The sequence below is a fragment of the Embleya sp. NBC_00888 genome (assembly GCF_045207655.1).
Classification (GTDB): domain Bacteria; phylum Actinomycetota; class Actinomycetes; order Streptomycetales; family Streptomycetaceae; genus Embleya.
Map to the genome: position 1 here is coordinate 4,941,131 of NZ_CP108784.1, position 111,633 is coordinate 5,052,763.

At 71.0% G+C, this 111,633-nt stretch carries 118 protein-coding genes, 3 tRNA genes and 1 pseudogene (2 of these 122 only partly in view); 51 read left to right on the forward strand and 71 right to left on the reverse strand.

Features of this window, described 5'->3' with window-relative positions; genetic code table 11:
• Window positions 1–413 carry the 3' portion of an SDR family oxidoreductase gene (locus tag OG948_RS20925; RefSeq protein ID WP_406297990.1) on the forward strand. The gene continues 382 nt to the left of window position 1, outside the view, so the window shows 413 of its 795 coding nt (coding positions 383–795); the start codon falls outside the window, past its left edge; it ends in the stop codon at window positions 411–413.
• Between the two features lie 149 nt (window positions 414–562).
• On the opposite strand, the gene OG948_RS20930 is transcribed toward OG948_RS20925, so the two are convergent.
• A complete protein-coding gene (locus OG948_RS20930; protein WP_406297991.1) occupies window positions 563–2,161 on the reverse strand; it encodes an AMP-binding protein in 1,599 nt (532 codons plus the stop codon).
• Between the two features lie 165 nt (window positions 2,162–2,326).
• On the opposite strand from OG948_RS20930, the gene OG948_RS20935 reads away from it, so the two are divergent.
• The 4 genes from OG948_RS20935 to OG948_RS20950 all read left to right on the forward strand — a co-directional run bounded on the left by OG948_RS20935 (window position 2,327) and on the right by OG948_RS20950 (window position 6,893).
• Window positions 2,327–3,322 carry a Zn-ribbon domain-containing OB-fold protein gene (locus OG948_RS20935; RefSeq protein WP_406297992.1) on the forward strand — a complete coding sequence of 332 codons (996 nt, stop codon included), beginning with the start codon at window positions 2,327–2,329 and terminating at the stop codon, window positions 3,320–3,322.
• On the forward strand, window positions 3,322–4,461 hold the full coding sequence (locus OG948_RS20940) for a lipid-transfer protein (RefSeq protein ID WP_406297993.1): 1,140 nt from the start codon (window positions 3,322–3,324) through the stop codon (window positions 4,459–4,461). Before OG948_RS20935 ends, OG948_RS20940 begins: the two co-directional genes overlap by 1 nt.
• Entirely contained in the window at window positions 4,458–5,615 is a 1,158-nt protein-coding gene (locus tag OG948_RS20945) for a thiolase domain-containing protein (RefSeq protein WP_406297994.1), read from the forward strand. Before OG948_RS20940 ends, OG948_RS20945 begins: the two co-directional genes overlap by 4 nt.
• Window positions 5,616–5,768: 153 nt before the next feature.
• Window positions 5,769–6,893, forward strand: coding sequence for a nitronate monooxygenase (locus tag OG948_RS20950; protein ID WP_406297995.1), 1,125 nt, complete (start codon window positions 5,769–5,771; stop codon window positions 6,891–6,893).
• Window positions 6,894–7,167: 274 nt separating this feature from the next.
• Here OG948_RS20950 and OG948_RS20955 read toward each other — a convergent pair whose 3' ends face one another.
• Window positions 7,168–8,298, reverse strand: coding sequence for a hypothetical protein (locus OG948_RS20955; protein ID WP_406297996.1), 1,131 nt, complete (start codon window positions 8,296–8,298; stop codon window positions 7,168–7,170).
• A 529-nt stretch (window positions 8,299–8,827) separates the two neighbouring features.
• Between OG948_RS20955 and OG948_RS20960 the strand changes: the two genes are divergently transcribed.
• Window positions 8,828–9,892, forward strand: coding sequence for a tetratricopeptide repeat protein (locus tag OG948_RS20960; protein WP_406297997.1), 1,065 nt, complete (start codon window positions 8,828–8,830; stop codon window positions 9,890–9,892).
• Window positions 9,893–10,155: 263 nt separating this feature from the next.
• Here OG948_RS20960 and OG948_RS20965 read toward each other — a convergent pair whose 3' ends face one another.
• On the reverse strand, window positions 10,156–11,034 hold the full coding sequence (locus tag OG948_RS20965) for an MHYT domain-containing protein (RefSeq protein WP_406297998.1): 879 nt from the start codon (window positions 11,032–11,034) through the stop codon (window positions 10,156–10,158).
• A gap of 134 nt (window positions 11,035–11,168) precedes the next feature.
• A complete protein-coding gene (locus OG948_RS20970; RefSeq protein WP_406297999.1) occupies window positions 11,169–12,266 on the reverse strand; it encodes a P1 family peptidase in 1,098 nt (365 codons plus the stop codon).
• A gap of 140 nt (window positions 12,267–12,406) precedes the next feature.
• On the opposite strand from OG948_RS20970, the gene OG948_RS20975 reads away from it, so the two are divergent.
• Window positions 12,407–13,702, forward strand: a complete 1,296-nt coding sequence (locus OG948_RS20975) for an MFS transporter (protein ID WP_406298000.1) — start codon at window positions 12,407–12,409, stop codon at window positions 13,700–13,702.
• Here OG948_RS20975 and OG948_RS20980 read toward each other — a convergent pair.
• Window positions 13,639–14,253: pseudogene (locus OG948_RS20980) on the reverse strand (TetR/AcrR family transcriptional regulator); the annotation flags it as partial. The gene OG948_RS20975 and the pseudogene OG948_RS20980 overlap by 64 nt on opposite strands.
• 171 nt (window positions 14,254–14,424) lie before the next feature.
• Between OG948_RS20980 and OG948_RS20985 the strand changes: the two are divergent.
• On the forward strand, window positions 14,425–15,945 hold the full coding sequence (locus OG948_RS20985; RefSeq protein WP_406298001.1) for an MFS transporter: 1,521 nt from the start codon (window positions 14,425–14,427) through the stop codon (window positions 15,943–15,945).
• A gap of 75 nt (window positions 15,946–16,020) precedes the next feature.
• Here the strand turns inward: OG948_RS20985 and OG948_RS20990 are convergent, their stop codons facing one another.
• The 4 genes from OG948_RS20990 to OG948_RS21005 form a co-directional block, all read right to left on the reverse strand.
• A complete protein-coding gene (locus tag OG948_RS20990) occupies window positions 16,021–16,596 on the reverse strand; it encodes a DUF4383 domain-containing protein (RefSeq protein ID WP_406298002.1) in 576 nt (191 codons plus the stop codon).
• Between the two features lie 154 nt (window positions 16,597–16,750).
• On the reverse strand, window positions 16,751–17,944 hold the full coding sequence (locus OG948_RS20995) for a cytochrome P450 (RefSeq protein WP_406298003.1): 1,194 nt from the start codon (window positions 17,942–17,944) through the stop codon (window positions 16,751–16,753).
• 144 nt (window positions 17,945–18,088) lie between these two features.
• Entirely contained in the window at window positions 18,089–18,574 is a 486-nt protein-coding gene (locus tag OG948_RS21000; RefSeq protein ID WP_406298004.1) for a Rieske (2Fe-2S) protein, read from the reverse strand.
• Complete coding sequence (locus OG948_RS21005) at window positions 18,507–20,054, reverse strand: ATP-binding protein (protein ID WP_406298005.1); 1,548 nt, start codon at window positions 20,052–20,054, stop codon at window positions 18,507–18,509. The genes OG948_RS21000 and OG948_RS21005 overlap by 68 nt, the downstream gene beginning before the upstream one ends.
• 495 nt (window positions 20,055–20,549) lie before the next feature.
• Here OG948_RS21005 and OG948_RS21010 point away from each other — a divergent pair, with 495 nt between their 5' ends.
• Entirely contained in the window at window positions 20,550–21,536 is a 987-nt protein-coding gene (locus tag OG948_RS21010) for a trypsin-like serine peptidase (RefSeq protein ID WP_406298007.1), read from the forward strand.
• 62 nt (window positions 21,537–21,598) lie between these two features.
• Here the strand turns inward: OG948_RS21010 and OG948_RS21015 are convergent.
• Together OG948_RS21015 and OG948_RS21020 are read right to left on the reverse strand one after the other, a co-directional pair.
• Window positions 21,599–21,671, reverse strand: a tRNA-Arg gene (locus OG948_RS21015).
• A 72-nt stretch (window positions 21,672–21,743) separates the two neighbouring features.
• Complete coding sequence (locus OG948_RS21020) at window positions 21,744–22,073, reverse strand: cupin domain-containing protein (protein WP_395864216.1); 330 nt, start codon at window positions 22,071–22,073, stop codon at window positions 21,744–21,746.
• 218 nt (window positions 22,074–22,291) lie between these two features.
• Here OG948_RS21020 and OG948_RS21025 point away from each other — a divergent pair, with 218 nt between their 5' ends.
• From OG948_RS21025 to OG948_RS21040, 4 genes are all read left to right on the forward strand, one after another.
• Window positions 22,292–23,065 (forward strand): GNAT family N-acetyltransferase, encoded by a 774-nt coding sequence (locus tag OG948_RS21025; protein ID WP_406298009.1) that lies wholly within the window; start codon window positions 22,292–22,294, stop codon window positions 23,063–23,065.
• Window positions 23,066–23,099: 34 nt separating this feature from the next.
• Window positions 23,100–24,629 carry an MFS transporter gene (locus OG948_RS21030; protein WP_406298010.1) on the forward strand — a complete coding sequence of 510 codons (1,530 nt, stop codon included), beginning with the start codon at window positions 23,100–23,102 and terminating at the stop codon, window positions 24,627–24,629.
• 354 nt (window positions 24,630–24,983) lie between these two features.
• Complete coding sequence (locus tag OG948_RS21035) at window positions 24,984–25,961, forward strand: RNA polymerase sigma factor RpoD/SigA (RefSeq protein WP_395864211.1); 978 nt, start codon at window positions 24,984–24,986, stop codon at window positions 25,959–25,961.
• A gap of 35 nt (window positions 25,962–25,996) precedes the next feature.
• Window positions 25,997–26,194 (forward strand): hypothetical protein, encoded by a 198-nt coding sequence (locus OG948_RS21040; protein WP_406298011.1) that lies wholly within the window; start codon window positions 25,997–25,999, stop codon window positions 26,192–26,194.
• Window positions 26,195–26,378: 184 nt separating this feature from the next.
• Here OG948_RS21040 and mscL read toward each other — a convergent pair whose 3' ends face one another.
• The 6 genes from mscL to OG948_RS21070 form a co-directional block, all read right to left on the reverse strand.
• Window positions 26,379–26,861 carry a large conductance mechanosensitive channel protein MscL gene (mscL, locus tag OG948_RS21045; protein WP_406298012.1) on the reverse strand — a complete coding sequence of 161 codons (483 nt, stop codon included), beginning with the start codon at window positions 26,859–26,861 and terminating at the stop codon, window positions 26,379–26,381.
• Between the two features lie 126 nt (window positions 26,862–26,987).
• Window positions 26,988–27,695, reverse strand: a complete 708-nt coding sequence (locus OG948_RS21050; RefSeq protein ID WP_406298013.1) for an SAF domain-containing protein — start codon at window positions 27,693–27,695, stop codon at window positions 26,988–26,990.
• Between the two features lie 362 nt (window positions 27,696–28,057).
• Window positions 28,058–28,897 carry an S-methyl-5'-thioadenosine phosphorylase gene (locus OG948_RS21055; protein WP_406298014.1) on the reverse strand — a complete coding sequence of 280 codons (840 nt, stop codon included), beginning with the start codon at window positions 28,895–28,897 and terminating at the stop codon, window positions 28,058–28,060.
• Between the two features lie 3 nt (window positions 28,898–28,900).
• On the reverse strand, window positions 28,901–29,242 hold the full coding sequence (locus tag OG948_RS21060) for an FmdB family zinc ribbon protein (protein WP_406298015.1): 342 nt from the start codon (window positions 29,240–29,242) through the stop codon (window positions 28,901–28,903).
• A gap of 46 nt (window positions 29,243–29,288) precedes the next feature.
• Entirely contained in the window at window positions 29,289–30,560 is a 1,272-nt protein-coding gene (locus OG948_RS21065; protein ID WP_406298016.1) for an MFS transporter, read from the reverse strand.
• Window positions 30,561–30,831: 271 nt separating this feature from the next.
• A complete protein-coding gene (locus tag OG948_RS21070) occupies window positions 30,832–32,334 on the reverse strand; it encodes a potassium/proton antiporter (protein WP_406298017.1) in 1,503 nt (500 codons plus the stop codon).
• Window positions 32,335–32,632: 298 nt separating this feature from the next.
• Between OG948_RS21070 and OG948_RS21075 the strand changes: the two genes are divergently transcribed.
• On the forward strand, window positions 32,633–35,845 hold the full coding sequence (locus OG948_RS21075; RefSeq protein WP_406298018.1) for a penicillin acylase family protein: 3,213 nt from the start codon (window positions 32,633–32,635) through the stop codon (window positions 35,843–35,845).
• Window positions 35,846–35,863: 18 nt separating this feature from the next.
• Here OG948_RS21075 and OG948_RS21080 read toward each other — a convergent pair whose 3' ends face one another.
• Window positions 35,864–36,448, reverse strand: a complete 585-nt coding sequence (locus OG948_RS21080) for a 5-formyltetrahydrofolate cyclo-ligase (RefSeq protein ID WP_406298019.1) — start codon at window positions 36,446–36,448, stop codon at window positions 35,864–35,866.
• Window positions 36,449–36,539: 91 nt separating this feature from the next.
• Between OG948_RS21080 and OG948_RS21085 the strand changes: the two genes are divergently transcribed.
• The 9 genes from OG948_RS21085 (at window position 36,540) to OG948_RS21125 (ending at window position 44,430) form a co-directional block, all read left to right on the forward strand.
• Window positions 36,540–37,283, forward strand: a complete 744-nt coding sequence (locus tag OG948_RS21085; protein ID WP_406298020.1) for a GGDEF domain-containing protein — start codon at window positions 36,540–36,542, stop codon at window positions 37,281–37,283.
• A gap of 10 nt (window positions 37,284–37,293) precedes the next feature.
• On the forward strand, window positions 37,294–38,220 hold the full coding sequence (locus tag OG948_RS21090) for a UTP--glucose-1-phosphate uridylyltransferase (RefSeq protein WP_406298021.1): 927 nt from the start codon (window positions 37,294–37,296) through the stop codon (window positions 38,218–38,220).
• On the forward strand, window positions 38,217–39,437 hold the full coding sequence (gene glp, locus OG948_RS21095) for a gephyrin-like molybdotransferase Glp (RefSeq protein ID WP_406298022.1): 1,221 nt from the start codon (window positions 38,217–38,219) through the stop codon (window positions 39,435–39,437). Before OG948_RS21090 ends, glp begins: the two co-directional genes overlap by 4 nt.
• A gap of 278 nt (window positions 39,438–39,715) precedes the next feature.
• Window positions 39,716–40,183 (forward strand): cyclic pyranopterin monophosphate synthase MoaC, encoded by a 468-nt coding sequence (gene moaC, locus OG948_RS21100; RefSeq protein WP_406300307.1) that lies wholly within the window; start codon window positions 39,716–39,718, stop codon window positions 40,181–40,183.
• Between the two features lie 8 nt (window positions 40,184–40,191).
• Window positions 40,192–40,878, forward strand: a complete 687-nt coding sequence (locus OG948_RS21105) for a MogA/MoaB family molybdenum cofactor biosynthesis protein (RefSeq protein ID WP_406298023.1) — start codon at window positions 40,192–40,194, stop codon at window positions 40,876–40,878.
• On the forward strand, window positions 40,863–41,492 hold the full coding sequence (locus tag OG948_RS21110; RefSeq protein WP_406298024.1) for a GNAT family N-acetyltransferase: 630 nt from the start codon (window positions 40,863–40,865) through the stop codon (window positions 41,490–41,492). Before OG948_RS21105 ends, OG948_RS21110 begins: the two co-directional genes overlap by 16 nt.
• Window positions 41,493–42,017: 525 nt before the next feature.
• A complete protein-coding gene (glpR, locus tag OG948_RS21115) occupies window positions 42,018–43,178 on the forward strand; it encodes a gephyrin-like molybdotransferase receptor GlpR (RefSeq protein WP_406298025.1) in 1,161 nt (386 codons plus the stop codon).
• A 49-nt stretch (window positions 43,179–43,227) separates the two neighbouring features.
• Window positions 43,228–43,301: transfer RNA gene (locus tag OG948_RS21120), tRNA-Ala, on the forward strand.
• A 295-nt stretch (window positions 43,302–43,596) separates the two neighbouring features.
• Window positions 43,597–44,430 carry an SGNH/GDSL hydrolase family protein gene (locus OG948_RS21125; protein ID WP_406298026.1) on the forward strand — a complete coding sequence of 278 codons (834 nt, stop codon included), beginning with the start codon at window positions 43,597–43,599 and terminating at the stop codon, window positions 44,428–44,430.
• A 332-nt stretch (window positions 44,431–44,762) separates the two neighbouring features.
• Here the strand turns inward: OG948_RS21125 and OG948_RS21130 are convergent, their stop codons facing one another.
• Together OG948_RS21130 and OG948_RS21135 are read right to left on the reverse strand one after the other, a co-directional pair.
• Window positions 44,763–45,338: a TetR/AcrR family transcriptional regulator gene (locus OG948_RS21130; protein ID WP_406298027.1), complete on the reverse strand. Its 576-nt coding sequence runs from the start codon at window positions 45,336–45,338 to the stop codon at window positions 44,763–44,765.
• 97 nt (window positions 45,339–45,435) lie between these two features.
• Window positions 45,436–47,172: a dolichyl-phosphate-mannose--protein mannosyltransferase gene (locus tag OG948_RS21135; protein WP_406298028.1), complete on the reverse strand. Its 1,737-nt coding sequence runs from the start codon at window positions 47,170–47,172 to the stop codon at window positions 45,436–45,438.
• A gap of 58 nt (window positions 47,173–47,230) precedes the next feature.
• Between OG948_RS21135 and rsmI the strand changes: the two genes are divergently transcribed.
• From rsmI to OG948_RS21185, 10 genes are all read left to right on the forward strand, one after another.
• A complete protein-coding gene (gene rsmI / locus OG948_RS21140) occupies window positions 47,231–48,097 on the forward strand; it encodes a 16S rRNA (cytidine(1402)-2'-O)-methyltransferase (protein WP_406298029.1) in 867 nt (288 codons plus the stop codon).
• Window positions 48,098–48,432: 335 nt separating this feature from the next.
• Complete coding sequence (locus OG948_RS21145) at window positions 48,433–48,828, forward strand: hypothetical protein (RefSeq protein ID WP_406298030.1); 396 nt, start codon at window positions 48,433–48,435, stop codon at window positions 48,826–48,828.
• Between the two features lie 87 nt (window positions 48,829–48,915).
• A complete protein-coding gene (gene metG, locus OG948_RS21150) occupies window positions 48,916–50,532 on the forward strand; it encodes a methionine--tRNA ligase (protein ID WP_406298031.1) in 1,617 nt (538 codons plus the stop codon).
• Between the two features lie 3 nt (window positions 50,533–50,535).
• Window positions 50,536–51,432 (forward strand): TatD family hydrolase, encoded by an 897-nt coding sequence (locus tag OG948_RS21155; protein WP_406298032.1) that lies wholly within the window; start codon window positions 50,536–50,538, stop codon window positions 51,430–51,432.
• Between the two features lie 196 nt (window positions 51,433–51,628).
• Window positions 51,629–52,789: a ubiquitin-like domain-containing protein gene (locus tag OG948_RS21160; RefSeq protein ID WP_406298033.1), complete on the forward strand. Its 1,161-nt coding sequence runs from the start codon at window positions 51,629–51,631 to the stop codon at window positions 52,787–52,789.
• On the forward strand, window positions 52,786–53,727 hold the full coding sequence (gene rsmA / locus OG948_RS21165; RefSeq protein ID WP_406298034.1) for a 16S rRNA (adenine(1518)-N(6)/adenine(1519)-N(6))-dimethyltransferase RsmA: 942 nt from the start codon (window positions 52,786–52,788) through the stop codon (window positions 53,725–53,727). The genes OG948_RS21160 and rsmA overlap by 4 nt, the downstream gene beginning before the upstream one ends.
• Window positions 53,728–53,829: 102 nt before the next feature.
• Window positions 53,830–54,771, forward strand: a complete 942-nt coding sequence (locus OG948_RS21170) for a 4-(cytidine 5'-diphospho)-2-C-methyl-D-erythritol kinase (RefSeq protein WP_406298035.1) — start codon at window positions 53,830–53,832, stop codon at window positions 54,769–54,771.
• A gap of 52 nt (window positions 54,772–54,823) precedes the next feature.
• A complete protein-coding gene (locus OG948_RS21175) occupies window positions 54,824–56,605 on the forward strand; it encodes an ABC-F family ATP-binding cassette domain-containing protein (protein WP_406300308.1) in 1,782 nt (593 codons plus the stop codon).
• 397 nt (window positions 56,606–57,002) lie between these two features.
• A complete protein-coding gene (locus tag OG948_RS21180) occupies window positions 57,003–58,562 on the forward strand; it encodes a polysaccharide biosynthesis protein (protein ID WP_406298036.1) in 1,560 nt (519 codons plus the stop codon).
• Window positions 58,563–58,716: 154 nt separating this feature from the next.
• Window positions 58,717–59,145: a pyridoxamine 5'-phosphate oxidase family protein gene (locus OG948_RS21185; protein ID WP_406298037.1), complete on the forward strand. Its 429-nt coding sequence runs from the start codon at window positions 58,717–58,719 to the stop codon at window positions 59,143–59,145.
• 40 nt (window positions 59,146–59,185) lie between these two features.
• Here the strand turns inward: OG948_RS21185 and OG948_RS21190 are convergent, their stop codons facing one another.
• Window positions 59,186–59,452: a hypothetical protein gene (locus OG948_RS21190; RefSeq protein ID WP_402239210.1), complete on the reverse strand. Its 267-nt coding sequence runs from the start codon at window positions 59,450–59,452 to the stop codon at window positions 59,186–59,188.
• Window positions 59,453–60,059: 607 nt separating this feature from the next.
• Here OG948_RS21190 and eno point away from each other — a divergent pair.
• The 5 genes from eno (at window position 60,060) to OG948_RS21215 (ending at window position 65,453) form a co-directional block, all read left to right on the forward strand.
• Window positions 60,060–61,340, forward strand: coding sequence for a phosphopyruvate hydratase (gene eno, locus OG948_RS21195; protein WP_406298038.1), 1,281 nt, complete (start codon window positions 60,060–60,062; stop codon window positions 61,338–61,340).
• Between the two features lie 55 nt (window positions 61,341–61,395).
• Complete coding sequence (locus OG948_RS21200) at window positions 61,396–62,013, forward strand: septum formation initiator family protein (RefSeq protein WP_406298039.1); 618 nt, start codon at window positions 61,396–61,398, stop codon at window positions 62,011–62,013.
• Between the two features lie 139 nt (window positions 62,014–62,152).
• Window positions 62,153–62,704 (forward strand): DUF501 domain-containing protein, encoded by a 552-nt coding sequence (locus OG948_RS21205; protein ID WP_406298040.1) that lies wholly within the window; start codon window positions 62,153–62,155, stop codon window positions 62,702–62,704.
• Complete coding sequence (locus OG948_RS21210; protein WP_406298041.1) at window positions 62,701–63,645, forward strand: exopolyphosphatase; 945 nt, start codon at window positions 62,701–62,703, stop codon at window positions 63,643–63,645. The genes OG948_RS21205 and OG948_RS21210 overlap by 4 nt, the downstream gene beginning before the upstream one ends.
• A 461-nt stretch (window positions 63,646–64,106) precedes the next feature.
• Window positions 64,107–65,453, forward strand: a complete 1,347-nt coding sequence (locus OG948_RS21215; RefSeq protein ID WP_406298042.1) for an NAD(P)/FAD-dependent oxidoreductase — start codon at window positions 64,107–64,109, stop codon at window positions 65,451–65,453.
• A gap of 81 nt (window positions 65,454–65,534) precedes the next feature.
• On the opposite strand, the gene OG948_RS21220 is transcribed toward OG948_RS21215, so the two are convergent.
• The gene (locus OG948_RS21220) at window positions 65,535–66,311 is read right to left on the reverse strand and encodes an ABC transporter ATP-binding protein (RefSeq protein WP_406298043.1); all 777 of its coding nucleotides are present in this window, start codon (window positions 66,309–66,311) and stop codon (window positions 65,535–65,537) included.
• A gap of 263 nt (window positions 66,312–66,574) precedes the next feature.
• On the opposite strand from OG948_RS21220, the gene OG948_RS21225 reads away from it, so the two are divergent.
• From OG948_RS21225 to OG948_RS21255, 7 genes are all read left to right on the forward strand, one after another.
• Window positions 66,575–66,656: transfer RNA gene (locus tag OG948_RS21225), tRNA-Leu, on the forward strand.
• Window positions 66,657–66,951: 295 nt separating this feature from the next.
• Window positions 66,952–68,157 carry a helix-turn-helix domain-containing protein gene (locus OG948_RS21230; RefSeq protein ID WP_406298044.1) on the forward strand — a complete coding sequence of 402 codons (1,206 nt, stop codon included), beginning with the start codon at window positions 66,952–66,954 and terminating at the stop codon, window positions 68,155–68,157.
• 111 nt (window positions 68,158–68,268) lie between these two features.
• On the forward strand, window positions 68,269–68,475 hold the full coding sequence (locus OG948_RS21235; protein WP_406298045.1) for a hypothetical protein: 207 nt from the start codon (window positions 68,269–68,271) through the stop codon (window positions 68,473–68,475).
• A 220-nt stretch (window positions 68,476–68,695) separates the two neighbouring features.
• Window positions 68,696–69,253 (forward strand): hypothetical protein, encoded by a 558-nt coding sequence (locus OG948_RS21240; protein WP_406298046.1) that lies wholly within the window; start codon window positions 68,696–68,698, stop codon window positions 69,251–69,253.
• Window positions 69,250–69,456, forward strand: a complete 207-nt coding sequence (locus OG948_RS21245) for a hypothetical protein (RefSeq protein WP_406298047.1) — start codon at window positions 69,250–69,252, stop codon at window positions 69,454–69,456. Before OG948_RS21240 ends, OG948_RS21245 begins: the two co-directional genes overlap by 4 nt.
• Window positions 69,453–69,704 carry a hypothetical protein gene (locus OG948_RS21250; protein WP_406298048.1) on the forward strand — a complete coding sequence of 84 codons (252 nt, stop codon included), beginning with the start codon at window positions 69,453–69,455 and terminating at the stop codon, window positions 69,702–69,704. The genes OG948_RS21245 and OG948_RS21250 overlap by 4 nt, the downstream gene beginning before the upstream one ends.
• Window positions 69,704–70,210, forward strand: coding sequence for a hypothetical protein (locus OG948_RS21255; RefSeq protein WP_406298049.1), 507 nt, complete (start codon window positions 69,704–69,706; stop codon window positions 70,208–70,210). Before OG948_RS21250 ends, OG948_RS21255 begins: the two co-directional genes overlap by 1 nt.
• Window positions 70,211–70,266: 56 nt before the next feature.
• Here OG948_RS21255 and OG948_RS21260 read toward each other — a convergent pair whose 3' ends face one another.
• From OG948_RS21260 to OG948_RS21380, 25 genes are all read right to left on the reverse strand, one after another.
• Complete coding sequence (locus tag OG948_RS21260) at window positions 70,267–70,593, reverse strand: hypothetical protein (RefSeq protein ID WP_406298050.1); 327 nt, start codon at window positions 70,591–70,593, stop codon at window positions 70,267–70,269.
• Window positions 70,590–70,844: a hypothetical protein gene (locus OG948_RS21265; RefSeq protein ID WP_406298051.1), complete on the reverse strand. Its 255-nt coding sequence runs from the start codon at window positions 70,842–70,844 to the stop codon at window positions 70,590–70,592. The genes OG948_RS21260 and OG948_RS21265 overlap by 4 nt, the downstream gene beginning before the upstream one ends.
• Window positions 70,841–71,677: an N-acetylmuramoyl-L-alanine amidase gene (locus tag OG948_RS21270; protein ID WP_406298052.1), complete on the reverse strand. Its 837-nt coding sequence runs from the start codon at window positions 71,675–71,677 to the stop codon at window positions 70,841–70,843. Before OG948_RS21270 ends, OG948_RS21265 begins: the two co-directional genes overlap by 4 nt.
• A gap of 69 nt (window positions 71,678–71,746) precedes the next feature.
• The gene (locus tag OG948_RS21275) at window positions 71,747–72,487 is read right to left on the reverse strand and encodes a hypothetical protein (protein ID WP_406298053.1); all 741 of its coding nucleotides are present in this window, start codon (window positions 72,485–72,487) and stop codon (window positions 71,747–71,749) included.
• Entirely contained in the window at window positions 72,487–73,590 is a 1,104-nt protein-coding gene (locus OG948_RS21280; RefSeq protein ID WP_406298054.1) for a hypothetical protein, read from the reverse strand. Before OG948_RS21280 ends, OG948_RS21275 begins: the two co-directional genes overlap by 1 nt.
• Window positions 73,587–74,654, reverse strand: a complete 1,068-nt coding sequence (locus OG948_RS21285) for a hypothetical protein (protein ID WP_406298055.1) — start codon at window positions 74,652–74,654, stop codon at window positions 73,587–73,589. The genes OG948_RS21280 and OG948_RS21285 overlap by 4 nt, the downstream gene beginning before the upstream one ends.
• 13 nt (window positions 74,655–74,667) lie before the next feature.
• On the reverse strand, window positions 74,668–75,537 hold the full coding sequence (locus tag OG948_RS21290; protein ID WP_406298056.1) for a phage distal tail protein: 870 nt from the start codon (window positions 75,535–75,537) through the stop codon (window positions 74,668–74,670).
• A gap of 4 nt (window positions 75,538–75,541) precedes the next feature.
• Complete coding sequence (locus tag OG948_RS21295; protein WP_406298057.1) at window positions 75,542–78,259, reverse strand: phage tail tape measure protein; 2,718 nt, start codon at window positions 78,257–78,259, stop codon at window positions 75,542–75,544.
• A 26-nt stretch (window positions 78,260–78,285) separates the two neighbouring features.
• Complete coding sequence (locus OG948_RS21300) at window positions 78,286–78,498, reverse strand: hypothetical protein (RefSeq protein WP_406298058.1); 213 nt, start codon at window positions 78,496–78,498, stop codon at window positions 78,286–78,288.
• Window positions 78,495–78,941 (reverse strand): hypothetical protein, encoded by a 447-nt coding sequence (locus OG948_RS21305; RefSeq protein WP_406298059.1) that lies wholly within the window; start codon window positions 78,939–78,941, stop codon window positions 78,495–78,497. Before OG948_RS21305 ends, OG948_RS21300 begins: the two co-directional genes overlap by 4 nt.
• Complete coding sequence (locus tag OG948_RS21310; RefSeq protein ID WP_406298060.1) at window positions 78,938–79,393, reverse strand: phage tail tube protein; 456 nt, start codon at window positions 79,391–79,393, stop codon at window positions 78,938–78,940. The genes OG948_RS21305 and OG948_RS21310 overlap by 4 nt, the downstream gene beginning before the upstream one ends.
• 14 nt (window positions 79,394–79,407) lie before the next feature.
• Window positions 79,408–79,836: a minor capsid protein gene (locus OG948_RS21315; protein ID WP_406298061.1), complete on the reverse strand. Its 429-nt coding sequence runs from the start codon at window positions 79,834–79,836 to the stop codon at window positions 79,408–79,410.
• Window positions 79,829–80,179 carry a hypothetical protein gene (locus OG948_RS21320; RefSeq protein WP_406298062.1) on the reverse strand — a complete coding sequence of 117 codons (351 nt, stop codon included), beginning with the start codon at window positions 80,177–80,179 and terminating at the stop codon, window positions 79,829–79,831. The genes OG948_RS21315 and OG948_RS21320 overlap by 8 nt, the downstream gene beginning before the upstream one ends.
• The gene (locus tag OG948_RS21325; RefSeq protein WP_406298063.1) at window positions 80,176–80,493 is read right to left on the reverse strand and encodes a hypothetical protein; all 318 of its coding nucleotides are present in this window, start codon (window positions 80,491–80,493) and stop codon (window positions 80,176–80,178) included. Before OG948_RS21325 ends, OG948_RS21320 begins: the two co-directional genes overlap by 4 nt.
• Window positions 80,493–80,900: a hypothetical protein gene (locus OG948_RS21330; protein ID WP_406298064.1), complete on the reverse strand. Its 408-nt coding sequence runs from the start codon at window positions 80,898–80,900 to the stop codon at window positions 80,493–80,495. The genes OG948_RS21325 and OG948_RS21330 overlap by 1 nt, the downstream gene beginning before the upstream one ends.
• Window positions 80,901–80,914: 14 nt before the next feature.
• Window positions 80,915–81,256, reverse strand: a complete 342-nt coding sequence (locus tag OG948_RS21335; protein ID WP_406298066.1) for a hypothetical protein — start codon at window positions 81,254–81,256, stop codon at window positions 80,915–80,917.
• Entirely contained in the window at window positions 81,243–81,560 is a 318-nt protein-coding gene (locus OG948_RS21340; RefSeq protein WP_406298067.1) for a hypothetical protein, read from the reverse strand. Before OG948_RS21340 ends, OG948_RS21335 begins: the two co-directional genes overlap by 14 nt.
• Window positions 81,561–81,576: 16 nt before the next feature.
• A complete protein-coding gene (locus OG948_RS21345; RefSeq protein ID WP_406298068.1) occupies window positions 81,577–82,584 on the reverse strand; it encodes a major capsid protein in 1,008 nt (335 codons plus the stop codon).
• A 15-nt stretch (window positions 82,585–82,599) separates the two neighbouring features.
• Window positions 82,600–83,313 (reverse strand): hypothetical protein, encoded by a 714-nt coding sequence (locus OG948_RS21350; protein WP_406298069.1) that lies wholly within the window; start codon window positions 83,311–83,313, stop codon window positions 82,600–82,602.
• A gap of 56 nt (window positions 83,314–83,369) precedes the next feature.
• Entirely contained in the window at window positions 83,370–83,651 is a 282-nt protein-coding gene (locus OG948_RS21355) for a hypothetical protein (protein WP_406298070.1), read from the reverse strand.
• A 12-nt stretch (window positions 83,652–83,663) separates the two neighbouring features.
• Window positions 83,664–86,156 carry a phage minor capsid protein gene (locus tag OG948_RS21360; protein ID WP_406298071.1) on the reverse strand — a complete coding sequence of 831 codons (2,493 nt, stop codon included), beginning with the start codon at window positions 86,154–86,156 and terminating at the stop codon, window positions 83,664–83,666.
• A 14-nt stretch (window positions 86,157–86,170) separates the two neighbouring features.
• Window positions 86,171–87,640: a phage capsid protein gene (locus tag OG948_RS21365; RefSeq protein WP_406298072.1), complete on the reverse strand. Its 1,470-nt coding sequence runs from the start codon at window positions 87,638–87,640 to the stop codon at window positions 86,171–86,173.
• Window positions 87,627–88,937 (reverse strand): PBSX family phage terminase large subunit, encoded by a 1,311-nt coding sequence (locus tag OG948_RS21370; protein ID WP_406298073.1) that lies wholly within the window; start codon window positions 88,935–88,937, stop codon window positions 87,627–87,629. Before OG948_RS21370 ends, OG948_RS21365 begins: the two co-directional genes overlap by 14 nt.
• Window positions 88,934–89,359 carry a hypothetical protein gene (locus OG948_RS21375; protein ID WP_406298074.1) on the reverse strand — a complete coding sequence of 142 codons (426 nt, stop codon included), beginning with the start codon at window positions 89,357–89,359 and terminating at the stop codon, window positions 88,934–88,936. Before OG948_RS21375 ends, OG948_RS21370 begins: the two co-directional genes overlap by 4 nt.
• Window positions 89,360–89,386: 27 nt before the next feature.
• Window positions 89,387–89,878 carry a hypothetical protein gene (locus OG948_RS21380; RefSeq protein WP_406298075.1) on the reverse strand — a complete coding sequence of 164 codons (492 nt, stop codon included), beginning with the start codon at window positions 89,876–89,878 and terminating at the stop codon, window positions 89,387–89,389.
• 543 nt (window positions 89,879–90,421) lie between these two features.
• Here OG948_RS21380 and OG948_RS21385 point away from each other — a divergent pair.
• Complete coding sequence (locus OG948_RS21385; protein ID WP_406298076.1) at window positions 90,422–90,550, forward strand: hypothetical protein; 129 nt, start codon at window positions 90,422–90,424, stop codon at window positions 90,548–90,550.
• Between the two features lie 131 nt (window positions 90,551–90,681).
• On the opposite strand, the gene OG948_RS21390 is transcribed toward OG948_RS21385, so the two are convergent.
• The 19 genes from OG948_RS21390 to OG948_RS21480 all read right to left on the reverse strand — a co-directional run bounded on the left by OG948_RS21390 (window position 90,682) and on the right by OG948_RS21480 (window position 102,335).
• Window positions 90,682–91,062, reverse strand: coding sequence for a hypothetical protein (locus tag OG948_RS21390; RefSeq protein WP_406298077.1), 381 nt, complete (start codon window positions 91,060–91,062; stop codon window positions 90,682–90,684).
• The gene (locus tag OG948_RS21395) at window positions 91,059–91,298 is read right to left on the reverse strand and encodes a hypothetical protein (RefSeq protein ID WP_406298078.1); all 240 of its coding nucleotides are present in this window, start codon (window positions 91,296–91,298) and stop codon (window positions 91,059–91,061) included. Before OG948_RS21395 ends, OG948_RS21390 begins: the two co-directional genes overlap by 4 nt.
• 379 nt (window positions 91,299–91,677) lie before the next feature.
• Window positions 91,678–92,466 carry a hypothetical protein gene (locus OG948_RS21400; protein WP_406298079.1) on the reverse strand — a complete coding sequence of 263 codons (789 nt, stop codon included), beginning with the start codon at window positions 92,464–92,466 and terminating at the stop codon, window positions 91,678–91,680.
• Window positions 92,467–92,555: 89 nt separating this feature from the next.
• Window positions 92,556–93,302: a hypothetical protein gene (locus OG948_RS21405; RefSeq protein WP_406298080.1), complete on the reverse strand. Its 747-nt coding sequence runs from the start codon at window positions 93,300–93,302 to the stop codon at window positions 92,556–92,558.
• Between the two features lie 61 nt (window positions 93,303–93,363).
• Window positions 93,364–93,912: a single-stranded DNA-binding protein gene (locus OG948_RS21410; RefSeq protein ID WP_406298081.1), complete on the reverse strand. Its 549-nt coding sequence runs from the start codon at window positions 93,910–93,912 to the stop codon at window positions 93,364–93,366.
• Window positions 93,913–93,944: 32 nt separating this feature from the next.
• Window positions 93,945–94,265 carry a hypothetical protein gene (locus OG948_RS21415; RefSeq protein ID WP_406298082.1) on the reverse strand — a complete coding sequence of 107 codons (321 nt, stop codon included), beginning with the start codon at window positions 94,263–94,265 and terminating at the stop codon, window positions 93,945–93,947.
• Window positions 94,262–94,927 (reverse strand): hypothetical protein, encoded by a 666-nt coding sequence (locus OG948_RS21420; protein ID WP_406298083.1) that lies wholly within the window; start codon window positions 94,925–94,927, stop codon window positions 94,262–94,264. The genes OG948_RS21415 and OG948_RS21420 overlap by 4 nt, the downstream gene beginning before the upstream one ends.
• On the reverse strand, window positions 94,917–95,900 hold the full coding sequence (locus tag OG948_RS21425) for a hypothetical protein (RefSeq protein ID WP_406298084.1): 984 nt from the start codon (window positions 95,898–95,900) through the stop codon (window positions 94,917–94,919). The genes OG948_RS21420 and OG948_RS21425 overlap by 11 nt, the downstream gene beginning before the upstream one ends.
• Before the next feature lie 104 nt (window positions 95,901–96,004).
• Window positions 96,005–97,618 (reverse strand): UvrD-helicase domain-containing protein, encoded by a 1,614-nt coding sequence (locus tag OG948_RS21430; RefSeq protein WP_406298085.1) that lies wholly within the window; start codon window positions 97,616–97,618, stop codon window positions 96,005–96,007.
• A complete protein-coding gene (locus OG948_RS21435; RefSeq protein WP_406298086.1) occupies window positions 97,615–98,040 on the reverse strand; it encodes a helix-turn-helix domain-containing protein in 426 nt (141 codons plus the stop codon). Before OG948_RS21435 ends, OG948_RS21430 begins: the two co-directional genes overlap by 4 nt.
• The gene (locus tag OG948_RS21440; RefSeq protein WP_406298087.1) at window positions 98,037–98,315 is read right to left on the reverse strand and encodes a hypothetical protein; all 279 of its coding nucleotides are present in this window, start codon (window positions 98,313–98,315) and stop codon (window positions 98,037–98,039) included. The genes OG948_RS21435 and OG948_RS21440 overlap by 4 nt, the downstream gene beginning before the upstream one ends.
• A complete protein-coding gene (locus OG948_RS21445; RefSeq protein WP_406298088.1) occupies window positions 98,312–98,584 on the reverse strand; it encodes a hypothetical protein in 273 nt (90 codons plus the stop codon). Before OG948_RS21445 ends, OG948_RS21440 begins: the two co-directional genes overlap by 4 nt.
• On the reverse strand, window positions 98,575–98,787 hold the full coding sequence (locus OG948_RS21450; RefSeq protein WP_406298089.1) for a hypothetical protein: 213 nt from the start codon (window positions 98,785–98,787) through the stop codon (window positions 98,575–98,577). The genes OG948_RS21445 and OG948_RS21450 overlap by 10 nt, the downstream gene beginning before the upstream one ends.
• Complete coding sequence (locus OG948_RS21455) at window positions 98,784–100,211, reverse strand: Rad52/Rad22 family DNA repair protein (RefSeq protein ID WP_406298090.1); 1,428 nt, start codon at window positions 100,209–100,211, stop codon at window positions 98,784–98,786. Before OG948_RS21455 ends, OG948_RS21450 begins: the two co-directional genes overlap by 4 nt.
• Complete coding sequence (locus tag OG948_RS21460) at window positions 100,205–100,513, reverse strand: hypothetical protein (RefSeq protein ID WP_406298091.1); 309 nt, start codon at window positions 100,511–100,513, stop codon at window positions 100,205–100,207. The genes OG948_RS21455 and OG948_RS21460 overlap by 7 nt, the downstream gene beginning before the upstream one ends.
• Entirely contained in the window at window positions 100,510–100,767 is a 258-nt protein-coding gene (locus OG948_RS21465) for a hypothetical protein (protein WP_406298092.1), read from the reverse strand. Before OG948_RS21465 ends, OG948_RS21460 begins: the two co-directional genes overlap by 4 nt.
• Complete coding sequence (locus tag OG948_RS21470) at window positions 100,767–101,615, reverse strand: hypothetical protein (protein WP_406298093.1); 849 nt, start codon at window positions 101,613–101,615, stop codon at window positions 100,767–100,769. Before OG948_RS21470 ends, OG948_RS21465 begins: the two co-directional genes overlap by 1 nt.
• An 86-nt stretch (window positions 101,616–101,701) precedes the next feature.
• Window positions 101,702–102,055 (reverse strand): hypothetical protein, encoded by a 354-nt coding sequence (locus OG948_RS21475; RefSeq protein WP_406298094.1) that lies wholly within the window; start codon window positions 102,053–102,055, stop codon window positions 101,702–101,704.
• On the reverse strand, window positions 102,024–102,335 hold the full coding sequence (locus OG948_RS21480; protein WP_406298095.1) for a helix-turn-helix domain-containing protein: 312 nt from the start codon (window positions 102,333–102,335) through the stop codon (window positions 102,024–102,026). The genes OG948_RS21475 and OG948_RS21480 overlap by 32 nt, the downstream gene beginning before the upstream one ends.
• Window positions 102,336–102,497: 162 nt before the next feature.
• Here OG948_RS21480 and OG948_RS21485 point away from each other — a divergent pair, with 162 nt between their 5' ends.
• Complete coding sequence (locus OG948_RS21485) at window positions 102,498–102,932, forward strand: hypothetical protein (protein WP_406298096.1); 435 nt, start codon at window positions 102,498–102,500, stop codon at window positions 102,930–102,932.
• A gap of 145 nt (window positions 102,933–103,077) precedes the next feature.
• Complete coding sequence (locus OG948_RS21490; RefSeq protein WP_406298097.1) at window positions 103,078–103,272, forward strand: hypothetical protein; 195 nt, start codon at window positions 103,078–103,080, stop codon at window positions 103,270–103,272.
• On the opposite strand, the gene OG948_RS21495 is transcribed toward OG948_RS21490, so the two are convergent.
• Complete coding sequence (locus tag OG948_RS21495; protein WP_406298098.1) at window positions 103,269–104,510, reverse strand: tyrosine-type recombinase/integrase; 1,242 nt, start codon at window positions 104,508–104,510, stop codon at window positions 103,269–103,271. The two genes, OG948_RS21490 and OG948_RS21495, sit on opposite strands and share 4 nt — an antisense overlap.
• A gap of 499 nt (window positions 104,511–105,009) precedes the next feature.
• Between OG948_RS21495 and OG948_RS21500 the strand changes: the two genes are divergently transcribed.
• Window positions 105,010–105,864 (forward strand): Bax inhibitor-1/YccA family protein, encoded by an 855-nt coding sequence (locus OG948_RS21500; protein WP_406298099.1) that lies wholly within the window; start codon window positions 105,010–105,012, stop codon window positions 105,862–105,864.
• Between the two features lie 207 nt (window positions 105,865–106,071).
• Here the strand turns inward: OG948_RS21500 and OG948_RS21505 are convergent, their stop codons facing one another.
• On the reverse strand, window positions 106,072–106,305 hold the full coding sequence (locus tag OG948_RS21505) for a DUF4287 domain-containing protein (protein ID WP_395864142.1): 234 nt from the start codon (window positions 106,303–106,305) through the stop codon (window positions 106,072–106,074).
• 169 nt (window positions 106,306–106,474) lie between these two features.
• On the opposite strand from OG948_RS21505, the gene OG948_RS21510 reads away from it, so the two are divergent.
• Window positions 106,475–106,846, forward strand: coding sequence for a hypothetical protein (locus OG948_RS21510; protein ID WP_406298100.1), 372 nt, complete (start codon window positions 106,475–106,477; stop codon window positions 106,844–106,846).
• Between the two features lie 66 nt (window positions 106,847–106,912).
• Here the strand turns inward: OG948_RS21510 and OG948_RS21515 are convergent, their stop codons facing one another.
• From OG948_RS21515 to OG948_RS21525, 3 genes are all read right to left on the reverse strand, one after another.
• Window positions 106,913–107,515, reverse strand: coding sequence for a hypothetical protein (locus tag OG948_RS21515; RefSeq protein WP_406298101.1), 603 nt, complete (start codon window positions 107,513–107,515; stop codon window positions 106,913–106,915).
• Window positions 107,516–107,732: 217 nt separating this feature from the next.
• On the reverse strand, window positions 107,733–108,953 hold the full coding sequence (locus tag OG948_RS21520) for an acetyl-CoA C-acetyltransferase (RefSeq protein ID WP_406298102.1): 1,221 nt from the start codon (window positions 108,951–108,953) through the stop codon (window positions 107,733–107,735).
• A gap of 157 nt (window positions 108,954–109,110) precedes the next feature.
• Window positions 109,111–110,202 (reverse strand): SGNH/GDSL hydrolase family protein, encoded by a 1,092-nt coding sequence (locus tag OG948_RS21525; RefSeq protein WP_406298103.1) that lies wholly within the window; start codon window positions 110,200–110,202, stop codon window positions 109,111–109,113.
• Between the two features lie 256 nt (window positions 110,203–110,458).
• Here OG948_RS21525 and OG948_RS21530 point away from each other — a divergent pair, with 256 nt between their 5' ends.
• On the forward strand, window positions 110,459–111,633 hold the 5' portion of the coding sequence (locus OG948_RS21530; protein ID WP_395864132.1) for a cystathionine beta-synthase. It continues 202 nt past the right edge of the window; 1,175 of the gene's 1,377 nt are visible here — the first part of the coding sequence; it begins with the start codon at window positions 110,459–110,461; its stop codon lies off the right edge, out of view.

A 111,633-nucleotide genomic window follows, 5' to 3' on the forward strand; every position in this document is an offset into this window, starting at 1 on the left:
CGTGGACCACGCTGCGCGCCGCCCAGTTCCACGACCTGATGCTGACCGCCGTCGACAAGATGACCAAGCTGCCGGTGGTGCCGGTGCCGGGCGGGGTCCGGCTCCAGCCGGTCGACCCGCGCGACGTGGCCCAGCGGCTGGTCGAGTTGACGCTCGGCGAGCCGGCCGGTCCGGTGCGGGACCTGGCCGGCCCGAAGGTGTACGGGATGCGCGAGCTGAGCCGCAGCTACCTGCAGGCGTGCGGCCGGCGTCGGCCGATGATGCCGGTGCGCTTCCCGGGAAAGGCCGGTCGGGCGTACCGCGCCGGCGAGAACCTGACCCTGGAAGGCGCCACGGTCGGCACCCGCACCTGGGAGGACTTCCTCGCCGAGCGCGTGAACGCGAACGCCGAGACGAACGCGAACGCGAAGTAGTCCGTGGCCGGGCTCAGGGCCGAACCCGACGCCAAGCGGGGCCTTCCGCCGGAACGCGCGACCCGCGCGACCCGCGCGAAACGCGCCGGACGCGCAACACACGCGACCCGCGCCACACCCCCGGAAGGCTCCCGCGACGGCGCCCCGACTCAGTTCACCTGCCGCCCGCCCTCCCCCCAATACCGCGCCCGCAGCGTCTTCTTGTCCGGCTTGCCCAGCGGCGACAGCGGAATCGCGTCGGTGAAGTCGATCGACTTCGGTGCCTGTACCGCGCCCTTGCGCTCCTTCACCAGCGCGATCAACTCCGCCGGATCCACCTCCAGGCCCGGCCGGAGCACCACGACCGCCTTGACCGCCTCGCCCCACTTGTCGTCCGGCACGCCGACCACCGCGACCGCGGCCACCGCCGGATGCGCCGAGATCACGTCCTCGACCTCGCGCGGGAAGACGTTGAAGCCGCCGGTGATGATCATGTCCTTCTTGCGGTCCACGATGGTCAGGAAGCCGTCCGCGTCCGCCCGCGCGATGTCCCCGGTGTGCAACCACCCGCCGCGCAACGCCTCTTCGGTCTGCTCGGGCTTGTTCAGGTAGCCCGCCATCACCAGCGGCCCGCGGACACAGATCTCGCCCGGCTCGCCCTGGGCCACCTCGTTCAGGTCGTCGTCGAGCAGCCGCACCGTCAGGTACGGGACCGGCCGACCGCACGAGGCGAGTCGCGCCGGGTCGTTCGGGTCGTGCTCGTCCCGGCGCAGCACGGTGATCGTCATCGGGCACTCGGCCTGACCGTAGTACTGGAAGAAGATCGGCCCCAGCCGCTCGATGCCCTCCTTGAGCCGCGCCGGCGACATCGCGGAGGCACCGTAGAACACCGTCTCCAGGCTGGACAGGTCGTGCTTGTCCAGGTCGGGGTGGTCCAGCAGCACATACAGCATGGTCGGCACCAGCATCGTCGCGGTGATCCGGTACTTCTCGATCGCCGCGAGCACCTGCTTGGGATCGAAGTGCGGCAACACCACGATCGAGCCGCCGCGCAGCAGCGTCGGGATGAACGCCGACATGCCCGCGTGCGACAGCGGCGTCGCGACCAGGAAGCGCACCTCGTCCGGCCAGTCCCACTCGGCGAGTTGGATGGTCGGCAGAGTCACCCCGGAGCGGTACGTGGACATCACGCCCTTGGGCCGCCCCGTCGTGCCGCCGGTGTACGCGTAGCCCGAGACGTCCTCGGCGCTCACCTGCGGCGGCGTGATCGAACCCGGCTCGAACTTGGCGGCCAGCGCGAGCAGATCGACCCCGAGCCCGTCCGTGGTCGGCCCGAAGGCGAGCAGCTTCAGGTGCGGCAGCCGCTCCTTCAGCGCCGCGGCCCGCTCGCCGTACGGTCCCGGGTCGTAGATCAGCGCCTCGACACCGGCGTCGGCCAGCACGTACGCGTGGTCCTCCAGCGAACCCATCGGGTGCAGCGGCGTCGCGCGACAGCCGGTCAGCATGTTGCAGCCGGTCGCGAACAACACCTCGGGCCGGTTCGCGGACAGCACCGAGACCATGGTGCCCTTGACCACACCCTGCGACGCGTACGCCTGCTGGTACCGGCTGATCTCGTCGCGGACCTGACGCGCCGTCAAGACGTCCTCGCCCGCCGGTCGGTCGGTCAGATGGACGGCCGGCTTGTCGGCGTGCCCGGTCAGCGCGTGCAGGAGCAGATCGGGGACGAATACCGGGCGGTGCAGCGCGGCGGGCAGGTCGTACGACATCTGCGGCTTCCCCTCGGAGGCGATCGACGATGACGGATGGCGGCGGACCGTGGCGGAGGCCGAAGGCGTCGCCGCGCGAGAACATGTTTTCGCCATCCATTGACCTCGTCAAGGAACCTTACCTATCGTTCGGCCGGTGGCCGACCTCGTTCCCAGGCCGAGAGGATGACCGTGTCGACACAGACCGTCAGTACTATCCAGTTCCCCTACAAGCGCACACTCGGACCGGTCATGGGTCGCTTCTTCTCGGAGCTGACCGCCCGTCGCATCGTCGGGATCCGCTCCGGTGAGCGGGTGATCGTGCCGCCCATGGAGTACGACCCGGAGACCGGGAACGAGCTCGCGCACGACTTCGTCGAGGTGGGTCCGGCCGGCACCGTCCGGTCCTGGACCTGGGTCGCCGAACCGATCGAATCGCACCCGCTGGACCGGCCGTTCGCCTTCGTGCTGGTGCGGCTGGACGGCGCGGACACCGACCTGGTGCACGTGCTGGACGCCGGCGGCGAGGACGCGGTGAGCACCGGCATGCGGGTCGCGCCACGCTGGCGCGACGAGCCCGTCGGCCGGATCGACGACATCGTCTGCTTCGTGCCGGGCGAGGATGCCCAGGCCCCCGCGGGGGAGCCCGGCGAGGCGCAGGAGGTGACCACGATGGAGTACTTCTCCAAGATCACCTACACCGACGTGCTCTCGCCCACCCTGGTCCGCTACGCGAACAACCTGCGGGCCGGCCGGCTCACCGGCCAGCGCTGCCCGCAGTGCAACCGCGTGTTCCTGGGCCGGGGTTACTGCTCCGTGGACGCCATCCTGCTCGGCCCCGAGCTGGACGAGGTGCTGCCGGACCGGGGCGTGGTGTCCAACTACACGATCATCACCCCCACGCCCTACCCCGGGCAGAAGGAGACCGAGCCGTTCGCGCGGGCCTCCGTGGTGCTCGAAGGCGACGAGATGGTGATCGCGCAGCAGCAGATCCTGGACATCCCGGTGTCCGAGATCCGGGTCGGCATGCGGGTCCAGGCCGAGTGGATGCCCGAAGCCGAGCGGGACGCGGCGGAGATCACCAGCAAGGGTTGGGGCACGGTCTCCGGCTTCGTCAAGGGCTGGCGGCACACCGGCGAGCCGGACGAGCCCGCCGAGCAGTACATGAACCGGGTGTTCTGATGACGGCGCGTCACAACGCGGACGGCACCGGCCGGACCGGCCAAGAGGCGGGCGAGACAAGGGAGACGGCAGTGCGGCAGGACAGCGACATCGCGATCGTCGCGACCGCGCAGCTCCCGGCGGTGCGCCGGCAGGAGCTCACCGAGACCGAGATGCTGCTGATGGTCGTGGACGAGGCCCTGGGCAAGGTCGGTCTCAAGCGCTCCGACATCGGGTTCAGTTGCCAGGGCTCGTGCGACTACATCTCCGGCGGCACGTTCTCCTTCGTGCCCAACCTGGACGCGATGGGCGCGTGGCCGCCGATCCACGAGTCGCATGTGGAGATGGACGGCGCGTGGGCGATGTACGAGGCCTGGGTGCGGCTCAAGCACGGCGACATCGACATCGCGGTGGCGATGGGCTCGGGCAAGTCCTCCACCGGTGACCCGGCCGCGATCTACCCGCAGGAACTCGACCCGTACTACCTCGCGCCGCTCGGTCTGGACCCGGTCTCGCTGGCCGCGCTCCAGGCCCGGCAGTTGATCGAGTCGGGCAAGACCACCGAGCGCGAACTCGCCGAGATCGCCGCACGCTCGCGGCGCGACGCGGCGGGCAATCCCAAGCAGCAGGTACGCAACGCCGAGCAGGACGTGGACAAGCTGCTCGCCGAGGCCTACCTGCGCAACCCGCTGCGCAAGAGCGACCTGCCGCCGATCTCGGACGGCGCGTGCGCGGTGGTGCTCGTACGCGGTCCGCGCGCGGCCGAACTGACCGAGCGCCCGGCCTGGATCACCGGTCTCGACCACCGCAGCGAGGTGCACAACCCGGCGCTGCGCGACCTGACCGACTCGCCCTCGACCCGGATCGCCGCCGAGCGCGCGGGCGGTGTGGCGGGCGTCGAGGTGGCCGAGCTGATGGCTCCGTTCACCGCGCAGGAGGTGATCCTGCGGCAGTCCCTGGGCCTGGCCGACGACGTGCTGATCAACCCGTCCGGCGGCGCGCTCACCGGCAACCCGCTGATGGCCACCGGCCTGGTCCGGATCGCCGCCGCCGCCGACCGGATCCTGGTCGACGGCCGCTCGCGCACGCTCGGGCACGCCACGTCCGGCCCGGCACTCCAGCAGAACCTCGTCTGTGTCCTGGAAGGTGACAACCGATGACCCATGAGCGCGTTGCCGTCGTCGGCATCGGCCAGACCAAGCACAAGAAGCGACGGGACGACCTGTCCATCGCGGGCCTCGTCCGCGAGGCCGCCCAGCGCGCGCTCGACGACGCGCGGATGACCTGGAGCGACATCGACGCGGTGGTGATCGGGAAGGCCCCCGACATCTTCGAGGGCGTGATGAAGCCCGAGCTCTACCTCGCGGACGCGCTCGGCGGGGCCGGGAAGCCGGTGTTTCGGGTGCACACCGCGGGCAGTGTGGGCGGGTCGACCGCGATCGTCGCCTCACACCTGATCAGCAGTCGCGTGCACAGGCGGGTGTTGGCCGTCGCGTGGGAGAAGCAGTCCGAGGGCAACGCGCAATTCGGCCTGGGCGGCGGCAAGTCCGGGTCGATCGGCGCGGGTGGCGCGTTCGCGCCCTGGATTCGGGCCTACATCCAGAAGTCCGGGGCGCCCGAGCACATCGGCTGGCAGGTGGCGGTCAAGGACCGGCAGAACGCGCTGCGCAACCAGTACGCGCACCTGCAACTCAAGGACATCTCGATCGACAAGGTTCGCGAGTCGCCGATGATGTGGGACCCGCTGCACTTCCTGGAGTCCTGCCCGTCCTCGGACGGCGCCGGCGCGATCGTGCTGACCGACGAGGCGGGTGGCGACGCGGCGGCGGCCGACGGCCGGGCCCCGGCCTGGATCCTGGGCACCTCGATGCGATCCGAGCCGTCCTCGTTCAACGGCCGCGACCCGATCCGCCCGCAGGCGGGCGTCGACTGCGCGTGGGACGTCTACCGCCAGGCCGGGATCACCGACCCGCGTCGGCAGATCGACGTGGCCGAGTTGTACGTGCCGTTCTCCTGGTACGAGCCGATGTGGCTGGAGGGCCACGACATCGCGCCCGTGGGGGAGGGCTGGAAGATGGCCGACCGCGGTGAGACCGCGTTCGACGGCGACTTCCCGGTGAACCCGTCGGGCGGCGTGCTGTCCTCCAACCCGATCGGCGCGTCCGGCATGCTGCGCTTCCTGGAGGCGGCCCTCCAGGTGCGGGGCGCGGCCGGGGAACACCAGGTGGACGGCGCGAAGGTCGCGCTGGCGCAGGCGTACGGCGCCGCGGCGCAGTACTTCGCGATGTGGGCGGTGGGCGCGGACAAGCCATAGCGGCCCCGCGCCGCACCCGCGGCATCGCGCGGGAACGCGGCTCGACGCGACGGCCGATGTGCCGACCGGAAAATGGTAAGGCTCCTTGACCTTGATTTGGTCAAGGAGCCTTCCTATTCTGGGGCCTTCACCCGGTGACCGGAGGTTCTGGCGATGAAGCCCCCCATCTGCGCGAGGCTCGGGATCGACTTCCCGATCTTCGCGTTCTCCCACTGCCGTGACGTGGTCGCGGCGGTCAGCCGAGCCGGCGGCTTCGGCGTCCTCGGCGCGCTCGCGTTCGATCCCGAGCAACTGGAGATCGAGCTGGCCTGGCTCGACGAACACACCGACGGCAAGCCGTACGGCGTCGACCTGGCGATCCCGATGGCGTACATCGGCAAGGGTGGCGGCGACGCCGCGCTGCCGAGCAATCTGGAGAAGCTGATCCCGGAGCAGCACTGGAAGTTCGTCGACGAACTGCTGGAGCGGCACGGGATCCCGGAGCTGCCCGCCGAGTTGACGGACAAGCCGGTCAAGGCCGCCGGGCTGAACGTGGACCTGGAGTCGCGCGCGCAGATCGAGGTGTCGCTCAAGCACCCGCTGGTCAAGATGTTCGTCAACGCGCTCGGCCCGCCGCCGGCCGACATCATCGACGCGTGCCACGCGGCGGGCGTCCTGGTCGGCGCGCTGTGCGGCAGCCCTCGGCATGCCCAGAAGCAGGTCGAGGCGGGCGTGGACGTGGTGGTCGCGCAGGGCACCGAGGCCGGTGGGCACTGTGGCGAGATCTCCACGATGGTGCTCATCCCGCAGGTGGTGGACACGGTCGGCCCGGACGTCCCGGTGCTCGCGGCCGGCGGCATCGGCGGTGGTCGGCAGATGGCCGCCGCACTGGCGCTCGGCGCGCAGGGGGTGTGGACGGGGAGTCTGTGGCTCACCGTCGCCGAGGCGGACACCCACGAGGTGGCCGTACAGAACCTGCTGGAGGCCGGGTCCACCGACACCGTGCGCTCGCGGGCGATGACCGGCAAGCCGGCCCGCCAGCTCAAGAGCGCGTGGACCGAGGCGTGGGAGGACCCGGCGAATCCCGACCCGCTGCCGATGCCGCTCCAGGGCATCATCTACAACGCGGCGTCCCGGCGGTTCACCCGGACCAGGAACAAGGAGCTCAACGGGTGGCCGGTGGGCCAGGTCGTGGGCATGCTCGACCGGGTGCGGCCGACACAGGAGGTCGTCCTGTCCCTGGTCGAGGAGTGGATCGAGACGACCGAGCGGCTGAGCGCGTTCCTCGCCGACGACTGAGCCCGCCGCGGCGACTCGGATCCGGCGGCGATTTCGATCCGGCCGAGACCTGCCGGGCCGGGCGCGCGGGAGGACTCGCGTGCACGGCCCGGCGGTCGGCGGGTCACGGGAGTGAGTGACACCGGTCCCGCGCCTATGGATATCGCGAACTGTCTCGGTATTTCCGCAACTTGAGCGTTTTGGGTGTGTCAGTGACGAGACGTCGGTAAAATCCGCCGGCCTCGCCGGCGTCGGATCCCGACACGTGTGGAGGTTCCCGACGCCGGCGGTTCGCCTACGGGGCGACCGAGTCCCACCCGGTGAAGCCCGACGGGTCGTGCCGACCGAATGTGCCGTGCTCGAAGATGCCCACACCCTCGGCGAGCAACGCGCCGTCGGGGCCGGTGAGTCGGGCGGAGGCGACGTGGTCGATCACGCTGAACGGGATGCGCTTGGCCACCTCGGGGTCCTTCTGCTCGTACACCGCGCCGTCGAGGTAGTCCTCGCCCTTCCACTGGCCGTGGCCCCAGTCCGGGTCGCCGCCGTAGCCCGCGCCGACGTTGAGCGCGATGTACCCGTGGTTGTCCAGGTGCAGCGTGAGCGCGTTGCGCTTGCGGTCGGTCAGGTGGATCGCGGCACCCTCGGGTATCCGGGTGCCGGACGTGTAGCGCACGTCGAACTCGGGCCAGCCGAGTTGCTCGGGCGCCTTCCCGTCGGCGATCGGGAAGATCCGGATCGCCTCGGTCAGGAAGCGGTGTCCCTCGGCCGACTCCTGCGCGATGATCATCAGCGCCTGGTCGCCGAGGTGGATCGGGATCCAGTTCCACCAGAACCCGGCGGTCTGCGCGGGCCGCCCGGCCGGCGGCGCCTCGCCCGACGGGCGGATGCCCCACGAGCGGTCGCGCGAGCCGGACCAGGTCCGCGGGGTGACCGCGATCTCCTCGCCGTCCAGGGTCGCCGTGCCGGTCCAGTCGCCGATCTGCACGAAGCGCGAGGCGTCCAGGAGTGGCTTGAAGTCGCTGCGCTGCACGTGTCGAGGTTCCGGCAGCGGCGCGAACGGCGAGGTGAAGGTGAGGTCGATCGAGATGCCCTGGTCCGGCGCGTCGCACACCACGCGCACGCCGGCCAGCGGCTCCAGGACCTCGATCCGGTACGGCCCGACCTCCTGCTTGAGCCGATCCGGGCCGAGCGCGCCGGACATCCGCACGGCGTGCTGGCGGCCGTCCTTGCGGATCACCACGTACGCGTCGATCACCCCCAGGTTCGGATAGACCCCCAGGCCGGTCGCGATCTGGACGTCGCCCGCGCGGTCGTAGGCGTGCATGATGCAGCGGTCGTAGAAGTTCCGGTCGGTCGAGCCGACCTCGCTGTGGAACAGCGGGACCTGGTGGATCGGATATTCGTCCAGGGGCACGGGGATCGGCATCGGATTCCTCCTGACCACGCGCCGACGTGCGCCGACGCGTTGGCGCTGGTTGAGACGTCGTGCGAGTCTGCGTCAAATCTTTGACGCAATCAAGCGTCTCGGTCGCGCACGGTCGGGGTCGCCGCTCGTCGAGTGCGGTCGCGAACCGGGCGGCTTCGACGGGCGCGGCGCGGTGCGGCGCCGCACGACGCGACCTCGATGCGCTGTCGGCGCGGTGCCGCCGCGGCCGATGCGATGCCGATGCGATGCCGATGCGATGCCGGTGTGATGCCGGTGTGACGTTCGGCGGCGGCCCGGTCATGGCATCGGAGGTATGTGACGAGAAGAATCGAACTTATCGGGCATATCGGCCATGTAGTCGAATCCACCACTCGGTTGGGCCTCCAGACGTCGGTGCGGTTGCCACGCCCCGAGAGACACGTGTTACTGAAGGTGTCCATGTGTAGGGATACCGCCCGGACCACGCTGTCGCCCACCGTCGTGGGGAAGGGCGGTCGGGATGGAAGTCCGCGACGCGTCGGGAGAGATCATGAGCCACCAGCAAGACCTCGTCATCTGCCGCGAACTCGGCGACCGCAACGGCGAGGGGCGGGCGTTGAACAACCTCGGCACGGCCCTCCAGCACGTGCGGCGGTTCGACGAGGCCATCGATGCCCACCAGGAAGACCTCGTCAACTGCCGTGAGCAGGCCGACCACCACGGCGAAGGCCAGGCGCTGGGCAATCTCGGCACCGCTTTCCAGCAGGTGGGGAAGTTCGACGAGGCCATCGACGCCCATCGACGGGCCGCCGCCCTGTTCGCCGATCTCGACGACCGGCACCGCGAGGCCCAGGTTCTCAACAACCTCGGCACCGCTCTCCAGGAGGTGCGGCGGTTCGACGAGGCCATCGACGCGCATCGGCAGGCCGCCGCCCTGTTCACCGAACTCGACGACCACCACCGCGAGGCCCAGGCCCTCAACAACCTCGGCATCGCCCTTCAGGAGGTGCGGCGGTTCGACGAGGCCATCGACGCGCATCGGCAGGCCGCCGCCCTGTTCACCGAACTCGACGACCACCACCGCGAGGGCCAGGCCCTGAACAACTTCGGTTTCGCCCTTCAGGAGGTGCGGCGGTTCGACGACGCCATCGAGGCGCATCGGCAGGCCGCCACCCTGTTCACCGATCTCGACGACCTGCACCGACAAGGCCAGGCACTGGACTGCCTCGGGGGCGCGTTGCACCAGGTGCGGCGGTTCGACGAGGCGGCCGACGCGCACGAGCGGGCTGTGACCCTGTTCGAGAAGCTCGGCGACCGGCACCGCGAGGGCCAGGCGCTGAACAGCTTCGGGGCCGCGCTCCAGCAGTTGCGGCGGTTCGACGAGGCGGTCGACGCGCACGAGCGGGCCGCGACGCTGTTCGGGCAGGTCGGCGACAGCCTCGGCGAGGGCCGGGCGCTGAGTGAGCTGGGTACGGCCCGCAAGCGGGCGCGCGGGGACGACGAGGACCGCCGGCCCGGGCTGTGGGGCAGACTCGCGGCGCGGCGTCGGGAGCGCCAGGAACGACCGTTCGACGCGATCGCCGCACTCGGCCCGGTCCTCGAACCGACGCAGTAGCGCACGGCTCCCCTGGTGCGGGCCCCGGGGCAAGGACGGCTTCCCGCCGGGTCACGGGCACTCGTACCCGCGTGGTCGGCGCGTCGAGCCGGTGCCCCGGGGACGCGGACGACACCGAACGAGGAATCCGGAATTCCGCATTCCGGCTTCCTCGTTCGGCTTCCCCGTTTCGGGTTCGACCTCCCCGTTCCGGAATTCCGGATTCCGGATTCCGCCTCCGGCTCCCTCGCGCCGACGGGCCGCCCCGGATCGGCGTCCGAAGATCAGCGTCCGGAGTGGAAGTAGTCCCGCGGATCCCTTTCCGCCCCGTGCCGGCGCGACGCCCGTTGGCCGACCCGGCTCGCGGCCGATGCCGAACCGATCCGGTTGTCCTCCAGGCGGGCCAATCGGGCGTCGAGTTCCGCCTCTTCCTTGATCTCGTCGGCGGACGGCGACAGCGCGACGACGAACAACGTGATCACCGTGAAAAGGCTGATTCCGGTGATCAACGGGGCGAGGAATTGGGAGGCTTCCACGCCGTGTGCCATGCCGTGCCTGCCCTCGGTGCGCACACTCATCGCGGACATGCCCGTGTAATGCATTCCGCTGACCGCCAGGCCCATGATCAACGCGGCGCCCCCGGTCGCCGCGAATCCGCTCACGTTCAACGCGGCCCACAGCGCGGCGGTGGCCGCGACCACCGCGATCACGATCGACAGGCCGACCCGGAACGAGTCGTATTCGACCGAACCGTCCAGGCTCATCGCGGCCATGCCCATGTAGTGCATGCTCGCCACGCCGCCACCGGTGATCACCCCACCGAGGATCAGTCCCACCGCGCCCGCGTCGCGCCGACCGGCGACCGCCATGCCGATGCCGACCACCACCACCGCGAGCACGAGCGATGTCATGGTCTTGGCCACGTCGTATCGAATCGGTGTCTCGCGCACGGAGAATCCGAGCATGCCGATGAAATGCATGACCCAGATTCCGGTGCCACCGATCGACACCGCGCTCAGTACCAACCAACGTGCCCGAACCCAACCGCGCACCGCGCGCGCCCGTGTCGTGCAGAGCAGCCCGAGAGCCGATCCGACGCACGACATGAGATAGGCGATGCCCGGGGTCACAGCTCCGTACGCGAAATGATCTACGTGTCCCATGCCGGCAAACCGCTCCGTTAGTCCAGGCCCCTTCGGAAGCGGGGAAACGTTATCGTCGAATCGCCGATGATAGGGCAGCCGGGCCGGCGGTTCTCAGGCGGGTTTGCGACATTCCGAAACGAAGATCGAAAACGTCACCGCCCGTACGCGGAGCTGGAATTCGGATAAAGATCCCGGTAGGCCGGGATCTCGCCGCCGCGCTTCGCGGCCAGCACGCCGTGCAGCACGGCCCGGGCGAATACGTCCGCCGCCGCCGCGTGGATCACGGTCAACGCGGCGGCCTCCGCGTTCACCCCGTACGGCGTGGTCGGATCGGGTGTGGGCAGCGGCACCCGGGCCGTGGACACCGCGAAGACGGTGTCGCCGTCGTAGAGCGTGTGCACCGGTCGGATCGCCCGGGCCAGCCCGTCGTGCGCGACGCCCGCGACCTTCTGTGCCTGCGACCTGGTCAGCACCGCGTCGGTGGCCACGATCCCGATCGTGGTGTTGAGCGAGGGCGGCAATTGGGCCGACGCCGCGGCGCGGTCCAACGCGGCGGCGTGCTCGGCGTGTTCGGGCGGGACGAGCGGAAACTCGCCGGGCAGGCCGAGGCCGGCCGCGTACGGCAGCCCGCCGGTCGGGTCCACCGCCGAGCCGGCCGCGTTGACCACCGCGAGCGCGGCGACGGTGACCCCGCCGGGCAGCACCACGCTCGCGGTGCCGACCCCGCCGCGCAGTCCGCCGACCATCGCGCCGGTGCCCGCGCCCACACTGCCCATCGGCACCGGAGCGTGCTCCGGCTCGGCGTCGGCCGCCGCGATCGCCGCCCGGCCCAGCGCCGCGTCCGGCCGTCGGGCCCAGTCGCCGCCGCGCCCGAGGTCGAACAACGACGCGGCCGGCACCACCGGCACCACCTGATGCGGCTCCGTGCCGACCGGGAACCCGCGACCGCGCTCGGCCAGCCAGGCCACCACGCCGCCCGCCGCGTCCAGACCGAACGCGCTGCCGCCGCTGAGTACGATCGCCTCGATCCGGGGCACCAGGTTGCGCGGGTCGAGCGCGTCCAACTCGCGGGTGCCCGGCGCGCCACCGCGGACGTCCACCCCGGCCACGAAGCCGCCGACCGGGCCGAGCAGAACGGTGGTCCCGGTCATCGCGCCGGCATCGGTGTAGGCGGCGTGTCCGACCCGCAGCCCGGCCACATCGGTGATCGCGTTGCGCGGCCCGACCTTGTATTCCTCGACGTCGAACATGCGGCCTCCCGAAGCGATGAACCGTGCTGAGGTCCCTGTTCCCATGCTGCTCCATCCACCATGTCTCAGAGATCAAGATTCTCGTCTCAAGCTCTGAGAAAGCTTGTATGGTGCACTGATATCGACGTGGAGGTGGCGCGATGGGGGAGAGCCGGCGCTGGCTGATGCTGGCCATCGGGATGTGCGCACAACTGGCGAGTTGCGTGTTCCTGTACGGCCTCGCCTACCTCGTCCCGGTGCTGCGCGAGGACGAGGGCATGTCGCTCGCGCAGGCCGGCACGGTCGTGGCGTGCCCGACCTTCGGCCTGTTGCCGGCCCTGGTGTTGTGGGGCGCCGCGGCCGATCGCTGGGGCGAGCGCCGGGTGATGGCGGTGGGTCTGGCGCTGGCCGGAGTCGCGATCGTGGTGGCCCTGGCCGGCGACGGCGCGGTGTGGTTGGCCGGTTGGCTCGCGGTCGCGGGCGCGTGCTCGGCAGCGGTCAACGCGGCCAGCGGGCGGGTCGTGCTGGGCTGGTTCGCCCCCGAGCAGCGCGGACTGGCGATGGGCATGCGGCAGATGGCGCAACCCCTGGGCATGGTGGCCGGCGCCCTGGTGCTGCCGCCGATCGGTACCCACGCGGGCTTTCGGGCCGCCTTGGTCTTCCCGGCCGTGTTGTGTGTGTTGGGCGCGGCGCTGGTCGCGGTGGTCGTGCGCGACCCGGCCCGACCCGAGACGCCGGCCGGCGCGAGCAGGCCCGCCTCCCCGTACGACTCGCCGATCCTGTACCGGATACACGCGGCGAGCGCGCTGCTGGTGGTGCCCCAGTTCGTGGTGGTGTCCTTCGCGTCGGACTACCTGGTCTCCGAGCACGGCTGGACCGCGACCACCGCCGGCCGCCTGCTCGCGGCCGTGCAACTGGTCGCGGCGGGCACCCGGATCGCGGTCGGCCGCTGGTCGGATCTGGTCGGTTCCCGGCTGCGGCCGATGCGGACGTTGTGCGCGGTCAACGCCGTGGTGGTGGGCGCGCTCGCGCTGACCTCGGTGATCGGCGGACCGGTCGCGATCGGCTTCCTGCTGCTCGCCTCGGTGGCCACGGTGAGCTGGAACGGGCTGGCGTTCACGGCGGTCGCCGAGATCGCGGGCGGCGCGTGGGCGGGTCGGGTGATGGGCATCCAGAACACCGGCCAGAACCTGACCGCCGCCGCCGGCCCACCGCTGTTCGGGATGATCATCGGCGGCCCGGGCGGCTATGCCGGCGCGTACACGATCTGTGCGCTGCTCCCGGTTCTGGCCGGGCTGTTGACGCCGGGTCAGGACTCCCGTTCGGAGTACGCGACCATGCCGAGCAGCAACACGTCGATGCCGAACGCGAAGCGCTCGTCGCCGTCGCCGGAGGTCAACGCGTCGGACATCGACATCAGCGTGGGGAAGCGCGAGGCCGGGAGCGACGTGAAGTAGTCGTGGATCCGCCGGTAGTAGGCGTCGCGCTCGGCGTCGGTCGACCCGTGCATGGTGCCCTGGCCGCCCATCTCCAGGCCGGACGTCACGGTGTACATCGACAGCAGGTCGGCCGCGAACGCGCTGACCTTCTTGGACAGCCCGCCCGCGCGCAGGATGGCCAGCAGGCGTTCGGAGGAGTCGAGCGAGTTGGGCCCCATCGGCACCGCGCCGATCAGGGCGCGGCCGAGATCGCGGTGTGAGGCGTACACGTCGCGGATCGCGAACATCGCCTCGCGCAGTTGCTCGCGCCAGCGCTCGGGGTCCGCGACCGGGATCCGGACCTCCCCGTTGACCCGGTCCACCACGAGTTCCACGAGCTCGTCCTTGTTGGCCACGTAGGCGTACAGCGACGCCGCGCCGGTGTCGAAGCGTTGGGCGATCCGGCGCATGCTCAGCGCGTCCATGCCCTCCGCGTCGATGATCTCCAGCGCGGCGGTGACGATCGCCTCCTGGGTCAGGGTCGGCTTGCGCGCCGCCCGACTCCTGGGCGACGTGCGCCAGGGCGGCATGGGTACTTCGGGAACCTCGGACACGGCGCCACCTCCTCGATCAACCCCACACCGATCGCTCGGCTTTACGAACACTGTACTTGACGCGAACACCGTTCGAGACTAAAACAGTGTTCGAAGAGTTAACGGCGTTCGAAGTACGAACAGCGTTCGCATTCCGAGGGGGAGACGATGGAAACCGACATCACCAGGGCGGCGCCGGTCGCGGCCGAGCCGGCGGAGCGGCCGTCCTACCCGCTCCGGTGGATCGGCCTCGCGGTGGTCATGGGCGCCGACATCATGGACCTGCTGGACGCCACCATCGTCCAGGTGGCGGGCCCCGGCATCCGGGAGGCCCTCGGCGGCAACTCGACCCACCTCCAGTGGTTCTCGGCCGCGTACACACTGGCGTTCGCGATGTTCCTGATCACCGGCGCCCGGCTCGGCGACATCCTCGGCCGGCGCCGGATGTTCCTCGGCGGAGTGGTCGCCTTCACCGTCACCTCGGCGCTGTGCGGCCTGGCCCAATCACCGGAGATGCTGATCGGCGCGCGCGGCTTGCAGGGTCTGGCCGCCGCGATGATGGTGCCGCAGGCGATCGGACTGATCCGGGAGATGTTCGACGAACGCGAGATCGGCGCGGCGTTCGCGGTGTTCGGCCCGGCGATGGGCCTGGCCGCGGTGCTCGGCCCGATCCTGGGCGGCGTGGTGATGGACGCCGACCTGTTCGGCCTGGGCTGGCGCGCGGTCTTCCTGCTGAACGTGCCGCTGGGTCTGTTCGCCTTCTTCGCCGGCTCCACCGTGGTGCCCCGACCCGCCGCCCCGGCGGCCGGCACGCGCCGGCCCGGCCTGGACGTGGTCGGCATGGTCCTGGTCACCACCGCGCTGGTGCTGCTCGTCTACCCGCTGGTCCAGGGCCGCGAACAGGGCTGGCCCGGCTGGACGTTCGCGTGCATGGCCGGCTCGCTGCCGGTGCTGGCGCTGTTCGCCTGGTACGAGGTGCGGACCAGTCGTGCGGGCCGCGACGCGCTCGTGGAGATCAGTCTGTTCCGCAACCGCGCGTTCACCGGTGCCCTCGCGGTCGGCCTGATGATGTTCGGCTCGATGATCGGCCTGATGCTCCTGCTCGGCGTCTACTTCCAGGTCGGCCTGGGCTGGAGCGCGACGCACGCGGCGCTCGCGCTGATCCCGTGGTCGCTGGGCTCGACCGTCGGCGCCGGTCTGGCCGGCGCGGTGCTCGCCGCCAAGTACGGCCGCCGGGTCCTGCACGCCGGCCTGCTGATCGGCCTGGTCGGGGTGATCGGGATCGGCGCCACCCTCGCGTTGCACGGCGGGCCGGTGGACGCCTGGATCCTGCTGCCGGCGACCACGGTCACGGGCTTCGGCTTCGGTCTGCTGATGGCGCCCTTCTTCGGGATCGCGCTCGCCGGGGTCGGCGACCACGAGATCGGCTCGGCCTCGGGAGTGCTCAACGCGGTCCAGCAACTCGCGGGCGCGCTGGGGGTGGCGCTGTTCGGCACGCTGTTCTTCGGCCACGTGGAGGACAACGTGGCCGCCGCGCACGGAGCGGACGCGGTGCGCGCGGTGTTCGACGACGCGTTCACCATCGGCCTCGTGGGCAGCGCGCTCGCGCTGGCCGCGGCGTGGGGGCTCGCGTTCCTGATGCCGCGGTGGGAGCGGCCGCCGGGCGCGGAGGGCGGCGCGGGGCACTGAGTCCCGGGCGACGCACGGCGCGCGTCGGCGCCGGACCGGCTTCTCGGCCGGTCCGGCGCCGACGCGCCTTCGGCGTCAGTGGCTGCCGGCGATGCCGTGTCGGGACGGGCCGCCGCCGAGCGACGATGCCCCGTCGCGGGAGAGCACCGAGGCCCGGCTGCGGAAGGCGTCCTCACGGGCCGCTTCCTGCGGGTGTCGCGAGCGCCAGTACGGGTTGTCGTGGGGCAGATGGCCGCTGACCCGCCCGTACAGGCCGAATGTCATCACCAGCAGACCGACCACGAAGCTGAAGATCACGTTCGGCATCTTGAAGGACAGGTAGTTGATGTCCGAAGTGCCCATCAGGCCGAGATTGACGAACCCGCTGATCACGAACAGCGCGCCCACCACGATGTTCACGGTCGAGGCGGTGTTGCCGCCGATGATCGCGCCGACGATCAGGATCGCGCCGACCACGACCGAGATCAGGCTCAGCGCACCGTTGGTCGACATGCCGGCGACGTCGCGCCCGGTGGTGGAGAAGAAGCCGACGTTGTTGGTGAACCCCAGCACACCGAACGCGATCAGCGCGATTCCCATGAACCCGCCGCCATAGCGGTAGACCTGCCCGAGCCGATGATCGACCGGCAAACCCTCGTCCAAGCCTGGCATGGCCGCCTCCAGGTATCCGTTTTGTGGAATAACTCCTCTTTATCCCTCTTCCCGGAAATACCGGATCGACGCCGCCGAAGATCACCCGGACGGGAGCCGGTCGCCGCCGGCGGCAAGCCCCGGACGGGACCCGTCCGCCCGCGGCCGGCCCGGCTCAGCCGATCAGCTCCACATGCGCCTCGCGGATCCCGTACACGAACGCGTTCGGCATCTGGACCACCGCGCTGCCGGGCACCGGGCGCAGCTCGCGGACCCGGGCGAGCAGCTCCTCGAAGAAGACCCGGATCTCCAACCGGGCCAACGGCGCGCCCAGGCAGAAGTGGGTGCCGAAGCCGAAGGTGATGTGGTCGTTGGGCGTGCGCGTCACGTCGAACCGCTCGGGCTCGGCGAACACCGCCGGGTCGCGATTGGCCGAGCCGTACATGAGCACCACCTGGTGTCCGTCCGGGATCACCGTGTCACCGATGCGCTGGTCCCCGACGGCGACCCGGCACATGTTGTGGATCGGAGTGGCGTATCGGATGAACTCCTCCGTGGCCACCGCGAGGTCCGCGCCCGCGCGCAGCAGGTCCCACTGCTCCGGGTGCTCGATCAGGTACAGGAAGGTACGGGCGATCACCGTGCGGGTGGTCTCCGCGCCGCCGTCCAGCAGCAGCAGGCAGTCGCTCGCCACATCGCCCGGGCCCACCGGTTCGCCGTCGATCCGCGCCGTGGTCCACACCGACATCACGTCGTCCGCCGGGCAGGTCTTCTTCGTCTCGTACAGTCCCAGCGCCGACCGGATGAACTCGCCCGCCGCGGCCCGGCCGTCCTCGGTCAGGTAGCGCGGTCCGCCGCCGAGCGCGATGGTGCGCTCGGACCAGTCCCGCAGCAGCGGCCAGTCCTGGTCGGGAAACCCGAGCAGCCGCCCGATCATCTTCGCGGGCAGTACGGACGCCAGGTCGCCGACCACCTCGACGGTGCCCTTGGCCACGGCGGCGTCCAGCAGTTCCACGCACGTCTCGCGCACGTGCGCCTCCCACTCGCGCACGCCACGCGGGGTGAACCACTTGCTCACCAGCTTGCGCCGTTTGTTGTGCAGCGGGTTGTCCAGGCCGATGATCGCCGGGTCGGCGGGCAGGTTCGGGCGGTAACCCCCCTTGTTCCGGTCGGAGTTGACGAAGTGCTCGCTGCGAGCCTCGACATCCTTGAGATCCGCGTGCCGGAAGACGCCCCACAACTCGTTGCCCGCGTCCCACGCGACGGGTTCGTGCTCGCGAAACCACGCGTAGTCCGCGTAGGGGCCGTTCGCGTACCAGTCGCCGTCGAGCAGGTCGAGCCTCGGTCGCGGCGTCGGCGTCGTCGTCATGGGCAGATCCTCCGGATCGCGTCCTGGGCCGGGGCGGGCTCGGGTACGCAATCACGAAGCGGGAGCGGAAACCATAGCCGCGGCGGCCGGCCGGGCGGGGGCCGGGCCGAGGCCGGGCCGGGCTGTGCCGCGGGTGGTGGGCCGTTACGCGGGCTTCAGCACGATCTGGCCGTTGCTCACCGCGATCTGCTTCGCGGCGAGCGGGCGAGGGGCCGGGCCGCCGAGGACCGCGCCCGTGGAGGCGTCGAAACTGCTGCCGTGGCACGTGCAGTTGATCTTGCCGGCCGCGACGTTGGCGACCAGGCACTGCTGGTGCGTACACACCGCGGTGAACGCCTTGAAGTCGCCGGCGGTGGGCTGGGTGACCACGACCTTGGCGTCGTCGTAGATCTTGCCGCCGCCGACCGGCACGTCGGCGACCGCGCCGAGCGTCTTGTCGCCGGCGGGGGCGGTGTCCTTCGCGTCATCGCCGCCGTCGTCGTCGCCACCGCAGGCCACCAGGGTCGCTCCGGCGGCGGCGACGAGGGCGCCGCAGACCAGGACCCGGCGGGTGGGCTCGGCCCTACTCGTCGGCTCGGTGCTCGTCGGCTCGATGCGTGCCGGCTCGGTGCTCGGGTCGCTCGTTCGCATGGGGTGCCTCCGTCGTCGGTCCCGGCGCCGGCCGATCATGCGGCGCCGATGCAACGGAAACGTACGCGAGCGGCTCGTGGTTCGACGGATCGCTGAAGCGAACGGGTGTAACCGGATCGAGGTCCTCCGAGAGGTCCGGCGGGAGGTCCTGGCGGAGGTCTCGCGAGAGGTTCCGGGAGAGGTCCGCCGAGGGGTTCTCGACGGCCGGGTCGGCGGGGCCGGCCGGGTCGATCGGCTGGTCGGCGTCGGCGAGTTCGGGGTCCGATGCCGCTTCCGGCTCGTCCGGTTCGGCGGCGCGGTCCGGCAGGGTGAACTCGATCCGGGTCCCGCCGGTGTACCCGGTGTCCACGGCGATTCGGCCGCCGTGTTGTTCGACGATCCGCTTGGCCATCGCGAGTCCGATGCCGCTGCCGGTGTAGGTCTCGCGCGGGTGCAGCCGCTGGAAGGCCGCGAACACCCGTTCCGCCGCCTCGGTGGGGATGCCGATCCCGTTGTCGGTCACGGTGATCCGCCATCCGTCGGCCACCCGCTCGGCGGCGATCCGCACCCGTGGCGGCTCGTACGGGCGTTGGAACTTCACCGCGTTGCCCAGCAGATGCTGGACCAGCGTGGCCAACAGCGCGGGATCCGCCTCCACCACCGGCAGTTCGTCGTACGCCAACTCGGCGCCGGTGTCCTCCACCCGGTCCGCCATGTCCAGCCAGGTCTGCCGGACCAGGTCGCCCAGATCGACCCGGGCGCTCTCCGCGCGCGAGCGGCCCACCTCGGTGAGGGTGACCATCTCGTCGATGAGCACCTGGAGTCGGCGGGCGTTGTCGATGGTGAAGTCGATGTACTGCCGGCCGCGCCGATCGAGCACGTCCTGGTAGCGCTCCTGGAGCATCCGGCCGAACGAGACGATCCGGCGCAGCGGATCCTGCATGTCGTGCGTCGCGGCGTGCGCGAACCGATCCAGGTCCGCCCGGGCGAGCCGGGCCCGCCGGGCGTGTTCCTCGACCAGGGCCCGCAGTTCCTCCCCGGCGCGGACCAGATCCCGGGTCTGCTCGCGCTCGGTCTCCAGCGCCCGGTCCCGTTCCGTGACCGACTCGGTCAGCCGGGCGATCTCGGCCCGCGTGCGGCGGGCCTCCTGCTCCGCGGTGCGGGCCCGCGCGTCCAACTCCGCCATGGTGCCGGCGATCAGATCGAACTCGCGGCTGTCGTAGCGCGCGGCGCGCGCGGGCTTCGCGTTCGGATCGGCCAGCCGGGTGAGCGGCCGCTCGACGGTGCGCCGCAGCGCGGCCTCGATCAGCACGGTCAGCCCGACCACGAGCAGCAGATCACCGCCGAGCACCAGGAGCAGCCCGCGCGAGCGCGCGTCGCCGTCCAGCGTCAGACCCACCACGAGCGCCGCGACGGTGGCGAGCATCACCGCCGCGCACGGCACCCAGATCAGCCGCAACCGAGCGCGCACCGTCCACCACGAGTCCTCGGAACCCGCCATCGGTACCCCGCCCTCTCCGGCCCGCCCTCGCCCGCGCGAAACCCCCGCGCGGATCCCCCGCGTGGAACCCTTCGTGGAACAAGGAAATTGTGGCAGTGCCGGGCGCGGCGCACGAGGGCATGACCCGACCCCCCGCGTCCGAGGGCTCGGGGCACACCCGGTGACCCGGAACGATGCGCCCGCGCACCGTCCGCGTACGGATTCTTAAGGCAGTCATAAATCACCCATACCGGGGTGCCGAGGCCGTCGATCTTCGGGATACGGTCGCAGGGCCGGCCGGGCGCGTTTGGAGAGACGGCGCCGAGCCGACGCACAGCGGGGGATTCCTGCGACCGTCGCCCTCCTCCCACTCGTTGGGGCGACGGTCGAAGGAACCCTTCGTCACGACTTCGTGACCGTGCGGGTATCGGCCTGATTCGTCCCCACCGGGGTATCCATCCGCCCGGTAGCGTCCACAGGCCGAGGCCGTATCCCGCTGAGAAAAATGGTGGTCGAGTGTCGCGACGAACTCCGGATGTCCAGGCGACCCCGGGCAGGCGTCGAGTGGTGATCGGCGCGCTCTTCTGCGTGGTCGCGGTCCTGGTGGTGGCCGGCCTCGCGTCGACCGGACGCATCTCGGGCCATCCGAGGTCGCGCGGTACCGGTGACGCCTCCCGCGGCTACCACCTGCCGGACCCGGCCGAGGGCGACCGGATCGCGGCGAGCCTGCTCGGCGGGGCGCCCGCCGGTCCGTCCACCGAGCTGTCCTCGTCGCCCGTGCCCACGGAGTCCTCGTCGCAGGTCGAGCCGCTGCCGACGTCCGATCCGCTGGAGGCCGCCCCGATCGCGGCGACCCCGGCGATCGGCGCGCTGCTGCACGTGGCGGACGGGGAGGATCCCGAACACTTCTGCACGGCGAGCGTGGTGCGGTCCCCGAACCGGAACCTGGTGGTCACCGCGGCGCACTGCGTGTTCGGTGACGCCTTCGCCTCCGACATCGCGTTCGCGCCCGGCTATCACGACGGCGTGATGCCGTACGGCGCCTGGGTGCTCTCCCGGATCGACGTGGACCCGCGCTGGGTCGCCGACCGGGACCCGGACTACGACGTCGCCTTCCTCCAGGTGCGCCGCCCGGGCACCGACGACCGGATCGAGGCGATCACCGGCGCCGAGCAGGTCGACTTCGACTCCGCCCCCGCCCGCCCGGCCCGCCTGATCGGCTACCCGGACGGCGAGGACCAGCCGATCGGGTGCCAGAACACCACGTCGGCCTACTCCGACACCCAACTGCGCTTCGACTGCGCGGGTTTCCCCAACGGCACCAGCGGCGGCCCGATGCTCACCGAGATCGACCCCGCCAACGGCCGCGGCACGGTGATCGGCGTGATCGGCGGCTACCAGGAGGGCGGCGACGACCTCACCTCCTACAGCAGCTACTTCGGCCCCGACATAGCCGCCCTCTACGACCGAGCCCGCACCGCCGAGGTGTCCCCGACCACCTGACCCACCCCGGAAAACACCGAAACCCCGGCCGAAGCCGGGGTTTCTCGCCTGTTCGACCAGGGTGCCCCCAGCAGGATTTGAACCTGCGACACCCGCTTTAGGAGAGCGGTGCTCTATCCCCTGAGCTATGGAGGCTTCGGGGCCGTGAGGTCCCGCAGGACAGGGTAGCGGAACGGTCGAGGGGGTGGCCGGCGGCTTTGGCGTGGGTCAGGGTTTGTTGACGGTCAGGACGACGGCGGAGTCCTCGAGGGCCTCGAGGGAGTGGGGTTCCTGGGGGATGACGAGGAGGTCGCCGGAGGTGCCCTCGATGGTCTCGTCGTCGGTGGCCAGGCGGACGTGGCCGGTGAGGACGATCAGGGAGGCCTCGCCGGGGCTCTCGTGGGGAGCCAGCGAGTTGCCGGTGGTCAGGGCGATCAGGGTCTGGCGCAGGTGTTGTCGGGATCCGCCGAGCATGGTGACCGAGCTGCGGCCGGACGAGGTGGCGCGGGCCGAGGCGAGTTGCTCCCTGGTGGCCGTCCGGAGCGAGATTTTGTCCATGTATGCCAGTTTCGGGGGTGCTCACTCTCCGCGCATGTTCTGGTGTGCCCGGGCGTGCGGGGACTCCCGGGTCGGGTGATGCTGGGCGGATGGGCACGGCGTACGACGCTCGCGCGCGACGCGCGCTCGCGACCGTCGTCGGGGCGCGTGTCCGAGGTCGGGTTCGAGGCCGCCGACAAGGAGATATCCACTTGCTCGCGCATCGAAGAATGAATCTCATGACCACAGACGAGAGTGTTCGTACCCGCGGGACCGTGTTCGATCGGGACGGATCGCTGGTGGCCGACTATCGGCTGGGCAACCGGTCCGGCCGCCCGGCCGCGCTCGACCTGCGCCTGCACCGGCTCCCGGCCGAGCTCGCCGCGCCCGCCATCCTGACCGCGCTGCCCGGATGGGTGGTGTCGACCGGCGAGGAGACCGGTGCGGTGCTGCTCGCCGCCGGCGGGCGACTGTTCCGCCATCTGCACCAGTACACCCGCGACCTCGGCCCGGAGCTGGGGGACACCGTGTGGACCGAGGCGGGCATCGAGGCGCGCCCGGCGGCGGCCGTGCCGCCGTCGGCGCTGTACGACATCTGGCTCGCCGCCTATCCGCCGGATCACCCGGACCGCGCCGAGCACCCGAATCCACAGGATGTGGACGATCTGTACGACGGCCGCACGCTCGGGCCGCTGTGCGGGTTCAGCACCGTGGCGGTCGACGAGGGGCGGGTGGTCGCGGCCGTCCTGGTCAACGACGCCGAGTCGCTCGGGCCGTGGATCAGCGAGGTCTTCCGGGACCCGGACCCGCGGTACGCCGGGCTGGGCGGCCGGTTGTTGCGGCACGCCCTCGGACTGGCGGCGGCCGACGGGCTGCCCTCGATCGGGCTCGCGGTCACCGAGGGCAATCCGGCCCGGAAGGTGTACGAGCGGCTCGGGTTCCGCCATCGCGCGTCGTTCATGCAGGTCGTCCTCCCGGGAGGGGAGCGGGGGGACACCATGACACCGAAATGAGACATTAATGTCTCATAGGAATTGAGGATGTCTCATGGCCGGCTCCACCACCCATCCGCCCGAGCTCGACCCGACGCGCTGGGCCGTGCTCGCGATCCTGTCGGGGAGCCTGCTGATCATCGCGATGGACGCGACCATCCTGAACGTCGCGTTCCCGTCGCTGGTCGCGGATCTGCGGCCCGATTCGGTCGAGCAGTTGTGGATCATCGACGCGTACGCGCTCGCGTTGTCCGGCCTGCTGGTCACCGCCGGCGCGCTCGGTGACCGCTGGGGGCGCAAGCGACTGTTGTTGGTCGGCTTCGCGATCTTCGCGCTGGCCTCGCTGCTCGCCGTCGCGGCCACCGCGGCCTGGCACGTGATCGCGGCCCGGGTGCTGCTCGGCGTCGGCGGCGCGGCGATCATGCCGTCCACGCTGACCATCCTGCGCCAGGTGTTCACCGACGCCCGTGAGCGGGCCCTCGCGTACGCCGTGTGGTCGGCGGTCTTCGGCGGCGGCATGGCGCTGGGGCCGGTCATCGGCGGCCTGCTCGTGGAGTCGCACGGCTGGCAGTCGGCGTTCCTGCTGAACGTGCCGATCGCGGTCGTGGTGATCGCGTTCGGACTGTGGCTGCTGCCCGAGTCGCGCTCGCCGCGCACCGGTAAGTGGGACTGGCCCGGGGTCGGCCTGTCGATCGTCGGTATGGGCACCCTCGCGGGCGGCATCAAGCAACTCGGCAAGGCCGGAGCCGCCGATCCCGTCGCGTGGGTCCTGCCGGTGGTGGCCGCGGTGACCCTGACCGTGTTCGTGCGCCGCCAACTGCGGTTGGCCAACCCGCTGCTCCAGGTCCGGTTGTTCACCCATCGCGCGTTCACCATGGCCGCGACGGCGATCTTCCTGGGCATGCTCGGGCTGGGCGCGGCGCTGTTCCTGCTCAGCCAGTGGTTCCAGTACGTACAGGGGTACAGTCCGGTCTCCGCCGGGCTGCACCTGCTGCCCGCGCCGATCGCGCTGATTCTCGCGTCGATGTTCGTGCCCCCGCTCATGCACCGCTTCCCGCCCCGGAACGTGCTCGCGTCCGGCCTGGCGCTGATGGGCGTCGGGCTCGCGCTGCCGTGGATCGGGCAGCACTTCCGGGACGTGGACTACGTGCTGGTGGGCGTCTCGCTCGCGGTGGTCGGATTCGGCGTCGGCACCCTGGCCACCGTCGCGTCGGTGGTGCTGATGTCCTCGGCGCCGGCCGCCGAGTCCGGCGGCGCGGCGGCGATCGACGAGACCGCGTACGAACTCGGCGCCGCGCTGGGCGTCGCGATCCTGGGCAGCCTGGCGTCCTCGCTCTACCGGGCCGACCTGGCCGATCTGGACCTGGGTCCGGCCGATCTGGCGGCGGTGCGCGAGTCGATCGGCGAGGCGTCGGTGGTCGCGGATCGGCTGGGTACCGGAAGCCTCCTGGACCGGGCCGGCGAGGCGTTCACGTCCGCCATGACGCCGACCTTCCTGGCCGGCGGCGTGGTCGCGATGATCGCGGCCGGACTGGCCTGGCGGCTGATCCCGCGCGACCTGCAACCCGCGCCGGACACGCACTGACGGCCGGCCGAAACGCATCGGTCGACGACGGGCGCGCGTCCGTCGATGGCGTCGGATAACAGTGGATAAGCCGACATTCGCCGCCGAATCGATGCCGGCTCGCGGAGTCGACCTGGGATCGCCGGGGCAGGGCCGGGTGCGTGCCTTAGGAACATCCGGGCCTCGTCGGCCGTTGAGCGGATCGTAGGCACCAAGCGGCACCCCCACGGTACGCATGGGCGGCCCGACGCCGGGCAGGCGCTCGCAGGGGCCGCTATCGGCCAACCTTTCAACAGTACATCTGCGGACGGAATATCACAGGCTTCTCGTTCGTTCGAATTACTGACGAACGCGAATGAAAGCGAGGGCTAGAGCATGCCGACTACACGTGGTGTGGCCCGACAGGGCGCCGAGCGAGTGGCGGCTTCCCGCACGCGGAAGGCTGCCGACGTCGAGCGCGACACGGTCGGTGTGTACCTGGACGAGATCAGCCGCACGAAGCTGCTCGACGCGGAGCGCGAGGTCGAGATGTCCAAGGACATCGAAGCCGGGCTGTACGCGCAGAAGCTGATCGACGAGGACGCGGTGCCCGAGGGTGTCGAACAGGCCGAGCTGGACCGCCTGATCGAGCGCGGCGCGCAGGCCAAGGAGCTGTTCATCCAGGCCAACCTGCGTCTGGTGGTATCCGTCGCACGGCGCTACCCGCGCAGCGGGATGCCGTTCCTGGACCTGGTTCAGGAGGGCAACGTGGGCCTGGTCCGCGCGGTCGAGAAGTTCGACTACGCGAAGGGCTTCAAGTTCTCCACCTACGCGACGTGGTGGATCCGGCAGGCGATCACCCGTGCGATGGCGGATCAGGCGCGCACCGTGCGGCTGCCCGTGCACCTGGTCGAGGAACTGAGCAAGATCCGGCGGGTGCAGCGCGAGTTCGCCCGTGACCACGGTCGCGATCCGGAGATGGCGGAGATCGCCGAGGCGGTGGGCTCCACCCCCGAGCGTGTCGTGGACGTCATCGGTTGGGCGCGCGACCCGATCAGCCTGGACACCCCCGTGGGTGACGACGGGGAGACCGAACTGGGCGAACTGGTCCAGGAGACCGACCCGTTGACGCCGGAGGACATCACCCTGGCGACGCTGCGGCGCGAACAGATAGCGGACCTGGTGGGTCGGCTCGACGGCCGTACGGCCACGATCCTGCGGGCGCGCTACGGCATGGCGGACGGCAAGGAGCACACGCTGACCGAGGTCGGCAAGCAACTCGGCCTCACCCGCGAGCGGATTCGGCAGATCGAGAAGCAGGCGCTCGTCGAACTGCGCGAGCTGGCCACCGCCCAGGGGTTGGAAGCCGCGTGACGCGGGTGCCGCCGGGGCGCCGGCACACTGGTGCGATGGCGGATGCGGATGCGGATGTACGCGCGACGAGTGGGCCGGGCGAAGCGAGGCGGCGGGACGCGTTCGGCTGGGACGACCTGCTCCCGGACGTGAGTTCGGACGAGACCGACTCCGGCTGGGGCGACGCGCGCACGGCCGCCGACCCGGCGGACCTGCGCCGCTTCCTGGACGACAAGCCGCCGCATCACCTCTGACGACACGAGACTCCGGCGACACGAGACGGCGGGGACGAACGAGACGGCGGGCCCGCACCTTCCTCGGAAGGTGCGGGCCCGCCGTCTCGCGTACGTCTGCCCGAGCCGTCCGATGCCCGCGCCGGTGTGTGGGTGCGGGTCGGGGCGTGTGTGCCGTCGGCCGATCGGGGCCGGAGCGCGCCGATCAGAGGTCGGAGTGTGACGAGCCCGAGCCGGTGGCGCCGTGGTTCGGTTGGTTCGCTTCCGCCTCGGGGTTGAGTCGCGCGGCGAGCAGATCGCGGATCTCGACCAGGAGTTCGGTGTCGCTGAGTTCCTTCTCACCGGCGTGACCCAGGGCCCGCTTGCGCTTTTCCATCATGTGGTTCAGCGGCAGCACGAGCAGGAAGTAGACGACCGCCGCGGTGATCAGAAAGGTCAGCGCCGCGCCGAGGACCGAGCCCCAGAGCAGTTGCACGCCGGTTGCCTGCCCCTTCGCGTCGATCCCGCACGGGCCCTTGATGCAGGTGGTGTACCCGTCCAGGTTCTTGGTGCCGAAGGCGCCCACGACCGGGTTGATCATCCCCTTCACGAACGCGGTCACGACCGCCGTGAACGCGGCGCCGATGACCACGGCCACGGCCAGGTCCACGACGTTTCCGCGCATGAGGAACTTCTTGAAGCCGCCCACTGCTTGATTCCCATCGATCTTGATCGGTCGAAGCCTCGAAGGGGCGAACCGATCAATGATCAATACTGAGAATAGTAGTAATCACTGAATACCCCCCGAAGCAGGACAATTCGCACGAGTCTGCTGTCATTCGCGATCCGTCGCAACAGGGCCGTTCGCGAGTCTGTGGATGGTATAGGTCAACGCCGGTCCGGTTGCCACGCCCGCGAGTTCGGCGGCCACGGGGCGGGGGACTTCGAGGATCAGCAGGGCTCCCGTCGAGGCGCCGGACGAGGCCGGCCGGGCCACCACGAGCGCGCCGGGCACGATCAGGCGCGCGGGTCCCGGGTGGTCGGAAGGCGGCGCGGCCAGCACGTCGATCCGGTCGCCCGGGCGCAGTACGGCCACCGCGTCGGCGTCCGCGAAGCGCGCGGGCAGGGCGACCGTGCCCGGGTCGCGCGGGGCGCCGGAGCGGGCCACCCGGACGTCGGTCACCGGTTCGCCCCGGCGCAGCGGACCGGTCAGCGCGACCCCGGCCGCCTGGCCCACCGTGTGCAGAACTCCCGCCGGACGCAAGGCCGTCGGCATCTCGACCAGGGTCAGGTCGGCGGGGCCGGGAGTGCTTCCCGCGGCCAGATCGCGCGCGGCCACCACGATCGGTGTGGTGGCCGCGGGTGCCGGGCGGACCGCCACGATCACCGCGAGCACCGCGACGGCGGCGGACAGCGCGGCCAGGCCGCGTCGATGGCGGGCGAGCACGCGCCGCCACGGCGGCCGGGTGCTCGGGGGCGGTGCCCGGAAGGCCGGGCCGAACGTCGAACCGGGCGAGGACCCGTACGATCCCGAAGCGGACATCACACCTCCAGCGCGGGCAGCGCGAAACGGCACGGACGGTGCGGCCCGACCCCCGTCGGAACCGGGGCGGGAAAACGAGGGCCGAGCCGCGTTCCCACCGTGCCGCGCGACGCCGCACCCCGGCCGAGCGTCTGCTCGCCTGTGCACAACTCCGCCCCTGGGGACAACGAGTTCACTCGTGTGAGTGACGACCCGACCTCGACCCCCGCCCGACCCCCGCCCTCCTTCCCACGCGCGACACACCCCGCCACGCGACCCCACGCACCACGAAGGCCGCCCCCCGAACCGGGAGACGGCCTTTCGTACGCTTCGACACGGCCACCACGCGGGCCGCACGCAACCGCCCCAAGGGCGGACACGCCCTAGGCCGGTCGCTCGACCTCCGCCGTGCCACACGCGCACGACCGCGTCTTCGGCAGCGCCGCGACCACGTCGAACAACAGCGTGCGCAACCGGTCGACGTTGGCCGCGAAGACCTCCATCACCTCGGCGTGGGTGACCCCCTCGCCCGCCTCGACGCCCGCGTCCAGGTCGGTGACCAGCGCGACGGCGGTGCAGCACAACCCGAGTTCGCGGGCGAGTACGGCCTCGGGGTGTCCGGTCATCCCGATGATCGACCAGCCCTGAGCCGCGTACCACTTGGATTCGGCGCGGGTGGAGAAGCGCGGCCCGTCGATCACCACGAGCGTGCCGCCGTCCACCGGTTCCCAGCCCGACGTGCGCGCCTGGGCGGCGACCACCGCGCGGCCGTCGGCGCAGTACGGGTCGGCGAACGTGGTGTGCACGACCGGCGGGAGGCTGCCGTCGGCGAGCGGGAGCCCGTCGAAGAACGTCTGGGTGCGACCGGATGTGCGGTCGATCAACTGGTCGGGGACCACGAGTGTGCCCGGACCCAGCTCGGCGCGCAGGCCGCCGGTCGCGCACGGCGCGAGCACCTGGGTCACCCCGACGGCGCGCAGGGCCCACAGGTTGGCGCGGTAGTTGATCCGATGCGGCGGGATCGCGTGGTCGCGGCCGTGCCGGGGCAGGAAGGCCACCCGACGACCGGCCACCTCGCCCAGGAACAGCGCGTCACTGGGCGCGCCGTACGGCGTGTCCACGCGCACCTCGACCACGTCGTCCAGGAACGCGTAGAACCCGGAGCCGCCGATCACGCCGATCTCGGCCGGGGCCACTCCCGCCGGCAGTACGCCGGTCGTCATCGGTCAGGCCGCCGTCGACGTCGTACCGGACGAGCCGGACGAGGACGACGACGAAGAGGACGACGACGAACCCGAGGACGAAGACGAGGACGAGGAACCGCCCGAGTCGGACGAGGAGGAGGACGACGCGGCCGCCGGGGTCGCCGCCGGGGTCGAGGACGTGCTCGAGCCGCGGCTGTCGGTGCGGTAGAAGCCGGAGCCCTTGAACACGACGCCCACCGCCGAGAAGACCTTGCGCAGCCTGCCCTGGCAGGCGGGGCACTCGGTCAGCGCGTCGTCCGTGAACTTCTGGACGGCCTCAAGGCCCTCGCCACAGGCGGTGCACTGGTACTGGTACGTCGGCACGGTCTGGTCCTCCTTCGACAGACAGGTCAGCTGGGTACTGGCACTCTCACCTGTCGAGTGCCAATGGTGCAGCATTCACCGGAGATCCGTCCACCACGGTCGCGGTCATCGGTGTAATGGGTGTCACATCCGGGCTCGGCCGCAGCAGTCGCTGCCCGGTGAGCACCACCAGGAAGCCGATGCCGGCCGCCGCCAGGGTGAGCGCGAATCCGGCGCCCGAGCCGCGCGCGTCGGTCAGCATTCCGGAGAACGTCGAACCGAGCGCGAGGCCCAGGCCGATCGCGCCGGTCAGCCACGTGAACGCCTCGGTCTTGGCCTCGGCCGGGACCAGCGTGTCGACGAGGGTGAAGCCGGTGATCAGTGTGGGTGCGATCGCCAGTCCACACAGCAACGCGACGGGCACCATGATTCCCACCGTGGGGATCGCCCACAGCGGCGCGGTGCCCAGCGCCAGCAGCGCGAACGTCACCAGCATTCGGCGGTGCGCCGCCCGTCGCCAGGCGATCGCGCCGTAGACCGCGCCGGCGATCAGACTTCCGCCCGCGAAGACCGCGTACAGCGCGCCTGCCAGCCCGGGCACGCCGGACTCCTCGGCGAACGCGGTGACCGAGACCTGCACGGTCCCGAAGACCCCGCCGATGCACACGAAGGCCACCACCAGGAGCCGCACGCCGCCGATCCGCAGCGCGGACACGCGCGGCGCGTCGTCGGCCGTGCGGACCACCCGCCGGGGCGCGGTGCCGCGTTGCAGCGCGAACAGCAGCGACCCGATCAGGGTCAGCGCGGCCTCGACGACCAGCCCGGCGGCCGGGTGCACGCCCGTGGCCAGGAAGGTGGCCACCACCGGGCCCACCACGAAGGTGAACTCGTCGGTGACCGATTCGAACGCGAACGCGGTCGGCAGCAGCGGCGACCGCTCCAGGTGCGCGGCCCAGCGGGCCCGCACCATGGAGCCGATCTGCGGCACGGTCGCGCCGGAGAGCACGGCGGTGACGAACAACAGCCACAGCGGCGCGTCGGTGAGCGCGGCGACGATCAGCGCGGACACCGCCGCGCCGTGCAGCACCGCCCCGGGGACGATCACGGCGGCCTGGCCGAAGCGGTCGGCGAGCCGACCCGTCTGCGGGCCGACGAAGGCGAGCGCGACGGCGGCCGCGGCGGAGACCGCGCCGGCGGTGCCGTACGAACCGGTCGTGTGTTTGACCAACAGCACGATGCCCAGGCCGAGCATCGCGTAGGGCAGCCGCGCGATCAGCGCGGGCACCAGGAAACGCCAGGCGGACGGGGTCCGCAGCAGCGAGGAGTATGTGGATATCACGCGCACCACTCCTCGTGGGCGCGTCGTGCGGTCCGATGCGTGGGCATCGTGGATGTCGCTTCCTGCCACCTGGTGACGCACATGGGAAACCCCGGTGCGCCGAGAGCTGTCCTCGAAAGCGTCCACCGGGGTAGATACCGAAGCTGTGCTCCGGCCGCCGTGCGGTCCTGACGCCAGCCCTGCGTCAGGCAGAGTCGGTGTGGGGAGGGGATCGGCGATCGAGGCGCCGCGAGGCGCCCCGATGGCAATCAATCAACCAACCGATCGTACCTCACGTGTCGCCCTTGACCCCGAACCAGCCCGCGAGCTTGCCGCCCCGGCTGACCGCGCGCAGTCGGTCCTCCGCGTCGTCGCGCACCATGTCGGTGGCCACCACGAGCAGGTCGTCACCGCGCCGCAGCACGGTGGTCTGCTCGGGCACGAAGCTCTCGTCGTCGCGGACGATCAGGGTGACCGCCGCGCCGCGCGGCAGCCGCAGCTCGCCGACCTCCACGCCGTGCATGCGCGAGCCCGGCGGCACGCTGACCGACAGCAGGTGACCCTGGAGCCGCTCCAGCGGCGCGGACTCCACGCCCAGGTCGGTCGGCTCCTGCTCGCCCGCGAAGCCGGCCTTGCGCGCTATCCACGGCAGCGTCGGTCCCTGCACCAGGGTGAACACGACCACCAGCACGAAGGTGATGTTGAACAGCCGCTGCGCGTCCGGGACGTCCTTGACGATCGGGATCGTCGCGAGCACGATCGGCACCGCTCCGCGCAACCCCGCCCAGGACAGGATCAACTGCTCGCGCCACGGTATCCGGAAGGGCGTCGTGGTGACGATCACCGACAGCGGTCGGGCGACCAGCAGCAGGATGGTGCCGATCACCAGCGCCGGGACGATCGCGCCGGCCAACTCGTGCGGGGTGACCAGGAGTCCGAGCAGGACGAACAGCCCGATCTGGGCGATCCAGCCGAGCCCCTCGGCGAAGCCGCGCGTCGCGGGACCGTGCGGGAGCTGCGAGTTGCCCAGCACCAGCGCGGTCAGGTAGACCGCGAGGAATCCGCTGCCGTGGGCCAGCGCGCCGCCGGAGTAGGCGAGCACGCACAGCGCCATCACCGCGATCGGGTACAGGCCGGACGCCGGCAGCGCGACGTGGCGCAGACCGTACGCGCCGATCCGGCCCACCGCGAGGCCGACCACCGCGCCGATGGTCAGCTCCATGCCGATCTCGCCGAGGATCACGTACCACGGTTCGACGTGACCCACGTGGGCGAACGTGACCACCAGGATCACCACCGGTGCGTCGTTGAACCCGGACTCGGCCTCCAGCAGACCGGTCAGCCGATGCGGCAGCGGCAGCTTGCGCAGCACCGAGAACACCGCGGCGGCGTCCGTGGAGGAGACGATCGCGCCCATCAGGATCGCGGTCGACCAGTCCACGTCCAGCACGATCCTGGTGGCGAACGCGGTGACCGCGACGCTCACCCCGACCCCGACGGTGGACAACACCGCCGCCGCCGGCACCGACGGCCTGATCTCCTTCCAACTGGTCGCTATCCCGCCCTCGGCGAGGATTACTATCAGCGCGGCGTAGCCGAGCGTCTGGGTCAGCTCGGCGTTGTCGAAACCTATGCCGAGGCCGTCGGCCCCGATCAGGATCCCGAGTCCGAGGTAGAGCAGCAGGCTCGGCAGTCCGGTCCTGGTCGCCAGGCGCACCGCTATCACGGCGGACAACATGACGAGGGCACCCAGGAGCAGGACCTGGTTGAGCTCGGGCACGGACACGTGCGTCACCTCCGGCGGTCGTCGGTCCGGCCACCCCCCAGGCGGCCGCACGGAGTGCGGAACAAGAAGGCAGGGCGACGACGGGCAGAGCCGGCGACACCGCGATGCGCAGGCAATCAGCGAGCCATGGGAAGGGGAGCCCAGCCGCGCCGGCGAACCGGCGATGAATTACCTACGCCTGGCGAATATTTTACCAAAGCGAAGGATCCATACCCCACAGGGGTCCCGTCTCGTACCCGTGGCTGTGATGCCGAGGACGCTCGGCTTTTAAGGTGTCCCTTGCCGCACCGACCGCATAAGGACCTTGATGCCTCCCTCGAAGACGCCCGACCCGGAGCAGCCCCCCGGTGGCCAGGACGCCTCATCCCCCGGGTGGGACGACTGGCCCACGGGCGAGTGGCCCACATCGCAGTGGGCCGCGGCGGATCCGGTCGCGGCCCAGCGGCGCGCGGACGAACGCGCGGAGCGTGAACGCCGAGCCGCGTCCGAGCCGTACGACGAACCCGAACCGTACGGCGAGCCCGAGCCGTACGCGCCGCACCAGCCGCAAGAGCCGTACGCACCACAGGAGTCCTACGCCGCCCGGGAGCAGCCGTACGCCCAGGAGCCCTACCCGGCCGCCCAGGAGCCCTACTCGCCGCCCGAGCCGTACGCGGAGCCGCCCGCTCCGGCGGCCGTTCCCGCTCCCGCCGGGCCACCCGCGCCGCGTGTCGGCGAGCCGCCGCGGGTCGAGTCCGCGCCCGTGCCCGCACCGGCGGCCGAGCCCACGCCCGTCGCCGATCCCGAGCCCGCCGCCCCGGCCGAGGCGCCCGCGCCCGGTGCCACCGCCAAGGTCAAGGAACGATCGACGACCCCCAAGGGGCCGTCCAAGGCGTGGCGCCGCTTCCGGTTGACGGCCATCGTCCTGGTGGTGGTGCTGGCCATCGCGATCGGTGGACTCGGCTGGTGGGGCTGGCAGTTGTCGCGCGACTCGTTCCCGCAGGCCTCCGGCACGGTCCGGGTTCCGGGGCTGACCGGCAAGGTCGACGTGGTCCGTGACGCCAAGGGCATCCCGCAGGTGTACGCCGACACGTCCGAGGACCTGTTCCGGGGGCAGGGCTACGTACACGCCCAGGACCGGTTCTGGGAGATGGACGTACGCCGGCACATGACCGCCGGCCGGCTGTCCGAGATGTTCGGCTCCGGTCAGGTGGAGAACGACAAGTTCCTGCGTACGCTGGGCTGGCGCAAGGTGGCCGAGCAGGAGTACGCGGCCCTGCCGCCGGAGTCGCAGAAGTTCCTCCAGGCCTACTCCGAGGGCGTCAACGCCTACCTCAAGGACCACAAGGGCGCCGACGCGTCGTTCGAGTACGCGCTGCTCGGCCTCGTGCACGACGGCTACAAGGCCGAGCCGTGGACCCCGGTCGACTCCGTGGCGTGGCTCAAGGCGATGGCGTGGGACCTGCGGACCAACATGCAGGACGAGATCGACCGGGCGCTGCTGTCCGACAAGCTGACGGTCAACCAGATCGACGAGCTCTACCCGCCGTACCCGTACGAGGCGAACAAGCCGATCGTGCGCGACGGTGCGATCGTCAAGGACGGCAAGACCGAGCGCTTCGCCCAGGACGCGCCGCCCGCGGTGCCCTCCAAGAGCGCGCAGAGCGCGCTGACCGGCCTGTCCGAATCGTTGTCCAAGCTGCCCTCGCTGTTCAGCGAGAAGTCCTCCGGCGTCGGCTCCAACTCGTGGGTGGTCGCGGGCAGTCGTACCACCACCGGCAAGCCGCTGCTGGCCAACGACCCGCACCTGTCCCCGTCGCTGCCCTCGGTCTGGTACCAGATGGGCCTGCACTGCCGCACGGTCGGACCCAAGTGCCAGTACGACGTCTCCGGCTACACGTTCTCCGGCATGCCGGGCGTGATCATCGGCCACAACCAGAAGATCTCGTGGGGCTTCACCAACCTCGGCGCCGACGTGACCGACCTCTACCTGGAGAAGGTCCAGGGCGACACCGTGCTCTACGGCGGCAAGTTCGAGCCGTTCGTCGACGTGCGCCAGGAGACGATCAAGGTGGCCGGCGGCGCCGATCGGCAGATCACCGTGCGCACCACCCGGCACGGGCCGATCCTGACCGAGGTGTCCGACGAGTTGGAGGACGTCGGCAAGGACGCGCCGATCCCGGACCCGAGTCCGCAGCGCGAGGAGGGCTTCGCGGTCGCGCTGCGGTGGACCGCGCTGGACCCGGGCACCTCGATGGACGCGCTCTTCCAGCTCGACAAGGCGCAGAACTGGAACGACTTCCGGGCCGCGCTGAAGAACTTCGACGCGCCGTCGCAGAACGCGATCTACGCGGACGTCGAGGGGCACATCGGCTACCAGGCGCCCGGCAGGATCCCGGTGCGGCGCAGTGGTGACGGCCGCTGGCCGGTGTACGGGTGGGACCCCAAGTACGACTGGGTGGGCACCATCCCGTTCGACTCGCTGCCGAACGTGTACGACCCGCAGGACGGTTACATCGTCACCGCCAACAACGCGGTCACCTCGCCGGCGTACCCGTACCTGATGACCTCCGACTGGGGCTACGGCTCCCGCAGTCGGCGGATCGAGGAGATGATCACCACCGCGCCGGGCAAGATCGACGCGGCGGCGATGCAGAAGATGCAGGCCGACGACGTCAACCCGGTCGCGCAGTTCCTGGTGCCGTACCTGCGCGACGTCAAGATCGACGATCCGTGGGTGCGCGAGGCGCAGGACCTGCTCAAGGACTGGGACATGCGCAACGACGCGGACTCCAAGGCCGCGGCGTACTTCAACGCGGTGTGGCGCCAGGTGCTCATGCTCGCCTTCGGCGACAAGATGCCGTTCTCGGTCCGGGCCGACAACGACTGCGCGAGCAACCCGACGACCAACCACGTGCAGTGCGGCGACCGGGACGACTCGACCGCGCAGCCGGACGGCGGCGACCGGTGGAACGAGGTCGCGCGCACGCTGCTGGCCAGTCCGGAGAGCCCGTGGTGGAACATCTCCAAGAACCCGGGCGCGATCACCACCCGGGACGGCCTCCTGCACAAGGCGATGACCGAGGCGAAGAAGGACCTCACCTCCCGGCTCGGCAAGGACATCGACACCTGGTCGTGGGGTCGGCTGCACACGCTGACGCTGCGCAACCAGACGCTGGGCACCGAGGGGCCGGGCGTGGTCAAGTACATGCTCAACCGTGGGCCGTACCGGATGTCCGGTGGCGAGGGCCTGGTCAACGCGACCGGGTGGAACGTCGCGCAGGGCTATGAGGTGACCACCGTGCCGTCGATGCGGATGGTGGTGGACCTGGCCGATCTGGACGCGTCCCGGTGGATCAACCTGACCGGCGCCTCCGGGCACGTGTGGCACGACAACTACACCGACCAGACCGACCTGTGGCGCAAGGGCAAGACCCTGGCATGGCCGTACACGCCCGCCGCGGTGGACAAGGCGGCCAAGCACCGGCTGGCCCTGGTCCCGGGCGACCCGGTCGCTCCGGCGGCCCCCGCCGGGCCGTGACGGCGGCCCGCGGCGGTGCTACCGGCTGAACCGGTACACCGCCGCGGGCGTCACCGCGACGTCCACGGGCACGTCGTGCGGCTCGGCCGGCACCCGGTCGAGCACCTCGTCGTCGTACAACAACACCACCGTCACCGCCGCCTGCACCCGGGTCAGCGCCCGGTCGTAGGACCCGCCGCCACGCCCGAGCCGAAGACCCCGGCGGTCCACCGCGAGCCCCGGCACCACCAGGACATCCGCCGTGCGCACGCCCTCGACGCCCAGCCGCGGTCCGATCGGCTCGCGCAGCCCCCGGCTCGCCGGCACCAGCGACGCCGGCCCCTCGTACACGGCCCAATCCAGGTCGTTGTCCGCCAGCAGCACCGGCAGCAGCACCCGCCGGGTCGATCCGGCGGCGAGGTCCTCGGCCAGATCCCGCCCGCCCGGCTCGGAGCCCACCGGAACGTAGGCCGCGACGGTCTCGGCGCGGACCACCTCGGGGAGCGCGAGGAGCGCGTCGCGGAGCGCGCGACACGCCGCGACACGCCGATCCGACCCCATGAGTGACCGTGAGTGCAACAACTGTGACCTCAGCGTGGCCTTGTCGTTGAGGATGTCCTTCATGCTGTTCCCTGAATGACGTGTTTGGACGGGTTACCGAAGGAGTCCGCGCAATCGACACAGTTCGCGCCACCGCACCGGACCCGGATCCCGCATGGCCCTGACTTTCGAACGCCTCCTGATCATCCTGCTGGTCGGCGCGCTCTCGGTGGCGGTCGGCTCGCTGGCGGTCGCCGTGCGTCGGCTGCGCGCGATCGCGGGGAACGAACTTCCCGAACTGCGGCACGAGGTCACCCGCCTGGAACTCAGTCGCGCCGAGTTGGAACGGCTGTCGGTGACCGACCCGCTGACCGGCGTGTGGAACTACCGCTACCTGCAACTCGTGCTCGACCGCGAGGTGATGCGCGCGACCCGGTTCGGCCGGCCGCTCGGGCTGCTCATGCTCGACCTCGACCACTTCCGCGACGTCAACGAACGGCACGGTCACCAGGGCGCGAGCGCGGTGCTGCGCGAGGTGGCCCAGCGGCTCGCCCTGGAGATCCGCCAGGTGGACACGATCGCCCGGTACGGCGGCGAGGAGTTCGTGATCCTGCTGCCCGAGACGGACGCGGCCGGCGCGGCCAAGGTCGCCGAACGGCTGTGCTACGCCGTGCGGCGCGGCACGTTCGGCGCGGCGACCGACCCGGTCCGGCTGACCATGGCCATCGGCACGGCCGTACTGCCCGGCGACGGCACCCACTCCGCGACCCTGCTGCGGGCCGCGGATCGGGCGCTGGGTCGGGCCAAGCGGGCGGGCGGCGACCGGTTCTGCGGCCCGGACCCGGCCGGGGGCGGACCGCCGGGCGACAAGCGTCCGATCGCCGGGCTCAACGGGACCCCGGGCGACCTCACCCGTTAGTGTGCGAGCCATGCATGCGCGTCGTTCGTTCCACATCACCAAGGCCGTTGTTCCCGCCGCCGGCCTGGGCACCCGCTTCCTGCCGGCGACGAAGGCCACGCCGAAGGAGATGTTGCCGGTCGTGGACACGCCGGCCATCCAGTACGTGGTCGAGGAGGCGGTCGCGGCCGGGCTCACCGACGTGCTGATGGTCACCGGTCGCAACAAGCGCCCGCTGGAGGACCACTTCGACCGGGCGTACGAACTGGAACACGCGCTGGCCGCCAAGGGCGACCTGGATCGGCTCAAACTGGTCCGCGAGTCGAGCGAGTTGGCCGCGATCCACTACGTGCGCCAGGGCGATCCGCGCGGCCTGGGCCACGCCGTGTCGTGCGCCCGCCCGCACGTGGGGGACGAGCCGTTCGCGGTGCTCCTCGGCGACGACCTGATCGACCCGCGCGATCCGCTGCTGAGCACGATGTTGCGGGTGCGCCGGGAACTCGGCGGCAGCGTCGTGGCGCTGATCGAGGTGGACCCGGCACAGATCCACCTCTACGGCTGCGCGGCGGTCGAATCGCTGGCCCCGGGCACCTCCGAGCCCGGCGTGGTGCGCGTCACCGACCTCGTGGAGAAGCCGGAGGCGGGCGGCGCGCCCAGCAACTTCGCGGTGATCGGCCGCTATCTGCTCGACCCGGCGATCTTCGACGTACTGGAGAGCACTCCGCCGGGTCGGGGCGGCGAGATCCAACTGACCGACGCGCTGCGGGTGCTCGCGGGTCGCGAAGCCGCCGACGGCGGCACCGTGCACGGCGTGGTGTTCACCGGCCGCCGGTACGACACGGGTGACCGGGCCGACTATCTGCGTGCCATCGTGAAGCTGGCATGCGAGCGTGAGGATCTGGGACCCGCGTTTCGGGCCTGGCTGAGGCAGTACGTGAACGAGGAGATGCAGGGATGAAAAGCGTCGAGGACCACCTTGCCGGGATCCTCGGACGGATCGCACCGCTGGCCCCCCTCGAACTGCAACTGCTCGACGCGCACGGCAGCCTCCTGGTCGACGAGGTCGCCGCCGGCGGCGACCTGCCGCCGTTCGACAACTCGTCGATGGACGGCTACGCGGTACGGCTCGCGGACGTCGCGGACGCGGGCGAGCGCTACCCGGTGGTGCTCGACGTGGTCGACGACATCGCCGCGGGCAACGCGCCGAAGATCGCGATCGGGTCCGGCACGTGCGCGCGGATCATGACCGGCGCGCCGCTGCCGGAGGGCGCGGAGGCGATCGTGCCGGTCGAGTGGACCGACGCGGGCATGCCGACGGTGCGGATCACCCGGGCGCCGTCGAGCGGCCAGTACATCCGGCGCCGGGGCAGCGACGTCACCGCCGGGCAGACGGTGCTGGACGCGGGCACCGCGGTCGGCTCGGCGCAGGTCGGCCTGCTCGCCGCGATCGGCCGCGAGCGGATCCGGGTCCGGCCCAAGCCGCGCGTGGTGATCCTGTCCACCGGCAGCGAGCTGACCCAGCCCGGCCGGCCGACCGGCCCCGGCCAGATCCGCGACTCGAACAGCTACATGCTCACCGCCGCCGCACGCGAGGCGGGCGCCATCGCGTACCGGGTCGGCAACGTGCCCGACGACCCCAAGATCCTGATCGACACCATCGAGGACCAGTTGATCCGGGCCGATGTGGTGGTCACCACGGGCGGGGTGAGCGCGGGCGCCTACGACGTGGTCAAGGAGGTGCTCTCCGAACTGGGCACGGTCGAGTTCGGCAAGGTCGCGATGCAGCCGGGCATGCCGCAGGGCTTCGGCGTGATCGGCCCCGACGAGACGCCGATCTTCACCCTTCCCGGCAATCCGGTCAGCGCGTTCGTGTCGTTCGAGGTGTTCGTGCGTCCGGCGCTGCTGCGCATGCAGGGGGCCGAGGTCACCGAGCGGCCGATCGTGCGGGCCGGCTGTTCGGCGGCGCTGAAGTCCCCCGAGGGCAAGCGCCAGTTTCTGCGTGCCTGGTACACCCCGCCCGCGGCGGGGGTCGGCGAGGGCACCGTGGACCCGGTCGGCGGCACCGGCTCCCACCTGCTCGGCAGCCTGGCCAGGGCGAACGCGCTGATCACCCTTCCCGCCGACGTCACCGAGGTCGCCGAGGGCGCCGAGGTGTCCGTGATGCTGCTCGGCTGAGCGCCGCGATCGAGCGCCGAGATCCCCGGCCCGGGGCGGCCCGCGCATGCGGGCCGCCCCGTTGTGCCTCTAACGTTGCCCCAGCACGACACACGGCAGTTCGACGCACTCGGCAGTTCGACACGGCGGATCGACGCACTCGGCTGTTCGACGCACTCGACAGTTCGATACACAAGGCACTTCTACGCCCACCGCACGGGGGGCTCACCGTATGGGGTGGAAAGTTGACGCGCGGCGCCAAGAACCTCACGCACCTCGACGAGGCCGGCGCGGCCCGCATGGTGGACGTCACGGCCAAGCAGATCTCGGTCCGCACGGGCACGGCCTCGGGCCGGGTGCTCGTGTCGCCCCGCGTGGTCGAACTCCTGCGGGGCGAGGGTGTGCCCAAGGGTGACGCCCTGGCCACCGCCCGGATCGCGGGCATCATGGCCGCCAAGCGCACCCCCGACCTGGTTCCGCTGTGCCACCCGATCGCGCTGCACGGCGTCGCGGTGGACCTTACGGTGCAGGACGACGCGGTGGCGATCACCGCGACCGTGCGCACCGCCGATCGCACCGGGGTCGAGATGGAGGCGCTGACGGCGGTCTCCGTCGCGGCGCTCACGGTCGTGGACATGATCAAGGCAGTGGACCCGGGCGCGGTCATCACCGACGTGCGGGTCGAGCAGAAGACGGGCGGCGCCTCCGGGGACTGGCAACGGGACACCGGGGCAGGGGCCACACAACGGGACGGAGGGCAAGTCTGATGCGAGCCATGGTGATCACCGTGTCCACCCGCGCGGCGGCCGGGACCTACGGGGACGAGAGCGGTCCGGTGATCGTGCGCGGGCTGCAGGCGCTGGGCTTCGAGACGCGGGGACCGCAGGTGGTTCCCGACGGCGAGCCGGTCGCCCAGGCGCTGCGGGACGCGGTCGCGGGCCACTACGACGTGATCGTCACCACCGGGGGGACCGGGCTCAACCCGTTCGACCAGACCCCGCAGATGACCAGCCGGGTGATCAGTTACGAGGTGCCGGGCATCGCCGAGGCGATCCGGATGGAGAACTTCGCCAAGGTGCCGACCTCGATCCTGTCGCGTGGCATCGCCGGCGTCGCGATCACCCAGGACTCGCACTGGACCTATCGCAGCCTGATCGTCAACCTGCCCGGCTCGCCCGGTGGCGCGCAGGACGGGATCAACGTGCTGTCCAAGGTGCTGCCGCACGTGGTGTCACAGCTCCAGGGCGGCGACCACCAGCAGGGCGGCGGATTCGGCGGCGGTGGTGGTGGTGGTGGCGGCGGTGGCTTCGGCGGTGGCCAGCAGCAGCCCGCGCCCGGGGGCGGCGGGTACCAGGGCGGCTTCGGCGGGGGCGGCGGCTACCAGGGCGGTGGCGGGGGCGGCGGGTTCCAGGGCGGCGGGGGCTACGGAGGGGCGCAGCAACCGCCATGGGGCACGCGCTGACCCGCGGGTGGCCGGTGGAGCTCACCGAGGGCCGGGTGACCCTGCGCCCGATCCGCGCCCGCGACGCGGTCGCGTGGCAGGAGGTGCACACCCGCAATCGCGAATGGCTGCGCCGCTGGGAGGCGACCGTGCCGCCGGGATCGGCGGCCGGTCGCCGGCCGACGTTCCGGCAGATGGTGCGCTTCCTGCGGGCCGAGGCGGGCGCGGGGCGGATGTTGCCGTTCGTGGTCCTGTACGACGGGCAACTGGTCGGCCAGGTCACGGTCGCCGGCATCACGTGGGGGTCGATGTGCTCGGCACACGTGGGCTATTGGGTGGACGAGCGGGTCGCCGGGCTCGGCGTGATGCCGACGGCGGTCGCGCTCGTCGCCGACCACTGCTTCTTCCGGCTCGGCGTGCATCGTCTGGAGGTGTGCATCCGGCCGGAGAACCGGGCCAGTCGGCGGGTGGTGGACAAGCTGGGGTTCCGCGAGGAGTGCCTGCGCCCGCGCTACCTGCACATCGACGGGGACTGGCGCGATCACCTCGCCTACGCGTTGAACGCCGAGGAGGTCCCCGAGGGGCTGCTGATGCGGTGGCGCGCCTATCGGGAGAGCCGGGGCTTCACCTGGTAGGGGAATCTCGTCGAGCGCAATCCGTGCGCGGGGAACTCCCGCGGGCGGAACCTCTGTGGGGAACCCCGCGAGCGGAACTCCTGTGGGGGACCCCTGCGAGCGGAACTCTGTGCAAATCCCTTCGAGCGGAACTCCTGCGGAGACCCCTCGATGTGAATCGCTTCGATGTCGATCCCGCCATATCGACACATCGATCTTGCGATTTCGCTACTCTTCCGGAGATATGAGCGGTGTCACCTCGGCAGACCCCGGAGCCCCCGGGAGAACGGCTGCCCGAGGGGCCTCGGGAGCCACACCGGCTCCGGGCATCTCGGGTGTCCCGGTGATTTCGGCTGTGTCGGGCTTCTCGCCGAATTCGGGGGTGTCGGGCTTCCTGGTGATTTCGGCCGCGTCGGACGGTTCGGTGGTTTTTGTCGCCTCGGGCGTCTCGGCAGTCACATTCGTCACATGGGCATCACCGCGGATCGGGCGACACACCGTGCCTAATCCGACGATGCGGCGCCCATCCGGCTTAGCGTGTGAAGCGTGAACGGCAGCGGCCTGATCTACGCAGCGATCGTGGGGGCCTGGGCTGCCTATCTGGTGCCCATGTGGCTTCGCCGACAGGACGAGCTCAACGAGGCCCGGCCGACCGAGCGATTCACCACCGCGATCCGGATCCTCTCCCGTCGCGGCGCCTTCGAGCGCCGCTCCGCCCGTGCGCTCGCGGAGGCCCCTTCATCCGCGGAGGAGGGCACGGACGCGCCCGAGCGGCGCGGCCCGGCCGAACCGCCGCGCGCCGCTCGGCAACACCCGGCCAAGCCCGGCGCGCAGTCGACGCCGCAGGCCGCCCCGCAGCCGGCCGCGACCCCCGGGTCGGCGTCCTCGGCCAAGGGCAAGCCCGGCGCGGCCAAGCGTCCCACCGCGCCGGTCCGCCGCGACGAGGGCCGGGCCGCGCTGCTCACCCGGCGCCGTCGGGTGATCGCGAGCCTGTTCGCGACCTTCACCGCCGGCGCGATCCTGGCCGGGGTGGCCGGGCTCGCCTGGGTGTGGCTGCTACCCGCCGTGCCCGGCGTCCTGCTCTCCGCGTACATCGTCCACCTGCGCGTGCAGGAGCGGCGTCGCTACGAGGCGGGGCTGCGCCGACTGGGCCGACCCGCGGGCAAGTCCGGCGGGCCCGGCGACAGCCCCTCGGCCGCCGAAGCGCGTTCGCGGGCCAAGACCGGCGAGACGCCCGACGGCCCGCCGGCCGAACCCCGCGCGGCGGATCGGCCGACCGGCGGCGACCCGCGTGCGGCCCGCGCGCCGCGCTCGGGGCCGACCGGCTCCGCCGGGAACGGCGGCGCCTCGGGGGCCTCCGCCTCGGTCCGGGGCCGGCGCGACCGCGAGGCGGAGGAACCCGCCCTGGCCGAGTGGATCGCCGAGTTGGCCATCGACGGCGGCCCGCACGATCGCGACTCGTGGGACCCGGTACCGGTCCCGCTGCCCACCTACGTGACCGCTCCGGTGGTCCCACGCGGCGACGCCGAACAGGAGCCGGAGCGCCCGCAGATCCACGCCGTCCCGGACCCCCGGCCGACCGAGTCGGCCCGCCCGTCCACCCCGTTGTTCGACCAATACGCCGAGGACACCCGTACCGCCTACGGCTCCTCCGTCGACTCGCTGCCCCTGTACGAACACGAGTGGCGCCGGGCCGTCAACGAGTGAATACCCGTGCACGACCCACCTCGTCGAGGTGGTAATGTTTCTCCTCGTTGGGCCTGTGGCGCAGTCTGGTAGCGCACCTCGTTCGCATCGAGGGGGTCTGGGGTTCAAATCCCCACAGGTCCACACAGCATGAAAGCCCCGCCGGAATCCGGCGGGGCTTTCGTCGTTCCCGAGTCCCGACGCGTGGCAAGGCCCGTCCGGACTCGGTGAGTTGTGCGGGATCGGGTTACGGGTCGGTGAGGAGTGGGTGAACTGCGTCGCTTTTCCGGTGGTGCGGGAATGCGCGGCGGTTGATCGAGCTTGGCCGAGAGAGTGCGCTCGCTGCGAGGTGCGCGGGGCGCTGCCGCGTGTAGCGGGGTGTGTTCGGATGGTTATTACGGTCGCGTAGGCGAGGTGAGCGATGCCAACATCGGGTGACATGGCCGAGCTATTGAATCCACACGGGAACCTGTCCGGAATCAACTCTTATGTGGCAATCGGCGACAGCTTCACCGAAGGTGTCGGCGATCCCGGGCCCGACGGGAACTACCTCGGGTGGGCCGATCGGTTCGCGGCTCGGCTTTCGACGGAGCGGCCGGGGCTTCGGTACGCGAATCTGGCCGTGCGCGGGAAGCTGCTGCATCAGATCGTCGAGGAGCAGGTGCCGCTGGCCATGGCGGTGCGACCCGACCTGGTGACGTTGTGCGCGGGTGGCAACGACGTGCTGCGGCCCGGGAGCGATCCGGACAAGTTGGCCGCCGAGTACGAGGAGGCGGTCGCCGCGTTGACGGCGACGGGCGCTCGGGTCGTGGTGTTCACCGGGTTCGACACGCGCTGGGTGCCGGTGCTGAAGCTGATCCGCGGCAAGGTGGCCACGTACAACGAGCTGTTGCGGGTGGTCGCGGATCGGTACGACTGCCCCGTCGCGGACATGTGGGGGCTCACGTCGCTGCACGATCGGCGTGCCTGGAGCGAGGACCGGCTGCACCTGTCGCCCGAGGGGCACGACCGGGTGGCGCTCAAGGTCGGCCGGGCGCTCGGGTTGGCCGTCGAGGGCGACCCGGACGCGCCATGGCCGGCGGAGGACGTCGCGGTCACGGCCGGCGCGGCGCGGCTGGAGAACGTGCACTGGGCGCGGGAGCACCTGGTGCCGTGGATCGGGCGGCGGCTGCGGGGGCAGTCGTCCGGGGATCACATCACCGCGAAGCGGCCGGAGTTGGCGCCCCTGGACGTTGCGCCCGTTGGCGTGCCCGTGAGCCGTCAGGCCTCCTAGAGGGATTGCCGGCCCGTCCGGGTTGTCCTCAGGCGCCGGACGGGCTGAGTGGGTTGTGCTCCCACGTGGGCGTTGGTCTCGTCGAGATTTGGGTTGTCCTCAAACGCCGGACGGGCTGATGGGGTTGCGTGCCCGTGAGCCGTCAGGCCTCCTAGGGGGATTGCCGGCCCGTCCGGGTTGTCCTCAAGCGCCGGACGGGCTGAGTGGGTTGTGCTCGCATGTGGGCGTTGGTCTCGTCGAGATTTGGGTTGTCCTCAAACGCCGGACGGGCTGATGAGGTTGGGTACCCGAGTGTGGGTTGGTCTTCGGGAGGGTTGTTCTCGGGACTCGGCTTACGGGGCTGGTTCCGCCGCTGTGCCCAGGAGGAGTAGGCGGGCGGAGCGGGTTACCGTGCGTTCGACATCGTCCATCGTCATGCGGCCGAAGGCCCAGCTGAAGAGGGCGCCTTCCCAGGCGATGCCGAGTAGGTGGACGAACTCGTCGGCGCCGGTGATCTCGTCGCCCAGCGCGGTGCGGAACATGTCGTTCATGATTCGGTTGATCTCGCGATGACAGTCGCCCACGCCGGGGTCGGACGACCCGAGCGCGTGGATCAGCGCGGCGGTGAGCCGAGGGTGGCGGGCCATCGTCCGGCACGTGTTGTGCAGGATCGCGCACACTCGCTCGGCGGCGTCGGTGCCGTCCGGCCGGGCCGCGTCGCTGCGTTCCAGCGCGCCGATCCACTCCAGGTGGGTCGCCGCGAGCAGGTGGTCCTTCGAGGAGAAGTGCCGGTAGATGGTCGCCGAGGAGAGCCGGGACAGGCGGACCACGTCGCGCATCTGCACGCTGTCGTAGCCGCCCGCCGCGGCCAGGTCGCGGGTCGCGTCGATGGCCCGCCTGCGTATGTCCTGCTCCCGCGCGACGGACACCGGCGCAGCCTCTCTCGGGGTCGACAACAGCATGGGCAACGGCTTCGACAACGGCTTCGACGACTGCGACGGCGACTTCGCCCAGGACGTCGACACGCTAGATCCAGGTGCTGAACCACATGCGGTCCAGCCACCCGCTGCGCGAGATCGTCTCACCGGTGAAGATCGGATAGAAGTACAGGAAGTTCCACGCGATCAGCGCGATGATCGCGACCACGCCCGCCGTGCCCCAGGCCCGCCGCCGTTCGCCGGCCCCGGGTGGGCCGAGCAGCGCGCCGAGCATCATGGTCACCGCCAGGCACAGGAACGGGACGAACGCGACGGCGTAGAACAGGAAGATGGTCCGCTGCTGGTAGGCCATCCACGGCAGGTACGCGGCGGCGAGTCCGCACAGGATCGCGCCCGCGCGCCAGTCCCGGCGGCCGGCCCAGCGGAACAGCAGGTAGCCGACCGCGATCACGCCGGTCCACCACAGCAGCGGCGTCCCGATGCCGAGCACCGTCTGGTAGCAGTCCTGCTCGGTGCAGCCGGCCGTGCCCTGGTGCACGGTCTCGAAGTAGTAGGCGACCGGTCGGCCCAGGACCAGCCAGCTCCACGGGTTGGATTGGTACGGGTGCGGGCTGTCCAGGCCGGTGTGGAAGTTCCACATCTCCGAGTGGTAGTGCCACAGGCTGCGCAACGGCGCCGGCACCCACGTCATCCCGAATTGCGGCAGCGGGACGGAGAAGAGCTTGAGGTCGAGGGAGCCGGGGGACAGGCCGGCCCGGTGGTCGGCCCAGTCCCGGAAGTAGCCGTCGTCGGTCATCAGCCAGCCGGTCCAGGACCAGATGTAAATCATCAGCGCGACCAGCACGGTGGACAGGAACGCGAACAGCACGTCGTGGCGCAGTGTGGCGCGGTAGGGGCGGCGGGCGCCGCAGGCGCGGCGGGTGCCGGCGTCCCACAGCACGGTCATCACGCCGAAGGCGGCGAGGACGTAGATGCCGCTCCATTTGGTGCCGCAGGCCAGGCCGAGGCAGATGCCGGCCATGATCCGCCAGGGGCGCAGGCCGAATTTCATCGAGGCCGCGCGTGCGGCGTCCGGGCCGGACTCGAACAGCCGGGCGGCGATCGCCCTGGTGTCGTCGCGGTCGATCAGCAGGCATCCGAACGCGGCCAGGATCCAGAACATCAGCACGAGGTCGAGCAGCGAGGTGCGGCTCATCACGAAGTGCAGGCCGTCGAGCGACATCAGCAGTCCGGCGACGCAGCCGAGCAGCGTGGAGCGGAACAGGCGGCGGCCGATCCGGCACAGCATCAGCACCGAGAGCGTGCCGAGCACGGCGAGGGCGAAGCGCCATCCGAACGGGGTGAGTCCGAAGAGTTGCTCGCCCAGCGCGATCGTCCACTTCCCGATCGGCGGGTGCACGATGTACGAGCCCTGCGTCTGCAGGATGTCGTGTTGCCCGGCCAGGATCTGCTCGTTGGCCTCCTTGGGCCAGGTGCCCTCGTAGCCGAGTTCGAGCAGCGACCAGCCGTCCTTGGCGTAGTACGTCTCGTCGAATATCACCGCCCTGGGCCTGCCCAGGTTCCAGAACCGGATGAAGCCGGCCAGCAGGGTCACCAGAACGCAGGGCAACCAGCCGCCGCCGGTGTACGCGCTGTTGTCGGTGTACGAGGGCACCAGCCGCTCGCGCAGCGAGGTCGGCGGTCGGTCCCGGTAACCGAATCGGGCCAGTGACCAGGCCCACCCGCGCGGCTCGGGACGTGCGGCCCCGGTGCTGCCGGGGGACTCCGCATCCCCCTCCGGGGGGTGCTTTCGGGTCGGCTGATCAGTAGCCACGTCACTCGTCACCCGTGCATCGTATTGACGCGCGGGCGAACCGGGGCGCGCGAAAGGGGAGGATGGCCGAGTGGAACACGAACAGCACAGTCCTCAGGGCGGCGTACTCGTACTGGCCGGCACCCCCATCGGTGACGTGAGCGACGCGCCCGCGCGGCTCGCCGTCGAACTCGGCGCGGCCTCGGTGGTGGCCGCCGAGGACACGCGCAGGCTGCGCAGATTGGCCGGCGCGCTCGGCGTCGAGGTGCCCGGGCGGGTGGTGTCCTACTTCGAGGGCAACGAGGCGGCGCGCACCCCGGAGCTGGTCCAGGCGCTGCGCGAGGGCAAGCGGGTGTTGTTGGTCACCGATGCCGGGATGCCGTCGGTGTCCGATCCGGGCTACCGGCTGGTCGAGGCCGCGGTGGCCGAGGACATCAAGGTGACCGCCGTACCGGGGCCATCCGCGGTGCTCACCGCGCTCGCGCTGTCCGGGCTGCCGGTGGACCGGTTCTGCTTCGAGGGATTCCTGCCGCGCAAGGCGGGCGAGCGGGCCCGGCGGTTGGCCGAGTTGGCCGCCGAGCCGCGCACGATGGTGTTCTTCGAGGCGCCGCACCGGCTCGCCGAGTCGCTCGCGGCGATGGCCGAGGCGCTGGGCGCCGACCGTCGCGGCGCGGTGTGTCGCGAGCTCACCAAGACCTACGAGGAGGTCCGCCGGGACACCCTGGCCGAACTCGCCGAGTGGGCGAAGCCGGGGGTGCGCGGCGAGATCACCGTCGTGGTCGCCGGCGCGCCGCCCGCCGACCCCTCGAAGATCGGCCCGACCGAGCTGGTCGAGCGGGTGGCCGGACGCGAGGCCGCCGGACAACCGCGCAAGGAGGCGATCGCGGCGGTGGCGGCCGAGGTCGGCGTGCCCAAGCGGGTGGTCTTCGACGCGGTGGTCGCGGCCAAGAAGGCGTGACACCCGAAAGGACCGGTCGGCGGCGGATCGCGACCCTCGGCGACGGCTCGGCAACGGACCGCGACCCTTCGGTGTGCCGCGTCCGCCGTCCGCGACGCGGCGTGCCCGCACGGCCCGCTCCGGTCGCGGCCGGGTCGGTCAAGCGCGTGCAACGGGCAGGTACGGCACAGCACTCGATTGGGTGATGAGTCTCTCGGGTTCTCCATATTCCGTGTTGGCCGACGTCAAGGAACCGTATGTACCGATACGGAAGGCGCCTCGCGGGCATTCCATGGATACCGGTCACGGGAAGCCCCTGAACGAGTCGGTGGGCTCGCCCGCGCGAGGAGGTCGTCATGGAGAACCCGACGGTGGTGCACGAGTCCTATGCCTTCGTCTGCATGTCCTGCGGTCGCGGATGGGAGCGCGACTACGAGATCCACCACGCGACCGATCTGCACGGAACGCGACTGTGCCGGTACTACTCGATGGGGGCGCTGGTCCCGTCCCCGTTCACCAAGCCCGCGTGCGAGCACTGCGACGGCACCCGCCTGCGGATACTCCCGGCGGGCCGGGTCGCGTCGGTCACCGGATCCCGGGCCGTGGTCAAGTCGGCCAAGTCGGTCAAGTCGGTCAAGTCGGCCAAGTCGGCCAAGCCGGTCGCGACCGTGAAGGCCGACAAGCCGGCCAAGGTGCCCGCCGCGCGCGGGGCCTCCCGGTGGCACCTGCCGTCCCTGCACCGCTCCGCCTGAGCCTCATCCGGGCCGCGGGCCCGCCGGTGCCCGCTCCCGCGGATACTCGGGGGCGGGCGCCGTCGCGTCGGCCGTAGGATTCCGGGTATGGCGGCCACTGGAACCACTGAACACACTGCGGGCGAGCGCGAGAAGGCGTTCTATGTCACAACGCCCATTTACTACGTAAATGACGCCCCGCACCTGGGCCACGCCTATACGACCGTCGCAGGCGACGTGCTCACCCGTTGGCACCGCCAGCGCGGCGAGAAGGTGTGGTTCCTCACCGGCACGGACGAGCACGGTCAGAAGATCATGCGCACGGCCGAGGCGAACGGCGTCACTCCCCAGGAGTGGTGCGACAAGCTGGTCACGGAGGCGTGGAAGCCCCTCTGGGAGCACTTGGAGATCGCCAACGACGACTTCATCCGCACCACCGAGAAGCGGCACACCGACCGGGTCCAGGAGTTCGTCCAGGACCTGTACGACAAGGGCGAGATCTACAAGGGCGGCTACGAGGGCCCGTACTGCGTGGCCTGCGAGGAGTACAAGGCACCCGGCGACCTGCTCGACGGCGAGGACGGGCAGAAGTTGTGCCCGATCCACAAGCGCCCGGTGGAGATGCTCAAGGAGGAGAACTACTTCTTCAAGCTCTCCGAGTACGGCCCTCGGCTGCTCGAGTTCTACGAGGCCGACCCGGACTTCATCCAGCCGGCCTCGGCCCGTAACGAGGTCCTCCAGTTCGTCCGGCAGGGCTTGCAGGACCTGTCCATCTCGCGCTCCACGTTCGACTGGGGCATCCCGGTCCCGTGGGACCCCAAGCACGTCATCTACGTGTGGATCGACGCGTTGCTCAACTACGCCACGGCGGTCGGCTACGGCGCGGACCAGGCGAAGTTCGAGGGCACCTTCCCGGCGGACGTGCACTTGGTCGGCAAGGACATCCTGCGCTTCCACGCGGTGATCTGGCCGGCGATGCTGATGGCCAACAGCCTGCCGGTGCCCGGCCGGGTGTTCGCCAACGGCTGGCTGATGGTCGGCGGCGAGAAGATGAGCAAGTCGAACCTGACCGGCATCTCGCCGCGGCAGCTCACCGACCACTTCGGCGTGGACGCCTACCGCTACTACTTCCTGCGGGCGATCCAGTTCGGCCAGGACGGGTCGTTCTCGTGGGAGGACTTCTCCGCGCGGTACACCTCCGAACTGGCCAACGACTTCGGCAACCTGGCCTCGCGCGTGGCGGCCATGGTCGGCAAGTACTTCGACGGCGAGCTGCCCGCCTCCACCGCGGACGGGGACGCCGAGGGCACGCTGCACAGCGCGCTGATCGAGGCCGTGTCGGTCGCCGACGACCGGGTCCGCGCGCTGGACTTCCAGGCCGGTCTGGACGCGGTGTTCGGCTACGTGAAGCTGGTCAACGGCTACATCACGGAGCAGGAGCCGTGGAAGGTGGCCAAGGACGACAGCCCCGAGGGCCGGGCCCGACTGGCCACCATCCTGTACACCTCGGCCGAGTCGCTGCGCGCGCTCGCCGTGCTGCTGAACCCGGTGATGCCGGAGACCGCGCAGAAGTTGTGGGACTCGCTCGGCGCCGAGGCGCACCTGGGCGCGCTGGACAAGCAGCACGTGCAGGACTCGGGCCGCTGGGGGCAGTTGCCGGCGGGCGCGACGATCACCAAGGGCGCGATCCTGTTCCCGCGCCTCGAAGAGAAAAAGGACTCCTGACCCTTGAGCAAGCGCAAGCGCCGGGACGGCGGGCCCCGGGACACCACCCCGCCGCCCGCGCCCGAGCCGCTCTCGGTGCCCGTGTGGGACGCCCACACGCACCTGGACCTGCAGGAGGCGAAGGTCGTCGACGCGTTGTCGGCCGCAGCCGAGGTCGGCGTGGACACGCTGGTCCAGGTGGGCATCGACGTGCCCTCGTCGGTGTGGGCGGCCGAGACGGCCGCCGCGCACGAGCGGGTGCACGCGACGGTCGCGCTGCACCCCAACGAGGCGCCGCGGATCGTGCTCGGCGACCCGGACGGGTGGTCCGGGCAGCGCCGCGGGCCGGGTGGCGCCGCCGCCCTGGACGCGGCACTCGCCGAGATCGACCGACTGGCCGCGTTGCCGCACGTGCGCGGGATCGGCGAGACCGGCCTGGACTACTTCCGCACCGGCGACGAGGGCGTGGCCGGCCAGCAGGAGTCGTTTCGCCGGCACATCGAGATCGCCAAGCGGCACCGCAAGCCGCTGGTGATCCACGACCGCGAGGCGCACGCGGACGTGTTGCGCATCCTGGCCGAGGAGGGCGCACCGGAACGAGTGGTCTTCCACTGCTTCTCGGGTGACGCGGAGATGGCGAGGACGTGCGCCGAACTGGGCTACGTGATGTCCTTCGCGGGCAACGTGACCTATCCCGGCGCACAGCCGTTGCGGGACGCGCTCGTGGTCGCGCCGACGGACCTGATCCTGGTCGAGACGGACGCGCCGTTCCTGACCCCGGTGCCCTACCGCGGCCGACCGAACGCGCCCTACCTGGTACCGATCACCGTGCGCGCGATGGCCGAGGTCAAGGGCCTGACCGAGGACGAGTTGGCGACCGCGCTCGCGGCCAACGCCGAACGCACCTTCGCACCCGCGTAGTTGCCCCGATCGCACCGCCCGTCACCCGGACGACCGGGTGGCGGGCGGCGGTGTGCCGGCGCCGGTGTACAGTCCGATGCTCGTCGGGCGGAACATCGGCCCGGCCGCTCGTCGGCCCCGACCGCGGCCCGGCCCGGACCACACCGGCCGCAGCACACCCCCGGACCAGCCCCTTCGGAATCCCCCAGGAGCACCGTTGAGTCGTTCCGCCGGCTCCGCCCGCAGGCGCAACACCGCCCGGGCGGGTCGGGGCGGCAGCCGCCCCGGACCCTCTCTGCGCACTCTCGTTCCGCAGGCCCTCGTGGTCGCCGTCCTGGTCGGCGGCACCACGGCCTTCGTCTCCTACGACAAGACGGTCACCCTCGTCGTGGACGGCGAGGAGCGCACCGTGCACACGTTCGCCTCCGACGTCTCCGGGCTGCTCGGGCGCCAGGAGATCAAGGTCGGCGAGCACGACATCGTCGCGCCGGGGCGCAAGGCGGGCATCGAGGACGGCGACCGTGTCGCGGTGCGCTACGGCCGGCTGCTGACGATGACCGTCGACGGGCGGCCCCAGCAGGTCTGGGTGACCGCGAAGTCGGTGTCCGAGGCGCTGGAGCAGGTCGGCGTGCGGGCGGACGGCGCCTACCTGTCGGTGTCCCGCGACCTGCCGATCGGCCGCCAGGGGCTCAATCTGGACGTGCGCACCGAGCGGGCGATCACCTTCCTGGTCGACGGAAAGACCGTGCCGCTGCGGACCAACGCGCCGACCGTGCAGGCGGCCCTGGAGCAGGCCGGGATCGCGATAGGGCCGCAGGACCGGGTGGACACGCCGACCGACGTGTATCCCCAGCAGGGGCAGACCATCTCGATCCTGCGGGTCACCGGCACCACCGTGACCAAGGACGAGAAGATCCCGTTCAAGACCACCAAGCAGGACGACCCGACCCAGTACAAGGGGACCGAGGAGGTCGCCACCAAAGGTGTGATCGGGCTGCGCCAGATCACCTACTCGTACGAGACGATCAACGGCGTCAAGCAGGAGCCGCGCAAGATCTCCGAGAAGGTGGTCAAGGAGCCGGTGACCCAGATCGTCAAGGTCGGCACCAAGGAGATGCCGAACTCGGTGGCCGGGGCCGACCAGCTCAACTGGGGTGCGCTCGCGCAGTGCGAGTCGGGTGGCCGGGCGAACGTGGTGGACGCGTCCGGGACCTATCACGGGCTCTACCAGTTCGACGCGCAGACCTGGCAGTCGATGGGCGGCACCGGGGTGGCAAGTCAGGCACCGGCCTCGGAACAGACATATCGGGCAAAGCTCATGTTCGTCCAACGGGGGGCGAGTCCGTGGCCGCTGTGCGGCAGTAGGCTCTACTCGTGAGTGATCTTCCCGCGGGACCGGGACTGCTCGGTGCCGCGGACGTCCGCGCGCTCGCCGAGGCCCTGGGCGTACGCCCGACCAAGCAGCTCGGCCAGAACTTCGTGATCGACGCCAACACGGTGCGGCGCATCGTGCGGACCGCCGGCGTGCGCGCCGAGGACGTCGTGGTCGAGATCGGTCCCGGGCTCGGCTCGTTGACGCTGGCGCTCCTGGAGAGCGCCGCGCGGGTGGTCGCGGTCGAGATCGACCCGGTGCTCGCCCGGCACCTGCCGACCACCATCGAGGCCCGGATGCCCGAACGCGCGGCCGACTTCGCGCTCGTGCACGCGGACGCGATGACGGTGACCGAGCTGCCGGGGCCGGCGCCGACCGCGCTGGTGGCGAACCTGCCCTACAACGTGTCCGTGCCGGTGCTGCTGCACATGTTGCAGACCTTCCCGTCGCTGGAGCGGCTGCTGGTGATGGTGCAGTCCGAGGTGGCCGACCGACTGGCCGCGACGCCCGGCGGCAAGGTGTACGGCGTGCCCTCGGTCAAGGCCGCGTGGTACGCCGACGTCAAGCGCGCGGGCGCGATCGGGCGCAACGTGTTCTGGCCGGCGCCCAACGTCGACTCGGGCCTGGTGTCGTTCGTGCGCCGCGAGCCGCCGAAGACCACGGCGACCCGCCAGGAGGTGTTCGCGGTGGTCGACGCCGCGTTCGCGCAGCGGCGCAAGACGCTGCGGGCCGCGCTGGCGGGCTGGGCCGGTTCCGCCGCCGGCGCCGAGCAGGCACTGCGCGCGGCCGGGATCGACCCGCGGACACGCGGCGAGGCGCTGGGTGTCGAGGCGTTCGCCCGGATCGCCGAGCACCGCCCCGGGTCGGCCCCGTCGGGTGTGCCGGGCGACGCGGGGGAGCCGACCGCGCCGGCCGAGGCCGACCCGAACGAGCCCCGCGCCTGAGGACGCGGTGCCGCCGTCGATACCATCGGCGACGGTGCCGAGGAGTTCGCACGGCCCCCGTCCGAAGAGGCCCGACAGGGCCACGAAGGAGTTCCACGAGCCGTGTCTTCCGTCACCGTCAGTGTTCCCGCGAAGGTCAACCTGCAACTCGCGGTCGGTGGGGTGCGGCCGGACGGCTTCCACGAGCTGGTCAGCGTCTTCCACGCCGTGTCGCTGTACGACGAGGTCACCGTCACGCCCGCGGACCGGTTGAGCCTGGCCTGTGAGGGCGAGAGCATCACCGAGGTTCCGCTGGACCACAGCAACCTGGCCGCGCGCGCGGCGATCCTGCTCGCCGACCGGCTCGGGCGCGAGCCGAACGTGCGCATCCACATCCGCAAGGGCATCCCGGTCGCCGGCGGCATGGCCGGCGGCAGCGCGGACGCGGCGGCGACACTGCTCGCGTGCGACACGCTCTGGCGCGGCGACACGCCTCGCGAGATGCTGCGCCGGCTCGGCGCGGAGTTGGGCAGCGACGTGCCGTTCTCCGACCTGGGCGGCACCGCGATCGGCACCGGGCGGGGCGAGCGGTTGGCCTCGGTGCCGACCACCGCGCGCTTCCACTGGGTGTTCGCGCTGGCCGACGGCGGCCTGTCGACGCCGGCCGTGTACGGCGAGTGCGACCGGTTGCGCGAGGTGGCGGGCGAGGCGGTCGGGCGGCCCGCGCCGCGCGAGGAACTGATCGCCGCGCTGCGGGCCGGCGACGCGCACGCGCTGGGCGCGAACCTGGTCAACGACCTGCAACCGGCGGCGCTGTCGTTGCGGCCCGCGTTGGCCGCGACGCTGCGCGCGGGCATGGCCGCGGGCGCGGTCGGCTCGCTGGTGTCCGGGTCCGGACCGACGTGCGCGTTCCTGGCGCCGGACCGGGAGACCGCGCACGTGGTGGCCGAGCGGCTCACCGGATCGGGCACCTGCCGGGCCGCGCGGGTCGCGTTCGGCGCGGTGCCCGGGGCCCGGGTGTTGCCGCGTCGGGTCGTTCCGGTGGAGCGCGAGAACACCGTGTAGTTCGGACCGTTAGAGTTGGTCGAATGCGAGCGTTGCGGTATGGCGGTTCGGTCTGATGGCGAACCTGGTCAATCTTGAGTCAGTCGGCAAGGCGTATGTCATGCGCACCCTGCTCGACGAGGTGTCCCTCGGCGTCGCCGAAGGCGACCGGATCGGGGTCGTGGGCCGCAACGGGGACGGCAAGACCACGCTGATCCGGGTGATGGCCCAGCGGGAGCCGGTCGATTCGGGCCGGGTCACCCACGTGGGCGGCCTCAGCCTGGGCATCCTGAGCCAGCAGGACGACCTCGACCCGGCGGCTACCGTGCGCCAGGAGATCGTCGGCGACCGCCCCGAACACGAGTGGGCGGGCGACGCGCGCATCCGCGACGTGCTGACCGGGCTGTTCGGCGGGCTGGCCATGCCCGGCTTCGAGAGCGGCATCGACTCGGTGATCGGACCGCTGTCCGGCGGCGAGCGGCGCCGGATCGCGCTGGCGAAGCTGCTGATCGAAGAGCACGACCTGATCATCCTGGACGAGCCGACCAACCACCTCGACGTCGAGGGCATCGCGTGGCTGGCCGGCCACCTCAAGACCCGGCGCTCCGCGCTCGTCGTGGTCACCCACGACCGCTGGTTCCTGGACGAGGTCTGCACCCGTACGTGGGACGTACAGGGCGGCAAGGTGCACGACTACGAGGGCGGCTACTCGGCGTACGTGCTGGCCCGGGCCGAGCGCGCGCGGATCGCGAGCACCGAGGAGACCAAGCGGCAGAACCTGGTCCGCAAGGAACTGGCCTGGCTGCGCCGCGGCGCGCCCGCGCGGACGTCCAAGCCCAAGTTCCGGATCGAGGCGGCGAACGAGCTGATCGCGGACGAGCCGCCGCCGCGCGACACTCTGGCGCTGCGCGGCTTCGCCAACGCGCGGCTGGGCAAGACCGTGTTCGAGCTGCTCGACGTGCGGATCGAGGCGGGCCCCAAGACGCTGCTGGAGCACCTGACCTGGAATCTGGGTCCGGGCGACCGGATCGGTCTGGTCGGCGTCAACGGCGCGGGCAAGACCTCGCTGCTGCGCGCGCTCAAGGACGCGGCGTACCAGGAGAAGCAGCCGGCCGCCGGCAAGGTCGTGGTCGGCCGTACCGTCAAGCTCGCCTACCTCTCCCAGGAGGTCGCCGAACTCCCGCCCACGCTGCGGGTGCTGGAGGCGGTGTCGCAGATCCGCGAGCGGGTCGAGATCGGCAAGGGCAAGGAACTGACGGCCGGTCAGCTCTGCGAGCAGTTCGGCTTCACCGGTGAGAAGCAGTGGACGCCGGTCTCCGACCTGTCCGGTGGCGAGCGCCGCCGCCTGCAACTGCTGCGGTTGTTGATGGACGAGCCGAACGTGCTGTTCATGGACGAACCGACCAACGACCTGGACATCGAGACGCTGACCCAGCTGGAGGACCTGCTGGACGGCTGGCCGGGTTCGCTGGTGATCGTCAGCCACGACCGGTACTTCGTCGAGCGCACCACGGACACCGTGCTCGCGCTGCTCGGCGACCGCACGCTGCGGATGTTGCCGGGCGGCATCGAGGAATACCTCAAGCGCCGTCGGGACGCGGTCGAGGCCGGGGCGACCGCCGCGCCGACCCGGCGCGGTTCCGGCGACACCCGCGCGGCGAAGAAGGAACTCCAGCGAGTGGAGCGGCAGTTGACCAAGCTGGCCGACCGGGAGAAGAAGGTGCACGACGGCTTGGCCGAGCACGCCACCGACTTCGACAAGGTCTCCGCGCTGGACGCCGAACTGCGCGCGATCCGGGACGAGCGCGACGAGTTGGAGATGCGCTGGCTGGAGCTGGCGGAGGAGACGGAGTAGCGCGGGCGGCCGGGCGCCTCGGGGGCGGCCGGCCGACTCGACACGTGTCGGCCTCGGTGTCGGCCGCGGTCGGGCACGGCGGGATGACGGCACGGAAACGAGCCGGGAACACCCCGATGATCACGGGGTGATGCTTCGCGCACACGGAAAAGGCGAAGTTGCGGGCGTTTGGGCAAAACCGCGACGGGGGCCGAGGGTGGGCCGTACGCTGAATCCCGAGTGCCGGTGGTTGCCTGCGCGGTTGTTGGTCCACCCGATGCGCCTGGGCCGCAAGTGACGTCGCGACTGTGGGGCCACCGGGGTCGTGGGGGCAATTGGGGCAGTCGCGTACGACCGCCGGGGTGGGGCGTGGTGCGATGGGGAGGGACGTCCATCCGCACCGGCGTGTCGGTGCCGCATGTGGTCGGTGCACGATCCGATGCCGATCACGCTGCACCTGACCAAGGGGGGCTTGATGGGTCGGAGTTCGGCAGCGACGGACATTTCGGGAGCGGGTCTGCGGACCCTGGTCGTGGGGGCCGGGTCGGCGGGCAGCGCATTGGCGCGGGATCTGTTGCGGACACCCGATTTCGGGTTGCGTCCGATCGGATTTCTCGACGACGACCCCGACAAGGACGGGGTGCGCGTCGCCGACGCGGACAATCCACAACATCTACTTCCGGTCCTGGGCGGTCTCGCCGCCCTGACCGACGTGGCACTGGAGCACGGCATCGAGGTGGTCGTGCTGGCCATCCCGGGGCTTGCGCACGAGGAGTTTCGCAAGGTGGCCGCCGGGGCCGCCGCGATCGGCGCCGCGGTGCGGTATCTGCCGTCCTTCCTGGTCGCGTTGCGGCGCGACGTGGTCGGCAGCGACATGCGCATGCTCGACGTCAACCGACTGATCGGTCGGCAGGAACTGCATGTGGTCTCGGCGTCCGTGCGCGAGGTGATCGCGGGCCGCCGGGTGCTGATCACCGGTGCGGGCGGCTCGATCGGCAGCGAGTTGTGCCGGCAGGTGTACGGCTTCGGGCCGAGCCGGATGTACATGCTCGACCATGACGAGTCCAACCTGCACCGCCTCCAACTCGACGTGTGGGGCGAGGCGTTGCTCGACGACGAGACGCTGGTGATCGCGGACATCCGGGATCGGCCGCGGATCGAGCAGCTCTTCCACGATCTCAAGCCGGAGGTGGTCTTCCACGCCGCCGCGCACAAGCACCTGCCGCTGCTGGAGCGGCATCCGTGCGAGGCGGTCAAGTCCAATGTGCTGGGCACGGAGAACCTGGTCCGGGCCGCGCTCGACGTGGGGGTCGAGCGGTTCGTGCTGATCTCCACGGACAAGGCGGCCGACCCGGTCTCGGTGCTCGGCGCGACCAAGCGGCTCGCCGAACTGATCGTGCAGGCCAACACGCAGGCGCCCGGGGTGTTCGCGGGCGTGCGTTTCGGCAACGTGCTGGGCAGCCGGGGCTCGTTGTTGTCCGTACTGGCCGAGCAACTGCGCGCGGGCGGCCCGGTCACCGTCACGCACCCGGACGTCACCCGGTTCTTCATGACCATCGAGGAGGCCGTGGGACTGGTCCTGGAGGCGGGTCGGATGGCCCAGGGCGGGGAGATCTTCGTCCTGGACATGGGCGAGCCGGTACGGATCGTGGACCTGGTGCACAAGTTCGCCGAACAGGTGAATCTGCCCAACGTGCCGATCCGCTTCACCGGCCTGCGTCCGGGCGAGAAGCTCAACGAGGCGCTGTTCTCGGCCACCGAGGAGCGCCTGCCCACCGAACACCGCCGGATCCAGGCGACGGTGCCACCGGGCCAGGCGCTCGACGCGGTGGTCCGGTTGCCGGAGCTGTACGACGCGGCGGCGGTCAACGACACGAAGGCGGTGCGCGCGCTGCTGAGCGAACTGCTGCCGGGCTACGTCACGCCGGAGCCGGCCGGGACCGAGGTGTTGTCGGCGCCGTACCCGGACGACTTCTAGACGATCCGCACGATGCTCGTCGGGATCGGGGCGACCCTCGTCACGATCCGGACGACGCTCGTTCACCTGATGGACGGCAATCCCGTGACCGGTGGGGCGGAGGGCGCAGTACGGTGGCCACGAGGCCCCTGTGCTGCGAAAGGCGGATCCTCCGATGATCGACCCCGAACTGAGGGCGGCTCTGGACGCGATGCTCGGCGATCCGGAGCACTGGGTGCACGTGGGCACGGTGACCCCGACGGGGGAGCCGCACGTGACACCCGTGATGCTCGCGTACGACGACGAGTACCTCTACCTCAGCCTCACCGGCCGCACCAAGAAGGCCAACCTGGAACACGATCCGCGGGTCTGTCTGTCGATGGCGCGGGACGGCGACATCGCGCACGTCATCGTGTGGGGCGAGGTCGCCATGCGCGAGGACGAGTGGGCACAGGAGCGCTGGGAGTTCGCGATGCGGCACATCCTGGGCGACGAGGGTCTGGCCCAACAGCGCCGCCCGCTGTCCCGCGAGGGTACGAGCCTGGGCGTGGTCACCCCGAAGCGCTGGCGGGTCTTCGGCCTGGGCCTGGGCCCGGGTTCGTGAGTCCCGCCGCACTCGCGCGCGCGGCGATCGTGCCCCCGGGTCAGCCGTGCAGCGCCTCGTCGGCCTCGCGGTGGATCTCCGCCTGCGCGAACAACACCGAGGCCACGTAGCACGGCAACGCGATCAACGCGGCGACGAGCACGACATCCTCGGCCCGAAGCAAACTCGTCGCGACCCCGATCAACGCCAGCGCCAACGGCAACCACCGCCGCCAAGCCGCCAGTTCACGCATCCGCACGACCCGCGCGGCCCGCGCGAGCACCGCCCCGCCCGCCACCGCCACAAAGCCGATCGCCAGCAACTCCACAGCAGTACAACGGCCTTCCGGGCAGGTGGTCGACGCGAACACGCACGCCCCCAAGCAAACCAGAAGTTCCCCGGGCCCGCCCCCCGATCGAGTCGCCCGAACCCGCCCGACCGGGGTCGCGCCGCGGCCTCACCCGCGAGGTCCGCCGATCGGCCGATCGCCGGGCCCGGTTGCCGCGCATCGCGCCGCACGCGGGCCGTTCGCTCCCGAGGCGGCCGAACCCGTCGATCCGCGACCGGTGCGGGAGGCGCTCGGCGCCGGGGGACGGCGCCGGTGTGCCATCTCGCGTGGGCGGTGGAGGCGGACGTACTCGCGGCGACCCGCACGCCGGATCGGCCCGCCGTACCGGGCCCGGTCGGGCCGTCGGACGCGACCGAACTCCCGACCGTCGGCGTATGGATCACCCGCGTGCGGCGCCGATGTACTCCCGCCGCTCGGCTCGATCGGGTGTGCCACGCCTGTCGACCGAGGGCCGGCCCGGTGAATCCGTTCGCATTCCCGTTACCCGACAGTCGCCCACAGCTACCTGTTCCCGGGCGAATCCGACGGCGGGCTGCTACTAGGCTGGCCCGGCAGACCAGCGTGCCCCTTGATCAAGGAGAAACTCGTGCCGTCCATCGACGTCATCCACGCCCGGGAGATCCTGGACTCCCGAGGGAACCCCACGGTGGAGGTCGAGGTCGTCCTCGACGACGGCAGCTCGGGCCGTGCCGCCGTGCCGTCCGGCGCTTCCACCGGTGCCTTCGAGGCCGTCGAACTGCGTGACGGCGACGAGACCCGCTACGGCGGCAAGGGTGTGCAGAAGGCCGTCGACGCGGTCAACGAGCGCATCTACGAGGAGATCGCCGGCACCGAGGCGGACGACCAGCGGCTGATCGACCAGGCGATGATCGACCTGGACGGGACCGAGAACAAGGCCGAGCTCGGCGCCAACGCGATCCTGGGCGTCTCGCTCGCCGTCGCGCACGCCGCCGCCGAATCGGTGAATCTGCCGCTGTTCCGCTACCTCGGTGGCCCGAACGCGCACGTGCTCCCGGTGCCGATGATGAACATCCTCAACGGTGGTGCGCACGCCGACACCAACGTCGACATCCAGGAGTTCATGATCGCGCCGATCGGCGCGGAGACCTTCGCCGAGGCGGTGCGTTGGGGCACCGAGGTCTATCACTGCCTCAAGTCCGTGCTCAAGGCCCGCGGCCTGGTCACCAGCATCGGCGACGAGGGCGGCTTCGCGCCGAACCTGGAGAGCAACCGCGCCGCGCTCGACCTGATCGTCGAGGCGATCGAGATGGCCGGCTACACCCCGGGCACCGACATCGCGCTCGCGCTCGACGTGGCCGCGTCCGAGTTCCACACCGACGGCGCGTACGTGTTCGAGGGCGCCAAGAAGACCTCCGCCGAGATGTCGGCCTACTACGCCGAGTTGGTCGCGGCGTACCCGCTGGTGTCGATCGAGGACCCGCTGGACGAGAGCGACTGGGAGGGCTGGGTCGCGCTCACCGCGCAGCTCGGCGACAAGGTCCAGCTCGTCGGCGACGACCTGTTCGTGACCAACCCGGAGCGCCTGGCGCGCGGCATCGAGGAGAAGGCGGGCAACGCGCTTCTGGTGAAGGTCAACCAGATCGGCACGTTGACCGAGACCCTCGACGCCGTGTCGCTCGCCCACCGCAACGGATACCGGTGCATGATGAGTCACCGGTCCGGCGAGACCGAGGACACCACGATCGCGGACCTCGCGGTGGCCACGGACTGCGGCCAGATCAAGACCGGCGCCCCGGCGCGCTCCGACCGGGTGGCCAAGTACAACCAGCTGCTGCGCATCGAGGAGATCCTCGACGACGCGGCGGAGTACGCCGGCCGCGGCGCGTTCCCGCGCTTCGACGGCTGACACCGGGTCGAGCGGAACACCGCCGGCGCCGCATCGAGGGAACGGCGGAGGACGCGTGAGCGAGCAGCGCGAGGACGGTCGCAGGACGGCCGCCCCGAGCGGGGCCGCCCGCGCGTCCCGGGCCGTCGCGCCGCCGCGTCAGGCGCGCGGTGACCGTCCGGCGACACCGGCCAAACCGAAGGTCGTCGCCGCGGTCGAGTCCATCAAGGACTCGTCCGCGGCGGCGAGCCTGGGTCGGCTGCGCCGGCGCGGGGGCGGCAAGTGGATCGTGCTGACCCTGGTGGTGCTGAGCCTGGCCGTCGCGCTGGTGTACCCGCTGCGGCAGTACCTGGACCAGCGGGCCGAAGTGGACGACCTGCGCGAGAGCACCCGCAAGCAGCAGGCCGAGACCGAACGCATGCGGTCCGACCTGGAACGCTGGAACGACCCGGCGTACGTACGGCAACAGGCGCGCGAGCGGCTGCACTTCGTCTACCCGGGCGATACCGCCTACCTGGTGGTGCCGCAGCCGGGCGAGCCGGGCAACCCGGCGCCGCCCACGCCCGCGCAGGCCGGTTCGCCGCCCTGGTATCGCAGCCTGTGGGACTCCACGCGCGACGCGGACCGGGCCGGCACGCCGACCGCGAGCGCGGCGCCCTCGCCCACTCCGACGCCCGCCGCGTCGATCGGCTAGTACCGGGCACCGAGAACGGCGATCCTTGTCGGTGGCACCGGCGACCGGCCGGCTCGAACCCGAGCGGGACCGGTACGGCACGGCACGCGGATCGAACGTCGGTCCGAAGCACTCAGCGAAACAGGAAATACTCTCCTACATGGATCAGCAGGACATCGACGCCGTCAAGGCGCAGCTCGGCCGTACCCCGCGTGGTCTGCGCGGCGTCGCGCACCGGTGCCCGTGTGGGCTTCCGGACGTCGTGGAGACCGCTCCACGCCTGGAGGACGGCTCGCCGTTCCCGACGCTGTACTACCTGACCTGCCCGCGGGCGGCGTCCGCGATCGGCACGCTCGAGGCGAACAACGTCATGCGCGAGATGAGCGCCCGCCTGGCCGAGGACGAGGACCTCGCGGCTCGGTACGCCGCCGCGCACGAGGACTACATCGCGCGCCGGGACGCGATCGAGGTACTGGAGGGCTTCCCGTCCGCCGGGGGCATGCCGGATCGGGTCAAGTGCCTGCACGTGCTGGCCGGCCACGCGCTGGCCGCCGGGCGCGGGGTGAACCCGCTCGGCGACGAGACGTTGGACGCGCTGCCGGACTGGTGGGCCAAGGGCCCGTGCGTGTGTGTGGACAAGCCGGACGAGGCGACAGAGGCCGCGGAGGCCGCCGAGGCCGACGCCCCAGCCACAAAGGACGAGACCCGATGACCCGACGCGTCGCCGCGATCGACTGCGGCACCAACTCGATCCGCCTGTTGGTCGCCGACCTGGACCCGGCCGCCGGGACGCTGGTCGACCTGGACCGGCGGATGCGGATCGTCCGGCTCGGCCAGGGCGTCGACCGGACCGGCCGGCTCGCCCCGGAGGCACTGGAGCGCACGTTCGACGCGTGCCGCGACTACGCCAAGACGATCGGCGAACTCGGCGCCGAGCGAGTGCGCTTCGTGGCCACCAGCGCGAGCCGCGACGCGGAGAACCGGGACGTGTTCCGGGACGGCGTGCGGGAGATCCTGGGCGTCGAGCCCGAGGTGGTCTCCGGCGACGAGGAGGCCACGCTGTCCTTCACCGGGGCCACCCGCGAACTGGCCGGCACCGGCGCGGTCGAGACGCCGTACCTGGTGGTCGACATCGGCGGCGGGTCCACCGAGTTCGTGCTGGGCACCGACCGGCCCGAGGCGGCGCGCTCGGTGGACATCGGCTGCGTCCGGATGACCGAGCGGCACCTGCGCGAGGACCCGCCGAGTCGGGCCCAGATCGCCGCGGCCATCGCCGACATCGAGGCCGCGACAGCGCAGGCCGCGGCGGTGGTCCCGATGGACCGCGCCCGCACGCTGGTCGGCCTGGCCGGCTCGGTCACCACGGTCGCCGGCATCGCGCTGAACCTGCCCGAGTACGACTCCACCGCCATCCACCACGCCCGGCTGACCCTCGATCAGGTCCGCGCGGTGACCACCCGCCTGCTGGCCGCCACACACGCCGAACGCGCGGCGATTCCGGTCCTGCACCCGGGCCGCGTGGACGTGATCGGCGCCGGCGCGCTGGTCCTGCGCACGATCATGGAACGCACCGGTCTGACCGAGGTCGTGGTCAGCGAACACGACATCCTGGACGGCATCGCCTGGTCGGTGGCGGAAGACCCGGAGCGGTAGGTCAGAGATTCCGGCGGGCAGCGCGGCGGCCGCCGACCTCGACCACGTTCGGGGCGGTTGTCGGGTCGGTGGCGGAACCGGGGAGTCATGTCCAACGTTTGGACTCGGGGAAAAGTTTGTGAATCCCTTCACATGGTCCCGGGGGCAAAACTTGGCCATGTGGGGCCGTTTTCCTCGTGATGGGCCGGTCGGATGCTGCCGTTGCCTTCGAAGGCGGTGGTCGCCGGCGGTTCGAGGTGGAGATCACATTGCGCCGCCCCGGGATACCTCGGGCAGGATCGACGCAGGTCATCGGGACCGAGCCGACGGACAAGCCGGCCGATTATGGTCGAGTGGATCTTCCTCGACCGCACACCGTGCACAAATGCACAAGCAAAAGGACGAAGAGTACCAGACGACCCGTTCGGTACTGCGCGCGGCCTCGAAGCACCGGCGAGTTCGATCGGTGGATACTTCCAAACATGAGCAACACGGATCGCCCTCGCATCCTTATCGTCGGCGGCGGCTACGTTGGTCTGTACGCCGCGCAGCGCATCCTCAAGAAGATGCGCTACGGCGAAGCGACCGTCACGGTCGTCGACCCGCGGTCGTACATGACCTACCAGCCCTTCCTCCCGGAAGCGGCCGCCGGCAGCATCTCACCGCGCCATGTCGTGGTGCCGCTGCGCCGTGTCCTGCCCAAGGCCGAGATCGTCAACGGCCGGGTCACCTCCGTCGACCACGACCGCAAGGTCGCGCTCGTCGAGCCGCTCGCGGGCGAGTCCTACGAGCTCGGCTTCGACTACATCGTCATCGCGCTCGGCTCGATATCGCGGACCTTCCCGATTCCCGGCCTGGCCGAGAACGGCATCGGTCTCAAGACCATCGAAGAAGCCATCGCGCTGCGCAACCACGTGCTCGGGCAGCTCGACCTGGCCGACTCCACCACGGACGAGGAGATCCGCCGCAAGGCGTTGACCTTCTGCTTCGTCGGTGGCGGCTTCGCCGGCATCGAGGCGCTGGCCGAGGTCGAGGACATGGCGCGCGACGCGGTGCGCTACTACAAGAACCTCAAGCGCGAGGACATGCGCTTCGTGATGGTGGAGGCGGCCAACCGCATCCTCCCCGAGGTCGGTCCGGAGCTCGGCGCCTGGACGCTGGAGCGCCTCAAGGCCCGGGACATCGAGTTCCACCTGGAGACGTCGCTCAAGTCCTGCGTCGACAAGCACTGCGTGCTCTCCAACGACGTCGAGTTCGACGCCTCCACGATCCTGTGGACCGCGGGCGTCAAGCCGAACCCGGTGCTGTCCGAGTACGGTCTGCCGCTCGGCCCGCGCGGCCACGTGGACACCCGCACCACCCTCCAGGTGGTCGGCATGGACAACGTGTTCGCCGCCGGCGACAACGCGCAGGTGCCGGACCTGGCCGCGGGCGAGGGCGCCTGGTGCCCGCCGAACGCGCAGCACGCGGTGCGGCAGGCGCGCGTCCTGGGCGACAACGTCGTCTCGGTGATGCGAGGGTTCCCGCCGAGCGACTACAAGCACAAGAACCTCGGTGCGGTGGCCGGCCTCGGTCTGCACAAGGGCGTCGCGGTGATGTTCGGCAAGTTCAAGCTCAAGGGGCTGCCGGCGTGGCTGTTCCACCGCACCTACCACGGTGCGATGGTGCCGACGTTCAACCGTAAGTTCCGGGTGTTCGCCGACTGGACGCTGTCCGCGTTCTTCCGGCGCGAGATCGTCTCGCTCGGGGCGATGGAGCACCCGCGGGACGAGTTCGCGGAGGCGGCGCTCCCGCCGGTGCCGCGGGTCGAGCCTGCGGTCAAGGGGTAGTTGCTTTCGTTTGCGGGATGGGCCCGGTACGCCACTGTGCGTGCCGGGCCCTTTCGCGTCCGCGCCCGAGCGCGGGGCGGGTCATGTGGTGCGGGTGGCGTCGAAGCGTTTCATGCGTTCGAGGACCAGGTCCGAGGTGGGATCGAGCATTTCGTCGACGATTCGGCCGTCGGCCAGGAAGAGGACGCGGTCCGCGTAGGAGGCGGCGTTCGGGTCGTGGGTGACCATGACGATCGTTTGGCCGCTCTCGCGTACCGAGGCGCGGAGGAAGCCCAGGACCTCGGCGCCCGAGCGGGAGTCCAGGTTGCCCGTCGGTTCGTCGGCGAAGATGATCTCCGGTCTGCTCGCCAGCGCCCGCGCACACGCGACACGTTGCTGCTGACCGCCGGACAGTTCGCTCGGACGGTGCTTCAGCCGGTCGCGCAGGTCCACCGTCTCGATCACGTGGTCCAGCCACGCCTGATCGGGCTTCACACCCGCGATGTCCATCGGCAGCGTGATGTTCTCCAACGCGGTCAGCGTCGGCAGCAGGTTGAACGCCTGGAAGACGAAGCCGATCTTCTCCCGCCGCAGCAGGGTCAGTTTCTTGTCGTCGAGTGAGGACAACTCCACGTCGCCCAGCCGGACCGAGCCGGTCGAGATCGAGTCCAGGCCCGCCATGCAGTGCATCAGCGTGGACTTGCCCGACCCGGAGGGGCCCATGATCGCGGTGTACTCCGCGCGCCGGAACCCGACCGAGACGTCGTCGAGCGCGAGCACTCGTGTCTCGCCCGTGCCGTAGATCTTGCTGATGCCGGTGGCGACGGCGGCGAGTTCGCCGCGTGCCCCGACTCCCGCGATGGGTTCGGTGGCGGTCACATCGGGCCTCTTTCGTTGCGGGCGTGATCGGGCCCGCATCGGCCGGACCCTCGACCCCGTGGTCCTACCCAGGTGCACCGGGCGAATGCGGAACTCCCCTGCTCAGCCGCCCCAAACCGCTCATTCGGCACCATCCGTACGGCATCCGGACGGGTCGCCCCCGGTCGCTCTCCGCGATCGAACAGGCCCGCGGAACGGGTCCGCGGGGGCTCCGAATCCAAGAGGCCAACCCGGTGCGCCGGGGCCGCTACGCTCAGCATCGCCCCCGGATGGTGGAACGCAGACACGAGGAGCTTAAACCTCCTTGGCCGCAAGGCCGTGCGGGTTCGAGTCCCGCTCCGGGGACTAGATGATCATGGCTCTGACCTGCGTCGGAGCCGTTTTCAAGATCGTTGCCGTTGACAATGTTGCGGGCTTGTCAACGGCCATGCAATGCAAGATCATTTATCGTGACCCCCTGTGCATCACTCGGAACGCCGTTCCGAGGGAGTGTAGGGCTGCAACTCTCGATAGAAATCCCGATCGTGTCCATCGCTGAATTGATGGCAGGCGACTACCGTCCGACGCCGTACACACGTTGTGTGCACTCCGCACACCTCACCGTCGTACTCTGCGAGGGATACCGATCTCGGGAGCGATCATGCGCATCGACAACAGCATCGGCCCACGTATCACCGACGCTCGAACGGCCCGGCATCTCACCCTTCAAGGCCTCGCCGACCGCGCCAAACTCAGCCGAAGCTACGTGCAGAAGATCGAGCGGGGTGAGCGCCCGCCGAGCCAGCAGGCCATCGTCGCCTTGGCGCGCGCGCTGCGAGTGGACGTGACGCGCCTGACCGGCCAGCCGTACGACGAAGACACCGGCCCCGAGGATCAGGCCGTGCATGCGGTTATCCCGGCCATCCGCCGCGTGATGCTGTGTTACCGAACCCCGGAGGCCTCGCTGCTTCCGCCCAGGGAGTTCGAGGAAATGGCCGCCCAGGTTGAGGTCGTCAACCGACACCGCCGCGCTGCCGACTACGCCACCACCGCGCCAACTCTGCCCGTGCTGTTGACCGAACTCTCGACCTACGCGCTGTCCGCTCCACCCGACTCGATGGCGGCGAGGGAAGGGTTCGCCCTGCTCGCTCAGGTCTACCGGGCGACGAACAGCCTTGCCCACAAGTTGGGTTACTACGATCTCAGCGCCTCTGCACTGGAGCGCGTGGCGTGGGCGGCCGGGCTGTCGCAAGATCCCTTGCTTGTCGCGACGTCGCGATACCTGTTGGCCGGCGCCATGACGCGTGAGGGTGCATACGCTGCGGCGCGACAGGTCCTGCGCGAAGTTGAGGACGGTCTGCGTGAAGTGAATGGCACCGAGGCCACCGGCATGCTTGGGGCCACTCTGCTCAAGCGGGCTGTGGCCGCCGCCGCGGCGGGTTTGCCGTCGGAGATGGACGCATGCTTGGACGAGGCGGCGGAGATCGGTGCGCGCATCGGCCACGAAGGGATCTACAGCGATACCCCGTTCGGTCCCGCGCAGGTCAAGATCTATCGCGCAAGCACGGCGATCATCACCGACGACTACGACACGGCGGTGCGTGACGGCGGCGCGCTGGTGATGCCCGCAGAGATGCCGGCCGAGCGATCGAGCCACCACTACATCGATCTGGCGCACGCTCGCGTCGTGACTGGCGACCGCCCCGGCGCGTGGGCGGCTCTGCGCGAAGCGCGCAAGCTCGCGCCCTTGCACACACGCAAGCACCCTCGGGTGCGAGACAGCGTGGCTACCCTGCTACGGCTGGAGCGCGCCGACGACCAGACGCGCTTGGGCTTCGGTCGGTGGGTCGGCGTGACCCCCCTGTAACTCGCTGGTTGATCATGATCACGCGCGGTGCACACAAACTGTGTGCACCGCGCTTTCTTGTGCGCGGCACGATGAGTACTCCCAGTGCTATCAAGATCACTAGGAGAGATCGTGAGCCTGCCCCAAAGCCAGCGCACGGCCCTGATCGTCGACTGTGACCCGAACGCGGGCCGCCCCGTTCTCCTGCGTCCCCTCGACGCGAGCACCCCCGGGATAGCCCTCACGCGCGACGAAGCACAGCACCTGGTCGACGACGTTGCCCACGTGCTCGACCTGCTCGACGCCACGGCCGAGATCGCCACCGCCGCCGCCCCGTAGGGCCCACAGCAGCCGTCCGGCGTCGGTGCCCGTGCCCAATGCCGGACGGCCCCGACCCCGGTCCGGCGGCGATCACTGCCCGTGAGGAGCCGCCGGGCCGGGCCAACCGCGAGGCGGGGCCGGCAGGGCGCCCGACCACTGGAGGTCTGCCCCGCGCCGTCCCGATGGCGGCACCGGGCCCGCCTCGCACCAAGCACCCCGCGCACACCATGGAGTCCTCGTGACCGACCCCAAGGCGGCCAGCGCCGCGCTGGTGACCTTGCCGGCCTGGAGCATCCACCTCGTTCCCGCCGAGCATCCGCGGCCGTGGCGCCTGAACGTGATTGCGGCCGGGATGCAGGCGCCGGCCGTGCAGCTCGACCGCGTCGCCGTTCACCTCACGGAAGCGGAGATCGGTGCGCTCGCCGAGACGCTGCTGTGCCCGAGGCACTCGGACGAACCGCGGCCCGCCCGGGCCCGTGTCCTGCGGGACGGCGGCGGGCCGCTACGGGTCGTCGTGGACGCGGTCGACGACGACCCGAACTTGGTCGCGCACATCGAGGAGTACCACCGCGTGGGTCTCCTCGACGACATCTCATGGCGCCTGCCCCACCTGATGCCGGCCAGCGCGCCGGCGGAGCCGACGCTCCGTCTCGACCCGATACCGGTCACGGGGCTCGCCATCGACCAGGTCGTCGAGCTGCACCGGCGCCTGGGCCACTGGCTGGAGAGCGAGGGAATCCGCGCTGTCCGCGCCGACCGGTTCGTGCGCGAGAAGTTCGGGATCCCGACCCGGTGAGCCGGCGCCCGCAGCTCCTAGCCGCGGCGATCAACGCGGCGGCACGGCACGGCACTGCGCACCCGGTCACCCACCAGGCGATCGCTGACGCGCACGCCGACGGGGCCACCGTGGACAAGCTCGCCCGCGCCCTGAACGTTCCCCCGGCCGTGATCGTCCGGGTGGTGCTGGCGACCCGCTCGACCCGGGCCATGCCCTCATGAACTTCGACCACCAGGCCTACACCGGCCACCAGCGACCCGAGGACACCACCATGAGCACCGAGACCGAGCCGGCCACGTGGGTGGTCGGAGACTGGGCCACCACCCTCATGCCCGACGGGGACCGCGCCCGCGGCCAGGTGGTGAAGGCGTGGCACGACGGCGATCACTGGTTGGCCGAGGTCGTGCTGGTCGACGGCGGCGACCACGTGACGGTGCTCGCCGCCGCCGAGTTGTGGCCGGACGCCTGATGACAACCGCGCCCGACACCCCCGCGCTCGAAGCCCTGAAGGTCGCGGCGGCCGAGCGCGACCGGCTTAAGGCCGTGCCCCGGTCCGCCACGCCGACAATGGAGGAGCAGAGGGCGCACCGGCGGCGGCTGCGGGCGGCACGCTACGCAGTCCAGGCCGCCGTGGTGACCGCCTACAGGGCCGGCGCCGACGTCACCACCGTCGCCCAGGCAGCAGGCGTCAGCCCCAAGCACACCCGGCAGATCCTGCACGCCGAGGCGATCACCCTGCGACCGCAGGAACGGCCCGGGCGGCGCCCGTACTCCGACCTGCCGACGCCACCGCGGCACGCCCAGGCCCTCGAAGCCATAGCCGCCGTGGTGCCGCAGCCGGGCCGGACCGACGAGCGCACGCGGGCGGCGATCGTCCAGGCCGCCGCGATCGGCGTCCCCATCGTGGCGATGGCCCGCGTGGTCGGGGTCACCGCTCAGCGGGTCGGGCAGATCCTGCGGGCAGCGCGCACCTGACCCCGGACAGCACGAAACCGGCCCGCCCTCGAAGGGGCGGGCCGTTGTCGTGCGGTCTACGTGGGCTGGTCGGGGGTGACGGCCTGCTCGACCCGGTCGACCGCATCGCGCAGGGACGTGCCGGAGTTCGGCCGCAGCTCGTGCTCGATTCGCGCGGTGCGCTCCTCGGTCGCGGCCTGGCGTTCCTCGATCCGCGCGAGACGTGGCATCACCCCCTGACGCTCCGGGACACCCGGCCGAGCCGGCATCCCGTCCCAGTCCTGCCGAAACTCCTCCTGACGCTGGGCAATTCGGCGGATCGGCAGGACCACGTAGCGCCACGCGAACCCCGTGATGCCGGTCGCCGCGGTCGCGCTGGTCGCGACCACCTGTAGCCAATTCACTCGCGCCCCCGATCGAGCGCTGACCGGATGTCGGCGTCCGGGTCGACCGCCCGCAGCCACGACGGCAGCAGGCGATCGACGACCGGCGTCGCCATGACACGGGTCAGTCCGCCGGCCACCGCCAGGACCACGCCGACCCCGGCGGTGGTCTGCGGTATCCCGGACGCGGTGACGATCACGGGCAGGCCCGCGGCGAGGCTGAGCGCGCCCTGGACCAGGGTGCGAATCGTCCGGCGGGTGCTGTCCTTCATGAGGTCACCTTGAATCCGTGAGCCGCGCCGAGGCGCGAGAGGCTGGTCTGGCCGGGGATGCCGTCGGCGTCGGTACCTCGGTAGCCGAGGCGCCGCTGCCACGCGGCGTAGGCGGTGACGGTGGCGGTGCCGTAGTGGCCGTCGACCAGGCCGCGGGCCAGCAGGCCCTCGTCGGCCAGGGCGACCTCGACCAGGCGCGCGGGCCCGTAGGTCACTGGAGTGCCGGCGGACGGTGGGTTGCTGCGCGCGGCCGAGATCAGCCGGGACAGCGACACCTCGGGCAGCGAGCTCGGCGGCGTCACCGGACCGCCCGTGCCCGCCACGATGCCCGGGAACACCCGGTCGTGGAACTGCCGCACGCGCGCGTCACCAGGGCACGCGGTGCCGCTCACGGACCACTTGGCGAACAGCCGGTGATAGCCATACCCGGGGTCGTCCCAGGTGCGGCAGATCCGCAGCGGCAGGTCGTGCCGCTCGTGCATCCACACGCCCAGCCGGATCAGGCTGTCCATCTGGGCGTCGGTCCACGGGTCGGTGTGCTCCAGGTTGGACGCGGTCTCGACGCTGACCGCGCCGGTGCCGTCCGCCCTGCGGTTCGCCGACGCGTTGGCGTCCGCGCGGGTCTCGGTCCCGATGTACTGCCACAGACCGCCGTCGTACTGGCAGCCGAAGTGCGATTCGAGGTTGGTCGAGTCGCGCCAGTATTCGAACATCCGCTCGCCCGACCATGGCGCCGCGATCGAGTGGAAGATCAGTTGGGTGGGACGGATGGCGGGTTGGCTGTCGGATTCGGGCTGGAGCTCGCGCTTCCTCGCTCCGGGATACCAGGTCACTGGGTGCCTCCAATGGGCATGCGGAAGTGCCCCGGGCCGGGTCGGCACGGGGTGTGGATCAGTGGTGGGTCAGGCGGTTCCCCAGGACCCGAACACGGTTGCCGAGGCCGAGCCGACGGCGCCGGTCCGGCGGGCTTGGAGATCCAGGGTCAGCTCGTCCCGGAGGGGGATGGCCGTTACGTCGGCCACGATGTAGGCGATGAGGGTGCCGCCGGAGTGGCTGACCACACTGCCCACCGGGCTCCCGTTCGCGAGCATCCGCACCTCGATCGCGGCGCCGCCCAGGGCGCCCGCGCCGATGCGCGCAGTCACCCGCGGGTGCTGGCGCGGAAACGTGGTCGAGTACAAGGTGTCGAAGGACGTGGACGCCGTCGACGCCCATTCGTTCGAGCGCACCCTGGACCAGCCGTGTGACAGGTACGGCGCGCCCAGCCCGCCCCGGTAGTCGGTGGACAGAACGATCTCGCCGTCGGGATCCATGATCCGCAGCCGCTGAACGTCGGCGCCGGGTTGGCCCACGGCGGTCGCGCCCAAGGCGTAGATGCCCAGCACGAGCTCGCCCTGGTCGTCACGCACGAGCATGCCGCGCTGCGGGCTCCCGTTCGAATACGGGAAGAAGATGTCACCGACGAACAGCCCTTGGCCGCCGTCGGCCCGGTCCACGCGTAGCGTGCCACCGCTGCCGATGCGGACGATGCCGTCGATGACCTGGTCGAGTGCCGGCCGGATGTTCACGCGTCCGGCGAGCTGCCGGATCGAATCCTCGGCCCGGCGGATGCGGTCGAGCAGGTCGGTGGGGATCGCGGGCATCAGGCAGCCACCTCAAGGAACAGCCGGCACGTCTCGCCGGATGTGCGCGTCGGTGGGGTCACGGACATGCCGACCACGCGGTACCGGCGGTCATCGCCGTCCGGGTGCCACACGTCCCGGCGGCGCACACGCACGGTCGCGCCGAGCATCGCCGGCGACAGGCGGTCGCCCGGGATGATGGTGATCTCGGGGATCGTGGTCTGCGACCAGGCCCGGCCGAGGTCGGCGACCGCGTGCTCGGTGAGCGTGGTCGGGTCCTCGACCGTGCTGTGGTCGCTCGTGCCGTCGAGCCGTGGCCACCCCTGCTCGATCGCGCCCGTCACCTCCTGGACGTCGGTGAGCAGAGGAACCGATGCCGCGGCCTGGTTGCGGTTGGGGGTCGCACCGCGGCTCTGCCAGTGCGTGGCGCGGCTACCGCCGTCCTCGGGATCGGAGTACGCGCGGACGGGCCCGGGGTAGTCCAGGACCACATCCGTGCTGCCCGCGTGGATGCGCGGGTATCCGAGCACCAGCCGTTTGACCCGGCCGCCGGCGGCGTCGGTCTCCGAGGCAATGCGCCACTCGAACCCGTCCTCGACGGCGGCGAGTTGGTCGAGCAACTGCCGGATGCGCGGCTGGTCGTACCGGCCGAACACGCGATCGCGCGGCACCCCCGACACCGTGTCGTAGTCGATGACGATGCCGATGTCGCCGCCCGGCTGTTCGGTCGTGTACTCGACCAGACCCCTGGCGATGTCGAGCTGGTCGACGCCGGACGACGTGAGCGTGTCCATGACGACCCGGCGATCGAGGTAGCTGTCCCACGTCGCAGCCTGGATCGTGCAGGACGCGGCGCCGCGGTCGCCGATCGTGGGCGTCGACTGCCACAGGATCCCGCCCCACCAGATCTGCCCACCCCGGTACACCCACAGGGCGGTTCGGGCGGGCGCCAGGAGCCGTACGCGCCGGGCCATGTCGGCGGAGGTGACCGCGATCGATGCCCTCAATGAGCCGCTCTTGCCGATGTAGTCGTCGAAGCTCACCCCGTCGAGCGGGATGGCGTCGAGGACTTGGTCGGTGCGCAGGTCGCAGAACAGTGCGCGGTACGGCGGCGGCGGCGTCATGCCGCGGCCTCGTACGTGGCCAGCAGGGTCAGGCTGTCGTTGGTGCCCCAGGTGAACGGCCGCGCGGGACCCCACGGGCTCCCCTGGGCGTTGCTGAACGCACTCATGTCCGACGCGCCGCCGGAGACGAACGCGATCCCCTGGTAGATGGCGGTGCCCGCGTCGGTCGCCATCGCGTGCCCCAGCCCGGCATGCCCGGACGACACCGCCGCAGCCTGCACCGGCAGAGTGAACGTCCAGTAGCCGGACCCCTGGGTGGTCGTGCTGCCCAGGGTGAACGCCACCCGCGCGGTGATCAGCCGACCGACCCGGGACCAGGCACCGACGAGGCTGCCGTTGCCCAACGAGGCGCCGCCGCCCGCGAGTACCGGGGTGTATGCGGTCCACGCGCCCCACGTGCTCGGAGCGAGAGTCGACGGCAGCGTGAATTCGGACCACGCCGAGCCGTCCCACTGGGTCAGCCGGCCGGAGACGATCCTGACCTGACCGATGTACGACCCGGTCGCGTTCGAGGCGTCGACCGGGAGGATGCCGCCGACCGCGACGGTGTACGCGCGCATGTCGGTCGCGCCACCCCAGGTCAGGCCGCCGGTGCCCGCGCTCGCGCCAGCGGGGACGGTGATCCGGTAGAGCGGCATGGTGGTGGGTGAGGGCATCGCCGGCACCACCGGCGCCGCGTTTGCCGCGCCCTGCACGACGACGATGTCGCCGGCGTACTGGCCGGACGTGTCGTAGATGTGGTCGTAGACCCGCAAGGCGATGACGTCGATGCGCGGCAACGATGCGTGCCCGTTGCCAACTGTGACGGCGTGCGGCACGGTGACCGTCGCCGAGTAGGCGCCCTGGGCGGTGGTGCCCTGCACGACGGCCTGGCCCAGGCCGATGGTCGCGCCCATCCCGCTCCCGGTCAGGGACAGCGGGTTACCTCCGGGGATCACCCCGGATCGGGTGGTCGTCGGACCCGTCGGCCACATCCTGCCGATGGGCGTCAACCGGGTGTCCTCGCGGGACTGCCCGCCGTTGGTGCCGGGACTCGGGTACAGCCAGCTCACACGTACGGTCACGCTGACCTCCAGGTCACCAGTGGGCGGATCGCCAGCGCACCGTGACGGTCGCGGCGGGGTCGGTGCTGCCCGGGGCAGCGCGATAGGCCAGATCGGTCGAGCCCGGCTCCAGGGTGAATGCCTGCTCGGGGATGCTGCGGTTGGTTGCGGTGTACAGGCGGTCGGCGCCGTCGAGGCGGACCGTCCCGGCCGCGGTGTCGACGGTCAGCGTCTCGGCGGCGGTCAGCGTCACGTCGTACTCCAGGCGCACGCCGTCGCCCAAGCGCACGAGCGAGGGCATTGCAACCGGGCCCCGGAACTCGATGACGACCGGCGCCGGCGCGTCTCCGCTGTTGGTGGCCGTCAGGGTGCCGCTGACCGCCGGCGTGCCCCAGTCGAGGGAGAACGTCAGCGGGAACGTCAGGCCGCTCTCCGGCTGCGGCAAGCCGGTGGTCACGGCCTGCTCGGTGGCCTCGTATCGCCGGGGATCCGAGCACGACCACTGGAGTGCGACGCCCACGATCGTCCCGACCCGATACGCCCGGTCCACCGGCAGCCGACGGCGGATCACCCGGCCGTGCACGAGCAGCGGGCCGCGGCTGTCGAGCCACACGACCAGCGGCTGCTCGGCGTCGCCGAGCCGCGTGCCGCTGTTGAGCGTGGTGACCATCGCGCCGACCTGGTCGGCCGGTACCCGCACGATCACCTCGGCGGTGACCGTGCGGGCCTGCGCGAGCAGCGCACCCGGGGCCGAACCGTGCTGACCCGAATACGGCATCGACGCATCGTCCAGGCCGGGGAGTTCCTCCCAGCCGTCGAGCGACCGCAGCCGCAGAGGATCGGGGCCGATCAGCAGGTCGCCCCACTGCATCTGCCCCGGCCCCGTGAGGAGTTCGCCGGCCACTGCGTCACCTCCCCCGCAATCGCCAGTCGAGCGCCTCGGCCATCCGCTCGGGGTCCTCGCCCGAGCTGTGCCACCCGCCGTTGATCTGGACCAGCGGGCCCGTGCGGGACTCGGCGACCGGGGTGGTGCCGCCGACCGAGGTGATCCGGGCGGGTGCCGCCATCGACGGCATCGACGCCGTGAGCGCGCCGAGTTGCGCGCGCAGGGCCGGTGTCTGCGAGTCGATGCCGGCCATGAACCCGCGCATGATCAGCTTGCCGTTGCCGGTCAGCAACTTGGCATCCCTGGTAGCGGGGCCCTTCCAGTCCGGGATCATGCTGGTCACGGATCCCAACGCGCTCTTGAGCGATCCGAGCTTGCTCATCACGCCGTCGATCAGGCCCTGGAGGATGCGCGTGCCCGCGTCCCACAGCAGCCGCCCGGTGTCGCCGAGCGCCCGCAGCAGGTCCCCGGGGAGGCCCCGCAGCCAGTCCACCAGGTTGCGGCCTTTGTCCTGCGCGCCGGTCACCATGCCGGCGAACGCGTTGATCACGGCGGTGCCGACAGCGCGGGTCTTCTCGCCGACCCACCCGGACGCGGACGACCAGGTGTCGCGGATCCAGCCCCACAGCGCCGAGGCGGCGCCGATGGTGTGGTCGCGCACCCACCCCCACGCGCGCTGTGTGCCCGCGACGATCTCGTCCCAGTAGTAGATGACCAGGGCTGCGATCGCGATGACGGCGACCGTGACCCACGCGATCGGGCCGAGTGCCACGATCCACGCTGCGGCCATCTGTGCACCGCGGATGGTCGCCTGAGTGCCCATCAGAATCCACTGTCCGACGATCACCGCCCCGGACACGACGGCTTGGGCGCCGGCGGCAATCCAGCCGCCGATCGTTGCCCAGTGCGCGGCAACGCTCGTCGCTGCACTGGTGGTCGCCGTGGTCTTGGTCAGCACCCACGCGGTCACCTGCGTGGCCGCGCTGACCGTGGCACCGACACCGGCCGCGACCATCGCAGGCAGCAAGAACAGCATGATCGCGGCAGCAACGCCGAGAAGCGGTTCCTTGTTGTTGCCGATCCAGGTGGCCGCGTCCTTCATCGCGGGCACGACGTCGTCGCGCACCACACGGCCCGTGGCGACGGCCGCCGGAACCACGTAATCGTTGAGCCAGCCGGCGACGTCCCGCAGCACGGGCACCAGGTCGTCGCGTACCCACCTGCCCGCGTCCTTGACGGCGGGTCCGAACTCCTGCTTCATCTCTCGCCCGAACGCGATCACGCGCGGCAGGACCTTGTTCCCGAGCACCTCGATGAACGCCTGTTCCAGCGTCCGCTTGAACGCCTCGATCTTGGTGCTGGCGTTGTTGCGCATGGTGTCGCCGGCGCGGTCCGCGGATCCGGCCACGTTGTCCAGGCCCTTGCCGGCGGTGTCGAGGTTGAGCGCGAAGATGCTCGCGCCCAGGTCCTCGCCGGGGCCGCCGAACAGGTCCTGAACGATCTGGGCCTGCGTCGCGGCGTCCTTGACGCCGCGCAGCTTGTCCATGATCAGGGCCATCGCCTCGCGCGCACCCTCGCCGCCCTTGGCGATCTTGGCCTGCATGGTGTCGAAGTCCAGGCCCATGGCCTTGAACGCGTTGTCCTTGGTCTCGTCCTTCGCCGCCGTCATCCGCAGCGAGAACTCCTTGAACGCGTCGCCGATCTTGTCCGTGGACCAGGCGCCGGCGTCCAGGCCCTGCTTCATCACGCCCAGGGACTGCTTGGCGTCCAGGCCGAACTGCTTGAAGAACGGGCTGTATTCGTAGAACGTCTCGCTGAGGTCGTCCGCCGGGGCGCCCAGGTCCCGGAACCCGGCGGTCATCACGTCGAACGCCTCGGTCGCGTCCTTCGCCAGGCCCGTCTTGATCATCGACGCGGCGGCCTTGACCGACATGGTCACGTCCTGGTCGAACAGCCGGGACATGTCCGACGCCGCAGCCGAGATCTTCTTGATCTGCCCGACGCTCGCGTCCGGGTCGATCAGGCCCGCACCCATGACCACCTTGACGAGCTGCGCGGCCTCGTCGAACGACTCCGAGATGGTGCTCTTGTAGATGTCGCCGGCGGCCTTGGCGTAGACCTTGGCGTGCGCGGGGGTCGAGCCCAGCGCGGCGTTCATCATGTCCGCGCTCAGGTCCTGGGCGAAGCCCTCGGTGATGCCCTTGAACATCACCGCGCCGGCTGCGGCACCGGCCACCGCGGCGCCCGCGACGAGCTTGGTCTTCAAGCTCATGCCCGCAGCCTCGCCCGCGTCCGCCCCGGCCTGGTCGGCCTCGCTCTCCAGCGACGTGTTCAGCGCGGTACCCGCCTCGTCGCCCGCGCTGCTGCCGGCCGCCCGCGCCTCGCTCCCGAGGGCACCGTCCAGGGCGGTGCCCGCGCTCGCGCCGGCCTGTCGCGCGCCGGCGTCGAGCTGGGCCTGGAGCGCCGCCGCGGCCGTCGTCCCGGCCTGGTCGCCTGCGGCGGCCGAGCCGGGGGTGAGCGCGTTCGCCAGGCCCTGCGCGGCCTGCGCGGCACCAGCCCGGATCTGGTCGACCATCCGCCCGATCAAGCCCTGGCCGGCGCCCGTGCCCGCCTGCTCGGACGTGCGGGTGACGTCGCCCGCCAGACCCTGCATGACGGCGGTGACGTGGTTCGCGCCCCGGTCCAGGTCGCGGGTCTCCAGGCTCGCGAAACCGACCAGCTCGCCGACATTGAGCGCCACGGGTCACCACCTCCGTGGGTGCTGCGTCAGGTGCTGGGGATACCGGTGATCGCGGCGATCTCGGCCGGGTCGATGACCGCGCGGGGTGTGCGGCGCCATGCCTCGCGGAACAGGGCGTCGCCGGACAGGCCGGCGAGACACACGCCGAACTCCCGGGTGGTCAACCTTCGGATCTCACGGGGCGTCAGGTGGTACTCGCGCCGTAGGTCGGCCTCGACGATCCGCCAGTGTCGGATCACCGCTTGCCAGAACTCTTCGTTCTCTTGCTGCTCTTGGCGGCGGCGCGTTTCGCCGCCCGGTTCGCCGGGGCTTTTCCCGCCTCGTCCTCCTCGACCGACTTCGCGGCCTCGGCGAGCGACAGTGATCCGGGGTTGGCCATGTTGGCGCCGGCCCACCGCATCAGCACGCCCAGGGACTCGTTCGAGAACGGGCTGGTGCGCTCCCATTCGTCGAGGGCCTCGGCGCCGAAGATCGGCGTGAGGATGTCCCGCATCACGCCCGGATCCTCGCTCTTGGCGAGGCGGCGGGTCATGAGGGTGAAGGCGATCGGGACACCGATCGGCAGGGTGTAGACCTTGTTGCCGATCTTGATGCTCGCGGGCCGGATCGCGGCCTGGGTCTCGACGATGAACGCGTCGAAGTCCTCGGCTTCCAGGGCCTCTACGGGTTCGCGCTCGGTCATGCCACGGCCATGGTCGTCGGGGCACCGGAACGGCGGATCGTGACGGACCAGCTCGACTTGTCGTTGTTGCCGCCGCCCTGCTCGCCGGGCGTGCAGGTCGCGTCCCACACCGCCCACGTCGTGGTCTGGGTCTCGTGACGGAACCGAATCCTGTTGTGCGATGCGACGCCGAGGCCGAGCGCCCACACACCATCGACGTACGCCTGCCCCGCGTCCTGGGCGCCGGTCGCGGTGTCCGCAGCGTGCTGGCCTTCCAGGCTCAGGGAGGCGCCACGCTGCATGACGTCCTCCTCGTAGTAGCCGTCACTGCCGAAGTGGGTTGTTTCGGCGGTCTCTTCGTTTTCGCCAGCGTTGTAGGTGAACGTCAGGATGTGGCCGATGTCGAGCCAGGTCGACGGCGCGCTCTCGACCTGGAACAGCCAGCCGCGCGCGTCGATGGGGCGCTGTGTCATGGGGGTTGCCTCCTTCAGGGGCGGTTGACGGTGGGCGCTCCCACGGTCAGGCGGTAGTTGACGACGTGTTCGTGCCGGCCGTTCGCGTCCACGCCCATGGACGCCGGCGGGGCCTGGGCGACGCACAGCACCAGCCATGTGCCATCCGGGAGCGCGGTGCGGGTCAGGCCGTGCAGAGCCGAGTAGATGGCGTAGGAGCGGCGGCGCGAGACGCGCGGATCGGGTCCGCCGCGCACCCGCACCTGAAGCGAGGGTTCGTCGACCGGTACCCGTGAGTCCGGCTCGGGGCCGCCGTACAGGGTGAGGACGACCGCAGCGTCGGGCGTGGCTGGCATGTGCTCAGCAAAGGTGTCGCCGTCCGCGCCGGTCGGGTCGTACGTGCCCAGGTCGCGCGCGGCCAGGTAGCGGGCGATGCCGTCGACCAGGTCGAGCTCGTCAGCCACGGGTTACCCGCCGGACCCGTGCGGCGACCAGCGCCATGATTTCGGGACCGGCCGCGGCGAACGGTTCCTCGAGGTACTTGGCCTTGCGGCCTCCCAGGTGGCGCCACTGGAGATTCTCGTGTTGCGGAACGGCGTACGGCGTGTCGTAGCTGACGGCGCCGGTCAGGCTCGCACGGTCGACGCTCGCGGTACCCGACCGCTCCAGCGTCGCCTCATCGATGGGCACCTCGCGTCGGGTCTCGCCCAGGGCGTACTCCATGCCCAGTTCCAGACCATCGGCCATTGCCTCCTTCATGCCGTCGACGGCCCGGTCGATGCTGAGTCGCAGGGTCGCTCGGGTCATTCGCAACTCACCTCCTGGTGGTCGGGTGTGGGCAGGCCGCCGCCGTTGCGGTCGGCGTCGCCGATCACGAGGGTTCGGCGGCCGGACGGCAGCGTCACGCGGCTGCGCGGGGGGCAGGTGACGCCCCGTCGGATGATCAGCGTGGCCGTGGAGACGACGACCTCACCCGTGGGCGACCGCACCTCGCGCACGGCCTCGTCGACGAACCCGCGCACCTGGGCCTCAGGCCCGTACAGCGGCCCGTACGCGCTGTTCCCCACGTAGGGCTCGATGCGGATGCGGTGCCGCAGCAGCCATCGGGGTACGGCGCCCATCAGCAGTTCCTGACGACGCCGAGCCGCAGCCGGCAGGCCAGGCGCGGCGACCGCAGCAGTGTCCAGACCCGGTTGGGGATGTCCTCGCCCGAGGCCGCCGCGCCGGCCGCCGCCCGGGAGATGGACACCGACCCGATGGACACCGACCCGACGGTCGCCGCGGTGCCCAGGTCGTCACCTTGCTCGTCCCACCACCGCACGAGCGCGCACGTCGCGGCGGCGAACGCGGCGATCACGACGGGGTCGGTGGGGTCGCCGGACGCGTCGACGTCGTACACGGCGGTCAGCAGCACCACCGCGTCCAGGACGGCGGACGCGTCGGCCAGCAGCCGCCCGGCGTCCGCCGGTATCGGCAGGGAATCGCTCGGCCATGCCGCCCCCAGGTCCGCCTCGGTCGCGTATGCCATCTCGGCACCCCCGGTCAGGCCGTCGGGACGTCGATGACCGCGATGCTCAGGCCGGTCACCGCGGAATAGTCCACGTGGACCTTGCCGGTGGACTGGTTGTACGACGCCGGCCAGCACGGTGTGAGGACGTCGCCGGTCGTGGCGGGCACCACGATGAGCGTCGGGTCCACGCCGCGCCCGTCGCCGAGCGGCGGCGACAGGACGGTGACCGTTTTCTGGGTGGCGTCCGTGTTCTTGATCCGCAGGATCCGGCGGCCGTTGTTCGCGAACGCGTGCCCGTCGGCGATCGCTGGCGTGAACGTGGTGGCGGCGCCGGTGCGGGCGGGTGTCTGCGCGGTCAGGTCAGTCCTGGCCATCGGCGGTCCCTCCGTACTGCTCGGCGAGCTGGTCGCGGGTCAGGCCCTCGGCGGTCGCCCGATCGGCGCCGGTCGTGAGCGCGTAGGCGACCCAGTCGGCCTTGGTCGCGGACTTCGCCGGCGGCTTGACCGCCACGACGGGCGTGTCCGTCGGCGGCGGGGCGGCGGTGCGCTCGACGTCGTATCCCGCGCCCTGGCAGTAGCCGATGACGGCCGGATCGTCGGTCTCGGCGATGCCCTGGACGAAGTGGACGCCGCCGACGTCGCCGGTGAAGCCCGGTTGCGGGCTGGTGATGCGTGCCATGGTCGGTTGCCCCTTCTCAGGCGCTCTTGATGTTGCGGAAGACGGCCGCGGCGCGGGTGGCCTTCAGGACCGGCGCGATCGGGCCCAGCTCGACCTCGCCGACCTTGACGGCGAGCGGGGTCGTGAAGTCGGGGAGGTACGTCTGCACGAGGGAGCCGCCCGCGACTGCGGCACCGTGGAACCCGTCGAGGCCGTAGCGCACCGCGTACAGGTCGCCCAGGCCGGTGATGTTGCCGCCCGCGCCGCCCGCGTCCGGGTCGCGGGTGACCAAGGCGATGACGTCCGTGTTGGACCCGGCCTTGGACTTGAGGTCGACCAGCGGGATGCCGTTGTACCTGGTGACCGGGCGGCCGAACGCGTCCGTGGTCTTGTCGAGCTGGTCGGCCCACGCGGCGATCTTCTTGAACAGCGCGAGCGTCTTGCGGTTGCCGTAGATGACGTCCGGTTCCTCGTCCAGGGCGGCGAGCCAGTTGTCGATGTGGACCTGCGCGGCCAGCGCGGACGCCTTGTCGTTGATCGCGGTCCAGTCGACGTAGCCGAGCGCGACACCGTTGGCCAGCGGCAGGTATTCGGTGCTGCTGCCCGTGAGGATCTTCGCCAGGCCGTCGAACCCGTCGGCGTCGACGGCGGTGTCGCCGTTGATGACGGCATCGGCGAACTTGGCCTTGGCCGCCTTGATCTTCTGGGTCATGTTCAGGGTGACCGCACCGGAGACGGCCGGGCCGAGCTTGGCGATCACGCGGTCGACCTTGAACGAGCCACCCAGGGGCCGCAGTTCGACGCTGTACTTCTGGGTGGTGACCTCGTCCGAGGTGTACTCGGTGTTGAGCGGGCGGAACGCGGCGGTGGCCTGCGTGATCAGCCGACGGTAGCTGTAGGTGAGGGTGTCGCCGCCGGTGGGCGACGCGGTGTCGTCGAACGTCATCCGGTCGAGGATGTCGCTGCTCTTGCGGAACTCGTCGATGACGTTGACGTCGAGGTCGTCCTGCGTGTTGTTCTTGGCTTCCGCCAGGGTGACGGCCATTCGCTACTCCTTGGGTCAGCGGCCGAGCCGGGCGGCTACGGCGTCCTGCATGGACTTGGGCTTGGTGCCGGCGTGCGGGCCGCCGGTGAAGTCGCCGCCGCTGCGGGTGACGGGCGCGGGCGTGGACTTGAGCGAGGCGTCCGCGGCGATCGCCGCCGTGATGGCGGCGTCGACCTGCGACTCGAACTTGTCGCCGGACGGGTCGAGCTTGGCGAGCTTGTCGGTGAAGGCCCGCGAGTCGGTCAGCTTCGCGCCGTTCGCGCCCAGGGCCGCGGACCGCTTGAGGATCGCGAGTTCGGTTTGCAGGGATCGGTTGGTGCTCTCCAGGTCGGTGACCCGCGCGGCGAGCTGCTCGGGCGTCGCCGCGGCCTGGTCGTCGCCCTTGAGCCCCAACGCCTTCGCGATGGCGTCGAGTTGGCTGGCCTGGGCCTTCTCGGCGGCGTCGAGCTTCGCCTGTAGGTCCGCCACGGTCGGGGCGTTCGGGTCGACGGCCGGCGCGGCAGGCTTGGGCGGATCAGCCGGCTTGGCGGGCGGCTGCGCGGCCGGGGCCTGACCGGCGCCCGCTGCCTGTCCGTCGCCCTGGTCGCCGGTCCCGGTGCCGCCGGCCGCGCCGCCGGTACCACCGGTGTCGCCCTCGCCGGAACCGCCGGCCAGGTTGTACACCGGCCGTCCGGACGGCAGGTAGCCGATGACCGTGCGCGGCGGAAGGGAGATACGGGGACGGTGCACAGTGGCCTCCTGGGCATGCGAAAGGGCCCGCCGATCGGCGGGCCCTGCGGGTTGGTTCAGTAGACGATGCTCGGATCATCCGGCGGCGGCGCGGCCACCGACACGGCGGGCGGATCGCCGCTCACCTCGGGAGCGGGCACCACGGAGAGCGCCGCCAGGTACAGGGGCACGGGATCGTCGGGCCCGGTCGGCTCGTATATCGGCCCGACCGGGGTGAGGGGCTGCGGGCCCGTGCCGAGGACCAGCAGGGTCGCCGTGGTCTGGTCGTCGGCCGTCCACGCCTGCCCGGTGTGCTCGACCCACCGGTCGGGGTCGATCCGGGACTCGATCCGCCACACGATGTCTCCTCGCTACAGCAGGGCCAGGACTCCCAGCATGAACGCCTGGAGTTCACTGCCGCCGAAGTTGCGGTCCGATCGGCCGAACAGATCTTGTAGTCCGACCTGGAACACCTCGGAGTTCAGGGCCGCGGGGTCCGCGGATCGGCCGCCCCGTTCGTAGGTCTTGCCGGCGTAGGCGTTCGCCCACTCGTCGCGGTAGGTGATCTCTCCGCGCTGGTAGGCCGAGTTGCGGTACAGCGACGCCATCTCGACCGGTGTCTCAAGTGTGCCGTCATGGGTGGCACGCCGCCGCACGTAGGTGTACTCCAGCTCGGTCAGGCCCGGGACGTACTGCTCCATGCGGTGCCCGAGCTCGTGCGCTGCGACCTCGGCCGGGTACGAGCTGAACGCGCCGTTGTAGGCGATCTCGCGTCCGTCCATGGCCAGGGCGTCCCCGATGGGGGACTGGCCGCCGTAGAACGCGCGGTCGCTGCCGATCAGCCGCAGCGGCACGGCGGCCTGCTCGCGCAGCCAGTCCGAGGGGAAGAATGCGAGCGCCTCGTCGAGCCATGCCTGTGCGCCGGCCGGGGCTGCCGCGCGTGCTCCCCAGCTCGGGACGCGTGCCAGGTCGGCGGCGGTCGCGCCGGTCGTCGAGAGCGAACCTCCCAGCTCGCGGACATCGGCCAGCAGTGCCCGGATGGTCTGGGCCTGACGGCGTGCGACGGCGGATTGCGCGGTGCGCAGGGCCCAGGTGTCGACGGGGTCCGCGCGCCGCAGGTCCGAGACATGATCGGTCAGCCGCGCGAGCTCCCGATCCGCGGCGAACGCGTCGGCCAGGTCGTCGCGCAGTGCGTGCCCCACCTCCAGGGCCCGATCCAGGTGCCGCTCGTACGTCTCGGGAGGCAGCAGCCGCCCGTTCGGGTCGCGCCGGTAGGTGTCGTGCTCGGTCGACGGGTCCAGCCGCAGCAACCGCCGGTCGCCGTCCGTCAGTTCGCCGGCAGGCGTGCGGTCGATCCTCCGCAGGTCCTCGATCCACATTTCCCGGAACCGGATCTCGCGGTCGACGTCTGCGGTGCGCTCCTCCATGATCCGCTCGCGCTTGTGCTTGGGGGTGCGCGAGCGGCGGAACTCGGCCTCGACCCGGGCAACGAGCTCGGCCCGTTGCGCCAGGAACCCGTCGAGCTCGGCCTGGTGCTCGTCCATGCGGACGTCGAGCCGGCGCCGGCCGGGCACCTCGACGAACCGCTCGTCGTACCAGCCTTCCCGGCCCGTGGGGAGCTGCTCGCGTGCCTCCTCGATCCGGCGCCTGGTCTGCGGCGATACCCGGGCGGACGCTGCCGGCGGTGCCGACGGGCCGGGTGGCGTCGGCGTCGGCTCGGGCATCTCGGGTGTGCCGTCGGGGCCGCGACGCAGGGGCTTCGGGGTCATGAGCTGTTCGCGGTCGCGCCGGCGCTTGACGCCGGTCCTGTCCACGTGCTCCCGGATCTGCTGCTGGTACGCCCTGGCGCGTGCTCGCGCTGCCGTGCGGGCCTTGTCGTCGAGCGCCGCGGCCTCGCGCCGTTTGGCCGCGCGGACCTGGCGCTCCAGGTACCGCAGGCGCTGCCGGTCGCTGTCGCCGTCGGGGTCTTCGGTGTCCGTCAACGGGCGCGTGAGGCCGGGCAGGTACGCGCTGACCGAGTGTCGGCAGTTGGGGTGCATCAGGCCCTTCGCGCGCGCCTGGTCCAGGGTGGCGGCGATCGTGACCGCGACCATCTCGCCGTCCCGCGTCGCGTGCTCGACCTCGACCGTCCCGGTGCTGCCGTCGAGCGAGAGCACCTTGCCTTCCCACGGGCGGCACAGCTTGCACTCCTGGGGTGCGTCGCTGACCATCACCAGGTTCACGCCCGAGGCCGACAGCCGGTCGGTGTGCGCCTCGATCGAGGCGCGGGCAACGGCCGTACGGACCGCCATCTCGGCATAGCTGGAGAGCTGCCACGACCGGCCGGCTCGGTCGACGAACCCTGTGATGCCCTTGGCGGACAGCCGGTCCAGGGTGAGCTGGGTGAGCGCCCGCCGGTCGGCCTCGCCGACCAGGCCGCGGGCGGCGACCGTCGCGACCGTCGCGCGGTACATGTCCGCCGACTGCCGCAGGATGCCCAGGTGGGTTGCCTGCGTGTTGTGCATGACCGCGTTCGCGAGTCGGTCGATGGCGGCGGCCTGGGGCAAGTCCTCGCGTACGCCCGGCTGGTGACGCAGATCGAGCGTGCCGAGCTCGTCGACCGCGGCGCGCTGCCCGATCGCGTAGGCGTCGGCGATCGACTGGCGGATCGCCGGCCCCGCGTCGCGGTCGAGCCGATCCACCACGTCACGCGCACCGGCCTGGAGCGCGCGGATCCCGGCGAGCTTCCGCTCGGCCCAATCCGGCGCGGGCAGGTCCTTCGCGAGGGCGGCGGCGATGCGCTCCAGCAGCGCGTATTCGGCCTCCTGGTAGAGCACACCGACCGAGCGGACCAGGTGCTCGGACATGTCCGGCGAGATCGGCACGCGGGGCCTCCTCGCTACACCAGGTCGCCCGCCTGCATCGGGTCGGGAACCGCAGTGCCGTGCTCCTGCTGGATGCGCGCGACCTCGGCGTCGACCGCGTCGTCGTCCCAATCGGGGTTGAGCCGGCGGACCTTGACCCAGGTGGAGATCGCGCCGGCCTGCTCAAGCAGGGACAGCGTCTCGGCCACGGATTTGGGGTCCTCGCTCACGCCGTCCGGCCAGTGCAGCACCGGGCGTTCGACCACCAGCCCCGGAGTGAACCCGAGCACGCGGTCGAGCTGGAGCATGACGCACGCCATGTACTCGACAGGATCGGTCTCGTACTCCGTCTTCTTGCCCCTGGTGGTGAGGCTGCGGCGCTCGCGCGCGGTCACCTCGGTTGCGGTGACGGCGACGTCGCCGGTCAGGCCGAAGCTCTGCACCGAGTAGCCAGCCAGGCGTACCGCTTGGCTCATCGCGGCGGCGGCCGACCGCTCGTGCTCATCGACGCGGATCGCGAACTGGTTGATGGTCAGGCCCTGGTCGCCGTCCGGCGGGGCGTTGATTCCGGCCCAGATCTCCCGGTCGTCGAACTCGGCGCCCTTCCCCATGCCGCGCGAAGTCAGGTACTGGTTCGGGACGATCAGCCGGCCGGCGCCGATGCGGATGTCGCGCTGCCACGACGTCCAGGTGTGGTCAAGGGCGTCGAACAGGTGGTGGATGCCCTGGAAGTCGGAGCGTCCGAAAGGCGATCCGCGGCGGCGCCTGTTGGGCTTGACGTTGGGGATGTAGGCGGCCGTCAGGTCGGTGATGCCGGTGGCGATCGACTGTCCGTCCTCGCCGAGGGAGTCGGCCAGGCCCGCCGTGTCGGGGTGCTCGGTGAGCGGCACCGGGCGGCCGAGCTGGTCGCGGGTGCCCTGGTAGACGCCGTGCCAGATCCGGCCCGGCTCGTGCCGCTCCAGGTGCCGCAGGACGACCGCGCCGTTCCACGCGAGTTCGCGCCAGAACGTGACCGCGATCAGGTGCCCCAGGCGCATCTCGGGTACGGCGCAGTCCGCGTGGATCACCGTGAGGATCGGGCGCGCCCCGATCTCCAGGTCCCAGGTGGCGCGCAGGAATACGCCGCCCAGGGCCGAGCTGACCTCGGCGGCCTCGGCCAGGGTGCGGCCGATGCCGCGGGTGATCTCGGCGAGGCGGTCCTGGGTCGCGGTGGTGTCGACGCTGAGGGCGGGCGGCTCGGCGAACAGCAGATCGGCGGACGTCGTGGCGATGTCGCCCGCAAGGGGGATGTGCACGCGGGTGTCGCGCTGCCCCGGCTCGGGGCCGTTGCGGGCGGACCACTGCCACCACCGGCGCCGCTCCGACGGGCGGCTCTGCTCGCTCGCGTACAGGTCGCGCAGCCGCTTGGGGTCGCCGCTGTACCAGGCGTCGTGGGTGGCGATCTCGGCGTACTCGGCGCGCATCGCGGGCGGCGGCCAGGGAACCCCGGCTTCAGGCAGCGGCATTGAGCGTCCACTCCTTCGGGGTCAGGTCGCGCCACTCGTGCGCGGTGCTGTGCAGGGCGTACCGCAGGGCGTCGACCGAGTGATCGTCACGCTTGATCGGGCTGTCCTCGCCCTGCTCGGCGGCCTTGCTGTCCCAGGCGTACGAGGGAAGTTCGTCGAGCAGGCCGGTGCAGGAGGAGTGGGCGCGGAACAGGTCGTTGCCCAAGGCGACGGATACGGATCGGATGCCGTCCAGGACGTCGTTGCGGGCGCGGGCCACGTTGGGCACGCCGTCGGCCCAGAGCTGGGTCATGAAGCTCGCCGCCGACGGGTCGACCAGGATCCACTCGGGTTCGACGCCGCGGGCCTGGCCGTGCTCGCCCGGTCGTTGGATGTCGGCGAGCCAGGCTTGCAGGCCGGCGCTGTACTGCGCGTCGGTGAGCTGCCGGCGGGCGGCCCGCGAGTCGTGCCGGTACTCGGACACGGCGTAGGTGCGGTCGTCCTCGCCCAGGCCGATCAGCAGGGCGGCGAACGGGTTCACGGTGCCGTAGTCCAGGCCGACGCACAGCCAGCGCCGCATGTACGGCATCGCGTCCACCACATGCCGGTCTGGATCCCACATGTCGTAGACGACGCCCTCGGCCAGGCACCACTCGCCGAGGATGTACCGCTTGTAGAACAGGCCGACGTGCTCGCGCTTGAGCGCGGCCAGGTAGTCCGCGGTCAGGTTCGGGTTGTCGTCGAGCTGGAACGAGAACCGGGCCAGGTCGAGTGTGTCGTCACCGGCCAAGTGCAGGACCTGGCCGGTGCGGGTGAGGTGCAGCGACGCGCGGGTCAGGAAGTCCCGCATGAGCCAGTGGTTCTTGGACTCGGGGTTGGTGGTGCCGAACCACTGCGCTCCCGGGATGCTCAGCCGCGTCGTGAACATGCGAAAGAACGACTCGGGATAGGTGGTGACCTCGTCCAGGTAGCCGCCGGCGAGGGTCATGCCCTTGACCTTGTCGGCCGCCCGCTCGTCGTTCGCTCCGGCGGTGTAGACGGTGCGGCCGAACAGGTCGACCTCGCCAGCACCGACGCGGTAGCGGCAGCGCGAGGTGCCGACCATCTCGGTGATCGGGTCGATCACGTTGCGCTTGAGCGCGCGTTCGGTCTTGCCGACCATGAGCAGCGGGCCGGCCGGTCCGTGGCGGACGTAGCGCAGCCACCGCATGATCGAGCAGATCGTCTTGGACGAACGGACCGCGCCTTCCCAGAGGTTGCCGCGGGCCGTGGCGAGACGAACGGACTCGGCCTGTTTGCCGACCAGGGGCGTGATCACGTCGTCTCCTCGCCGGTCATGGCTGCGAGCCACGCGTCGACGGCGGCCAAGCCGTTGGGGTCGACGCCGTGTCGGTCGAGCGCGAGGTGTTTGTCGGTGGCGACAGCGGCGATCACGGCCGCCTTGGCGGCGTTGGCCTCCTCCAGCTCGGCGCGCGTGTGCGCCACGGCTTCCTCGGCGAGGGTCAGCCAGGCGTCACCGAGGGCGGCCCGGCGGGCGGCCTGGTCGACCGTGGCCGCGGCGGTGGCCTTTTGTGTCTGCGTACGTTCGAACGCGTCCACAGGGCCTGCGTCGGCGGCGAGCTTCGAGACCGTGCTGGGGCTGACCCCGTGCGCGCGAGCGATGGCCCGGCACGACAGGGTGCCGGCGGCGACGTCGGCCAGGATCGCCGCCCGGATGGCGTTGTCGATGCGAGGGGGCACATGGTCACCCCCTCGCGACGATCGGTGCTAGCAGGCGTCCCAGCGCCAGGTACCGGCCTCCCGGCTCCAGGGCTGGGCGGTGCGCTCCAGCGCTGGCACGCCGACACCGTAGGTGACCCGGGCAAGGTCGCCGGAGAGCTGGTCGATCGACAGGTTCTTGATCGTGAGCGCGCCGTACGTCTGCTTCGCCTGTGCGGTCAGGCTCGTGTACTCGGTCTTGCTGATCTTCTTTTGGCAGCGCGCCGACAGGATGGCGTAGGCGGTGCCGGGGTCGTCCGCGAACAGGGCAACGGTGTACTTGCGTACGGCGCTTTCGAGCGCCTGGCGGTCGGCCTGATCGGTTCCAGCCGCCCCGCTGCCGGTGGTGGCCTTGGTCGACGTGCCGCCAGCGGGCTCTCGGCCGCCCGGGTCGGCGGTGGTGGCCTTCCGGTCGTCGTCTCCGTCGCCGCCGCAGCCCGCGGTGAGCAGGAGTGCCGCCGCCAGGGCTGCGGTGGTGGCGTGTCGGGTGATGCGTCGCACTGTGCCCCCAGGTGTGGATGTCCCTGGGTTCGACTCCCGGGCGGCGCCGAGGGTTGTACGGGCCCGCCGATCGGGGGATGTCGACGGGCCCGGTGTGACCGCGCGACGGGGAGACGCAGGGGCCACAGTCGGTCAACGACCTGGTTGCGTGGAGGTCACCGCTCGATCGGACCGAGGGAATGTCCGCATGGTGAGATTCTTCGGCAAAATCGCACTGAGTTTTCGGCTCGTGAACAGGCAGCCAACGGTGGCTGACTGGTCAACGAAGGTACTGACTGGTCGTGACTGGTCGTGACTGGCGTTGACTGAAGGTTCCTGGCGGTGACCAGCGGTGCCTGGTGGTGACTCGGCGCTGCCAAACGTTGCGCGACCTGCACATTTGCTGCCTTTGGCGATGTCCGAGCGATGCCTGTTGCCTAGTTTCCGGCAACGCATGGTGGCGTGCTTTCATGCTGCGAACGGTGCGGAACGCCGTACCGAAGGGGGCGAGCCGCCCACGATCTTGGCGGAAGGGGGCGGCTCGCGGAGAGACTCGGAGGTCTCATGTCCGAACGTAACATCCCGCCCTGGCGTCCCTGGGCGCGCTTCGGTCGCGATGTCGCGGTCCAGGTGATCGGCAGTGTTGTGGCCGTGGGCCTGCTCGCCCTGCTCGGCTATCTGCTGACCAGGTAGCTGACGCACGACGAGAGCCCCGGGCCGGATGTCGGCTCTCGGGGCTCTCGGTGTGTTTCCGGGCATGCCGGATTCACAAGCTGTGGATAACTTCGATCAGCGTAGGTGTCGCGTTCGAGTCGCGCAAGTGATCATCGGCCACTCCCCTGCCGGTGTCGGATCCGTTCTACGCGGTGCTCTACGCCGCGCTGACCTGGGATGTAGACGTAGAGCGGCTGCGGCGCGGGCGGTGGGGGAGGGATGGGCACACCGGTCAGCAGGGGCTCGATGTCGGCGCGGTGCAGGCCTGTTCGTCCGCCGACTGTGCCGACGCGCACCTGTCGGCGGACGGGGATGGCGAGGTCGTCGAGCAGGGCTCGTAGTTGGTCGTCGGTCCGTCCGGCCCAGTGCGGGTACTTCCGGAAGGTGTCGTAAAGCTCGACCAGGTGCACGGCCTGCCGGTCCGGTCCGATGATCGCGAGCAGCAGCACCAGGTACGCCTCGCGCCGCATGGTGGCCCTGGTGGGGATCACCGCATGCCGCGCAGGGCCAGGCCCAGTGCGAGGATCATGACGGCGCCGAGCGTGAACCACAGCATCGCCGTGCGCTGGGCGTCCGACCGCTTGCCTTTGCCGCCCTTGTGCCACTGTCCGGCGATGTAGCCGGCGATGCTGAACGCGACGGACAGGCCGACACCGATCTGCTTCGGGTTGGTCGTGCTCGTGTCGGCTTGGGCGAGCATTTCGCCGGCGAGTTGGTGCAGGCTCATGCGACAACCGCCCGGATGGCGGGTGGGACGACACGACGTGTCCGCCCGAATCGCCCACCCGACACGTCGTGTCGGCTCGGCCGATCAACAGGTTGGTTCACCGCGTGTTCGTCACCCACCGACCGGACCGGTTGGCGGGTTCCAGCGTTCCGGTTGGCGGGTCGCGTCGACCACCCGACACGGCATGGCGGGCCGCACTCCGACCGGTTGGCGGCATGTCGGGTCGTGTCGGGTCGGTGTCGGGCCCATGTCGCCTCGCGGCGCGCGGGGGTACGGTGCTGATCAGCCATCAGATTCCTGCCTGGTTTTGTTCGATCTGGTGGTCAGGCGTCCGGCCAGGGCTCGTATCCCTGGTCGGACGCTGTTGTGTGTCGGGTCGTCAGCCCCCGGACCGGTTGGCGGGGCTGAGCTCGGCCCGGATGCGGTCGCGGTCGGCGTTGGTGAGCCGCGGTGCCCGGCGGCCGAGTTCGGCAGCGTCGAGCAGCGGCGGCCGGTCCGCTTGGGTCGGGGCGTCGAGTGCGCGGCCGAGACGGGCAAGGTCGTCCCACCGCCACATCGGCCGGCCTCGAATCCACGTGGTGGACGGCGCCTCGCAGGGCTCGACGGTGCCGGTGCATTCGACGTGCGGACCGAGCGGGTGCACCGCGTGCACGACCAGGCCCGACCCGCACCACGGGCACTGCTGGAGCAGCCGCAGAGGGCGCCCGTCACCCACGCCGAGCACGGTGACGACCTGGCGTGCGATCGGCCGTAGCGTCTGGTCGATCCACCGGATCTGCGCGTGCCCGTACTCGGGGTCCTCGCCGAGCCAGACGCGGTACTTGGCCAGGTCTCGGCAGGCCGCCGGGACGGTCAGAGGGTTGCCGGTGGGCCGGCTGTACAGGGTGAGCCCGAGGGTGGCGCGGGCCTCGGCCTCGACGTAGAGGAGCGCCTGTTCGGCGACGCGCGCGACCTGGACGGCCGACAGGTCGGCGGCGGCTGGGGAGGCGCCGCGGCCGAGTGCGGAGCGTTCGGCGCGCTCGATCCGGTCGCGCTCGGCGATCGCCTCGGCCAGGTGCCGCCCGATGTGGCTCGCGCGCGGCCGACGGGTGCCGGGCATCGACGCCGCCCGCAGGTCTGCCCAGTGCTCGGCGATGGTCTCGGCTGGCGGGGTGTCGGTGCTCTTCACTCTCGCTCCTACGGGTCGTACGGTGGTGGGCCCTCCGCAGGGCCGGGTCAGGGCCCGCGCCGATCTCCACCGGCGCGGGCCCTGGTGCGTCAGGTGGAGGCGTCGAGCGCCTTGCTGGCGCGGGCCTTCTCCAGGGCGTGCATGAGGTCGCCGACGTCGCTGCCGTGGCCGTTGTTCGCGTTCGTGATCCAGGCGTTGACGGCGGTGCGTTCGTCGTGCAACTCGGCGGCGAGCCGGTCGCGTTCGGCGTCGGTCTCCAGATCGGCAATGCGCCGGTCCTGCCGCTCGACCTCGGCTAGCAGCGTGGGCACGTGCACCTCCGAGCACCGCTCGACCGCCCGGTTCCAGGCGTCGACTTCGACGCGGGTGATACTGGGGCGGACCGGCGAGGTGGTTGCGGTGACCTGGTCGGCGCGGATCGCGTCGAGGTCGAGGGGCGTGCTCGTCTCGGGTTCGTCGGCGAGTCCGGCGGCGCGGCGGATGGCGTCGGCGGCACGTGTCCGCTCGACCTCGACCACGAGGCGAGGTGCGTGCTCGGCGAGGAGGCGCCGCAACGCCGGGTCGACGTTGCCGAGTTCCTCGGTCGTTGCGGCGTCGTCCTCGATCCGCGCGATGGCTGCCAGGTCGGCACGGACTTGGTCGAGGTCGGGCGCGGTGTCGAGGCCGCAGCCGCGGCGGATGGCGGCGATGAGCTCCTCGGCACGGTCGGGGCGGACGAACACGCCGACGTCGGCGACCGTGACGGCGATGCCGCCGCCCGGGTCGTCAAGCGGCTCGATGGTGAGTTCGTCTCGGGCCTCGTCGAGGAAGTGGTATTTGGTGATGCGCTCGGTCACGTCGCGCTCCTGGTGGTGGGTGGTGCCGGGCGCCCGCGGATGGGGCGCCCGGCGGGTCGGTCTAGAACGGGGGTTCGGCGGAGGAGTAGCCGCCGGGCGGGGGTCCCCAGCCGCCGGCGGGCTGCTGGCCGCCGGCGGGGGTGGCCCACGGGTCGTCTTGCGGGGCGTTCTGCGGGCGCTGGGCCTGCTGCTGGCCGTAGCCGCCGCCCCGGGCCTGCTGGCCGCGCTGCTGGCCGCCCTGGTTGCTGCTGGTGGTCTTGGTGACCTGCGCGGTCGCCCACTTCAGGGACGGGCCGATCTCGTCGACCTCGAACTCGACGACAGTGCGCTTCTGTCCGTCCTTCTCGTAGGACCGCTGCCTGAGTCGCCCCTGGGCGACCACGCCCATGCCCTTGCTGAGGCTCTCGGCAACGTTCTCGGCGAGCTGCTTCCACGCCGAGGAGCGCAGGAACAGCGGATCGCCGTCCTTCCACTCGTTCGCCTGCCGGTCGAAGACCCTGGGCGTCGAGGCGATCGTGAAGTTCGCGACGGCTGCCCCGTTGGGCAGGAAGCGCAGTTCGGGGTCGCCGGTCAGGTTCCCGACGATCGTGATGGTGGTCTCTCCGGCCATGTGCTGTGTCCTGTCTGGTTGGTGACGGGTGGTCAGGTGAGCGGGCTGCCGAACGGCGGCAGGTCCTCGCCGGCTGCGAGCCGGGCCGCGTAGCGCAACTTGGGCACGCCGTGGCCGTAGAGCAGGACCGGGTAGCCGCGGTAGCTCCCCTTGGCGTAGGTGAAGCCGGCGGTCTTGGTGGTCTCGGTGTCGCGATCGACGGCGACCAGGTCGCACCAGGCGCGCCACTGGTCGAGGGTGGTCGGGTTGGTGTGGACGGACAGGTGGCCGTCGATGCAGTCGACGCGGCTCGGGAAGGGCAGGCCGGCGCGGGCAGCGGCACCGCAAAGGATGTTGGCGATGAGGTCGGTCATCCGGTTGCTCCGATGGTGGTGAGGGTGGCGGCGTATGCCTCCTGGCGGCTGCGGTGCGTGCCGTTGGCCAGGCGGGTACGGGAGACCGTGCTGCGGCATTGGTCGCCTGCGGCGGCACGGCATCCCTCGTAGGGGCAGGCGATCGAGAGTTCGGGGAAGCGCGAGCGGACCGGCGTCGGCGCGCCGGCCGCGGTGAGTTCGGCGCGGCATCCGTCGGCGGGCCGGGCCGCGGCGAGCTGCGCGAGGCTCGGCCATTGGCCGTCGATCTCGCGGTTCGGCGTCGGGTCGGCGTGGCCGGCGACCACGGCACCGCGCGACGCGGCCAGGTGCGCGCGGTATGCCGCTTCGTCGTCGGGGTCGACGGGCGGCAGCGGATCGGTGTGCCGCTCGAGCAGAGCCCTGCGCTTCGGCGCCCAGGCGGCGAGGATCGCGGCCGGGGTGATCGCCCAGAAACGCGCCTGGTCGTTGGCCTCGTAGTAGGCCCGGACGGCGAAACCCGCCATCCACCCGACCGCTTCGTGCGCGGCCGGGACGTCGTGCAGGGCGCGGCTCCAGGACTGGATGGTCTCGACGGCGGTGGTCTCGTCAGCCATGAGGCGGGCGACGCGCGGGTCGAGTTCGGCGGCGAAATCGAGCAGGGCGAGGATTCCTTCACGGTGCATAGGGAGCCTCCTGTTGTGCGGCGGCGCGTTCGTTGGCTTCGATGCGGGCCACGGCGGCGGCCATCACCTCGGCGCGGGTGCGCGGCTTTGGTTTCGTCGCGGTGGGCGCGGGGCCGGCGCCGCGGTTCATGACCTCGTTGACGACCGAGGGCAGCGCCGCGGGGTGCAGGCCCTTGCGGGTCCACGCGACCAGGCCGAGCCGGACGTGTGCCGGGTCGATGCCCTCGTCGAGCAGTTGCCTCAGCAGTCGGGACGTCTGGCCGATGACCGAGGCGGGCGGTCGGTGGGGGACGTGGTCCAGCCATTCGGCCACGAGGGACTGCGCGGTGATCGGCGGCGGCGGGTCCTCCTCGCCGACGATCTCGGCGTCGAAGACCTCGGGCTCTTCGTCGGGCGGCTCGGCCGCCCCGCCGGAGGCGTCATCCAACCCACCGGCGGCCCACGGTTCTACGGGCTCTTCTTCTTTCTGGTTGTTCCTTACTGTTCGGGGGGCGTTGAGTGCGTTACATACGAACGCAGAGTCCGTTACATCGGCGTCGTAACGCTGTTCACGTCCGTTACGTACGGACACAGAGTCCGTTACATCGGTCGCCGTAACGGACTCTGTGTTCGTTACGGAAACGGCGTCTGAGTCCGTTACGCGCGCTCGGTGCTTGCGCACCCGTGCGGCGGTCGCAGCCCGGTCTCGCTCTTCCGCCTCTTCCAGATCGGTCCAGTCCGATGCCGGGCGGATGTGTGTCATCACCAGGCGATAGCGGATGCAGCCGGACACCGTGCCGTCGGGGATAATCAGGCCGCCGTCCTCCAGGCGGCGCAATGCCCTTCGCACGGTGGCCTTGTCGTAGCCGGTGAGGTGCTGGATTCGCAGGCGTGAGGGACGCGCATTGGTGCCGTCCGCGTGTGCGTGATGCGCGAGCACCGCGAGGACCGACCGGGCCGACGCGTCCGGCTTGCCCTTCGGGGTGAGCAGCATGGGCGCGTGGATCATGGCCCAATCGACTGCCTGGTGACTCACTCCATCTCGCTTTCGTGCGGGGTTGATGCGCCGGCCAGCGGGGGACCACCGGCCGGCGCCGATCAGTCGGAGACGGCCGTGACGGTGTCGCGCCAGGCGAGCGCGGTGCAGTCGAGGCGGCGGCGTGCCCGGGTCACCGCGACGTAGGCCAGGCGGGCCTCCTCGCGCCGAAGGACGACCATTCCGGTTGCCACGTCGGGCTTGGGCGGGCGGAAATCCGCGTGGATGCGCACCGCGTCCCACTCCCTGCCCTTGGACTTGTGTGCGGTGCTCACGACGAGCTCGGCCCGGTCCTCCTCGACGAGTTGGTCGACGGCGGCGAGGATGCGGTCGGGTCCGTGCGCGGCGACCAGGTCGACGAGCACGCGCAGCGAACCGCCGTCTTCCTCGGCGTACTCGCGCAGCTCGGCCCAGCTCCCGAACCCGCACAGCTCGGGATGGTCCGTCGGCCGGCCGGCCTGGAGATCGCGCGCCGCCCAGGCGAGGCGCTGAAGGTCCCCACCGCCGCCGACCAGCGCGGTACGTCGGCCCGATCCCACCGCGTCCAGCACCACGCCCATCGCGCCCGCGTTGCTGCGGCACAGGATCGCGTCCGGGTCTAGCACCTCGCCGACGGTGGATTCGGTGGCGTCGTGCCCGCGCAGCCGCAGCGGACCGCCGACCAGGTACAGCCAGCGGTTCGCCTCCTCGGCGACGGCCTCGCCGAACCTGAACGACTGGGACAACGTCAGCTCGACCGCGCCCGCCCGGGCGAACTGCCCGAGGGCGTCACGCGCGCCGCGCCATTCGTAGATCTGCTGCGCGGAGTCGCCGACCATGATCCGCTGGGCGTGGTCCTGGCGCCGGATCACGTCGTACAGAACGCTGTTCGTATCCTGCGCCTCGTCGAGCATGACGACGTCGGCTTGGATCCTCGGGCCGCCGAGTGCCCACATCTTCAGGTAGTGGTCGTGGTCCAGGCGGACGGCACCGGTTTCCCGGCCCAGGTCGTCCCAGATAACGGCGGCGACCGGCAAGACCAGTGCGGCCAACTGCTCGCGTGCGTCCGGCTTGGTCAGGTTGACCACGGTGGGTACGTGCGCGGCGGTGATCTCCGGGTCGGCCGAGTGGCACCAGGCGGTGACGGTGTCGAGCGCGAGCCGCGTGATCCGCTTCGCCGTGAACGGCAACTTCGTACCCATGTCGCCGTCGACCTCGGGCGGCGCGGACCGCTCGAACCCCAGGACCTGCTCGACCCGCAGGTCCCGCGCCGTCTGGTGGGCGCTCTGTCGCGGCGCCTTCAATCGCGGCATGTACTTGGGGTCGAACGCCAGGCTGTGCGCGGTCTTGCAGACTGCGTTGGGCGGGAACGCGCGAGCCATGTCCGCCGCCGCCGACTTGTTGTAGGCGATGGCCTGGAATCGGGTGCGCGTGTCGGAGCGCGCGACCGCTTTCAGCGTGCTGGTCTTGCCGCAGCCGGCGCCTGCCTGCGCGACCAGGTCGACGCCGTCGCCGAATGTCTCGACGATCTCGGCCTGCTCGGCGGTGAGTTGCATCGGGGTCGTCTCCAGGTTGTAGGCGGGCGCGTGCTCGGCGCACAGCACGCCGTGCTGGTAGCGGCGGACGCCGACGTCGGATCCGCACGGTCCGCCGGGCAGGCCGCGGGTGCAGGTGCGGGCGGCGGTCGCGGTGCTCACGCCGCCGCCCTGTGGGCGTGCCAGCGGCAGGCCGGGCCGAGACAGCCCGTGCAGGTGCTGGGGACGGCGCCGGTTGCGGCGCGGGCGCGTTGCACGGTGCGCGCGACGATGTGCAGCATCTCGGCGATCCGGTCGGCGGACAGTCCGCGGGCGGTCAACCGGCGCACGGCCTCGTACCGTTCGGCCGGCGTCATCGTCGCCGGCGGGTCTCCGGCGACGGCGCGGTCTACGGCGATCTGGTCGACGTCGGCAACGGGTCGCCGTACCCGCTGCGTGCGGTCGGCGCGGACCCTGGCGCGGTACTCGCGCATCCGCTTGTTGTGGCAGTCCTGGCAGTGGTAGCCGTATCCGCCGGGCCGGCCGCGGTCGCGGTGGAACGCGGTGGCCGGCAGGTACCGCCGGCATCGGGTGCAGGTCCTCACTGGGCTGCCCCGGTGAGTTTGGCGTACAGGGCACGGCAGGCGTCGCACGAGCACGTGGTCTGCCCGTCGACCCGCTCGCCGGGCGGGGTGATCTCGGGGATCGGGCGGCCGGTCGGCGTCCAGGTCGGCAGCACCTCGGGCGTCGCGACGGGCCGGTACGCCTTGCACCGGCACGGGCGGGCACTGTTGCGGCACGCCTCGCGAGTGTCGGACGCCGTCCGGTGATGCCGGCCGGGCACGTGCCCGCACTCGCAGCGGTGAATGATCAGGCTCATCGGTCGCCTCCTTCGGCGGGCGGGATCGAGCGGTCGGGGAACACGGCGATCAGCAGCCGGCAGACCGGGCAGAGCTCGGCGGGGGCGGCCTGGTCGGGGGCGCACATCTGGCACTTCGCCTCGACCGCGAGCAGCTCGTCGACGTACCGGCGGGTGGCTTCGGCCTCGGCTGCCCGGGCCCGGGCGGTGCCGTGCGTGCGGCGGGCGGAGTGCACGACCAGGGCGACGACGCCGGCCCAGCCGGCGATCAGCAGCAGGGTCAGGCCCATGGGGTCACCTCGCGGCACACCCAGCACCACCAGCCGGTTCGGGTGTGCAGACCGACGCGGGGCGTGCCGACGCATGTGGGACAGGTCCGGGTCGATTCGATGGTGGGGGCGGCGACCAGGACGGCGCCGCCGTCGGGGGTGGTGGTGGCCGGGCGGGCCGGGGCGAGGATGCCCCGGTCCGCCACCACCACGGTCGTGGTCACGCCGCCTGCGACGTCGCCGCCGCAGTGTTCGCGTACCGGTCGAGGGTCGGTTCCCACTCGGGCTCGGGTCGCCGCTGGAGGGCGGACAGGGCCTCGATCACCGAGCCGGCCTCGGGCATCGTCAGGTCCTTCATGGTCGGCACCGGGGTGGCCGCGCGGCCGAGGATGCCGGTCACGATCGCGAGCCGCCGCGGGCGGTCGCCCGCGACGCCGAGCGCGCCGAGGATCGTGGCGATCGCCGTGCACTGCGCGGGAGATGCGCGCCGCTCGTCCTGCGGCGTGCCCCACTCGCCGGGCGGCGGCACCTGGTCGCCGCCGTCGGCCGCGGTCTCCTGCACCGGCTGAGGTCGCGCACCCGCGAGGTCACCGAGCCGGCCGTCGATCATTCGGTGCAGTGGGATCGACGTGCCGTCGCGCGTCTCCACCGCGCGTTCGAGCAGGCCCTGATCAGTGGCCGTCTGCCGGCACGCGGCCAACGACACGCGGTCGTTCCACCCGGAGCGGATCGCTTCGAGCAGGATCGGCAGGTAGTCGCGGGCCTGCACGTCGCCCGGCGGCGGCTCCTCCTCGGCGGCCTCGGCGGTCGCGTTCGCCTGGTCGAGCTGGGCGGCGGCGACGTCGAGGGTGCGCACTCGGGCGGCGAGCATCGCGCCGAACGACTGCGGGCCATCCTTGGTGTCGACCTTCGCGCCGGCCAGGCCCGCGCGCCCGGCCGCCCCGAGCAGGGCATTGAGCGCGTCGCGAGTGGTCCACGCGAGCTGTGCCTCGACGACCATCTCGGCGAGCTGCTCGGCGGACGACGCCGACAAGGCCGCCGCAGGCTGCGGACTCGGCGTACCCCACTGGCCGGGCTCGGCGTGCTGCGTCCGTTCCGGCTGCCGCACCGCGTCCTCGACCGGCGCCGGTGCGACATCGGGGTCGGTGTCGTCGGCGACCTGCGGGTCGTCCGGCTGCGCGGCCGGCTCTGCCTCGGCCAGGTACGCCAGAGAGAGGCCGACCACCGGGGCCATCGACCCCTTGTTGTAGAGGGACAGGCCGAACTGGTCGCCCAGATTGGCCGCGCACCTCTTCAGCGCGACGGAGATTGCGCTCTTGTACGCCAGGTCGTGCGCGGCGGCGGCACTGTTCTGGTTCGGGCCCTCGCCGGTCGCGCCGTCCTCCCACCAACCGACGACCTCGCCGTGCGGGTCACGGATCGTGAGCCGCCCGACCGCGCGGTACACCACGGTCCAGCGGGTGCCGTTCTGGATCTCCGTGACCAGGTCGGCGGAGACGACGTCGTACGACCAGCCGGTGAACCCGAACACCCTGGTCAGGGTGCGGCGCACGTCCCACGCGGCGAGGTGAGCCTGGTTCTGCTTGAACAGGACACGGGTCTTCGGCAACGGCTGAAAGAGCTGGGCAATCTGCGCATCGGTCAGCATGGATCCTCCGTGGCGGTAGGGATGTTGGTGGTGGCGTGCCAGCGGTCGCCGTCGTGCCACGCGAGGAGCCATCCGTCCGGGTCGAGGCCGCAGACCGGGCCTTCGCGACGCAGGGTGTGGATGTCGTGGATCGAGTGCCAGCGCTCCAGGCGGGCCGGGCAGCCGATGCGCACGGGACGGGCGATCGACCCGGTGATCCGGCCGTCGGGTGCCACGTCGGTGCGGTAGACGACGCCCCACGCGAGGGCGGTCGGCGGGGCCGCCGCCCCCGAGGTGGGGGCGGCGGCGGTGATGGCGGTCACCGGCGGGCCGGTCGCAGGTCGGCGAGCGCGCGGCCGACGGCGGCACACCAGGCCGAGCACCAGTCCCGCGCGGGCTCGGCCGACTCGGGCACGTCGGTGCGGTGCCAGCCGTCCGCGGGCGCGTCGCCCTCGGCGGGCCGGCCGCAGCCGTCGGTCGTGCACCGATCGACCACGGGCGATTGCGCGACCGGGCGCGAGGAACCCGTCTTGCCCTGGTTCCATTCCTTCGCGGTGGTCTTCTTGCGTGCGGCCATCAGTCCTTGCCGCCTTCCTCGGCGGCGGTCTCCGACGCCGTCCGCTGTTCGCCGATCGCCACGGCCTGCGCCACGGCCCACTCGGCGATCACGCGGTCGGCGGCGACGAGCCCGGCGGTCAGGTCGAGGCCGACCCGGCTCACGCGGTCGCCCGGCCACGACCGCGGCGCGTGCAGGTAGGCACCCGGCCCGGGGTCGGTGGGCGCGATCTCGGTGTCGTCGAGCATCTCGACCGCCCACAGCACACCGATCACGGCGCGCTCCCACCGGCCCGGGGCACCGGCCTGGTGCCAGGCGGGGTGCGGCTGCGGCTCGTCCTCGGACGGGTCGGTCGGGTCGGGCTGCTCGGCCTCGACCGGCGGGCACACCGGATCGCATGCGAGCAGCGGGCCGACGTCGCACAGCAGGGCAACCGTCGTCGACACCGGCGGATACATCACGCCGCAGCGGATGCACGCGGTGCCGTCGCACTGGGCCTGATTCAGGTGCGATGCCGACCCGTTCCGGGTGTAGATCGGCAGCCGGGCCGGTTCGATGGTGCCGACGCCGGACAGGAAAACGGCGACCGCGCCGTGCGCGATCTCGACGCCGTAGGTCGTGCGGTCGGCCCGGCAGGTCCCGAGCGTGCGCAGCGGCTCGCCGAACAGCGCGGCCCACGCGGTGAGGGCCGCTCGAACCTCGGCGTCGGGGGCCTTGGCGTGCGTGCCGCGCACGCTGCCGTCAGCGGCGATCGACCAGTCCAGGTCGGGCAGGCCGGGGTTCAACGCGATCGTGGCGGCGACGAGCGCGGCGGCGATGGCCTGGCTCGACATCGGGCGGCCGATCGGGATCTCGATACTGTGGGTCACGTTCGCCACTCCTGTGGTGTGGGGTTGGTGGCGGGCATCGAGGCCGGTCCGGGTGCAATCCGGGGCGGCCTCACCCGCGTGTGGGGTCAGGTCTGGGCTGCGCGGCGACTCCGACCGCGCGGCTTGAGCTCCGGGAACTGCTGGGCGGCGCGACTCGAACCGCGAGGCACGATGTCCAGCGCTGCCGCGGCCTTCAGCGGAATCGGCGAGACGTGCGGCAGCACCTCGTGCATCTGCAAGATCAGCGCCAGGTGTTCGGCGGTGAACGCGACCGATTGGCCCAACTTCGAGTGGGGCAGGTCGCGGATGTTGTCCCGCAGCCAGCTCTCGGAGCAGTTCAGTTCGACGGCGGCACCGGCGTAGTCGTAGGACAGCGGTGCGCTGCCGATCGGTCGTGAGCGCTCGGGTTCAGCGGCTTGAGCGCGCTTGGCCAGCGTCATGACGGACGCTCCTTTCCGAATGACTGTCCATGTCCAGGGACGTGGACAGGACGGGCAAAAAAAGAGCGGCCCGGTGCACGCCGAGGATGAGGCACGTCTGCTCTGCGGTTTCTGCGGTGACCACCGGCCGAGTGCCGGTGATCATTCCGCTGATCTTGCTTTTGGAGAGCCCCAGCAGGTCAGCCAGGTCTCTGACGGTGAGACGGGTGCCGCTCGGGGGGCGGCGCATGAGCCTGTGCAGCAGGTCGCCATCGACGATCCGATACTGCTCGGGGTGCACGATCGAACCTCCGGGTCGTTGTCCACGATTGTGGACAACGAGAGTTAAGCACACCCTTGGCGGGCTGTCCAGGATCGTGGACAGGACGTGGCGCGCCTAGTTTCGGTCAAATGGAGACGGGGGCGCTGTGTCCGCGTCCGGGGACGTGGACAATGACCCCCGATGACGCTGGCAGTACGCGCAACGGACGTGGACAAGGGGCATCACATGTCAGGGGAAGCACCCAAGCCGTTCAATGACCTGATCGCCGCTGTCGTTGGTCCCGGCAAGGCGATGACGGTCCGGGAATTCTCGGACCGCGCCGTGGACCCGGAGAGTGGATACAGGCCGAGTAAGAGCCTCATCGGGAACATCATCAAGGGGCAGTCGCCGCAGCCGAGCCCCGAGCTCATCTCGGCCGTAGCGGCTGGCCTCGGACGGGCGCGGGCGGTCGTGGAAGATGCGGCGATCCAACAGTGGATTCGCGTTGGTCGAGTGGCTGGTCATCCGGTGTATCACGACGCGGAGGTGTCAACCGATGACATGCCGTTGACAGAATCTGCAATCGAACGTGTGAAAGGAGGGACGCATGTGACTGATGAGTCGAACGGCCCGTAACTGATCAATTACGTAGATGATCTTTCTTTGTTTCGTCGGTGTGTCTTGAAGCAGTCCGGCGTATGGTGAGCCAACCTCACGGGCGTTCGCACGAGCGTTCGACCAGGGAGTTTGGTCGACCTCGACGGCAAGAGGAGGGGAGCGCTTGACCAGTCCGGTTCGACTACAGATAGAAGCCCTCGACCCGGGGGTCTACGTCGTCCCAGTTGCCCAACCGGCTGAAGACGTGTGGCTGGTGCCACATGGCCGAATGACCGCGGAGTTGGCTGCGGCGCTCAGCGCAGCCATCACCGATGCCATCCGAACAGCGGTCGACGAAGCGAAGAACAGCGCCAACTAGCTGATCATTAGTCGAAGTTGAGGGGTTCCGATCCCGCTCAGTGTCGCCTCGACGGCCGCGAGCATCGCGTCATCGATGTCGGGCAGCAGGTGCCCATAGGTGTCCACGGTGGTCTGGATGGACTCGTGGCCGAGGCGGCGCTGGATAGCAGGTAGGGGAGTGCCCGCGGCGATCAGCGCGGCGACCGCCGAGTGCCGCAGATCGTGCGGCGTCGGGCTCTTGTCCAAGCCGAGCCGGTTGGCCTTCGCCACCGCTCGCGCCCACCGATCGCCAAACGACGAGTAGTGAAGGCGATTCCCGCTGTCGTCGACCAGGAGCAGATCGCGCTTCCCTTTTCCTCTGCTCAGCTCGTCCAGTGCTCGCCCCACAGTAGGGGTGATGGTCAACGTCCGGCGAGACCTCTTGGATTTCGGTGCGCCCATGAAGTAGGTGCCGTCATCTCCTCGCCGCTTCCACGCGCGCTGCACTCGCACCGCCCTGCGCGCGCCGAGGCGCACCACGTCCTGTGGTTGCAGAGCCGTGAGCTCGCCGTACCGAACGGCCGTCCCGTAGGCAATCGTGGCCGCGAGCTGGTCGGTCCGCCGCTCGAAGCACGAGACCAGCAGGGACACTTCGTCCGGGGTGAGGAACGTTTGCTCATCTTCGATCTCGTCGTCGACCCGCGGCAGGGTCACGCCGACGCACGGGTTGCGCGTTCGGATCTGGGGGTCGTGATCGACGGCGGCCTGGAGGATCGACGACAGCAGTCCGTGAATGTTCCTGACTGTCTTCGGGCTGACGCGTCTGAACTTCGGGTCCCCCTTGGCGTCTTTGCCCTTGGCGTAGGTGGCGGACTCCATGCGAACGAGCCACAACCTGACCGCCTCGGTGCTGATGTCGTCGTTCTCCCGCACGTTGGCGTCACCGAACGTCGGGTAGAGCCACGCTTCGGCGTCGCGCAGGTAGTCCGCGCGAGTTCGGGACTCGACCCCGGTACGGGAGTTGATCACCCGCGCGGCCCAATCGCGGAAGAAGATCGGCGCGTCGGCGGCGACGGCGGCGGCCGAGGGGTCCACGAAGCCGTGCCCCTTGATCCAGCCTTCGGGTGCGCGTCCGCCGTTGGCTTGCACGAGCAGCTTGAATGCCTCGGCCTGTTGGGGGTCGTCGAAGGACTCGCTGGGCTGCCCACCGTTCTCGCGCCACAGCACTACGTGCGTGACACCGCCGTCCTTGCGGGGCCGCTTTCGGATGCTCGCCATGTGACGGAGCGTAGAACGCATCCAAGATCGTTTGTGTTGTTTCTGACAACAGGATCACCGGCCAGCTCCGATCGGTTGACCCCTAGTCCGGATCCGTTCGGGTCTATGACCTGCGGATTCGTCAAAACCGCAGGTCAAGATCATGCCCGGAACGGGTTCGAGTCCCGCTCCGGGGACAACTCGAAAACGCCGCTGACCTGCACGAACGCCGTACGGCCGCGGATCGGCGGCGGCGGGCCTCGGTGGTCTGGACCACCGACCGGGCAGTTTTCCGGGCCCGCGGGCCACCCTCACTCGCGAACAGCGGAGGGTGTTCCCGTGGTGACAGCGATCGGCTTCGCGATGGATTCCATCCGACTTTTTATGACCGGACAGTGACCACGGGCACAAATCGCGTGTCCGGGGACGTTGGAAGGGAAGGATGGAAGCCCCGAGCGCTTTACTCGGGGATTACTCTCTTAAGCCAGGACCCCCACCCCGGGGGCATGGAGGAGATGACATGAGGAGCAGCAACCCGGTGCTCACGCGGCGGGGGGCGTTCGAGACCGGCCGGCAGGATCAGGCCGGTTACGGAGCGCCGCAGCCCGGGCCGCAGGGTGCCCCGTACGGTGGGCCGCAGCAGCCGCCGGTACAGCCGATGACCCCCGAGCAGCTTCAGGAGATGTACCGGGCGCAGTCCGCCGGTCCGCTCCAGACCGGCCGGATGACCATCGACGACGTGGTCGCGCGTACCGCGATGACGTTGTTGACGGTCGTCGTCACCGGTGCGCTGTCGTGGGCCTTCCTGCCGTTCGAGAACTTCGGTTGGGCGGTCGGCGCCGCACTCGCGGCGTTCGTCGTCGCGATGGTCGTGACCTTCAAGCGCGAGATCAGCCCGGCCCTGGTGCTGGCCTACGCCGCGCTCGAGGGTGTGTTCCTGGGTGCGATCAGCCACGCGTTCGAGGAGCAGTACAGCGGCATCGTGATCCAGGCGGTGCTCGGCACGGCCTCGGTGTTCGTCGGTGTGCTGGTCGCGTACAAGTCCGGCTGGATCAAGGTGACGAGCCGCTACGCGCGGATCGGCATGGCGATCGCGATCGGCTTCGTGCTCCTCACCTTCGTCAACCTGTTCGCGATGTTGATCGCCGGCGGTGACGGCCTCGGCCTGCGCAGCGGTCCGCTCGGCATCGTGATGGGCATCCTCGGCATCCTCATCGGCGCCTTCTTCCTCTCGCTCGACTTCAACGAGATCGAGCAGTTGGCCGCTCAGGGCGTTCCGGAGAAGGAGGCCTGGCGGGCCGCGTTCGGCCTGACCGTGACCCTCGTGTGGATCTACCTGGAGGTTCTGCGCCTGTTGTCGATCCTGCGGGACTGACGTGGCGTCGCATGACGGTCCCGTGATGCCCTCATGACGGACCGAAGTGCGGAGTGATCCCGAAGTGCGCAGTGGCGGTGCCCCGAGAAGGGGCACCGCCACTTTCGCGTATGCGGATGTGTATGCGGGTGTGCGGAGGTGGAAGCGGTCAGCGTGGCAGGGGTCTTCGACGGTGGATCGGCGTTGGGGCGGCTTCGGGGCGGGGGATCAGCTGACCCCGCCCGGCGCGTGCCGGCGACGGTCGTGCTCGCGGACGATGGCGAGGGCGTGCCCGTGTCCGAGGTTGTGTTCGCCCTGGAGCCAGGAGACCCGGTCCTCGAACCGGGAAAAGGCCGGACCGGCCTCGATTTCCCGGAACCAGTCGGGGAGTTCGCGGCCGGTGCAGGCGGGCACCCGGGCCACGAGGTTCCGGTGGGTCTCTTCGGAGAAGTGCAAGGACATAAGCGCCTCCGGTGAGCGTTCCGTTACCCGAGCGTGCATGACGGGCGAACGGTTGGCAAGCGGTCGAAGCCGACCCGCACGCGGTGTGCGCACTGGGTACGCTCCGGTTATGTCGTCCCGCATCCCCATCCCGCCGGTCGGGAAACCGTCCGCTTCCCTCACGGTTGACGTGGCCCCGTTCGTGAAGGAGTCCGGTGCGGTCGCCGACCGGCTGCGGCACCTGTCCGAGGCCCGGTTGAAGGCGCCGCTGACCGCCCGTCAGGAGACCTCGCCGACCCGGGCCGGCGCGGCGCTCGCCCTGGCCCAGTGCCTGGCCGACCTGGCGGCCGCGGTCGAGGGCGAGCCGCTGCGCGAGGTTCCGGATCTGGGGGTGTTCACGGTCGGCGACCAGGTGGCGGTCACCTCCGGCGATCTGGCCTCGGCGCTGGGGCTGTTGGCCGAGGGGCACACGCTGATCCTGCAGGACGGCGAGGCCACGACGGCCGCGGACGTGGTGCGTCGCGCGCGGGAGATGGTCCGGGAGTTGTCGGCGGCGATCTGAGCGGGCGGGGCGGGCGCGGGTGCGGGTCGTGCGATGTGCGGGCCGTGCGCGGCGGGGGCGGTTCCGTTACGCCGGCGGCCGTACGTACAGGCGGTCGGCCAGCGCGTACGTGGTGTCCTCGTCCAGGCCGAAGGTCAGTGCCCAGCCGCCGCCGACCTCGCAGGTGCCGAGCAGGCGTACCGGTAGACCGAGCGACAGCGCGACGTCGATCAGTGAGGCCGCCTCCGGGTCGCCGGGCATCACCACCAGCGAACTGCCGTCGGCGAAGTCGAGTACGTCCAGGCCGCCGGCATCGCCGGGCGAGCCGGTGCGCACCCGGGTGATCGGGGTGGCGCCGGCGATCAGGCCGGTCAGGTAGCCGCCGGTGAGGTGGGTGGGCAACAGCGGGGTCAGGTTTTCCGACGGGTGCGGGCGCCGACCGCTCGAGTCGTCGGCGGGCGGGTCGCGGTACGCGCTCTCGTCCGCGAACTCGTCCCGCCCGGGCCCGGGGACGGTCAGCGGTGGTCGTTCGGCGTCCCGGCTGCGGAAGAGATGGTCGACGAACGCCTGGTCCCAGATCTCCGCGGCCGCGCGGGCGCGGTGTCGCCGGCACAGTCGGCGCACGAGGGTGGTCACCGCGACGGCGCACGCGGCGGTGATCAGGACGGGGACGATGTAGGCGTTCGACATGGCAAGATCCGCAACCCTTGGCCGGCCCGAGGAACAGCTTCCCTTCCAGGGTCGCGCTGCCGGCCGGTTGCCGCCAGAGCGTGACATCCCTGCCCGAGGAGACCTTGGGCTGCGCCGAGTGGTGACGGCACCGCACGGCCCGCCCGGGGTGTCCCGGACGGGCCGTGCGGCATGCGTCGGACGTGCCGGGCGCGACGGGCGCGACCGGTGTGCCGGGTCAGCTCAGGCGCTCGAGCACCATCGCCATGCCCATGCCGCCGCCGACGCACATGGTCTCCAGGCCCCACTGCTTGTCGTGCCACTGCAGCGAGTTGATCAGCGTGCTGGTGATCCGCGCGCCGGTCATCCCGAACGGGTGGCCGATCGCGATCGCGCCGCCGTTGACGTTGACCTTGTCCACGTCGAAGCCCAGGTCGCGGTAGGAGGGGATGACCTGTGCGGCGAACGCCTCGTTGATCTCCACCAGGTCGATGTCGGCCGAGGTCAGGCCGGCCCGGGCCATCGCGATCCGGGACGCCTCGACCGGGCCGTAGCCCATGATCTCGGGGGACAGGCCGGACACGGCGGTGGAGACGATCCGGGCGAGCGGGGTCAGGCCCAACTCGCGCGCCTTGGTGTCGGACATCACGATGACCGCGGCGGCGCCGTCGTTGAGCGGGCACGCGTTGCCCGCGGTGACGGTGCCGTCCGGGCGGAAGACCGGCTTGAGCCCGGAGATGCCCTCCAGCGTGGTGCCCGCGCGCGGGCCGTCGTCCTTGGCCACCACGGTGCCGTCGGCGAGCGTGACCGGGGTGATGTCCTTGGCCCAGAAGCCGTCGGCGATCGCCTGCTCGGTGCGGTTCTGCGAGCGCACCGCGAACTCGTCCTGCTCGGCCCGGGAGATGCCCTTGTGCTGGGCCAGGTTCTCGGCGGTGAAGCCCATCCCGATGTACACGTCCGGGAGCAGGCCCTGCTCGCGCGGGTCGGCCCAGGTCGAGCCCTTCTCCACGGCCTCGGTGGTGCGGGTCGCGGCCCCGGCGAAGAGCGGGTTCTTGGTGTCCGGGATCGAGTCGCTGCTGCCCTTGCCCCGGGTGCTGGTGACCATCTCGACGCCGGCCGATATGTACGCGTCGCCCTCGCCCGCGCGGATCGCGTGCATCGCCATCCGGGTGGTCTGCAGCGACGAGGAGCAGTAGCGGGTGATGGTGGTTCCGGGCAGGTGGTCGTAGCCGAGCATGACCGCGACGTTGCGACCCATGTTGAAGCCCTGCTCGCCACCGGGCAGGCCGCAGCCCAGCATCAGGTCGTCGATGTCCTTGGGGTCCAGCGCCGGGACCTTGTCCAGGGCGGCGCGGACCATGAGCGCGGTCAGGTCGTCCGACCGCAGGTCCTTCAGGGAACCCTTGAAGGCGCGACCGATGGGGGAGCGGGCGGTGGCGACGATGACTGCTTCGGGCATCGGGACTCCTTGGTGGTCTTCGCGGCCGTCGGTACGAGGACCCGGCAGGGACTCTCGTCGTCACGGAAGCGCAACTGACGCTTGAAGTTACTTCCTGGTAGTCAAAAGCGGGAGGGGTGGATCGTGCGACCTGCCCCACGCCATAACTGACGACCAGTCAGATTTCTTCGGTCAGATTACCCCGGGCATCCTCGAAGGGGGTCGGCGCAGTCGGTGCGATTTCGGAATCGCCCTCGGCGGCGGCCTCGGGCTCGGCCTCCGAGTCCACCGTCGCGGGGGTGGGGATCTGCCGGCGACGCCGATGCCGCAGCAGCGCCCACCGGCCGCGCGGGCCGCGTTCGCGACCGCCGACGTCGGTACCGGTCACCTCGGTACCGCCCTCGGCGGCGGCCTCGATCGCGGCCTGCGCGATCGGCAGCACACCCTCGCCGCGGAAGCTGTCCGGGCTCACCTCGTCCAGCGGCCACAGGTCCAACGCGGCGCACAGCGAGGGCAACGAGGCCATCGCGGCGGTCGCGTAACCCTCCACCGAGGGATGGAAGCGGTCCGGGCCGAACATCACCTTGGGTCGGGCCAGGAACTCGGGACCCAGCAGCGCGCCGAGCGAGACGGTACGCCCGCCCGCCTCGACCACGGCGATGGTCTGCGCGGCGGCCAGATTGCGGCTCCACTGCCGGGCCAGGTAGCGCAGCGGCTGCGCGATCGGCTCGATCGTGCCCAGGTCGGGACACGTGGCCACGACCACCTCGACGCCGGAGGCGATCAGCCGACGGGTGGCCTGTTCCAGGTGGCGCACCGACTCCGCCGGCCGCATCCGGTGGGTGACGTCGTTCGCGCCGATCATGATCATCGCGACGTCGAGCTCGTGCCGGAGCGCGAGGGTGACCTGACGCTCCAGATCCGAGGACTGGGCGCCGGACAGCGCGACGTTGACCAGCCGTACCGGTCCCTCGGCGACCGCCGCCAGGCCGGCGGCGAGCAGGGCGCCGGGGGTCTGCATCGGGTTCTCGACGCCGAGGCCGGCGGCGGTGGAGTCGCCGATCACCGCGAAGGTGATCGCTTCGCCCGGCAGATCGCCGTACATCCCGTCGGCGGTCGGCGGTTCGCCGTCGGGTTCGCCCACGGTGCGGCGGGCCATCTTCGCCTCGGTGTACAGCACCGCGAACATCGCCCCGGTCAGCACGCCCACACCGCCACCGCCGAAGGCCGCCGCGGCGGCCACCCGGCGGGCCATGCGCGTACGCATCATCGTCGGACCCCGTGACCGGCCGTCGTGTACAAGACCTCGGGCTCCTCCCCGTCGCGCACTCCAAGCCGACCCTAACCGACCGTCAGGTGTGTGGGCGGCCGGCAGGGGGCGCGGTGGGGCGTGCGGCGTGGGCGCGGGCCGTGTGCGCTGTGTCGTGTCCGGCGCGATGGCGGCGACTAGGCTGGGAGAAGTTAGCGCAATGTGAGGATTTTGGGCCATCCGGCCCCGGCTGATGCGCACTCATGGCGGAGGTTCCGTGCGGTACCACGAATCCATGCTCGACCTGATCGGGGACACCCCCCTCGTCAAGCTCAACTCCGTTACCTCGGGGCTGTCGGCGACGGTGCTGGCGAAGGTCGAGTACTTCAACCCCGGTGGTTCGGTCAAGGACCGGATCGCCGTGCGGATGATCGACGCGGCCGAACAGTCGGGCGCGTTGCGTCCCGGCGGCACGATCGTCGAACCCACCTCCGGCAACACCGGGGTCGGGCTGGCGATGGTCGCGCAGCGGCGCGGATACAAGTGCGTGTTCGTCTGCCCGGACAAGGTCAGCATGGACAAGATCAACGTCATGCGCGCCTACGGGGCCGAGGTGGTGGTCTGCCCGACGGCGGTCGACCCCGAGCACCCCGACTCCTACTACAACGTCTCGGACCGACTGGTGCGCGAGACGCCCGGCGCGTGGAAGCCCGACCAGTACTCCAACCCGCAGAACCCGGAGTCGCACTACCTCTCCACGGGTCCCGAACTGTGGGAGCAGACCGACGGTCGGATCACCTGCTTCGTGGCCGGCGTCGGCACCGGCGGCACCATCTCCGGGACCGGGCGCTTCCTCAAGGAGGTCTCGAACGGCGGCGTGCGGGTGGTGGGCGCCGACCCGGAGGGCTCGGTGTACTCGGGCGGCTCCGGCCGGCCGTACCTGGTCGAGGGCGTCGGTGAGGACTTCTGGCCGACCGCGTACGACAGCGCGGTGCCGGACGAGATCATCGCGGTGTCCGACCGGGACTCGTTCCTGATGACGCGTCGGCTCGCCCGCGAGGAGGGCCTGCTGGTCGGCGGCTCGTGCGGGATGGCGGTGGTCGCGGCGCTGCGCGCGGCCGAGCGGCTCGGGCCGGACGACGTGGTCGTGGTGCTGCTGCCCGACTCCGGGCGCGGCTACCTCAGCAAGATCTTCAACGACGAGTGGATGGCCGACTACGGCTTCCTGGACGCGGACCCGAACGAGGCCACCGTGGCCGACATCCTGGCCCGCAAGCAGGGCGACCTGCCCGCGTTGGTGCACGTGCATCCGGAGGAAAGCGTCGGCGACTCGATCGCGATCCTGCGCGAGTTCGGGGTCAGCCAGATGCCGGTGGTCAAGCCGGGCGCCGGTCACCCGGACGTGATGGCCGCCGAGGTGGTCGGCTCGATCGCCGAGCGCGACCTGCTGGA

Excerpts from the sequence above, each read along its gene's own strand:
- OG948_RS21080 (WP_406298019.1), bottom strand. The coding sequence starts at position 36,448 with ATGAAGGACATCCTCAACGACAAGGCCACGCTGAGGTCACAGTTGTTG.
- OG948_RS20940 (WP_406297993.1), top strand. The coding sequence starts at position 3,322 with ATGACGGCGCGTCACAACGCGGACGGCACCGGCCGGACCGGCCAAGAG.
- OG948_RS21345 (WP_406298068.1), bottom strand. The coding sequence starts at position 82,584 with ATGGCCGTCACCCTGGCGGAAGCCAAGAACAACACGCAGGACGACCTC.
- OG948_RS21230 (WP_406298044.1), top strand. The coding sequence starts at position 66,952 with ATGCGCATCGACAACAGCATCGGCCCACGTATCACCGACGCTCGAACG.
- OG948_RS21305 (WP_406298059.1), bottom strand. The coding sequence starts at position 78,941 with ATGACCGAGCGCGAACCCGTAGAGGCCCTGGAAGCCGAGGACTTCGAC.
- OG948_RS21085 (WP_406298020.1), top strand. The coding sequence starts at position 36,540 with ATGGCCCTGACTTTCGAACGCCTCCTGATCATCCTGCTGGTCGGCGCG.
- OG948_RS21250 (WP_406298048.1), top strand. The coding sequence starts at position 69,453 with ATGAACTTCGACCACCAGGCCTACACCGGCCACCAGCGACCCGAGGAC.
- OG948_RS21215 (WP_406298042.1), top strand. The coding sequence starts at position 64,107 with ATGAGCAACACGGATCGCCCTCGCATCCTTATCGTCGGCGGCGGCTAC.
- OG948_RS20955 (WP_406297996.1), bottom strand. The coding sequence starts at position 8,298 with ATGCCGATCCCCGTGCCCCTGGACGAATATCCGATCCACCAGGTCCCG.
- OG948_RS21050 (WP_406298013.1), bottom strand. The coding sequence starts at position 27,695 with ATGTCCGCTTCGGGATCGTACGGGTCCTCGCCCGGTTCGACGTTCGGC.
- OG948_RS21040 (WP_406298011.1), top strand. The coding sequence starts at position 25,997 with ATGGCGGATGCGGATGCGGATGTACGCGCGACGAGTGGGCCGGGCGAA.
- OG948_RS20945 (WP_406297994.1), top strand. The coding sequence starts at position 4,458 with ATGACCCATGAGCGCGTTGCCGTCGTCGGCATCGGCCAGACCAAGCAC.
- OG948_RS21440 (WP_406298087.1), bottom strand. The coding sequence starts at position 98,315 with ATGAGCCTGATCATTCACCGCTGCGAGTGCGGGCACGTGCCCGGCCGG.
- OG948_RS21265 (WP_406298051.1), bottom strand. The coding sequence starts at position 70,844 with ATGAAGGACAGCACCCGCCGGACGATTCGCACCCTGGTCCAGGGCGCG.
- OG948_RS21335 (WP_406298066.1), bottom strand. The coding sequence starts at position 81,256 with ATGGCCAGGACTGACCTGACCGCGCAGACACCCGCCCGCACCGGCGCC.
- OG948_RS20950 (WP_406297995.1), top strand. The coding sequence starts at position 5,769 with ATGAAGCCCCCCATCTGCGCGAGGCTCGGGATCGACTTCCCGATCTTC.
- metG (WP_406298031.1), top strand. The coding sequence starts at position 48,916 with ATGGCGGCCACTGGAACCACTGAACACACTGCGGGCGAGCGCGAGAAG.
- OG948_RS21330 (WP_406298064.1), bottom strand. The coding sequence starts at position 80,900 with ATGGCATACGCGACCGAGGCGGACCTGGGGGCGGCATGGCCGAGCGAT.
- OG948_RS21000 (WP_406298004.1), bottom strand. The coding sequence starts at position 18,574 with ATGCGAACGAGCGACCCGAGCACCGAGCCGGCACGCATCGAGCCGACG.
- OG948_RS20970 (WP_406297999.1), bottom strand. The coding sequence starts at position 12,266 with ATGTTCGACGTCGAGGAATACAAGGTCGGGCCGCGCAACGCGATCACC.
- OG948_RS21325 (WP_406298063.1), bottom strand. The coding sequence starts at position 80,493 with ATGGGCGCCGTACCCCGATGGCTGCTGCGGCACCGCATCCGCATCGAG.
- OG948_RS21075 (WP_406298018.1), top strand. The coding sequence starts at position 32,633 with ATGCCTCCCTCGAAGACGCCCGACCCGGAGCAGCCCCCCGGTGGCCAG.
- OG948_RS21415 (WP_406298082.1), bottom strand. The coding sequence starts at position 94,265 with ATGACCGACCTCATCGCCAACATCCTTTGCGGTGCCGCTGCCCGCGCC.
- OG948_RS21280 (WP_406298054.1), bottom strand. The coding sequence starts at position 73,590 with ATGACGCCGCCGCCGCCGTACCGCGCACTGTTCTGCGACCTGCGCACC.
- OG948_RS21515 (WP_406298101.1), bottom strand. The coding sequence starts at position 107,515 with ATGTCGAACGCCTACATCGTCCCCGTCCTGATCACCGCCGCGTGCGCC.
- OG948_RS21055 (WP_406298014.1), bottom strand. The coding sequence starts at position 28,897 with ATGACGACCGGCGTACTGCCGGCGGGAGTGGCCCCGGCCGAGATCGGC.
- OG948_RS20985 (WP_406298001.1), top strand. The coding sequence starts at position 14,425 with ATGGAAACCGACATCACCAGGGCGGCGCCGGTCGCGGCCGAGCCGGCG.
- OG948_RS21180 (WP_406298036.1), top strand. The coding sequence starts at position 57,003 with ATGTGGTCGGTGCACGATCCGATGCCGATCACGCTGCACCTGACCAAG.
- OG948_RS21255 (WP_406298049.1), top strand. The coding sequence starts at position 69,704 with ATGACAACCGCGCCCGACACCCCCGCGCTCGAAGCCCTGAAGGTCGCG.
- OG948_RS21020 (WP_395864216.1), bottom strand. The coding sequence starts at position 22,073 with ATGGACAAAATCTCGCTCCGGACGGCCACCAGGGAGCAACTCGCCTCG.
- OG948_RS21105 (WP_406298023.1), top strand. The coding sequence starts at position 40,192 with ATGGTGATCACCGTGTCCACCCGCGCGGCGGCCGGGACCTACGGGGAC.
- OG948_RS21520 (WP_406298102.1), bottom strand. The coding sequence starts at position 108,953 with ATGCCCGAAGCAGTCATCGTCGCCACCGCCCGCTCCCCCATCGGTCGC.
- OG948_RS21210 (WP_406298041.1), top strand. The coding sequence starts at position 62,701 with ATGACCCGACGCGTCGCCGCGATCGACTGCGGCACCAACTCGATCCGC.
- OG948_RS21320 (WP_406298062.1), bottom strand. The coding sequence starts at position 80,179 with ATGACCCGAGCGACCCTGCGACTCAGCATCGACCGGGCCGTCGACGGC.
- OG948_RS21395 (WP_406298078.1), bottom strand. The coding sequence starts at position 91,298 with ATGAGCCTGCACCAACTCGCCGGCGAAATGCTCGCCCAAGCCGACACG.
- OG948_RS21475 (WP_406298094.1), bottom strand. The coding sequence starts at position 102,055 with ATGACGCTGGCCAAGCGCGCTCAAGCCGCTGAACCCGAGCGCTCACGA.
- OG948_RS21110 (WP_406298024.1), top strand. The coding sequence starts at position 40,863 with ATGGGGCACGCGCTGACCCGCGGGTGGCCGGTGGAGCTCACCGAGGGC.
- OG948_RS21500 (WP_406298099.1), top strand. The coding sequence starts at position 105,010 with ATGAGGAGCAGCAACCCGGTGCTCACGCGGCGGGGGGCGTTCGAGACC.
- OG948_RS21445 (WP_406298088.1), bottom strand. The coding sequence starts at position 98,584 with ATGGGCCTGACCCTGCTGCTGATCGCCGGCTGGGCCGGCGTCGTCGCC.
- moaC (WP_406300307.1), top strand. The coding sequence starts at position 39,716 with ATGGTGGACGTCACGGCCAAGCAGATCTCGGTCCGCACGGGCACGGCC.
- OG948_RS21505 (WP_395864142.1), bottom strand. The coding sequence starts at position 106,305 with ATGTCCTTGCACTTCTCCGAAGAGACCCACCGGAACCTCGTGGCCCGG.
- OG948_RS20930 (WP_406297991.1), bottom strand. The coding sequence starts at position 2,161 with ATGTCGTACGACCTGCCCGCCGCGCTGCACCGCCCGGTATTCGTCCCC.
- OG948_RS21465 (WP_406298092.1), bottom strand. The coding sequence starts at position 100,767 with ATGGCCGCACGCAAGAAGACCACCGCGAAGGAATGGAACCAGGGCAAG.
- OG948_RS20960 (WP_406297997.1), top strand. The coding sequence starts at position 8,828 with ATGAGCCACCAGCAAGACCTCGTCATCTGCCGCGAACTCGGCGACCGC.
- OG948_RS20935 (WP_406297992.1), top strand. The coding sequence starts at position 2,327 with ATGACCGTGTCGACACAGACCGTCAGTACTATCCAGTTCCCCTACAAG.
- OG948_RS20975 (WP_406298000.1), top strand. The coding sequence starts at position 12,407 with ATGGGGGAGAGCCGGCGCTGGCTGATGCTGGCCATCGGGATGTGCGCA.
- OG948_RS20995 (WP_406298003.1), bottom strand. The coding sequence starts at position 17,944 with ATGACGACGACGCCGACGCCGCGACCGAGGCTCGACCTGCTCGACGGC.
- OG948_RS21025 (WP_406298009.1), top strand. The coding sequence starts at position 22,292 with ATGACCACAGACGAGAGTGTTCGTACCCGCGGGACCGTGTTCGATCGG.
- OG948_RS20965 (WP_406297998.1), bottom strand. The coding sequence starts at position 11,034 with ATGGGACACGTAGATCATTTCGCGTACGGAGCTGTGACCCCGGGCATC.
- OG948_RS21365 (WP_406298072.1), bottom strand. The coding sequence starts at position 87,640 with ATGCCGCTGCCTGAAGCCGGGGTTCCCTGGCCGCCGCCCGCGATGCGC.
- OG948_RS21455 (WP_406298090.1), bottom strand. The coding sequence starts at position 100,211 with ATGCTGACCGATGCGCAGATTGCCCAGCTCTTTCAGCCGTTGCCGAAG.
- OG948_RS21485 (WP_406298096.1), top strand. The coding sequence starts at position 102,498 with ATGACGCTGGCAGTACGCGCAACGGACGTGGACAAGGGGCATCACATG.
- OG948_RS21420 (WP_406298083.1), bottom strand. The coding sequence starts at position 94,927 with ATGCACCGTGAAGGAATCCTCGCCCTGCTCGATTTCGCCGCCGAACTC.
- OG948_RS21090 (WP_406298021.1), top strand. The coding sequence starts at position 37,294 with ATGCATGCGCGTCGTTCGTTCCACATCACCAAGGCCGTTGTTCCCGCC.
- OG948_RS21185 (WP_406298037.1), top strand. The coding sequence starts at position 58,717 with ATGATCGACCCCGAACTGAGGGCGGCTCTGGACGCGATGCTCGGCGAT.
- OG948_RS21005 (WP_406298005.1), bottom strand. The coding sequence starts at position 20,054 with ATGGCGGGTTCCGAGGACTCGTGGTGGACGGTGCGCGCTCGGTTGCGG.
- OG948_RS21310 (WP_406298060.1), bottom strand. The coding sequence starts at position 79,393 with ATGACACAGCGCCCCATCGACGCGCGCGGCTGGCTGTTCCAGGTCGAG.
- OG948_RS21275 (WP_406298053.1), bottom strand. The coding sequence starts at position 72,487 with ATGCCCGCGATCCCCACCGACCTGCTCGACCGCATCCGCCGGGCCGAG.
- glp (WP_406298022.1), top strand. The coding sequence starts at position 38,217 with ATGAAAAGCGTCGAGGACCACCTTGCCGGGATCCTCGGACGGATCGCA.
- OG948_RS21495 (WP_406298098.1), bottom strand. The coding sequence starts at position 104,510 with ATGGCGAGCATCCGAAAGCGGCCCCGCAAGGACGGCGGTGTCACGCAC.
- OG948_RS21425 (WP_406298084.1), bottom strand. The coding sequence starts at position 95,900 with ATGCTGCTCACCCCGAAGGGCAAGCCGGACGCGTCGGCCCGGTCGGTC.
- OG948_RS21205 (WP_406298040.1), top strand. The coding sequence starts at position 62,153 with ATGGATCAGCAGGACATCGACGCCGTCAAGGCGCAGCTCGGCCGTACC.
- OG948_RS21525 (WP_406298103.1), bottom strand. The coding sequence starts at position 110,202 with ATGATGCGTACGCGCATGGCCCGCCGGGTGGCCGCCGCGGCGGCCTTC.
- OG948_RS20990 (WP_406298002.1), bottom strand. The coding sequence starts at position 16,596 with ATGCCAGGCTTGGACGAGGGTTTGCCGGTCGATCATCGGCTCGGGCAG.
- OG948_RS21340 (WP_406298067.1), bottom strand. The coding sequence starts at position 81,560 with ATGGCACGCATCACCAGCCCGCAACCGGGCTTCACCGGCGACGTCGGC.
- OG948_RS21125 (WP_406298026.1), top strand. The coding sequence starts at position 43,597 with ATGGCCGAGCTATTGAATCCACACGGGAACCTGTCCGGAATCAACTCT.
- OG948_RS21410 (WP_406298081.1), bottom strand. The coding sequence starts at position 93,912 with ATGGCCGGAGAGACCACCATCACGATCGTCGGGAACCTGACCGGCGAC.
- OG948_RS21385 (WP_406298076.1), top strand. The coding sequence starts at position 90,422 with ATGTCCGAACGTAACATCCCGCCCTGGCGTCCCTGGGCGCGCTTCGGT.
- OG948_RS21145 (WP_406298030.1), top strand. The coding sequence starts at position 48,433 with ATGGAGAACCCGACGGTGGTGCACGAGTCCTATGCCTTCGTCTGCATG.
- OG948_RS21030 (WP_406298010.1), top strand. The coding sequence starts at position 23,100 with ATGGCCGGCTCCACCACCCATCCGCCCGAGCTCGACCCGACGCGCTGG.
- OG948_RS21035 (WP_395864211.1), top strand. The coding sequence starts at position 24,984 with ATGCCGACTACACGTGGTGTGGCCCGACAGGGCGCCGAGCGAGTGGCG.